General features: G+C 35.8%; 119 protein-coding genes and 8 tRNA genes (1 of these 127 running past the window's edge). 60 read left to right on the top strand and 67 right to left on the bottom strand.

The features are described from left to right. Together N2Z58_04130 and N2Z58_04125 are read right to left on the bottom strand one after the other, a co-directional pair. Positions 1–1578 carry the 5' portion of a 5'-nucleotidase C-terminal domain-containing protein gene (locus tag N2Z58_04130; protein ID MCX7653848.1) on the bottom strand. The gene continues 165 nt to the left of window position 1, outside the view, so only the first 1578 of its 1743 coding nucleotides appear in the window; it begins with the start codon at positions 1576–1578; its stop codon lies off the left edge, out of view. Then, on the bottom strand, positions 1575–2150 hold the full coding sequence (locus tag N2Z58_04125) for a thymidine kinase (protein MCX7653847.1): 576 nt from the start codon (positions 2148–2150) through the stop codon (positions 1575–1577). The genes N2Z58_04130 and N2Z58_04125 overlap by 4 nt, the downstream gene beginning before the upstream one ends. 88 nt (positions 2151–2238) lie before the next feature. Between N2Z58_04125 and N2Z58_04120 the strand changes: the two genes are divergently transcribed. The 10 genes from N2Z58_04120 to N2Z58_04075 all read left to right on the top strand — a co-directional run bounded on the left by N2Z58_04120 (position 2239) and on the right by N2Z58_04075 (position 10712). After that, complete coding sequence (locus N2Z58_04120; protein MCX7653846.1) at positions 2239–3057, top strand: TatD family hydrolase; 819 nt, start codon at positions 2239–2241, stop codon at positions 3055–3057. Beyond that, a complete protein-coding gene (gene ruvA, locus N2Z58_04115; GenBank protein MCX7653845.1) occupies positions 3050–3616 on the top strand; it encodes a Holliday junction branch migration protein RuvA in 567 nt (188 codons plus the stop codon). The genes N2Z58_04120 and ruvA overlap by 8 nt, the downstream gene beginning before the upstream one ends. A 150-nt stretch (positions 3617–3766) precedes the next feature. Beyond that, entirely contained in the window at positions 3767–4186 is a 420-nt protein-coding gene (locus N2Z58_04110; GenBank protein ID MCX7653844.1) for a hypothetical protein, read from the top strand. Between the two features lie 57 nt (positions 4187–4243). Continuing rightward, positions 4244–4573 carry an iron-sulfur binding hydrogenase gene (locus tag N2Z58_04105; protein MCX7653843.1) on the top strand — a complete coding sequence of 110 codons (330 nt, stop codon included), beginning with the start codon at positions 4244–4246 and terminating at the stop codon, positions 4571–4573. Next, on the top strand, positions 4560–5264 hold the full coding sequence (locus tag N2Z58_04100; protein MCX7653842.1) for a phosphotransferase: 705 nt from the start codon (positions 4560–4562) through the stop codon (positions 5262–5264). Before N2Z58_04105 ends, N2Z58_04100 begins: the two co-directional genes overlap by 14 nt. Continuing rightward, positions 5255–5797, top strand: a complete 543-nt coding sequence (locus N2Z58_04095; protein ID MCX7653841.1) for an ATP-binding protein — start codon at positions 5255–5257, stop codon at positions 5795–5797. The genes N2Z58_04100 and N2Z58_04095 overlap by 10 nt, the downstream gene beginning before the upstream one ends. Positions 5798–5827: 30 nt before the next feature. Then, complete coding sequence (locus N2Z58_04090; protein ID MCX7653840.1) at positions 5828–8026, top strand: BamA/TamA family outer membrane protein; 2199 nt, start codon at positions 5828–5830, stop codon at positions 8024–8026. Positions 8027–8050: 24 nt separating this feature from the next. Next, entirely contained in the window at positions 8051–8677 is a 627-nt protein-coding gene (locus tag N2Z58_04085; GenBank protein ID MCX7653839.1) for an N-glycosylase/DNA lyase, read from the top strand. A 23-nt stretch (positions 8678–8700) separates the two neighbouring features. Continuing rightward, on the top strand, positions 8701–9612 hold the full coding sequence (ftcD, locus tag N2Z58_04080) for a glutamate formimidoyltransferase (protein MCX7653838.1): 912 nt from the start codon (positions 8701–8703) through the stop codon (positions 9610–9612). Positions 9613–9758: 146 nt separating this feature from the next. Continuing rightward, positions 9759–10712 carry an aldo/keto reductase gene (locus N2Z58_04075; GenBank protein MCX7653837.1) on the top strand — a complete coding sequence of 318 codons (954 nt, stop codon included), beginning with the start codon at positions 9759–9761 and terminating at the stop codon, positions 10710–10712. Between the two features lie 70 nt (positions 10713–10782). On the opposite strand, the gene N2Z58_04070 is transcribed toward N2Z58_04075, so the two are convergent. The 3 genes from N2Z58_04070 to N2Z58_04060 are packed head-to-tail and all read right to left on the bottom strand — an operon-like array spanning position 10783 to position 13951. Continuing rightward, positions 10783–11619 carry an energy-coupling factor transporter transmembrane protein EcfT gene (locus tag N2Z58_04070; protein ID MCX7653836.1) on the bottom strand — a complete coding sequence of 279 codons (837 nt, stop codon included), beginning with the start codon at positions 11617–11619 and terminating at the stop codon, positions 10783–10785. After that, the gene (locus N2Z58_04065) at positions 11594–13363 is read right to left on the bottom strand and encodes an ABC transporter ATP-binding protein (GenBank protein MCX7653835.1); all 1770 of its coding nucleotides are present in this window, start codon (positions 13361–13363) and stop codon (positions 11594–11596) included. Before N2Z58_04065 ends, N2Z58_04070 begins: the two co-directional genes overlap by 26 nt. A gap of 27 nt (positions 13364–13390) precedes the next feature. After that, positions 13391–13951, bottom strand: a complete 561-nt coding sequence (locus N2Z58_04060; protein MCX7653834.1) for an ECF-type riboflavin transporter substrate-binding protein — start codon at positions 13949–13951, stop codon at positions 13391–13393. A 43-nt stretch (positions 13952–13994) separates the two neighbouring features. Here N2Z58_04060 and N2Z58_04055 point away from each other — a divergent pair, with 43 nt between their 5' ends. From N2Z58_04055 to nagA, 8 genes are all read left to right on the top strand, one after another. Further along, positions 13995–14195, top strand: coding sequence for a hypothetical protein (locus N2Z58_04055; protein ID MCX7653833.1), 201 nt, complete (start codon positions 13995–13997; stop codon positions 14193–14195). Positions 14196–14245: 50 nt separating this feature from the next. Further along, positions 14246–14398 carry a hypothetical protein gene (locus N2Z58_04050; GenBank protein ID MCX7653832.1) on the top strand — a complete coding sequence of 51 codons (153 nt, stop codon included), beginning with the start codon at positions 14246–14248 and terminating at the stop codon, positions 14396–14398. Between the two features lie 125 nt (positions 14399–14523). Beyond that, complete coding sequence (locus tag N2Z58_04045; GenBank protein ID MCX7653831.1) at positions 14524–14826, top strand: hypothetical protein; 303 nt, start codon at positions 14524–14526, stop codon at positions 14824–14826. Continuing rightward, positions 14823–15713 carry an ATP-binding cassette domain-containing protein gene (locus N2Z58_04040; GenBank protein ID MCX7653830.1) on the top strand — a complete coding sequence of 297 codons (891 nt, stop codon included), beginning with the start codon at positions 14823–14825 and terminating at the stop codon, positions 15711–15713. Before N2Z58_04045 ends, N2Z58_04040 begins: the two co-directional genes overlap by 4 nt. Before the next feature lie 30 nt (positions 15714–15743). Then, complete coding sequence (locus N2Z58_04035) at positions 15744–16766, top strand: beta-lactamase family protein (GenBank protein ID MCX7653829.1); 1023 nt, start codon at positions 15744–15746, stop codon at positions 16764–16766. A 12-nt stretch (positions 16767–16778) separates the two neighbouring features. After that, positions 16779–17906, top strand: a complete 1128-nt coding sequence (locus N2Z58_04030; protein MCX7653828.1) for an anhydro-N-acetylmuramic acid kinase — start codon at positions 16779–16781, stop codon at positions 17904–17906. A gap of 31 nt (positions 17907–17937) precedes the next feature. Beyond that, entirely contained in the window at positions 17938–18873 is a 936-nt protein-coding gene (locus tag N2Z58_04025) for an SIS domain-containing protein (GenBank protein ID MCX7653827.1), read from the top strand. Between the two features lie 17 nt (positions 18874–18890). After that, positions 18891–19946, top strand: coding sequence for an N-acetylglucosamine-6-phosphate deacetylase (gene nagA / locus N2Z58_04020; protein ID MCX7653826.1), 1056 nt, complete (start codon positions 18891–18893; stop codon positions 19944–19946). Between the two features lie 43 nt (positions 19947–19989). Here the strand turns inward: nagA and N2Z58_04015 are convergent, their stop codons facing one another. The 10 genes from N2Z58_04015 to N2Z58_03970 all read right to left on the bottom strand — a co-directional run bounded on the left by N2Z58_04015 (position 19990) and on the right by N2Z58_03970 (position 29220). Continuing rightward, positions 19990–20706: an amino acid ABC transporter ATP-binding protein gene (locus N2Z58_04015; protein MCX7653825.1), complete on the bottom strand. Its 717-nt coding sequence runs from the start codon at positions 20704–20706 to the stop codon at positions 19990–19992. 23 nt (positions 20707–20729) lie between these two features. Continuing rightward, positions 20730–21380, bottom strand: a complete 651-nt coding sequence (locus tag N2Z58_04010; protein MCX7653824.1) for an amino acid ABC transporter permease — start codon at positions 21378–21380, stop codon at positions 20730–20732. A gap of 84 nt (positions 21381–21464) precedes the next feature. Continuing rightward, positions 21465–22223, bottom strand: coding sequence for a basic amino acid ABC transporter substrate-binding protein (locus tag N2Z58_04005; GenBank protein MCX7653823.1), 759 nt, complete (start codon positions 22221–22223; stop codon positions 21465–21467). Positions 22224–22253: 30 nt separating this feature from the next. Beyond that, positions 22254–23030, bottom strand: coding sequence for a hypothetical protein (locus N2Z58_04000; protein ID MCX7653822.1), 777 nt, complete (start codon positions 23028–23030; stop codon positions 22254–22256). Between the two features lie 17 nt (positions 23031–23047). Further along, positions 23048–25051, bottom strand: a complete 2004-nt coding sequence (gene glyS, locus N2Z58_03995; GenBank protein ID MCX7653821.1) for a glycine--tRNA ligase subunit beta — start codon at positions 25049–25051, stop codon at positions 23048–23050. Then, on the bottom strand, positions 25044–25907 hold the full coding sequence (locus tag N2Z58_03990; protein ID MCX7653820.1) for a glycine--tRNA ligase subunit alpha: 864 nt from the start codon (positions 25905–25907) through the stop codon (positions 25044–25046). Before N2Z58_03990 ends, glyS begins: the two co-directional genes overlap by 8 nt. Before the next feature lie 29 nt (positions 25908–25936). After that, the gene (locus N2Z58_03985) at positions 25937–26824 is read right to left on the bottom strand and encodes an AEC family transporter (GenBank protein ID MCX7653819.1); all 888 of its coding nucleotides are present in this window, start codon (positions 26822–26824) and stop codon (positions 25937–25939) included. Positions 26825–26836: 12 nt separating this feature from the next. After that, positions 26837–28234 carry a hypothetical protein gene (locus N2Z58_03980; protein ID MCX7653818.1) on the bottom strand — a complete coding sequence of 466 codons (1398 nt, stop codon included), beginning with the start codon at positions 28232–28234 and terminating at the stop codon, positions 26837–26839. Further along, positions 28216–28443 (bottom strand): hypothetical protein, encoded by a 228-nt coding sequence (locus tag N2Z58_03975; GenBank protein ID MCX7653817.1) that lies wholly within the window; start codon positions 28441–28443, stop codon positions 28216–28218. Before N2Z58_03975 ends, N2Z58_03980 begins: the two co-directional genes overlap by 19 nt. A 42-nt stretch (positions 28444–28485) precedes the next feature. Further along, on the bottom strand, positions 28486–29220 hold the full coding sequence (locus N2Z58_03970; protein ID MCX7653816.1) for a C40 family peptidase: 735 nt from the start codon (positions 29218–29220) through the stop codon (positions 28486–28488). A gap of 166 nt (positions 29221–29386) precedes the next feature. On the opposite strand from N2Z58_03970, the gene N2Z58_03965 reads away from it, so the two are divergent. Both N2Z58_03965 and N2Z58_03960 read left to right on the top strand, forming a co-directional pair. Beyond that, complete coding sequence (locus N2Z58_03965; GenBank protein MCX7653815.1) at positions 29387–30286, top strand: prolyl oligopeptidase family serine peptidase; 900 nt, start codon at positions 29387–29389, stop codon at positions 30284–30286. Beyond that, positions 30280–31287 carry an alpha/beta hydrolase gene (locus N2Z58_03960; GenBank protein ID MCX7653814.1) on the top strand — a complete coding sequence of 336 codons (1008 nt, stop codon included), beginning with the start codon at positions 30280–30282 and terminating at the stop codon, positions 31285–31287. The genes N2Z58_03965 and N2Z58_03960 overlap by 7 nt, the downstream gene beginning before the upstream one ends. A 20-nt stretch (positions 31288–31307) precedes the next feature. Here the strand turns inward: N2Z58_03960 and N2Z58_03955 are convergent, their stop codons facing one another. The 19 genes from N2Z58_03955 to N2Z58_03865 all read right to left on the bottom strand — a co-directional run bounded on the left by N2Z58_03955 (position 31308) and on the right by N2Z58_03865 (position 51765). Further along, positions 31308–31766: a hypothetical protein gene (locus N2Z58_03955; protein ID MCX7653813.1), complete on the bottom strand. Its 459-nt coding sequence runs from the start codon at positions 31764–31766 to the stop codon at positions 31308–31310. 20 nt (positions 31767–31786) lie between these two features. Beyond that, positions 31787–32887 (bottom strand): prepilin-type N-terminal cleavage/methylation domain-containing protein, encoded by a 1101-nt coding sequence (locus N2Z58_03950; protein MCX7653812.1) that lies wholly within the window; start codon positions 32885–32887, stop codon positions 31787–31789. A gap of 14 nt (positions 32888–32901) precedes the next feature. Beyond that, the gene (locus N2Z58_03945) at positions 32902–33408 is read right to left on the bottom strand and encodes a prepilin-type N-terminal cleavage/methylation domain-containing protein (protein MCX7653811.1); all 507 of its coding nucleotides are present in this window, start codon (positions 33406–33408) and stop codon (positions 32902–32904) included. Positions 33409–33438: 30 nt separating this feature from the next. After that, complete coding sequence (locus tag N2Z58_03940; protein MCX7653810.1) at positions 33439–33864, bottom strand: hypothetical protein; 426 nt, start codon at positions 33862–33864, stop codon at positions 33439–33441. Between the two features lie 25 nt (positions 33865–33889). Next, positions 33890–35686: a VCBS repeat-containing protein gene (locus tag N2Z58_03935; protein MCX7653809.1), complete on the bottom strand. Its 1797-nt coding sequence runs from the start codon at positions 35684–35686 to the stop codon at positions 33890–33892. A gap of 184 nt (positions 35687–35870) precedes the next feature. Then, positions 35871–37259, bottom strand: coding sequence for a dipeptidase PepV (gene pepV / locus N2Z58_03930; GenBank protein MCX7653808.1), 1389 nt, complete (start codon positions 37257–37259; stop codon positions 35871–35873). Positions 37260–37310: 51 nt separating this feature from the next. Continuing rightward, the gene (locus tag N2Z58_03925) at positions 37311–38366 is read right to left on the bottom strand and encodes a glycosyltransferase family 2 protein (GenBank protein MCX7653807.1); all 1056 of its coding nucleotides are present in this window, start codon (positions 38364–38366) and stop codon (positions 37311–37313) included. Positions 38367–38554: 188 nt separating this feature from the next. Next, the gene (locus N2Z58_03920; protein MCX7653806.1) at positions 38555–39571 is read right to left on the bottom strand and encodes a LacI family transcriptional regulator; all 1017 of its coding nucleotides are present in this window, start codon (positions 39569–39571) and stop codon (positions 38555–38557) included. Then, positions 39571–40050 carry an RpiB/LacA/LacB family sugar-phosphate isomerase gene (locus N2Z58_03915; GenBank protein ID MCX7653805.1) on the bottom strand — a complete coding sequence of 160 codons (480 nt, stop codon included), beginning with the start codon at positions 40048–40050 and terminating at the stop codon, positions 39571–39573. The genes N2Z58_03920 and N2Z58_03915 overlap by 1 nt, the downstream gene beginning before the upstream one ends. A gap of 3 nt (positions 40051–40053) precedes the next feature. Next, positions 40054–41487, bottom strand: a complete 1434-nt coding sequence (locus tag N2Z58_03910; protein ID MCX7653804.1) for a hypothetical protein — start codon at positions 41485–41487, stop codon at positions 40054–40056. Next, positions 41484–43499 carry an alpha-glucosidase gene (locus N2Z58_03905; GenBank protein ID MCX7653803.1) on the bottom strand — a complete coding sequence of 672 codons (2016 nt, stop codon included), beginning with the start codon at positions 43497–43499 and terminating at the stop codon, positions 41484–41486. The genes N2Z58_03910 and N2Z58_03905 overlap by 4 nt, the downstream gene beginning before the upstream one ends. A gap of 5 nt (positions 43500–43504) precedes the next feature. Further along, positions 43505–44458 carry a transketolase family protein gene (locus N2Z58_03900; protein MCX7653802.1) on the bottom strand — a complete coding sequence of 318 codons (954 nt, stop codon included), beginning with the start codon at positions 44456–44458 and terminating at the stop codon, positions 43505–43507. Then, positions 44455–45297 (bottom strand): transketolase, encoded by an 843-nt coding sequence (locus tag N2Z58_03895; GenBank protein MCX7653801.1) that lies wholly within the window; start codon positions 45295–45297, stop codon positions 44455–44457. The genes N2Z58_03900 and N2Z58_03895 overlap by 4 nt, the downstream gene beginning before the upstream one ends. A gap of 80 nt (positions 45298–45377) precedes the next feature. Further along, a complete protein-coding gene (locus N2Z58_03890) occupies positions 45378–46478 on the bottom strand; it encodes an iron-containing alcohol dehydrogenase (protein MCX7653800.1) in 1101 nt (366 codons plus the stop codon). Next, positions 46475–47359, bottom strand: coding sequence for a DMT family transporter (locus tag N2Z58_03885; GenBank protein MCX7653799.1), 885 nt, complete (start codon positions 47357–47359; stop codon positions 46475–46477). Before N2Z58_03885 ends, N2Z58_03890 begins: the two co-directional genes overlap by 4 nt. Before the next feature lie 3 nt (positions 47360–47362). Further along, positions 47363–48784: an MFS transporter gene (locus N2Z58_03880; protein ID MCX7653798.1), complete on the bottom strand. Its 1422-nt coding sequence runs from the start codon at positions 48782–48784 to the stop codon at positions 47363–47365. Further along, positions 48781–49602: a carbohydrate ABC transporter permease gene (locus N2Z58_03875; protein MCX7653797.1), complete on the bottom strand. Its 822-nt coding sequence runs from the start codon at positions 49600–49602 to the stop codon at positions 48781–48783. The genes N2Z58_03880 and N2Z58_03875 overlap by 4 nt, the downstream gene beginning before the upstream one ends. Further along, complete coding sequence (locus N2Z58_03870) at positions 49599–50513, bottom strand: sugar ABC transporter permease (protein ID MCX7653796.1); 915 nt, start codon at positions 50511–50513, stop codon at positions 49599–49601. Before N2Z58_03870 ends, N2Z58_03875 begins: the two co-directional genes overlap by 4 nt. After that, entirely contained in the window at positions 50485–51765 is a 1281-nt protein-coding gene (locus tag N2Z58_03865) for an extracellular solute-binding protein (protein ID MCX7653795.1), read from the bottom strand. The genes N2Z58_03870 and N2Z58_03865 overlap by 29 nt, the downstream gene beginning before the upstream one ends. A gap of 292 nt (positions 51766–52057) precedes the next feature. Here N2Z58_03865 and N2Z58_03860 point away from each other — a divergent pair, with 292 nt between their 5' ends. From N2Z58_03860 to N2Z58_03775, 18 genes are all read left to right on the top strand, one after another. Beyond that, complete coding sequence (locus N2Z58_03860; GenBank protein MCX7653794.1) at positions 52058–52879, top strand: VIT1/CCC1 transporter family protein; 822 nt, start codon at positions 52058–52060, stop codon at positions 52877–52879. A 107-nt stretch (positions 52880–52986) separates the two neighbouring features. Then, positions 52987–53757 carry a TSUP family transporter gene (locus N2Z58_03855; GenBank protein MCX7653793.1) on the top strand — a complete coding sequence of 257 codons (771 nt, stop codon included), beginning with the start codon at positions 52987–52989 and terminating at the stop codon, positions 53755–53757. A gap of 34 nt (positions 53758–53791) precedes the next feature. Next, positions 53792–54277, top strand: a complete 486-nt coding sequence (locus N2Z58_03850) for a GNAT family N-acetyltransferase (protein MCX7653792.1) — start codon at positions 53792–53794, stop codon at positions 54275–54277. A gap of 179 nt (positions 54278–54456) precedes the next feature. Further along, positions 54457–54532: transfer RNA gene (locus N2Z58_03845), tRNA-Glu, on the top strand. A gap of 33 nt (positions 54533–54565) precedes the next feature. Further along, a tRNA-Val gene (locus tag N2Z58_03840) sits at positions 54566–54640 on the top strand. 44 nt (positions 54641–54684) lie between these two features. After that, a tRNA-Phe gene (locus tag N2Z58_03835) sits at positions 54685–54760 on the top strand. A 110-nt stretch (positions 54761–54870) separates the two neighbouring features. Beyond that, complete coding sequence (gene rpmH, locus N2Z58_03830; protein MCX7653791.1) at positions 54871–55005, top strand: 50S ribosomal protein L34; 135 nt, start codon at positions 54871–54873, stop codon at positions 55003–55005. Next, the gene (rnpA, locus tag N2Z58_03825; protein MCX7653790.1) at positions 55002–55382 is read left to right on the top strand and encodes a ribonuclease P protein component; all 381 of its coding nucleotides are present in this window, start codon (positions 55002–55004) and stop codon (positions 55380–55382) included. The genes rpmH and rnpA overlap by 4 nt, the downstream gene beginning before the upstream one ends. Further along, positions 55354–55611, top strand: coding sequence for a membrane protein insertion efficiency factor YidD (gene yidD, locus N2Z58_03820; GenBank protein MCX7653789.1), 258 nt, complete (start codon positions 55354–55356; stop codon positions 55609–55611). The genes rnpA and yidD overlap by 29 nt, the downstream gene beginning before the upstream one ends. A 10-nt stretch (positions 55612–55621) precedes the next feature. Further along, positions 55622–56953, top strand: a complete 1332-nt coding sequence (gene yidC / locus N2Z58_03815; protein ID MCX7653788.1) for a membrane protein insertase YidC — start codon at positions 55622–55624, stop codon at positions 56951–56953. Between the two features lie 36 nt (positions 56954–56989). Then, a complete protein-coding gene (locus N2Z58_03810; GenBank protein ID MCX7653787.1) occupies positions 56990–57661 on the top strand; it encodes a protein jag in 672 nt (223 codons plus the stop codon). After that, positions 57618–57956 (top strand): cupin domain-containing protein, encoded by a 339-nt coding sequence (locus N2Z58_03805; GenBank protein ID MCX7653786.1) that lies wholly within the window; start codon positions 57618–57620, stop codon positions 57954–57956. The genes N2Z58_03810 and N2Z58_03805 overlap by 44 nt, the downstream gene beginning before the upstream one ends. A gap of 117 nt (positions 57957–58073) precedes the next feature. Then, positions 58074–58150 (top strand) — tRNA-Pro (locus tag N2Z58_03800). A 4-nt stretch (positions 58151–58154) separates the two neighbouring features. Next, positions 58155–58230 (top strand) — tRNA-Gly (locus N2Z58_03795). 12 nt (positions 58231–58242) lie between these two features. Beyond that, positions 58243–58319 (top strand) — tRNA-Arg (locus N2Z58_03790). A 32-nt stretch (positions 58320–58351) separates the two neighbouring features. Next, positions 58352–58427, top strand: a tRNA-His gene (locus tag N2Z58_03785). Between the two features lie 41 nt (positions 58428–58468). After that, positions 58469–58545, top strand: a tRNA-Arg gene (locus tag N2Z58_03780). A 99-nt stretch (positions 58546–58644) separates the two neighbouring features. Next, entirely contained in the window at positions 58645–58908 is a 264-nt protein-coding gene (locus N2Z58_03775; protein MCX7653785.1) for a stage V sporulation protein S, read from the top strand. Between the two features lie 40 nt (positions 58909–58948). Here N2Z58_03775 and N2Z58_03770 read toward each other — a convergent pair whose 3' ends face one another. The 27 genes from N2Z58_03770 to N2Z58_03640 form a co-directional block, all read right to left on the bottom strand. After that, positions 58949–60124, bottom strand: coding sequence for a TIGR04013 family B12-binding domain/radical SAM domain-containing protein (locus N2Z58_03770; GenBank protein ID MCX7653784.1), 1176 nt, complete (start codon positions 60122–60124; stop codon positions 58949–58951). Positions 60125–60139: 15 nt separating this feature from the next. Continuing rightward, a complete protein-coding gene (locus N2Z58_03765) occupies positions 60140–60388 on the bottom strand; it encodes a DUF370 domain-containing protein (protein MCX7653783.1) in 249 nt (82 codons plus the stop codon). Between the two features lie 27 nt (positions 60389–60415). Then, on the bottom strand, positions 60416–61480 hold the full coding sequence (locus tag N2Z58_03760; GenBank protein MCX7653782.1) for a YchF family ATPase: 1065 nt from the start codon (positions 61478–61480) through the stop codon (positions 60416–60418). A gap of 2 nt (positions 61481–61482) precedes the next feature. Continuing rightward, on the bottom strand, positions 61483–62412 hold the full coding sequence (gene truB, locus N2Z58_03755; GenBank protein ID MCX7653781.1) for a tRNA pseudouridine(55) synthase TruB: 930 nt from the start codon (positions 62410–62412) through the stop codon (positions 61483–61485). 33 nt (positions 62413–62445) lie between these two features. Next, positions 62446–63432, bottom strand: a complete 987-nt coding sequence (gene pheS / locus N2Z58_03750) for a phenylalanine--tRNA ligase subunit alpha (GenBank protein MCX7653780.1) — start codon at positions 63430–63432, stop codon at positions 62446–62448. A 32-nt stretch (positions 63433–63464) separates the two neighbouring features. Further along, positions 63465–64289 (bottom strand): DUF368 domain-containing protein, encoded by an 825-nt coding sequence (locus tag N2Z58_03745; protein MCX7653779.1) that lies wholly within the window; start codon positions 64287–64289, stop codon positions 63465–63467. Beyond that, positions 64282–64911: a serine/threonine protein phosphatase gene (locus tag N2Z58_03740; protein ID MCX7653778.1), complete on the bottom strand. Its 630-nt coding sequence runs from the start codon at positions 64909–64911 to the stop codon at positions 64282–64284. The genes N2Z58_03745 and N2Z58_03740 overlap by 8 nt, the downstream gene beginning before the upstream one ends. Positions 64912–64946: 35 nt before the next feature. After that, complete coding sequence (gene topA, locus N2Z58_03735) at positions 64947–67004, bottom strand: type I DNA topoisomerase (protein ID MCX7653777.1); 2058 nt, start codon at positions 67002–67004, stop codon at positions 64947–64949. Next, positions 67001–67984 carry an HD domain-containing protein gene (locus N2Z58_03730; GenBank protein MCX7653776.1) on the bottom strand — a complete coding sequence of 328 codons (984 nt, stop codon included), beginning with the start codon at positions 67982–67984 and terminating at the stop codon, positions 67001–67003. Before N2Z58_03730 ends, topA begins: the two co-directional genes overlap by 4 nt. Continuing rightward, on the bottom strand, positions 67981–69075 hold the full coding sequence (gene alr / locus N2Z58_03725) for an alanine racemase (GenBank protein ID MCX7653775.1): 1095 nt from the start codon (positions 69073–69075) through the stop codon (positions 67981–67983). Before alr ends, N2Z58_03730 begins: the two co-directional genes overlap by 4 nt. A 26-nt stretch (positions 69076–69101) precedes the next feature. Further along, complete coding sequence (locus N2Z58_03720) at positions 69102–69467, bottom strand: hypothetical protein (protein ID MCX7653774.1); 366 nt, start codon at positions 69465–69467, stop codon at positions 69102–69104. Positions 69468–69499: 32 nt separating this feature from the next. Beyond that, positions 69500–69721, bottom strand: coding sequence for a 50S ribosomal protein L28 (rpmB, locus tag N2Z58_03715; GenBank protein ID MCX7653773.1), 222 nt, complete (start codon positions 69719–69721; stop codon positions 69500–69502). Between the two features lie 122 nt (positions 69722–69843). Further along, a complete protein-coding gene (gene pyk, locus N2Z58_03710; protein ID MCX7653772.1) occupies positions 69844–71259 on the bottom strand; it encodes a pyruvate kinase in 1416 nt (471 codons plus the stop codon). A 194-nt stretch (positions 71260–71453) separates the two neighbouring features. Continuing rightward, entirely contained in the window at positions 71454–71891 is a 438-nt protein-coding gene (locus N2Z58_03705) for a hypothetical protein (GenBank protein ID MCX7653771.1), read from the bottom strand. A 6-nt stretch (positions 71892–71897) separates the two neighbouring features. Continuing rightward, positions 71898–72260: a glycine cleavage system protein GcvH gene (gene gcvH, locus N2Z58_03700; GenBank protein MCX7653770.1), complete on the bottom strand. Its 363-nt coding sequence runs from the start codon at positions 72258–72260 to the stop codon at positions 71898–71900. 138 nt (positions 72261–72398) lie between these two features. Then, a complete protein-coding gene (gene recG, locus N2Z58_03695) occupies positions 72399–74729 on the bottom strand; it encodes an ATP-dependent DNA helicase RecG (GenBank protein MCX7653769.1) in 2331 nt (776 codons plus the stop codon). Positions 74730–74772: 43 nt separating this feature from the next. Continuing rightward, positions 74773–75894, bottom strand: a complete 1122-nt coding sequence (locus tag N2Z58_03690) for an RNA methyltransferase (GenBank protein ID MCX7653768.1) — start codon at positions 75892–75894, stop codon at positions 74773–74775. Beyond that, positions 75875–76402, bottom strand: coding sequence for a hypothetical protein (locus tag N2Z58_03685; protein MCX7653767.1), 528 nt, complete (start codon positions 76400–76402; stop codon positions 75875–75877). The genes N2Z58_03690 and N2Z58_03685 overlap by 20 nt, the downstream gene beginning before the upstream one ends. Beyond that, positions 76399–77103 (bottom strand): 23S rRNA (guanosine(2251)-2'-O)-methyltransferase RlmB, encoded by a 705-nt coding sequence (gene rlmB, locus N2Z58_03680; GenBank protein ID MCX7653766.1) that lies wholly within the window; start codon positions 77101–77103, stop codon positions 76399–76401. The genes N2Z58_03685 and rlmB overlap by 4 nt, the downstream gene beginning before the upstream one ends. Before the next feature lie 4 nt (positions 77104–77107). Beyond that, positions 77108–77881 (bottom strand): nucleoside triphosphate pyrophosphohydrolase, encoded by a 774-nt coding sequence (gene mazG, locus N2Z58_03675; GenBank protein ID MCX7653765.1) that lies wholly within the window; start codon positions 77879–77881, stop codon positions 77108–77110. After that, entirely contained in the window at positions 77854–78846 is a 993-nt protein-coding gene (locus N2Z58_03670; GenBank protein ID MCX7653764.1) for an NAD(P)-dependent glycerol-3-phosphate dehydrogenase, read from the bottom strand. Before N2Z58_03670 ends, mazG begins: the two co-directional genes overlap by 28 nt. Positions 78847–78874: 28 nt before the next feature. After that, on the bottom strand, positions 78875–79801 hold the full coding sequence (gene trmB / locus N2Z58_03665; GenBank protein ID MCX7653763.1) for a tRNA (guanosine(46)-N7)-methyltransferase TrmB: 927 nt from the start codon (positions 79799–79801) through the stop codon (positions 78875–78877). A gap of 35 nt (positions 79802–79836) precedes the next feature. Then, positions 79837–82035 carry a hypothetical protein gene (locus N2Z58_03660; protein ID MCX7653762.1) on the bottom strand — a complete coding sequence of 733 codons (2199 nt, stop codon included), beginning with the start codon at positions 82033–82035 and terminating at the stop codon, positions 79837–79839. Positions 82036–82088: 53 nt separating this feature from the next. Beyond that, positions 82089–83606 (bottom strand): NAD(P)H-hydrate dehydratase, encoded by a 1518-nt coding sequence (locus tag N2Z58_03655; GenBank protein ID MCX7653761.1) that lies wholly within the window; start codon positions 83604–83606, stop codon positions 82089–82091. Between the two features lie 5 nt (positions 83607–83611). Continuing rightward, positions 83612–84073, bottom strand: a complete 462-nt coding sequence (locus N2Z58_03650; GenBank protein MCX7653760.1) for a lytic transglycosylase domain-containing protein — start codon at positions 84071–84073, stop codon at positions 83612–83614. Between the two features lie 75 nt (positions 84074–84148). Then, positions 84149–84877 carry a prepilin peptidase gene (locus N2Z58_03645; GenBank protein ID MCX7653759.1) on the bottom strand — a complete coding sequence of 243 codons (729 nt, stop codon included), beginning with the start codon at positions 84875–84877 and terminating at the stop codon, positions 84149–84151. Further along, positions 84862–85941 carry a tetratricopeptide repeat protein gene (locus N2Z58_03640; GenBank protein ID MCX7653758.1) on the bottom strand — a complete coding sequence of 360 codons (1080 nt, stop codon included), beginning with the start codon at positions 85939–85941 and terminating at the stop codon, positions 84862–84864. Before N2Z58_03640 ends, N2Z58_03645 begins: the two co-directional genes overlap by 16 nt. Before the next feature lie 299 nt (positions 85942–86240). Here N2Z58_03640 and N2Z58_03635 point away from each other — a divergent pair, with 299 nt between their 5' ends. The 4 genes from N2Z58_03635 to N2Z58_03620 all read left to right on the top strand — a co-directional run bounded on the left by N2Z58_03635 (position 86241) and on the right by N2Z58_03620 (position 90431). Beyond that, positions 86241–87602: a Do family serine endopeptidase gene (locus tag N2Z58_03635; protein MCX7653757.1), complete on the top strand. Its 1362-nt coding sequence runs from the start codon at positions 86241–86243 to the stop codon at positions 87600–87602. 110 nt (positions 87603–87712) lie between these two features. After that, positions 87713–88618 carry a TIGR00269 family protein gene (locus N2Z58_03630; protein MCX7653756.1) on the top strand — a complete coding sequence of 302 codons (906 nt, stop codon included), beginning with the start codon at positions 87713–87715 and terminating at the stop codon, positions 88616–88618. Between the two features lie 32 nt (positions 88619–88650). Continuing rightward, entirely contained in the window at positions 88651–89760 is a 1110-nt protein-coding gene (locus N2Z58_03625; protein MCX7653755.1) for a rod shape-determining protein RodA, read from the top strand. Between the two features lie 32 nt (positions 89761–89792). Continuing rightward, positions 89793–90431, top strand: coding sequence for a hypothetical protein (locus N2Z58_03620; protein MCX7653754.1), 639 nt, complete (start codon positions 89793–89795; stop codon positions 90429–90431). A 6-nt stretch (positions 90432–90437) separates the two neighbouring features. On the opposite strand, the gene N2Z58_03615 is transcribed toward N2Z58_03620, so the two are convergent. Next, on the bottom strand, positions 90438–91991 hold the full coding sequence (locus tag N2Z58_03615) for a sensor domain-containing diguanylate cyclase (GenBank protein ID MCX7653753.1): 1554 nt from the start codon (positions 91989–91991) through the stop codon (positions 90438–90440). Positions 91992–92143: 152 nt separating this feature from the next. Here N2Z58_03615 and N2Z58_03610 point away from each other — a divergent pair, with 152 nt between their 5' ends. The 4 genes from N2Z58_03610 to N2Z58_03595 are packed head-to-tail and all read left to right on the top strand — an operon-like array spanning position 92144 to position 96796. Beyond that, positions 92144–93463, top strand: coding sequence for a hemolysin family protein (locus N2Z58_03610; GenBank protein MCX7653752.1), 1320 nt, complete (start codon positions 92144–92146; stop codon positions 93461–93463). Beyond that, on the top strand, positions 93441–93848 hold the full coding sequence (locus tag N2Z58_03605; protein ID MCX7653751.1) for a cytidine deaminase: 408 nt from the start codon (positions 93441–93443) through the stop codon (positions 93846–93848). Before N2Z58_03610 ends, N2Z58_03605 begins: the two co-directional genes overlap by 23 nt. Before the next feature lie 21 nt (positions 93849–93869). Beyond that, a complete protein-coding gene (locus tag N2Z58_03600; GenBank protein MCX7653750.1) occupies positions 93870–95393 on the top strand; it encodes an AAA family ATPase in 1524 nt (507 codons plus the stop codon). Between the two features lie 41 nt (positions 95394–95434). Beyond that, positions 95435–96796: a SpoIIE family protein phosphatase gene (locus N2Z58_03595; protein MCX7653749.1), complete on the top strand. Its 1362-nt coding sequence runs from the start codon at positions 95435–95437 to the stop codon at positions 96794–96796. Here the strand turns inward: N2Z58_03595 and N2Z58_03590 are convergent. After that, on the bottom strand, positions 96782–97423 hold the full coding sequence (locus N2Z58_03590) for a pyroglutamyl-peptidase I (protein ID MCX7653748.1): 642 nt from the start codon (positions 97421–97423) through the stop codon (positions 96782–96784). The genes N2Z58_03595 and N2Z58_03590 overlap by 15 nt on opposite strands. 205 nt (positions 97424–97628) lie before the next feature. On the opposite strand from N2Z58_03590, the gene N2Z58_03585 reads away from it, so the two are divergent. From N2Z58_03585 to nuoF (N2Z58_03555), 7 genes are all read left to right on the top strand, one after another. After that, positions 97629–97895 (top strand): cupin domain-containing protein, encoded by a 267-nt coding sequence (locus N2Z58_03585; GenBank protein ID MCX7653747.1) that lies wholly within the window; start codon positions 97629–97631, stop codon positions 97893–97895. An 18-nt stretch (positions 97896–97913) separates the two neighbouring features. After that, positions 97914–98756, top strand: coding sequence for a DMT family transporter (locus tag N2Z58_03580; GenBank protein ID MCX7653746.1), 843 nt, complete (start codon positions 97914–97916; stop codon positions 98754–98756). A gap of 139 nt (positions 98757–98895) precedes the next feature. Then, the gene (locus N2Z58_03575) at positions 98896–99396 is read left to right on the top strand and encodes an NAD(P)H-dependent oxidoreductase subunit E (protein ID MCX7653745.1); all 501 of its coding nucleotides are present in this window, start codon (positions 98896–98898) and stop codon (positions 99394–99396) included. Beyond that, on the top strand, positions 99393–99773 hold the full coding sequence (locus N2Z58_03570; GenBank protein ID MCX7653744.1) for a (2Fe-2S) ferredoxin domain-containing protein: 381 nt from the start codon (positions 99393–99395) through the stop codon (positions 99771–99773). The genes N2Z58_03575 and N2Z58_03570 overlap by 4 nt, the downstream gene beginning before the upstream one ends. Before the next feature lie 37 nt (positions 99774–99810). Then, positions 99811–101643, top strand: coding sequence for an NADH-quinone oxidoreductase subunit NuoF (gene nuoF / locus N2Z58_03565; GenBank protein MCX7653743.1), 1833 nt, complete (start codon positions 99811–99813; stop codon positions 101641–101643). 86 nt (positions 101644–101729) lie between these two features. Continuing rightward, positions 101730–102215: an NADH-quinone oxidoreductase subunit NuoE gene (gene nuoE / locus N2Z58_03560; protein MCX7653742.1), complete on the top strand. Its 486-nt coding sequence runs from the start codon at positions 101730–101732 to the stop codon at positions 102213–102215. Continuing rightward, entirely contained in the window at positions 102212–103822 is a 1611-nt protein-coding gene (nuoF, locus tag N2Z58_03555; GenBank protein MCX7653741.1) for an NADH-quinone oxidoreductase subunit NuoF, read from the top strand. Before nuoE ends, nuoF (N2Z58_03555) begins: the two co-directional genes overlap by 4 nt. 42 nt (positions 103823–103864) lie before the next feature. Here nuoF (N2Z58_03555) and N2Z58_03550 read toward each other — a convergent pair whose 3' ends face one another. Then, positions 103865–104845 (bottom strand): polysaccharide pyruvyl transferase family protein, encoded by a 981-nt coding sequence (locus tag N2Z58_03550; GenBank protein ID MCX7653740.1) that lies wholly within the window; start codon positions 104843–104845, stop codon positions 103865–103867. A 62-nt stretch (positions 104846–104907) separates the two neighbouring features. Here N2Z58_03550 and N2Z58_03545 point away from each other — a divergent pair, with 62 nt between their 5' ends. Next, on the top strand, positions 104908–105645 hold the full coding sequence (locus tag N2Z58_03545; GenBank protein ID MCX7653739.1) for an MBL fold metallo-hydrolase: 738 nt from the start codon (positions 104908–104910) through the stop codon (positions 105643–105645). Here the strand turns inward: N2Z58_03545 and ybeY are convergent. Genes ybeY through N2Z58_03530 form a run of 3 tightly spaced genes read right to left on the bottom strand, consistent with a single transcriptional unit; the run spans position 105634 to position 108452 of the window. Further along, positions 105634–106101 (bottom strand): rRNA maturation RNase YbeY, encoded by a 468-nt coding sequence (ybeY, locus tag N2Z58_03540; protein ID MCX7653738.1) that lies wholly within the window; start codon positions 106099–106101, stop codon positions 105634–105636. The two genes, N2Z58_03545 and ybeY, sit on opposite strands and share 12 nt — an antisense overlap. Positions 106102–106110: 9 nt before the next feature. Continuing rightward, complete coding sequence (locus N2Z58_03535; GenBank protein MCX7653737.1) at positions 106111–107493, bottom strand: HDIG domain-containing protein; 1383 nt, start codon at positions 107491–107493, stop codon at positions 106111–106113. Positions 107494–107495: 2 nt separating this feature from the next. Continuing rightward, positions 107496–108452, bottom strand: a complete 957-nt coding sequence (locus N2Z58_03530; protein MCX7653736.1) for a PhoH family protein — start codon at positions 108450–108452, stop codon at positions 107496–107498. Between the two features lie 170 nt (positions 108453–108622). On the opposite strand from N2Z58_03530, the gene rpe reads away from it, so the two are divergent. From rpe to N2Z58_03500, 6 genes are all read left to right on the top strand, one after another. After that, on the top strand, positions 108623–109273 hold the full coding sequence (gene rpe, locus N2Z58_03525; protein MCX7653735.1) for a ribulose-phosphate 3-epimerase: 651 nt from the start codon (positions 108623–108625) through the stop codon (positions 109271–109273). Next, positions 109261–111759, top strand: a complete 2499-nt coding sequence (locus tag N2Z58_03520; GenBank protein ID MCX7653734.1) for a DNA polymerase III subunit alpha — start codon at positions 109261–109263, stop codon at positions 111757–111759. The genes rpe and N2Z58_03520 overlap by 13 nt, the downstream gene beginning before the upstream one ends. Positions 111760–111776: 17 nt before the next feature. Then, complete coding sequence (amrS, locus tag N2Z58_03515) at positions 111777–112799, top strand: AmmeMemoRadiSam system radical SAM enzyme (protein MCX7653733.1); 1023 nt, start codon at positions 111777–111779, stop codon at positions 112797–112799. Beyond that, a complete protein-coding gene (locus tag N2Z58_03510; GenBank protein ID MCX7653732.1) occupies positions 112763–113851 on the top strand; it encodes an FAD:protein FMN transferase in 1089 nt (362 codons plus the stop codon). The genes amrS and N2Z58_03510 overlap by 37 nt, the downstream gene beginning before the upstream one ends. Positions 113852–113936: 85 nt before the next feature. Then, a complete protein-coding gene (locus N2Z58_03505) occupies positions 113937–114290 on the top strand; it encodes a YbaB/EbfC family nucleoid-associated protein (protein MCX7653731.1) in 354 nt (117 codons plus the stop codon). Positions 114291–114510: 220 nt separating this feature from the next. Continuing rightward, positions 114511–115185 carry a rhomboid family intramembrane serine protease gene (locus N2Z58_03500; protein ID MCX7653730.1) on the top strand — a complete coding sequence of 225 codons (675 nt, stop codon included), beginning with the start codon at positions 114511–114513 and terminating at the stop codon, positions 115183–115185. Positions 115186–115343: the final 158 nt, after the last annotated feature.

Here is a 115343-nt window from a genome sequence, read left to right as displayed (position 1 = left end):
TGTATCTCCGGCGTTTACAACATACTCTAGTTTTACAGAAGTTATGCGATTCCCATCCTCGTAAGAATTCAGCACTTTTCCATTCAACACTTTTTCCATAACGCTTAAAACAATTTTTTGGACTGGTATTTCAAAATCTTTGACTATTTTTCCGAAAAGAATTGGCTCTTTTCCGTAAGTTCTGATAGATGGAACAGATAAGTAAACAACATCATTATCTTCCAGGTTTTTCCCAGCATAAGTTATTTTTCCAACCTGTCTTTCATTTACAATAACCTCATATGTAATATTCTCAAAAATGTCGAATAACCATGGATACATTACGAGTTTTTTATCAAACTTGACCTTTCCATCTTCATAGTGTATATTTTGTATTGTTTTTGTAATGATATCTTTTACATCTTTCCCTGTCATTCTGATTAGTTTAACGCCGGTTGTTTTTCCGATGAGTGCATATATATCTTTTCTTGTAATATCACCTTGAGCAATTCCTATGTAATTTGGATTGAATATATTCCAGATTCCTATTGAAGACTTTGTATATTCTATTATTGCCTTGTTTACAATTTCAAGAGTTAAGCTATCTTCCAAAAACGCCATGTACTTGTTGAAACCTACTGTTATTGAAGAACTAAACAATACTTCTTTAAGCCAATTTTGAAATGCCTGCTCATAACTTTCAAACTTCCTTAAAAAATCTTCTGACGGAGTGTAATTTGTTAAGGGTAAATTTTCTACTTTTACAGATCTTGTTTTCCAGTTATTACCAACTTTTTCTGCATTTATTGTTATTTTATTCACACTTTCTCCATCATTTCCGGCTAACGAATAAAACTTGTTTGACTTCTGAGAAACGTAAACAAAAGATTGATTTCCAAAAAGAAATCCATCAACGTCTTTTGAAAATTCTCTAACGAGTATGTCTCCTATGTTTAGATTACTCTCCAGTGCTATTCTTCTACCACTTAAAGGATCGGTTGTTATACCTCCGCTGGTAGCAATAAGCAAAAAATTTGCTCCTTGACTTTTGGCAGACGCTATAGCTTTCCTGACACTACTGACTAAATCGTCAAACTCATAGCTACCGTAAGGTACGGCAACACCTATAATTCCAACTTTTATTCCATTTTTGAGTTGTCTAACTAAGAAGCTCTTAACTCCTGGGACATTGCGCAAGTTTCCAGCCAATGTTGTGGCTTTCAAATTTTGAATTACTCTACTTAACTCCTTTTTTCCAGTACTCAATTCAAAACTGCCTGGAATAAATACGTCATAACCTACTAAATTAAAAGCCTCTACTACAGGATCGTTATTTAAAGTTTGAGAAAAATCACCAAATGGTGAGCCATAAAGCAGGTTCCCAGTGTCGATTAGCAATACGTCTTCGTTTAACCTTTTAAGTTCTTTAATGTAGTAATCTATGACTGCTAAACCTTTTGCTTCATACGTATCACTAAAATAATTATACGGAAAAACTGTTCCGTGAAGGTTTGACGTGTGAATTATTATAATTTCCGTGGAAAATGCGAGGGTAATCAAAAGATTAGTCACTACCAATAAAAAGACGCATTTTCTCATCTTTTTCCCTCCTCTCTGAGTTTTTCATAACATTCTTTGCAAACAGCTATGTACTTTTCTTTTCCGCCAACATCGTATATTCCACCGTTTGTTCTTGTTTTAAAAGATAAGGTACCGCTGTATTCTCCACAAACTTCACATACAGCCTTTTTCTTAATGACCTCGTCTGCTAATGACAACAACAAAGCAGTTGTTTCAAAAGGTTCCCAAAGATAATTCATATCCAAACCAGCGCAGTAAACATCTACCCCTTCTGATACGATTTTTTTGACTAGTTTCACAATAGAAGTATCGAAAAAATGAATCTCATCAATAAAGATAGCTTCTGGCTTATCGCTTAAGCTGTTGTAGAATTCATCCATTTCAGCAACATCTTTTACTGCTTTTGCAGGCATTTTAAATAGTTTGTGTGTGACAACATCGTCTTGGCTGTACCTATCATCAATTTGTGGCTTAATTATCTTTGTCCGCTTTTTGCCAAGCTCATAGATCTCGGCAAAATTAAGAAGTTCTGTAGTTTTACCTGAATACATAGGACCTGTAATAACTGTAAGTTTTCCAAAATTTCTCAAAACTCTACACCCCCAATATTGTTTGAATTTCTGACCAAACTTTGAAAAATCTGGTATAATTATACCAGAAAAAGGAGGTTATGTACAGATGAAATTAACAACCTTTCAAAAAGACAAATTAGTCGATACTCACGCTCACCTGCATATGGAAGACTTTGATAACGATAGAACGGATGTTTATGAACGTACTAGAAGGTTAAGATTTGTATTAAATGTTTCCACATGTATGGATGATCTTCACGATACATTAGTAGTTTGCAGAGAGCTTGAAAACGTATATGCAGCTGTTGGAATACATCCACATAATTCTGCAAAGGTTCCAAAAGATTACCTTGATAAAATTGAAGATTTTGTAAAGGGTGGAAATAAAGTTATTGCGGTAGGAGAGATAGGTCTTGACTATTTTAGAAATTTGTCACCCATTGACATACAAAAAAAGGTTTTTATTGAGCAGCTTGTAATTGCAAAGAGCCTGAAAAAACCGGTAATTTTGCATATCAGAAATGCTTACGAAGATACGTACAAGATCATCAAAGATATTAACATCGAATGCGGTGGTATTGTACATGCATTCAGTGGCGATGAAAATTGGGCAAAAGAATTTGTTAAGATTGGATTTAAAATAGGGATAGGTGGACCTGTTACGTATCCTAAGAACGATTTACTTAGGAATGTGGTCAAAATAATAGGTGTGGAAAATATTGTTACTGAGACAGACAGTCCTTATTTACCACCTCAACAATATCGCGGGAAGAGGAATGAACCGGTTTATGTACAGCATGTTTACGATCAATTGCAGTTGCTGTCTGGATTAGAAATCGATGAGTTGTGCGATGTGATTTGGAACAATGTAAAAGAAATTTTGAAATTTCAAGTTATCGACGGGGTTGGTTGTAGAAATGATTGAAATAATAGAGGGTATATACGTTGGTAGAAGTGAAGGTAAAATTTTAGTTTCGGTTGGTGGTATAGTTCTTGGAATATACACAGATGCCGAGAGTTTTTCGGAAGTTCAGGAAGGTGTTAAGATAGCTGTTTTTGCAAAGGTGATAATTAGCCAAGATGATATATTGCTCTACGGATTTGATTCGAAAGCTAAAAAGGAAGCTTTTGAAAAATTGATTAAAGTATCCAAGCTCGGACCTAAGACCGCTGTTAAAATACTTTCTGCAACAAATGTTCAGTATCTATCAAACGTTATATCATCTGGAGATGTTGAAAAACTTGCAAGTATACCAGGAATCGGCAAAAAAACTGCAGAAAGAATAATTGCAGAACTCAAAGATGAATTTGAACCAATCGGTGTTGATGAAAAATTCTCAGAAGCAATAGAGGCTCTTGTATCACTTGGTTATTCAAAAATTCAAGCAAGAATGGCGGTTAATAAAGTGATTAAAGAATTTGGAGATAATAGGAATGTATCCCAAGTTATAAAGGAGGCACTGAAGGTATTGGTAAAGATGTAAAGTTGTAGATAGTGGAAAAAGGGATGGGATTATGGGGTAAACAGTGTTGGAAATGCACCTACGCAGGTTATAGTAAATCCAACACTTGGATATAAACTTGACCCTGGGGAACCAGGTATTCCATCTGGTGCACCAGCAAGTAGAAGCATATTGCGCGTTCTTAATCAAGAACTTGCAAATTATATGGACTTTAAAAAACAAGCGATGGAAAAAGGTGGATTTATCATCGCTGGTGGAATATATTTGGACCTTGAAAAACGTGGCTCTTTCCTTGCAGCCGTAGCAGGTAAAACAAAAGTTTTGATGTATATTCCTGGCGATAAAGAAAATCAAGATGGAAGAATTGGAGACGAATTAGATCCAAGTAAGATGGATAAGGACATAAAGCAATCAAAAATACAACAAAAAATAGATGAGTTATATAGAAAACTATCCATTACAAATGATCCTCTTGAAAGAGAACAGTTACAACAACAGATCTTACTTTTGACCATGGCTATAAACGCTCTTACTTTCGGTATGAAGATTCCAGAGTTTCTTGTTGGAATGCTTTTGAATACCACTGTGTAACATTTTAATTTCCCGTTATGGTAATAATCTGCATTCAAAATTTAGGAGGGATAGGGAGTGACATTATCAAAGATAATCGAATCTCTTGGTTTGAAGGTTGTTTATTTTTGTTATGATTACGAAATTGAACACGGATATGTTGGTGACTTGTTGAGTATTGTGATGCGCTCAGCGCAGCAAAATTCCGTGTGGTTGACAGTTCAAAGTCATGTGAATATTATTGCTGTTGCGGCTCTTACAGGAACAAAAGCTATAATTCTTTGTGAGGGACTTGAATTTCCAGAAGAGACAATTCATAAAGCCAGGGAAGAGAATATAAATCTTCTAATATCGAATGAAAATTCATATATAACAGCAGGGAGAATATACGAACTTGGCATCAGATAAATTACTAGTTGCTGATTTGCATATACATTCTTGTTTATCTCCATGTGCGGACATAAGCATGTTACCTTCTGTTGTGTGTGGAAAGAGGATAGATATCTTCTCTATAACTGATCATAACACCGCTCAAAATGTAGCGGCTTTTATTAATTTTTGTAAAGATAAAATAGTTGTTCCTGGTATAGAAATACATACTGTGGAAGATGTTCATATACTTGGATATTTTCAAGATTTTGAGAGTTGCATAAAGGTTTCAAATCATGTAAGGGAAAATGTTACTCCTTTTGTATACGACCCTGAAAAATTTGGTTATCAAATAGTTATAAACGAAAATGAGGAATTCATAGAAACTGTTGACTTTTACTTGGGTTTTCCAACGAACCTTACAATTCAGCAAACTCTTGAAATCATATATAGGCACAATGGACTTGCAGTTTTTGCACACGTTGATAGAAGATTTGGTGCAATTTACCAGTTGGGTATAATTCCAAAGGGTACTGAAATAATAGAAGTCAGAAAAAAAGAGACATTTTTAGAATATAATAAAAAGGGATACATAGTCTTAACATCGTCGGATGCTCATCAGCCAGATGAGATAGGTTCTCGGAAAATATACTTTTATGATGAATTAGTAAATGTATCCGATGTCCTGACTTTTATTTGTGAGAGGAGGTTTAAAACTATTTGGGATTAATTACCATCGCAGATCATATCCACGATATTGCTGAGAATTCTATAAATGCTGGAGCGAAGAATGTCGTTGTTACAGTCAAGGAAACAGAAGATACGTTTTACTTTTCTGTTGAGGACGATGCTGGTGGAATAAAACCTGAAATCCTGGACCGTATTTTTGATCCATTCGTAACGACAAGGAAAAAGGAAATTCGAAGAGTAGGACTTGGGTTACCGTTCCTTAAGCAAGCGACTGAGCTTACAGGCGGCTATACCAGAATAACTACCAAATTAGGAATTGGAACGAAGACAGAGGCACTTTTTTACAAATCGAACATAGATTGTCAACCTGTTGGGAATTTGGTAGACACGTTTTTAGTGCTTATTTTGAACATACACATAAACTGGAAGATAAAAAGATGTTTGATGCAAGATTGTTATACAATTGATAGCGAATCAATTAAGAATTATTTTGGTGAACTAGACTCACCAATGAAAATAACTATTTTAAAAGAATTCCTGGATGAACTTGAAAAATCGTTGTATTCAAAATAAATAAACCATAGATACAAGGAGGGAAACCAAGTGATTAAAAAAGGTATATTCGTACTAACGCTGGTTTTATTACTAACCGTGTTTTCTTTTAGTTTTATCTTAGAAAGTGTTCAGTTTGAAGGATTGAAAATGCTTACAAGTTCTGAACTTGAAGAGTGTTACAAGATGTATGTTGGTAGGGACGTAAACGAAAATGCAGTTTACGAGATCTTAAGTAATTTAGATGACACAGGCTATTTTGATGAGATTGATTATCAAATTGTTGAAGGAAAAGAACCTGGGAAAAAGATATTAAAGATAAAGGTAATTGAAAATGAGCCAGTTAAAAAAGTAAACTTAGAAGTCGTTGGTCCTGGAGTCTTAGATAAGGAAAGTATCCAGAAAGAGTTAAAGCTAAAAGAAGGAAAGCCTTTTAGCTTTGCGAAATTTTGGGAAAGTATAGATAGTATAGCCAAGCTTTATTCTTCGAAAGGTTATCTTGTAGCAACTCCAAAGAGTCAAGATAAATCGTTTGCATTTGTGTATGTTGGTGGTAAGGTAGAAGAAAGCGAAATTTCTTTCTTAGTGACAGAGTACGTGCTTTACGACTTAGAGTTCGACGTTGTAAGTGAAGATGAGGATTTAAAAAAAGAATTTGCGAAAATCAAGTCGGAAATAGGTGTTAAAAAATACAGAGACTACGAGTCTAAGAATTGGTTTGAAAAGATATTTGATTCCGAAAAAGACTATGTCCCAACACTCCAAACAATTCAAGGAATTTTTCAGAGTATATCTAAATATGTTTATTTTAGGGTAGTTGATATGTCTGTGCAGCAAACTGGTTCCAAGATCCCTGCAAAAAGTATTTCAATAACACTAACTGACAATACCGTGGTAAGGCAACCACTAAAGCTCAAAGGTATAAAAACTGTTGGTAATACCGTTTTCATGCAGAAAGAACTCATTGGTGAAACAAAGGAAGACACCTATACAAACTATGCAATATTGTCAAAAATCCAGCAAATAAAGGATAAATACGACAGAGCTGGGTATTTCATAGATTTGAATCTTAGCTTAGATGATGAAGGGTATTTGAATATCAAAATCACAGAGATAAAGGTTAGAAATGTAAAGCTATCTGGAAACAATGTTACCAGGGACTATGTGTTTAATGATGTGATAAGTGTTAAACCGGGGGATTATCTCAAAAAGGGTGAACTACAAAATACTTATATAGAGTTATCAAAGCTGAACTTTTTCAAAAACGTAGACATTGGAATCGAACCTGTAGAAGGTGACAGCAGCAAAGTTGATGTTGTGATTAAAATATCTGAGAAAGACAAGAAATTTGACTTTCAAGGTGGGGTAACTTGGGGACCGGTAAAAGATAGACCATGGTGGGAGGGTATTGCTGGACTATTATCACTTTCTACTACAAATCCGTTTGGATATGGTGAGAATATATCAATATCTTTACAAAAAGCACTTTCAACTACTAATCTATCGTTGACAGCCGGTATAAGAAAACCTTTTGGTCTACCAGTCTTGTTTAATAACACATTTTCTTATCAAGATAATCCAAAAGACGGTGGCACAGAGAGTAAACTTTCGTATTCAGTAGAGCTAAACACATTGAAAACACCTTTGGGACAATTTGGAATAGGTGTTGGGTACAAAGACACAACATATGCTACAGATACAACTCTTAATACAAAAACAGTCAGTATATCTGGGAATTATGTCTATGAAACTCTTGATAACTTGTATGTACCAATGAAGGGTTTTTCGTTCACATTGACTGGGACAAAATATATACCACTTTCTGAAAAAGGATCTGATGCGTTGAGTTATCTCGGTGAGCTTACATTCCATATTCCTTTGGATCAATCAATTTCGCTGGCTTTTAGATTGCTTTCGGGTCAAGTTTTTCAAACTGCTGGCGAACCTGTTACATACGAATTGACTGGGTTAAACCAGGTAAGAGGTGTGAAGTCATCTGATAAGGGAACGGTCATAGGCCTAAGTAACAACGAAATAAGATTCAAAGCACCCGACCAGATGTTTTACATCTCTGTCTTTTACGATTTGGGATTTGTTGATAACATATTCTCATTTAATAAGCTCGTTAGCTCAGCTGGTATTGAGTTTGGATTAACAGTACCAATATTTGGTCTAATACGAGCTGGTTGGGGTATACCAATACCTTCTACTCAGCTCAATTTTTACTTCATGTTTGGTAAAACATTTTAATCCTTTAAGAAGAGGTAAAGTCTTATGGATAAATTAACTGAACTTATTGAAGAGCTGAACTCAATAAAAAAACAGGCAGAAAGTATGGTAGAAGCGCGATGGTCTGAATTTGAAATGTTGCGGGAAAGAGGGTCTGAAGAAGAACTTTTTTCTGAACTAAGCTTTTGCATCTTAACTGCAAACTGGAGTGCACAAGGTGGAATAAAAGCTCAAAAACTCATAGGAGATGGGTTTATATACTTAAGTGAAGAGGACTTAGCACAAAAATTAAGAGAGATAGGCCACAGATATCCAGAAGCAAGAGCTAAGTTCATAGCTTCAAATCGTTGGATACTGGGGCAATTGAGAAAACTTTTGTTGGAAAGTGATCCTCGAGAATTCTTCGTAAAGAATGTAAAAGGATTGGGTTGGAAAGAAAGTTCTCATTTTTTGAGAAACGTAGCGTTTACAAATTATGCAATATTAGATAAGCATGTGTTAAGAACTATGATGCGCTACGGGATAATTCAGCAGATACCGAAAGGATGGACGAAAAAAAGATACTTAGATTACGAAGAACGACTTAGAAAAGTTTCAGTTGCCTTTGGAGAGCATTTAGGTAAATTTGACCTTTATTTATGGTACATGATAAAACGTACAGTAGATAAGTAAAAACTTTCAAAGGGGGACATGACATGAAACTTATCGAAAGTGTTCCGAATTTTAGCGAAGGACGTAGGGAAGAAATAGTAAGACAGATCATTGATGAAGCAAACAAGTATCCGAAAGTAAAAATTCTTGATTGGTCAATGGACAAAGATCACAACAGATCAGTTGTAACACTTGTTGGTGACCCAGAACAAATACTTGATGCATTGTTTGATATGACAAAAAAGGCATCCATGTTAATTGATTTGAGATATCATAAAGGTGAGCATCCAAGGATGGGAGCAACTGATGTTATTCCGCTAGTTCCTTTAATTGGAACAACGATGCAAGAATGTGTTGAATGGTCTAAAAAGCTTGGAGAGAGAATTGGCAGAGAACTTAACATACCTGTGTATCTTTACGAAAGAAGTGCAACCTCACCGGAAAGAGAAAACTTATCAGAAATAAGAAAAGGTGAATTTGAAGGATTCTTTGAGAAGATAAAAGATCCAAAGTGGAAACCAGATTTTGGACCAGATAGGGTGCACGAGACGGCAGGAGTTACGGCGGTGGGTGCAAGAGAATTTTTAATAGCATTCAACGTTAACCTTGGAACAAACAACATTGAAATAGCGGATAAAATAGCAAAAGCGGTTAGACACATCAGTGGAGGCTACAGATATGTAAAAGCAATGGGAGTAGAATTAAAAGAAAAAGGAATTGTTCAAGTTTCTATGAATTTAACAAATTACAAAAAATCACCTATATTTAGAGTATTTGAAACTATAAAAAGAGAAGCCCAACGTTATGGTGTACCAGTGGTAGGTTCAGAGATAATCGGTATGGTTCCTCTGCAAGCCCTTGTTGAAACGTTTGCTTGGTATTTGCAAATTGATGATTTTGGAACTAACAGGATAATTGAGCAAAAATTGATCGAACAGTTAACAAAAGGTGAGTAAAAGACTAAATACACTGTAATAATTTACATAAGGAGGTGCTATTGCATCTCCTTTGTTTTTTTGGTATAATTAGTTCGTACCACGAACAATTGATCATCTAAGAAAATATTCACGTGTTGTAATAAATTTTTCAGGAGGTGAGGTTTATGGAGTACAGAAAAGTTGGTAAATGGGGTTTGAAGGTAAGTGAGTTATCTCTTGGTACATGGCTCACATTTGGTAACCAACTTGATTTGAATGCAACCAAACAGGTTGTAAGGTACGCAGTTGAAAATGGCATCAACTTTATTGACACAGCAGAGGCCTACGCTAATGGTATAGCTGAATCTATGCTTGGAATGATTTTAAAAGAATATCGTAGAGAAGATTTAGTTATATCAACTAAGATATTTTGGGGTGGCGATGGTCCAAACCAAAGAGGTCTTTCAAGAAAGCATTTGCTGGAAGGTACTTGGAATTCGTTGAAAAGATTGCAGCTTGATTATGTTGACATACTTTATTGTCACAGACCGGATCCAGAGGTACCTATGGAGGAAATTGTTTGGACGATGGATCAAATCTTAAGAAGTGGACTTGCGTTTTATTGGGGTACAAGTGAATGGAGTGCAGAAGAAATTGAACATGCTTGGCGTGTTGCGAAAGAACTTAACTGTATACCACCTATCGTTGAACAACCACAGTACAACTTGATATTCAAAACACGAGTAGAGAAAGAATATGCACCACTTTACGAAAAATACGGTATTGGTACAACCATATGGAGTCCACTTGCTTCTGGCGTTTTAAGCGGTAAGTATTTAGATGGAATACCACAGGGTTCTCGGCTTGACAGATGGCCTTGGCTTAGGAAAACTTTAGAAGAAAGAGGAATATTTGAACAGCAAACAACCGAAAAGCTTAGAAGACTAAGAGAAATCGCAGAAAATCTTGGTGTTACAATGTCTCAACTTTCAATAGCATGGTGCCTGAAAAATTCACACGTTAGTAGCGTCATTCTGGGGGTTAGTTCTGTAGAACAATTGAAAGAAAATATCAAGGCTATAGAAGTTAAAGAGAAAATTACGGAAGAAATTTATAATGAACTCAGTTCTCTCTTTTAAATAAAAAATAAATAAAAAAACCGGGAGCGTGAAGCTCCCGGTTTTTCAAATAACCAAAATCATTGGGATATTAATTTTTGAAAGGATTATAAAACCTACCATGATTTACAAAGATAGAGAATAATATTATCGAGATCAATATTAAAACACAGACCAACAATGCAATGTAATCTTTTAATTCAAACTTTTTGTTTGTATACCACGTACGTTTTTTGTGTTTACCAAACCCTCTCAAATCCATGGCGTTACTAATCTTCTCAACCCTGTCCATAGTGGAAAATATTAAAGGAATCAGTATCAAAAGAGCATTTTTAAATCTCTCTTTTAGTTTAGCCTTTCTTGAAAGTTCAACACCCCGTGCTTGTTGCGCAAGACTTATGTCAATGTAAGACTTTTGAACATCTGGAAAATATCTTAAAGTTAGTGCAACAGCATAGGCTATTTTGTAATTCACACCTATTTTGTTTAAAGATGATGCAAGCTCGCTTGGATTTGTGGTGAATAAAAACACCATACCTAGTGGTATAACAGAGATGTACTTGAAAAATTTTGTGGCTTGGTAAAAAATTTGTTCGAGTGTAAGAGTGTAAGTTTCCGTAAACCTCAATAGTTCGTGTTTAGTTCCATAAAGCCTTACACCTTCTTCTGGGGAAAAGATGAATGTTATAATTTCGTTTATCAATAAAAATATTAAGACATACACTAACATTAATTTTATTTTCGCAAATTTTATCTTGGCTAAGTAAATTAATGTGAAAGAAAAAACAAGCATTATAATGATTATTCTAATATCGTAGGTATACATAACTGCTGATGTTAAGATAATAAACCCAAGAAATTTAGTCAGCCCCGACAGACCATGAATAAATGATGTTTTTGAATCATAGGAAATTAACTTTTCTTGCATTACTCTTTCTCACCAACCTGTCGTAATTTATGAAATGTTGTACAAAACTTGTTTCATCACTTACACCAACCATCTGAGCAAGCGTGTAAAGTGTCGTTTCTTTTAGGTTTGCTCTATTTACTAAGTGCATGTTTGTTAGAATAGCAGATGGTTTTGTATCGGCGATTATCTCCCCATCAGCAAAAACAATTGTTCGGTCTGTGTACTCCATGATTAAATGCATATCGTGCGTGATCATTAAAATTGTGACGCCCAGAGAATTTAGTTCATCCAGAAAATCCATTATCTCAGAATAATGGCTAAAGTCTTGTCCTGCTGTTGGCTCATCAAGTATTAATATCTCTGGCTCGAGAGTGAGTATAGATGCTATTGTGACTCTCTTTTTTTGTCCATAACTCAAAGCGGAAATAGGCCACTTTAGCACACCGTACAGTCCACACACTTTTGATATTTCTCTTATCTTTCTCTCAACATTGGTTTCATCAATACCCCGTAACCTTAATCCAAGTGCCAATTCATCGTAAACTGTACTTTTTGTTATCATTTGGTTTGGGTTTTGCATCACAAAACCTATAATTTGCGCTCGCTCCTTGATACTCATACTTGATATTTCCTTTTGTTTAAAGTATATATTTCCGGAGTCTTCTTTAACGAAACCGCACAAAACCTTTGCAAAAGTCGATTTCCCAGCGCCATTTTTTCCTACAATGGAGATCATCTCTCCCTTAGACACTTCAAGGTTTATATTTTTTAAAACTTGCTTACCTTTCTCATAGGAAAAGCACAAGTTTTCGATTTTTAGCAAAGGCTTATCGAGGCTAAGGTTTGTTTCTACATTTTTCCTTATGTCAGCAATCAAATTTTGCTTATACCAATTCTTAACCTTATTCTTGTCTTCTGTGTCCATTTTAAGTGTATGTATGTAACCAGGTGTTTTTTGGTTGTGAATGTCTATTCCGGCATATTTGAGTGCAGCTACATATAATGGTTCTCTCAAGCCACATGTGACAAGCACATTAGAAGAAACAAGTTCGTGGGGGTTCATATCGGCAACTATTCTACCATCGTTTAGTACAACGATTCTGTCAACAGGTTTGTGAAGAACATCTTCGAGTCTGTGCTCTACAATTATAATGGTTTTTCGTAGATTTTTATGTAAATCGTCTATAATTTCAATAGTTTTTTTTGCTGTCGCTGGATCAAGGTTAGCAAGTGGCTCATCAAAGACAAGAATGTCCACATTATCCACAAGTACACCTGCAATTGTCGTTCTTTGTTTCTGTCCACCTGATAGTTCAAATGGAGAAGACTCAAGAAATTTTTCCATACCGACTAGTCTTGCTGCTTCTTCAACTCTTATTCTCATTTCCTCAATAGGAATGTTATCGTTTTCCAAAGCAAAAGCAATATCCTCAGCAACAGTTAAACCAACAAATTGTGCATCGCTGTCTTGTAATACAGTGCCAATAAATTTGGATAGTTTGAATATATCCAACTCTCTTGTTTCGAAACCTTTTATCTTCAAACTACCAGTAATTTCGCCTTTGTATGCAAACGGTATTAGGCCATTCAAACAATGAACAAGTGTGCTTTTCCCACTCCCGCTTGGTCCTAGTATAAGTACCTTCTCACCAGAATAAATCCGCAGATTGATATTGTAAAGACTTGGTTCCGCTTGCGTGTAATACTGAAACGTAAAATTACTAAATTCTATGATAGGTTTGCTTTCTGCTTGTGGCTTCACTTATGATTTATCTCCTTTCAAAACACTTTATTCTTGTTTTTTTAAACTACCTTTCTTAGGTTTTGTTGCTGCATACACGATAAGCAGTGCAGTACCTATAACTCCCGTACTAATCATATTCATAAATGACGCAGCAATACCTTGAACAAAGACCTTACCGGCAGGTTCTGCGTAAATTATAATGTCAAGTACCGGAGCAATGACTAACCATGCTATTGCATTGCCAATTATTTGAAATAAATTGAATATAAATATATCCTTTCCTTTGAATTCTCCCTCTTCAATCCGGATTTTTTTGTAAGAAAAGCCAAAAATAAAACCTGCTAATCCACTTGAGATGACCCAACTCCACCAAGGGGAACCATATTGAAGTGCGTCACTGATAGCATGACCAATAAACGAAGAAAGCGCACCAGCAATTGGTCCATACAAAGCTGCTATAAATCCCGCAAATCCATATGCGGTTTGGAAACTTGTCTGTGGAACTGGCGAGGGAATTTTTACAAACATAAACAAAAGTGTAAATATAGCTGCCCCAAGTCCAGAAGCAACAACTGTGGAAGTAGTTACTCTGAAATACTTTTTCATCCGACATACCCCCTTTTCTTTTCTTGCACCGCTGTTCATGTTTTTGGCATTAAACACTGATTATACAGCAATAGGTGGATCATTTTCGCCAGATTTTATTGGAGCACCATGGTCTATGGATAGATTTATAGACTTGCTCAAACACATCTGGATTCCATTGATAGTTATAGGTCTAAGTGGGGTAGGTGAACTTTTAAGAGTCATGAGAGCAAATTTATTGGACGTGCGGGGGCTCCTTTTATAACAGCTCTACGTGCAGGAGGTCTTGACGAGAATGTTGTCAGAAGGCACGCTGTGAAAAATGTTATGAATCCGATGGTGAGTATTGCTGGGATGGAGCTACCAAATGTCTTTAGTGGAATGATAATAGCATCCATAGTTCTCAATTTACCAACAATAGGTCCTTTCTTTTCCGATGTTTTATTGAACCATTATCAGACCTTATAATGCCTTTTTTGATGCTCATAGCTTTAATAACTCAAATTGGTAATTTGCTTGCAGATATAGCCTTGACGTTCTTAGATCCAAGAATTAAAATAAGTTAAAGACAAGATAAAGGTGGTGAATTACAAATGATTTCTAAGAGAATTATCAATCAATTCAAAAAGCACAGATTGGGAATATTTGGTTTTTGGTTCATAATCTTACTTTACGTAGTAACTATTTTTGGTGATTTTATAGCACCATACAGTTATAAATCAACGCACTCGAAGTTTGTTTACGCTCCACCGACAAAAATACGATTTATGCACGAAGGTAAATTTATAGGTCCGTTTGTATATGGATTAAAAAAAGAAAGACATCCTGTAACATTCCTGCTGAACTGCGTTGAGGACAAATCAAAAATTTACAAGCTTAAACTGTTTGTTAAGTGAGAAGAGTGCAATTTCTTTGGCTTAAAAACCAACATACATTTATTTGTTATCGAAGCGGAAAGACCACGCTCGCTAAGATAATAGCAAAAATACACGAACCTACTCAGGGTAAGATATTTTATTATAAGGAGGGCATCGAATACGATATTACGAAGAGACTTGGAAAAAATAGAATGCAGTTTAGAAAAGAAGTGCAAATGATTTATCAGAATCCATTTGATTCACTTGATCCAAGAATGAATATAGAACAGATCATTGAGGAACCTTTGGAGGCTCATAGTGTATTCAGCAACAAGAAGGAACAACGAGAGTACATTAAAAACTTACTTTTGAAAGTAGGCTTAAATCCAGGCATGATGGAAAGATATCCTCATGAATTCAGTGGTGGTCAGCGCCAGCGTATTGCAATTGCACGTGCTATTGCATTGAAACCCAAGTTGATAATATGTGATGAACCAACTTCTGCTCTCGATGTTTCCGTACAGAATCAAATTGTAAATCTGCTTGCGAAATTGAGAGAAGAGTATAAAATGAGTTACCTCTTTATATCACATAATTTAGATGTTGTAAAGTATGTAAGCGATAAAATATATGTAATGTACCTTGGAAATGTTGTTGAAGAGTCACAATCTGAAGAACTTTTTTCTAATCCAATGCATCCTTATACAATATCACTTATTGATTCTATTCCATCTTGGAACCCCGAAAATAGAAAACTTAAGCACGTAAGGCTTGAAGGTGAACCTCCAAGTCCTATAAATCCACCTCCAGGTTGTCCTTTTCATCCGAGATGTCGTTTTGCTCAAGATATATGTAGGGTTGAAAAGCCAGTACTATCAGACGGAGAACACAAGGTGGCATGTCACTTTCCTCAGGGTAGGATGTAGTTTATAAGACAGAAATTTGAAGGTGAGAGAATGCCGGGGCTATTGAGCGAAACTTCAATAAGCAATGTGAGCAGAATTATCGAAAGCGGAATTTGCCAGAAGATTTATCCTGGAGCTGTGTTACTGGTTGGTTTCAATGAAGATATTCTATATGAAAAGAATTATGGGACTTTGGATGAGGTGGAACCAGTAAAACAAGACACACTTTACGATTTAGCGAGCTTAACAAAAGTCATAGCAACAACCACAGCAATTATGAAACTTTTCGAGGAAGGCAATATTTCTTTGAACGACATGGTTGGTGACTTTTTGGAAGTTACCCAAGAAAAAGGTCAGATAACAATTTTCGAACTCTTAACACATACATCAGGTCTTCAACCATACAGCAATCTTTGGCGTATCTTTAGAGGTGATGAATTAAAAAAGGAACTTCTAAATATTCAGCCAACTTGCAGGGGTAAAATGCAATACTCTTGCCTTAATTTTATCACCCTCATGGCTATTGTTGAAAAAATAACAGGAAAATCTTTCGATGAATATATACACCAATTGATAGGTATTGATGATTTACGCTTTAACCCTCAAGTTGAAAGATGTGCTCCAACGAGTGAGAGAGACGGAAAACGTTTGAAAGGTTTACCGGACGACGAGCTTGCTTATTACCTTAGAGGTGTTAGTGGTAACGCAGGATTGTTTGGAACAGCTCGGGCGATTCATAAATTTGTAGCTCGATTGTACAATGAGTATTATGTTTCAAAGAATGTAATGAATTTGTTTACTCAAACAATAGTTTGCGATCCATCCGATCCGTCCAACAAAAGGCATATTGGATGGATGGCGCCTGTGAAAGGTGGAAGCAGTGGCGATTTTGGAAATGATAGCATGTTTGGCCATACAGGATTTACTGGTACAAGTCTCTGGTGTACAAGAGAAGGATTGCATGTAATATTTTTGACAAATAAGGGTTTTTACCAACGTTGGGAAGATAAAATCCAAAGAATTAGAAGATTGATTCACAACGTAATTTTTTCCCAATTGCTTGATCTAAAATAGGGTGTGAGAGAAATGAAAGTTTTAACAAAAATTTGGGATTGGGTAGATTTTTCAAAATATTGTGTTCAAGAAGAGCATACAGTTCTTGGTGTGATGTCTGGTACATCCGCTGATGGACTTGATGTTGCTAATGTGAAATTCAAAATGATAAACGGAGAAATTGAGTATGAGGTTTTAAATACTCTGAGTATAGATTACACCAGGGATTTTCAGCAAAATATTATCAAGGCCTATTCAAACAGCACATCGAACGTGGAATACCTAACAAGATTGAATGTAGAACTTGCCAAATATCATGCTCAAATGATAAGTAAACTCAACTGGAAATACGACATTGTTGCTTACCATGGTCAGACTGTTTACCATTTACCAACCTTTGGAGCTACGTTCCAGATTGGAGAACCTGACATCCTTTCAGTAGCACTTGGAAAGCCAGTAATATATGGATTCAGAACGAAAGACATGGCGTTAAACGGTCAAGGTGCACCTATTAGTGCTTATTTCGATGCATATTTTCTTTTGAAGAATAAAGAAACTGCGGTACTAAATATAGGAGGGATCTCTAACATTACGGCTATTGATCCAGATGGAGAATTAATAGCTTTCGATACTGGACCTGGGAACTGCCTTATTGATGAAATATGTCAAATTTATTTCGGTGAACGATACGATAAAGACGGTGGTTTGTCGTCGAAGGGAGTAATTGAAAATGAAGTATTGAAAATACTTTTTGATAAAAGTAAAGAATACATTAAGAAAAAACCTCCCAAGACAACAGGCAGAGAGTTTTTTAATTTATATTTCATTCAAGAACTTTTAAACTGCACTTCAAGAGAGAATTTGTTAAGAACTGTTGTTAAGTATACTGCTTTGTTGATACACATTAACATTAGTTACTATTTGCCAAATGTGAAAAAAATCATAGTAGTTGGTGGTGGTGCTTATAACAAAACATTACTAAGTGATTTAGTCGAATTTGGATACGCTGTAGACGTACCATCCAGTTTAATGATAGATTTCAGAGAAGCTATAGCAATGGCTTTTCTTGGCGAGTTGTTCTTAAGAGGTGAGGCATACAGCAAAGTAGTTACAGGTTCGAGAAGGCCTTCTTTACTCGGTAAATTGTCGTTACCGTCGTAAAATAATCACACCAGTTTTGGAGGTAGAAAACGTGGTTAAAGGTAATTTCGATAGTTTCTACACTTACAGAGAAATTCTCAGAGTAGATAAACTTTTAGACTACGTAGATAATATTGAACCTTTCATTTTCGAAAAAGATGAAACTTATGTGTTTATTGGATGCGGCAGTTCTTTTAATATTGGGCAAATAGTCTCTGAAGTTCTACGGAAAAGGGGAATATGTTCAAAAGCTATCACATCCGGAGAATTTCTTGCAAAAAGTTCGTTAGCAGAAATTGTTAATAATAAATACAATACGGCTATTCTTATATCAAGAACTGGTACAACAACAGAAACTGTTGAAGTAGCAAAATTACTGTCCGGAAGAATGAAAACTGTAGGCATTACATGCGAAACTCAAAGCCCTTTAACAGATATGTGTGATGTAAAATTCAATCTTGATTTTGCTCATGAAGAATCTATTGTAATGACAAGTAGTTTTTCAGCAATAGTACGATTATTGTTAAATGGGATTGAAAAACAAGAACTTAGAGCTAATGACTTCTTGGAGAAGTACATGGGTATTTTAAATTACGAAAAGTTAAGCATTAAAGATCATTTTGTTTTTTTGGGTTATTCAGAACGGTACTTTGTATCTAAAGAGAGCGCGTTGAAAGTTGAGGAGATGGCTTTATCTCACACAGAATTTTACGAACCTCTTGAGTACAGACACGGACCTATAGCCTTACTGGGTGAAAAAACACATGTTACAATATTTTCAACTGGAAGCGAAATTGAGAGAATGCTTGCCGAAGAACTGATTAGAAAAGGTGCGTCAGTTGATCTATTAGAACCGGTTTCAGACGTTCCTGAGTTTGAAGTCCAATTTCTTGTTTTGTACAGTCAGCTACTTGGTTTTATGAAGGCCGTAAGTAAGGGATTGAATCCAGATAAGCCAAAAGGCTTGGTAAAGTCTGTAATTTTATAACAAAAGGGTGGTGCGAAATGGTTCTTGAAAATGTGTTAATTGTTGACCCAATAGATGGTGAATACGTTGGTACAGTGGAGTTTGAGGAAAGAATATACAAAGTGTTAAGAACAGAGAGAAGTACTTATAAAAGTATACTTATGCCTGGCTTTATAGACCCACACATTCATGGCGTAATGGGCATCGATACGATGCATGCAAGCAAATTGGAATTTGAGAAATTCAAAGAATACGAAGCACTTGAAGGTGTATGGTATTTCCTTCCAACTACCGTTACTTGCCAGCTTGAAAAACTTTCAAAGATCGAAATTCCAGAAGATTTAAAATTTCATATAGAAGGTCCTTTCATTTCCAAAAAAAGAAAAGGCGCGCATGATGAAAGTTACATAGTGTCACCTCCTGCGGATGTAATTGAAATGGAAAGGTATGTATCTTTAGATAAGATAAAGATAATAACTGTGGCACCTGAAACTGAGACATTTTCCGAGTTTGCCAAAAGCTGCTCACACCAGGGAATTAGAGTTTCCCTTGGACATTCCAATGCAAATTTCGAAACAGCTAAGAAATCTTTTGATTATGGTTATCGAAGGATAACTCATTTTCCAAACGCATTGAGCCAAATTCATCACAGAGACCTCGGCATGGTTGGTGCAGGATTGTATTTGGACTTTACTGTGGAATTGATAGCAGATGGGATTCATACTTGCCCAGAATTTGTTGATTTTGTATACAGAATCAAAAGAGCTCAAAGAATAATACTGATTACTGACAGTATAAGTGCAACTGGCATGAAAGATGGATACTATATACTTGGTGAACTACCTGTAAAAGTTGTTGACGGCAAAGCGCAACTGGAGGATGGCACTATAGCCGGTAGTACACTTCGTTTTTCCGAAGCTGTTAAGAATTTTCAAAAATTCACTGGTTGTCGGCTTAGAGAACTTGCTATAGTATCTTCTTACAACTCAGCCCTTGATTTGGGAATAGAAGGTGGAAGAATAAAAGAAGGCTATCCGGCTAAACTTGTTGAATTAGATGGCGATTTGAATATAGTCAAAACGTGGAACTTTTAAAAAAGAAAAGAGTGCCTTTTTGGCACTCTTTCGAACTTTAAACTCAAAGTATTCTCCTTAAGAATTCTCTTGTTCTTGGTTTTTGAGGATTCTTTAGTATTTCTTCTGGTTTTCCTTCTTCTTCAATTACGCCATTGCTTATGAAAACGATTCTGTCTGCAACTTCTTTTGCAAAACCCATTTCATGGGTTACAACTAACATTGTCATACCACTATTTGCAAGATCTTTCATAACATCAAGAACTTCTCCTACGAGTTCTGGGTCGAGTGCGGAAGTTGGTTCGTCAAACAGCATTATCTCTGGATCCATCATTAACGCCCTTGCGATTGCAACACGTTGTTTTTGACCACCTGAAAGTTGTTCAGGGTAAGCATCTATTTTGTCTATAAGCCCTACTTTGTTGAGAAGATATTTTGCCTTTTCGACAGCCTCTTTTTCTTGGATTTTCTTCACTTTCATTGGTGCCAGTATAAGATTTTGTAACACATTCATGTGAGGAAATAAGTTAAATTGTTGGAATACCATACCTACCCTTGTTCTTAATTGGTTTATATCGTATTCGTCTATATCTTTACCATCCAAGTATATTTTCCCGCTTTGATAGTGTTCAAGCTTATTTATACATCTTAGTAAAGTGCTCTTACCACCACCGCTTGGACCAATTATAACTATAGTTTCTTGACGCTTCACTTGCATGTTGACACCTTTCAATACCTCAAGCTTTCCAAATTTTTTAACAAGGTCTTCTATTTTAATAATTATTTCATTTCCCTCTTTATCGTTCATGCTGTTGCCATCCTCCTCTCAACATATCTTACGAGTCTGGAGATAACAAATGTCATTACAAAATATATGAAAGCTATGCCAAAATATATCGAGAATGTTTGAAAAGTTCGTGAGATCACAAACTGTCCGGCTCTCATAAGTTCTGAGACGCCTATAACAGAGGCAAGTGAACTATCTTTTGTTAGAGTTATAAATTCGTTACCAAGTGCAGGTAATATATTCCTAAACGCTTGGGGCAATATAATATACCTCATTGACTGCCAGTGCGTTAATCCCAGGGATCTCGCAGCTTCATACTGTCCCTTAGGTATGGATTGTATACCAGCTCTCACTATTTCAGCTATGTAAGCACCGCTGTTCAAACCAAGCGCTGTAATCGCAGCTGGGTATGGTGCAAGTTGGATACCGAGCTGTGGTAACCCAAAATATATTATAGATATCTGAACAAGTAAAGGAGTACCTCTTAGAAACTCTACGTAAGCGGTGCAAGGGTAGTTTATAAGCTTTATTTTTGAAAGTCTTCCCATACCTATAAACGTACCGAGAATAAGACCAATACCTACAGAAAACGCTGTTAATTTCAATGTTTCCCACGCACCAATTAGGAGAAATTGAAAATTTTTGAGTAATTCAAATACTGCTTCCACAACCTTCCCTCCAATTTCAAACTCTAACAGACCATAAACCAATAGAAAATTAACGCCCCTTTTCAAAAAGGGGCGCAAAAGGTTTTACTCAAACCACTTTTGCAACAATTTATTGTAAATTCCTGCAGACTTTATTATATCAAGTGTTTGATTTACAAAATTTAGCAATTCCTTATTTCCTTTCTTTACTGCTATTCCATAGGTTTCACCTGTATCAACAACAGCACTTATTACAAACTTTGGGAATTTCTTTACGTATGCTTTTGCTGGCGCTTCATCAAGCACAACTGCGTCAACTCTACCATTTTGAAGTTCTAAGAAAGCGTCTGTAAACTTTTGGAATCTCACCACATTTATACCGTTTATATCACTTACAACTAAATCACCTGTTGTACCAAGCTGAACAGCAACCTTTTTACCAACAAGTTCTTCAAACTTTTTCGGTTCGAATTTCCCATCTTTCCTTACAACAATTGCTTGGTTGGCTTCGAAATAAGGTTTAGAAAAATCTACAACTTTTGCCCTTTCCTCCGTGATAGTCATTCCTGCTATTATTAAATCAATTTTACCTTGTAAAAGCGCTGGAATAAGACTATCAAACGGTAAACTCACTATTTCAAGCTTAACGCCAAGTCTTTTCGCAAGTTCGTTTGCAATATCAATATCAAAGCCAACAACCTGGTTTTTCTCATCAACAAATTCAAATGGTGGAAATGTCGGTTCCGTTCCGACAAGAAGTTTACCTCGCTGTTTGATCTGTGTTAAAGTTTGACAAAAAACCGTACTTACCAGCCCGGTTGTTAAAATTAAAGCAACTATCCATAGAAGTTTTTTCTTATTCATATGTCCCTACCCCCTTTGTAAGAATGAAATTTAAAATTGCGCACTTACTACCCAATTAAACTTTCCAGTTGAAAATTCATAAGTACCAATCGCATTCAAGAAAGATATTGCCAGTCCAAGTCCAACTTTCCATGAGCTGTCAAAATTCTGAGAGATGTATATGTAAGCAGGATCAGAAGGTAGTGCCAACTCAAAGGCATACTTGTAGTTTCCATCCATGAATTCTGAAATCTTATTTGTATAAAAAGCAAACAAGAAATAGCCAACGTCTTGTGACTCGATAATTAATCTCAAACTTGCATTAGTCCAATCAAAATTTTCGTTCAATTTGAAATTGCCATTTGTGTCTTTTAGTATCAGAGATTCAGGAAGATAAGAAAGCTCAAATCTTGACCAGGAAGCAAACAATATGCTTGTTTTTCTTGAAGCAGCTAATCCCAACGCTACCTTAGGATCTTTGAAAGAAGATAAGTCAAATATTTTTATGTAATTATCTACTGTAGCGTTTACAGCGGCATATAAACCGCCAAGGTTGAAACCAAATCCAACGTATACCTCACCATCGAAAGAGAGACCTGGATAACTTGTAAAAGTACCTACTGAAATATTCAGGGCAAAAAGTTCGAGATGACCTTCCAAGCCAACTGTGTAGGTACTATTCGAGAGTCCCGGCATTACAATTGTTCTGACAACAAAAGGTTGTTTGACAACACCCGCTGGGGATGATACCTTTAAATTACCAAGACTGAATGAAAACAAGTTTACTGAGAAAATCAAGAAAATCACTAATACCATCCTTTTGACCATAACTCGCACCTCTCTCCTCAAATTTTTTCAACCTGGCTGAGATCTCCTATCTGCATGAAAAGATTGTCGAGTGTCTTCAAAAATCCTAATCTGTTCATTCTTAAATCTTCATCTTCGCACATAACAAATACCTCATCAAAGTAATTATCTATGTAGGGGCGAAGTTCTATTAATTTCTCAAGGGCCATTTCGTAATTCAAATGGGACAAGGCATCCATAACAACTGGTTTCACTTCTATGTATTTTTCAAATAACCTCTTCTCTGCGTTTTCTATGAATTTTGCTGGATCAAAATAGTCTGATGGATGTTTTTTTGAGATGTTGTGAACCCTTTCAAATCCTATAAGCAAGCTTGAAAATTCACTCTTTCCAACAATTTTCGAAATCGCTTTAGCTGACAAAATACCTTTGAGTGGTGTGATCCACAGGTGCTTTGTTGCACGCGCTATATCATATCTGACTTGCGAGTTATATAACTCAAATCTGGTCTCAAAGAATTCTACGATGTTTTCATTAACTGATTTTCCCAGTAATCTACAAGCTTCTTCAATTAAAACTTTTAATTCTAAATTCCAATCAAACTTTTGTATTATCGTAAATATATCGTCCACCTTTCCTCGTAGACCGTACGGGTCCTTAGAACCGCTTGGGATGTTACCTACAATGAAATTTCCAACTATTGTATCTATTCTATCTGCTATACCTACGACTGCACCCTCTATCGTATTTGGCTCAGACAAGTAATGTTCTTGTATACCATATGCAACGTCTTGGTCTTCTCCATCTTTTAATGCATATATTCTTCCCATTACACCTTGCAATTCTGGAAACTCGTATACAACATATGAACCTATATCTGCTTTACATAATCTTGCTGTACGTAATATTTTATAACGGATTTTACTCAATTCCAAAACCTGAACTATTTTGTCCGAAAGCTGCTCAATGCGCAAGACCTTGTCGTATAATGTTCCGAGTTCTTTCTGAAAAACAATCTCTTTAAGTTTTTCATTAAACTGTTCAAGCTTAATGTGTGTGTCTTTTTCAAAATAATATCTTGCATCTTCAAGTCTTGCATTTATTACTCTTTCGTATCCCTTCTTAGCATTTCCGAATTCGTCATTTGGCATATCTATGAACGCAACAAATAGATTTGTTATTTTCCCATTTTTTTGTACAGTGAACGATCTTTGATGATGCTTAATTGTGGTTTTTATAAGCTCATTCGGAAGATTTAAAAATTTTTCACTGAAAGTTCCGGATATCAACTTAGGATACTCCGTCAAAATGGCAACTTCTCTTATCAAATCTTCATCTTTATCGATAGTGTACCCATTCTTTTCAAACTCTATTAACTGATTTTTTATATGGCTTATTCTATCTTCTAACTTTGGTATAACGTAGTATCTCCATAGTTTTTCAAGATAATCTTGAAACGAGCAAACTTCGAAATATTCATCCATTATAAATCTGTGTCCTAGTGTTTTGTTAGACGCTTTAATACCGAATATCTCCATGTCTACAATTTTGTCGTTCAATATCGCCAAAACATGATGTGGAATTCTGACAAATTCATACCGACCATTACCCCACCTCATTGGTTTTTTAAACCTCAGAGAATAGATTACTTGCGGAACTCTAATTTTAAGGAATTCTTCAATACTCAAACCTTTCTGGGTCTTATTTATGTATACGTAATTATCTATTATTTTGACTTCCTCAAGTGTTGAATTGTTCGACTTTAGAAAACCAAGTAATGCCTTTGTTGGTTGATTATTTTCGTCAAACGCCACACTTACTGCTGGACCTTTTTTTTCAACAATTTTATCAGGTGTTGAATCGGGCAGACCTTTTAAGCCAAAACCAAATCTCCTTGGTGCGACGAAAATGTCTATTTTTTCGTAACCTAAGCCTTCGCTATTTAGTAGCTCTTCTAACTTTTCTTTTAGTTGGTTCAATAATCCATCTATTTCTGTTGTTGGAAGTTCTTCCACACCAATTTCAAAAAGAAATTCATTCATTACTTTCAACCCCCGTTTCTTGTGTTTCAACGAACATCTTTGCACATTTGTTAGCCATACCACGGATATCACGTATGTATGTATTTCTTTGTGCCACACTAATTGCGTTTCTTGCATCGAGTAAATTAAATGTGTGAGAACATTTGAGTAATTGTTCATAAGCAGGGAATATCAATTCTTTTTGAATAAGTCTTTCAAATTCACTTTTGTGTATTTCGTACAATTTGAATAACATCTCCACGTTGGCTTGTTCGAAGTTGTATATTGAGAATTGTCGTTCGTTTTCTTTAAACAATTCTCCGTACTTCACATCTTTATTCCACATGACATCGTAAACATTGTCTACACCTTGGAGATACATCGCTATTCTCTCTATGCCGTAAGTTATCTCGAGAGGTATCTCCTTCAAAGATAAACCACCAACTTGCTGAAAATAAGTAAACTGTGTTATCTCCATTCCATCAAGCCACACTTCCCAGCCTATTCCCCAGGCACCAAGCGTTGGTGACTCCCAATTATCCTCAACAAATCTTATATCATGTTCCTTGGGTTCTATGCCAAGTGCTCGAAGCGAATCAAGATAAACTTGCTGAGAATTTTCCGGATGCGGTTTCAATATTACTTGGTACTGATAAAATCTTTGCATTCTGTTAGGATTTTCAGCGTATCTTCCATCAGTAGGTCTTCTGCTTGGTTGAACAAAAGCAACGTTCCAAGGTCTGTTTCTAAGTACACCAAAAAAGGTTGAGGTATGAAATGTGCCGGCACCCATTTCCATATCGTATGGTTGTTCAATAAAACATCCATGATTTGCCCAGAATTCATCAAGAACTTTTATAACATCTTGTAAGTACACTTTTCTTCCTCCTTTCGGAAATTAAACTTTCATTTGAAGATCTTTTCAAGTATCACTGCCCACAATGGAAGTGTAATTAACGAAAATAAAGTTGTTATAGCGACTGTTACTCCCGCTTTGGAAGTGTCTTCTTTTTTAAATGTGTTTATCACTACCACGCTGTTTACACCAATTGGCATGGCACACTCAAGTATAAAGACCTTTGCTTCAAATGGGTTCAAGAAAAATGTGAAGATCAACATTACAGCCGGTACGAGTACGAGCCTCTCAAAGCTAAGTAACAAATAATCTTTTATATCAGACCAGTCAAATTTGATCCTTGAAATTGAAATTCCCACCTGTAAAAGCAAAAATGGTATAGCCATGTCTCTAATCCAATTAAACCCAGCTAGTACACCGTATGGCATTTGCTTATAAGATATTCCGAGAACTCCCAATACCCAACCAATTAAAATTGCGTATAAAAATGGCAGTTTTAGAGCATTTTTTAACTCCAAACTTCCTCGTATCATACTTGGTAAAAACGTACTTCCAAAAAGTACGTTCACAAAAGAGTAAACTACTCCAAGAGCCAAGGCTTTTTCTCCCCACAATGCCATTAAAACAGGATAACCGAGATAACCAGAATTTACGTACACGTTCCCTGTAAAAAAGATTTCTCTGTGTGACTTATGAAAACCAGAAACAAAATAAGAAACAGCAAACATTAAAGCAAAACCTCCGGTGAATTTTAAAAGTATGTTAGCATTGGGTGTATAATCATTAATGAATGTGAAGGTTATAACAGGTGCCATGAGCCATGTGGCAATTTTGTTGACTATATCAGCATCGCTTTTGTTAAATATCTTACCGTACAAAAATCCAATGAACATCATAAGAAAAGATGGTAAAACAGCATTGAACCCATCTTTTAACATATTTGCTCTACCTCAAAAAGAAAACTTTAAAATCAAACTAAATGAGGTTGAGAAATAGAGTTGATTGTTTCCACTTTTTGGTCTCATTAATGGTTTTCTCACATTGTCACTGTCAACATCAACAAGCTCTGATCTGTTCCATATGTATCCAACTGTAGAGTTTAAACAAAGACTTAGTGTATCTAATAAATTATATTTAAAGTCAGTTCCCAAGAAAAGTCTGTACTCCAAGACTGGATCATCAAGTAAGTGAGTGCCTTCTATATATGTGACTCTATCTCCCCATGGATTTACTGGCGAGCGTTCCCCTAAAACAACGTATTCTAAGCTTAATTTGAGGTTTTTTATATCTTTTGGTTCATATTCAACTAAGAAAGCAACGTTGTTCTCACCGTATTTGTATCCAGCGTATAGAAACTCAAGGGGAAAAATCGTAGTTTCATTGCTGACTTGGTAGGTTATATATGGAAAGTATGTGTAACCATAATATCTTTGCTTCCCAAACTCTGCCGAAGGCTGGAAAGTGTATTTAGTAGCTCCAGCATGATACAAGCCAATCTTCCCTTTGTTTAAGCTAAAAATCCCGCCGATGGACCAAGCAATTTTATCTGGATTTTGGTAAGATGTGGGATAAAAGAACCTGTTCATGTTTATGTCATCTATCAAAATTTGAGCATAAAAATAATTACTATCATCCAAATAATCCAAAAAGAATCCCATAATATAATTCGCTTCACCAATACCTTCTGAAAAAGGTCTGCCCGCGTCGTTAACGTATTGGATAAAAAACCCAGGAATGGGATTAAAGAAATATTCAAAATCAAATTCCTTTCCAACGTAGACATTAATTTCTTCGTAACCAAATCTAATTTTGTCAAATTTGGCAGCATAAACTTTAAAATTTGCACTTCGATATTTTTCATTAGGATCTGCTACGTGTTGCAAATTATTAAGTTGCAACCATTTTGTTATGTATGTGAAGCTTCCATCTTCATATTTGTATTCGATAGTATTTCTTGGATAATCAACGGATGAAACAAACAAAGAGTATGGAGTGTAAACTACATCTTTCATATTTGTTTTACCAAAGGATATTTGAAAATTTTCCATTTTAAACTTTAACTTTGCATCATTCATAGCAAAGTAAAAACCACCATAATAGTTTTCGGAAAAAGGATCATTGTAAATTTTGTTGTTTAAAATGGCAATATCAAAAAGAAAAGTGAAATTGTTTGAAACATACCGAAGGGCTGCATCAATTTTGAAAAATGCGTTGTGCTCTGTCTTATTGTACAAACTGAAGAGTGTATCTCCGTAGTTGAAACCTACAGTTGCATTGAAGTCAATGGAAAAGAATATAGTAAAAAAAGCGGTAGCTATAATAATTGTACTTATTCTTCGCTTTTCCATATTATGTTCCCCTTGTGTGTAATAAGCTTTACTTCAGCAGGTATATTCACTCCTGCATTAAAAGCTTCAAGTAATATATCTATAGGTATTGAAGTCTCGAACCAAATCTCTTCAAGTTTTATTTCTTCCCAACCTCTATCTGAAAATCTTTGAATAATTTTTTCCAAAGTCTTTCTGTATTTTTCAATATCAAGATCATACTTTCCCACAGCTAACACCTCCTGCTTTCGTTCTTTATCCATGTAATTTTATCATATTTTACCCACTGTGCAAACTTTTCTAATTTTGTTTTTGAGATAGCGACCATAATCTTCCTTGTCTAAATCTGTAATACTGACGCACATATCGTGTCCGTTTGCGTGTATTACCTTATTATCACCTATATAAAGCATTACGTGCCCTTCCATGAATAGTAAATCACCAGGATTTGGTTGTCTAACGTATTCCAAGGTTCTTTCCTGTTGATGGGCATCCCTTGGGATATCTACATTAAATGCATCGTAAAGTCTATTAACAAATCCTGAGCAATCAAAACCGTACGAGGATGTTCCTCCCCAAAGATACGGAACTCCAATAAAATTAACACTCAAGTCAACTATATCATTTGATTCTGAAGATGGGTCATCCACCAATTGAAAAACCTTACCGTTTGGTAGATAGCATAACCTTGTATCAGTATATATTCTACTGCCTATCGGTAGCATGTAAGTTATCCATCCACCTGTCTTGCAAAAAGGTTTCGTAACTTTTGCGAGCTCAAGATGGGTAAATTCTTCAAATTCATTTTGGTTTAAGATCCACACACAATTTTTGTTCAAATATCCGCAGTAATTCAACCTAACGTCACAAGCATAAATATATTCATTTTCACTTTCACTTTCGATTTCAACAATTTCACCAAACACCATCTGATGTATCCTTTCGCTTCTAAATTTTGGTTCCGCACGCACATCTACCACGGGATATTTTATTATTCCGAACTGCATAATATCTTCCTCCTTTAATTTCATTGGTTAAGTTGTAAAATTGGATGTTATTTGGATTGTATCATATTTTAGTTGAAGTGGTATAATTAATAAAAGAATCTTGTAAAAAATACTTATAGGAGGCGGTAAAATCTTTGGTAATCTTAACAGCAAAATAGTAGTTATTTTGAAGCTTATTTTGTATCTATTTTCTTTATTGGCACTTTTTTCAAATTTTTTGGTCTTTGTGGTGGTTCTTTTCGTACTGAATTTACCTCTAATACGTAAGTCAGTATTTGGAAGAATCGCTCTGGACCCTAAGAAATCCACGTGGACAAAAATAGACTCTATAAAGTACCACGACAACTACCTTGACATTCTTTATCCGGATGTTCAAAAACTTGGTTTAACCGAACCAAAAGGGATAGTTTTATTTGCTCATGGTGGTGGCTGGATAAGTGGTTACAGAAGGCAACCTAATAACGTATCTTGGTATAGATATCTTGTTGGAAAAGGATTCTTGGTTGCTGCTATCGATTATAGTAGAGGATATAAGGCTGGTATAGAAAAGTTAATTGATGAGTTAATCAAAGCTGTCGAGTTTTTGAAGCAGAAATTTAAGTACGAGAATTACGAAATATCACTTATGGGATTATCCGCTGGTGGTCATTTAGCACTTTTAACAGCAAGCAGAATACCGGAGGATGTCAAAAGGGTAGTAGCTTACTATTCTCCTTGTGATTTGCTTGATATATGGAATTCAACTTCGCTTTTTGCAAGACTGGCAGTAGCAGCAACATTGAAAAGACTTCCCAGCAAATCAAAAAGTATTTACGAAAAATACTCTCCTGTCAACCATATTACAAGTAAATTCCCTTCAGTTTTACTCGTACATGGATTAAAAGATTCGGTGGTTCCTTATACATCCTCGGTTAAAATGTACAAAGTACTTCGAAAACACAACATAAAAAGTAAACTTTTGCTTCATCCTTATGGTGACCATGGTTTTGAATTTGTGCTGAGAGATAAAAAGACGGTAGATATAATTGAGAAAACTTCGCTTTTTCTGGAGGGAAAGGAATGGTAAGTTTTCAGTATAGTGGAAGAATAGAAGAATACACACAAGGTTACATAATGAAAGCAAAGAAATTTAGAGTTTCGTATGTCCGCTTTAAAACGCTTTATACAGATCCAATAAAAGGTACAGAAATAGTTGAATATTACCTTTTCGATCCAAAGGAAAACCCTGTGGGGATACTTTTTATACTACACGGACTTGGCACATCAAACATCCCGTTTTTACTTTGGATGGCAACACACCTTGCCAATGCAGGTGTTAGAGTAGTTTTTCCAATTTTGCCGGGTAATTTTACACGTGTTGCGCATGGTTCTGTGAGTGGAAAAGATTTTTTTGATACTGACGTTGAGAGATCAACAAAATTCTGGGAGCAATCAGTTATTGACGTTATTAGTATAGTTGAGCATATGAAAACCCAGGGGTTATGGATAGAAAACTCTCATTTATTTGGTTTTTGTCTTGGTGGGATGATTTCTGTTATGATAAACGCAATAAGAAGTGATTTCAAAAAAACGATACTGATGACTGTAGGAGGAGAAATGGCAACACTTATGTGGCATTCGCCCACCTTAGCATTTTTCAGAAGAAGTGTTGAAAGACTTAGATCGACAGGAAAAATAAAACACTTCATAGAAGATCAAAGACGCATGAAGGCTCTATTTGAAGAGCAGTTAGAAGTTTTAAAGCAATTCAGAAGTGTTGAAGAAATGCAAAAAAGTGATATACATCCGTATCTAAAACTTGATCCAATAGCCTATGCACAATTTGTTGATAAAAGGAAGATAATTTTTGTTGAAGCATTGTTCGATAGAGCATTACCGCTAAGGAGTAGAAAACTCTTATGGTATGCACTTGGTAAACCAAAAAGGTACATCATACCCAGCGGTCATGTTACATGGCTTCCATTCCAGTTTTTTGTAGCAAGGTTTATACTTTCAAACATGGGGGTAAAAGAATTCAAAAAACAAATAGAAATACTTAAGAAAGTAGAGTTTGAGGAGAAAAAATAAGTTTGAACATGCTTGTGAAATTAAAAACCAGGCCATCCAAAATCGAATTGGCCACCAAATGGTGTTTTTTCACCGTTGATAAGTACCACCATATTAACTCTAATGTATCTGTCTATCTTAGAAAACTGTGTCGTTGTCGCAACAACAGAATAGTTGGTTACTTTTTCTGAATTTCCAATATTTATCCTTACGTAATCGCTATTATTCCTAAAATCTATGCATGTAACAGTCCCCTCTGTATTTTGGAAATCATATTGGATCTCGTCCCAGAAACCGCCATTATCAGTCAAAAACTTTGTCCATATGTTTGCGTTTGATATCATCATTAGCCTTGCTTTTGAACTATTTAATGAAGATTGTACTCTTGATTCAACCTCAATCACTTCCTTGAGAATACCAGAAATTAAAAAAGTAGACAAACTTGCAAGAAGGAAAATTAGCAGAGCTACTGATATACTTATTACACCTCTTTTATACATGTCACTTCCTCCTAAGTATTTTACTGTATACTTTTTGGAATTATTATAAGGCGTGTTTTGGTGAGATACTCATCGTTTACGAGCTTCCATGAAGGTCGCCATGTGATTGTAAATTTCATTCCTACAATGGAGTCTTTTATATTTCGCAGTTCAGGACCATTCTTATAGGTATTCCAATCGTTTCTATTGTCAAATCTTAATTCACTAAGACCATTTGAAGAATAGTATACAAGACTTCCCTGTAAACTCTCTACATTATCTAACAGTTTTATATTATAAATAACGGGTGAGGGTTCAAATATTGGTATTAAGCGTCTCACTGTTATCTCCTTTGTTTGGGAGTTGTATTCAATTTGAACTTGTCTGAATGATCGAGTAGTATACCCTGTGTTCAAAGAAACATTACTGAATTTAGAAATTGGCGTTATAAACAATTCATTTGGTGCCGAACCGGGTTGAGTAGAAGTAGTGGGAAAAGTCGTTGGTGCAAGATTTCTTTCAACAGATGGATTTGATGGATCAACTTCTCTAATTAAGAATCTGAGATCTGGTGTAACTTTTAATCTTCCAGTAACTGGTCTGTAAACACCAGAATCATTGTAATAATACTTCAACTTAACCAAGGTCGGAACATAATGTTCAGAAGATGGAACAAGTGCACGTGTTACAATTGACCAATCAGGGGAATCTATGTAACCTTCAGAAATAGCTCTACATGTCCCTGTTGTACTATCGTAAAAAAATTTCACGGGTGAAGCTACAACATAAGTTATGTATATTATAAAACCAGTGCTTGTTTTTTCTATGTCTATACTATCTTGTAACCAGAGTTTATCGCTTATTTGTTGGTATACCTCTGTTTTATTTGGTTTTCTCAATTCAGAACCACTTCTTTCTCCTCGTAATAAATTCGAGCCACTTCCAACCCATTTCAGTTCACCTTCCAACATATCGAAGGTAAAATCTATGTGACTTTGAGCGTACAGTGTTTGGAGAGTCGAGCGTGTTAAATTGTAAGCTTTCATAGTTGAGTCAGTAATTATGATGAGTATTGAGAAAAATATGGAAATCAATATCAGCACAATCAGAAATTCAACAAACGTGTACCCTTTTCTTCTCATAACATCACCCAAGTTTACCTTTCAATTATTTTCGGTAGTGAATCTTCAATCACTACTCTTATAGACTGTCCTTGGAGTAAAAATTGAAATGTGGCGTTTGAATAGGTTAAATCCAAGGTATTTCCAACTTTCTTTGCAAAAACCCCGTCAACAGTATACAGGTCGCTTATTTGAGTGACTTGTTGACCATTAAATGTTAATGTGATGTTTTCATAATCTCTTACCGTTAAATCGATTTTTGATATAGGTTTATTGTTATCTGGTTGAGCGTTAAGATCATTGTCTACGAAAGTTTCAAAAATCCTATTAGAATATTTGATACATATAACATCGTTCCCCAAGAATCCAAGTTTTCTTGCATCCGATAGCAGAAACAATAGTTTTTGTGCAACTGAAACGAGTTGTGCTTCGCTTGGAAGAATAGTTGACATTCTATAATATACAGGTACTGATATCGCGAAAATTAAGGATATCAGTATAACTGAGATGATGACTTCAGTTAATGTGTACCCTTTTCTCATCATTTTACCCTCCGCAGATTCATATTCTCATCACCATTGTTGAGGAATTATTTCAGTTTCTACATACCTACCCGCCCGGTCGGTCACCCTCACCCTTAGCACAACTATGTTGTTTATAACAATTGGACCAGGTTTAGCAACTGGTGAGTAAGAATTGTTCCTGTAGTAGTAAAATTTGAAATTTTGGCTAATACGTCTGGTTTCTTTAGTAACTGAAACAGTGTAATTCTTTCCGTTATATGATACTGTTCTGGTTCCCTCATATATTTGAGATTGCTTTAAAGAAAGTAGTTGTTCACATTCGTTTAAAAGTATTTCTGACATTGTCAGGATCATACTATTTTCATAAGCCTTTCTGATTAAATTATATGATGAAACCAAACTGATGCCTATGGCCATAGAAACAATTATTATCGAAATAAGCGCTTCAACAAGCAATGCCCCCGCTCTATTCAAAGAATTCACCCCATTTTGATATTTTCTATTTGGTCCAATTAAAACCTCTTATAACAACCACGGCTGGTGTAGTCCATATTTTGTACGTTAAGGATTTTATATGGGGTGCTTCATTCTTATTCTTTGGTCTTAGAACAATAATCACTTGTGGGTCGGGGGATGGTGTGTTGAGGACTACTCTTGCTGCAAATCTTCTATTCCCGGGAACAGGCGTGTTTCCTCTCATCGGTTGCATTGTTGAACTGTCTAGCATCAGTCCAAATAATCGATGATCAATCAAAGCAGGATCTTTTATGCTCTTCGCAGAATACCGCAGTTCAAAAGTTCCCGTATCGCTTTCAAGAAATTCTATTTCAACTTCAATTGCCTTGACAAAATTGTTTTGGAGCACTGCTTTGGGAATGCCTACCACTATTTTACCATCGGGGTTCCTATAATCTACTACGTTAACCAAGTAATCACTCACCATTATACCGTCTTCTACCTTGTATTCCCTTACAGTTTGTGTAATTATCTTATAGTAATTTCCTGAATGATTACCATCAGCAGCAACGAAATCAGGTACACCATCGTTGTCTAAGTCACCTATGGTTCCCGCATCAAAATCAAATGGTGGTTTGTTATCGGTACTATAACTCCCACGTACAAGTTCAAGGCTAACAAAATTAGGTACCCCGTTTGCGTTCAAATTCCTCCCTCTAAAAAGATACACTGAACCGCCAAAATTCTTTCCTTGTCGCCAAGCATCTGTACCAACAAAAATATCAGGAAGTCCATCTCTGTCAACATCAGTAACCTTTATTACTGTAGGGCCAAAAGATGGTAGTGAAGATGGATCCTTAGAGTTTGGTATATTTGGATCTACAAAACTTACTTGACCGAGTGAGCCGTTATTGTTTACAATGGCTATCTTTTGTGTTGCGTTATATACAATTTGATTATTAACAGTTCTACCTAAGTATATATAAATGCCTCTCTTATCTGTATTTCCAGCAATTATGTCCGGTACTCCATCTTTATTTACATCTGCTACGTCTAAGACTGCTCCGCCATTGGAAGCTGTGGTTCCTATGTCAGGATCATCTATCAATTTAACAAACTGTGTACTAAAAAATCTACTATTACCCTGCGAATTTGTGTTTTTCCAGAACCAAACTCTACCTCTCATGTCTGCGTATATAATGTCTTTGTAACCATCACTATCAAAATCATAACTCGCCATTGCTGTAACAGTCCAGTTTGTCACAAATCCTGAATCGTTGTAAGGGACATCTTTTCTATACATTTGATTCCAGGGCACGTTACGAACACAATCTGGAATAAAAACTGCTTGTTGGCGTGCATTGTAAAGAAGAAGATCAAGTTTTCGATCATTATCGAAATCATCAATAACGAAAGTACCATCACCAACGATTGGTAGATTATAAGCATAGACATCGCTCATAACCAAATCGTTATTAACCAAACCTTTGTTTTCCTTTATAACAACTCTTCCTCCATATGTTACACTAATTATATCAGCAAATCCGTCTCTATTGTAATCAACAGCAAATGTTTGTGAAACATCACTGAACGGGCCAGCACCAGGCGATGCGGTTATAGTGTTAATTTTATAAGCATTTACAGCTACAAGCGTATTATTTACAACTCTCGTTGATATGTCCCTTGCATATACACATCCCCACGCAGACTCAGGTTTAGATTGATTGTAATTTGCAATAGGATATGTTTTTGTGTAACTTGGTCTTGCCCAATCTATTTCTTGCGATAAGGCTTGAATGGTTAACAAAAGAAAAATCAAAACATGAACAAATTTTCTCATAAAATCACTCCTTGGGTAAAAATATTTTCATTATACTTACCCTATTATATTTTACCACCAAAGCTTCTAAAAAATAAGCGGGGAAATAACGCTGTTCCCCGCCCTTTTTGGAAATTATTTGCAATAAAATAATGAGTGATAGATTAACTCACACATTTTCAAATCTTTTCCAGAAGTACCTTTGTTAATTGGTTAACCAATGATATATTAATTTTGTATAGATTTTTATGAATTTTCTGTACGACTCAAGCGACCAACTTTCGTTTGGTTGATGCATATGTGTTTCTTCTCCTGGAAAGACTGCACCATAGGCAACACCATAGGGAACACTCCTTGCATAAGTTCCTCCACCAATTGAAATGGGTTCTGATTCATCGTTTGTCTCACTTCTGTAGATTTCAAGTAATAATTTTACAAAGTCGCTGTCTTTTGAAACATATAGGGGTTTTGAATAACTTTGCTGTTCAACTTCAAAACTGTTCATGGCTTGTTTTATTTGCAAGGTTAACACATCAACGTTATAGAATATGGGATGTCTTATGTTGATTATGGCACTTATCTTACCATTCTCAATTCTTAATATACCAAGATTGCATGTTAATTTTTTGCTTACATCGTCTTGACCTGATATTCCAAGCCCTATGCCATAGTATTCTTTCCCAAGACGTTCGTAAAGTGTTCTTATCGTGATGTTATCCGGTCCAAAGTCAATTCTTGAAAGCAACTCCAACATTCCAGCAGCAGCATTAATACCTGCCTCTGGATGTGCACCGTGTGCCGATTTACCTAAGGACTTTACAACAATTCTATTTTTGTCTACAGTATATTTGTACTTACACATACCACTATAATTTTCTATCAGATAAGCAATTTCATTCACTTTGTTTGTTAGTATTTCTGCCGTACACTCTTCCGGAACAACATTTGCGGCTGTCCCTGCATTTAGGTTTAGGAGTGTAGTTGTATACTCTCTTTTTAGCTCTTTAGAAATACGATATGTCACTATTCCCTTTTCTGCAAAGACGAGAGGAAAATCACCATCAGGTGTTACTGCAGCATCCGGGTACGGTTGTTTTGTAAAATAATACTTTAAACATTGTGAACCGTTCTCTTCGTTTGTACCGAATATAATTCTAACCCTGTTTTTTGGTTCTTTTACCAATTCAGAAGCGATTTTCAATGCAAAAAGTGCACCTATACTTGGACCTTTGTCATCCGATACTCCCCTCGCATACATCTTTCCGTCTCTAATTGAAAGCTCGTATGGATTACTCTCCCATCTTTCGATATCTCCTTCCGGTACAACATCTAAATGTCCGAGAACGGCATACAACTTTCCACCATTTCCATATTCAACATGACCTGCGTAGTTATCTACATTAACTGGATCAAATCCAAGCTCTTTAGCTATTTTAAGAGTTTCCTCAAGAGCTTTTGCAGGTCCTTCACCAAACGGCATACCTTCTTTTGGTTCCTCCATAACAGACCTAATTTTTATAACTCTATCAAGCGCTTTTAAAATGCTATCAAAACACATATCGACGAACTCGTTGATTTTTGAATCGATATCCATAAAAATTGGGATAAGCCCTTTCCCTCCTTTCAAATAATTAATCAAAAAGATTTATCGCGCCCACACATCGTGATATTTGCGTGCCATTCTCATTATCACATACAAGAGTGTTGGGGACAAATGATATACGTTTTTTGCTATATGCATTTTTGAGTGAAATCTACTTCTTTCTCTATCTAATTTAATTTTACTCACGTATTTCTTGATTTCTTTGTTATTTGCTAACATTCTCCAAACACGATAGTCAAGTCTATTGTATGCAAGTATACCAATTACTTGACCGTATGCAAGTGCCAAAGCCTCATTTTGAATCTTTTTAGCAATATCACTTTCTCCCTTGGAAAAAAAGTACTTAATTAATCTTTTCATGACACCAACATGATGGAACATTGCAAGACTCTTTGTTTTCGTCGTTGAAGTTTTTCTGTAAAGCCATTGATAAACGTATTCGTCTAAAAACACTATACGGTTTGAATTGTACATAAGCTTGGCTATAAACTCAAAATCTTCTGAAATTTTGACACCTTGAGTAAATCTAACGTTATGCCTGACTAAAGTTTCCTTGCAAAAAAGGATGTTACCAAGGTGGATAAAAGGTTTATAGTTGAGAAAATCTATAATAATGTCTTTCTTGTTTTTTAGGCCTCTTGTTAGTTTTGAGAGGTCATCAGAAGTCATTATCGTCTTACCCTTGGCTGTCTTCATGACAAATTTACCAAACACAAAGTCGGCGTTGTAATGCTCCGCAAAACTTAGCAGTTTCTGAACGGAACCGGATACAAATTCATCGTCACCGTCAAGAAATCGTATGTACCGACCTCTTGCGTATTGTATTCCAATATTTCGTGCAGCACTTACGCCACTATTCGATTGACTTATTAATGTCCAATTAATTTTGTTACCCTTCAGCACCTCTAAAATTTTTTCCTCTGTTTTGTCTTTGGAACCATCATTCACAATTATTAATTCCAAATCACTACTACTGGTTAGTTCTTCAAAGACGCTGTTTATTGCTTTACCGATGTATCTTTCTAAATTGTATGCCGGTATAATTATCGACACAGTTGGTGATTTGCTTATTTTGTTGGATTTAACCTCGAATATCACGCTAACACTCCCTTCTGATTTATCCACGAATATTTTGAGACTTTTTGCGCCTTAATTTTATCTCTTTTTCGAATAAATTTCAATAGAATTAGGCTAAAAATAAAAATGCCCCTCGAAAATTTCGAGGGACGTATCTGGTATTCAAGTACTATCATTCGGTGATGGAGCTGGCCTTAACTTATGAGCATTTAAAATAATTTAATTCTCTTAACAGTTTCGCGCTCAACAAGCTGAACAGGTAAAGTTAATTCGGTGATAACATCTTCTTTTATACTTTTAATAAGCGCTTTGAATGCTTGCGAACCAAGCATTACCTTGTCTACTCTGATAGTTGTTAATGATGGATTTAAAACTGAGGAAAATTCTATGTCATCAAAGCCTATTAATGAAAAGTCTTCAGGTATTTTAAATCCACTTTCTTTTGCAACCTTTATTACAGCAAAAGCATATATGTCGTTATAACACAATACACCATCGAATGAAATACTTTTTGAGATTACTTCTTTAAACTTTTTGTAAGCATTCTCAAATCCTTCAAGCGAATTGATTACACTTAATTCAACAACTTTTGCTGACTCTGCTATTGCTTTTCTTGCGCCTTTTTCCCTCATCCTTGCTGCATATTTATAATCAAAGGCGTTCAGGAAGAGTAACTTCCTATGTCCAGTTTCAATAAGATGCTTTGCGGCAATGTATCCACCCATTTCATCGTCGCTGCAAACGTAATTTGTCTTAATTCCATTTAGTTTACTTCCCACAATGACATTTGGTATTTTCTTATCAACGAGTTCCTTTATATCTTCTACTTGTGACTGAACAGCACATATTATCAAGCCATCCACTCTACGTTTTAAAAGTGTTTGGATAGCCTTTACCTCGTTCTCATAATTCCTATCTGTATTTATTAATATTATATTGTAACCATTTATCCTTGCTTCACTCTCTATACCCTTAACTAACTCTGCATAAAACGGATTCGAATTATCGACCACTATAACACCAATGATGCCAGATTTTCTTGTCCTTAAGGCTGTTGCAGCACAGTTAGGAGTATAACCAAGCTCTTGGGCTATTTTTAGTATCTTTTCCTTTGTATCTTTTTTTACGTACCCTCTGTTTCCAAGTGCTCTCGATACTGTGTTAATAGAAACACCAGCAGCGCGTGCTATATCTTTTATGGTTATGAATTTTTTTAATTCGTGCATTATTTGAAATTTTCCTCCTCTATCCTTCTAATTTCGTTTTGTGCTCCTTTGAGTAATACTTGCCTCCATTCTTCCAAACCTTCTGTAAATTGAGCGTTCAGCCATCTTTCAACCATGTCACAGGCTTGTTGAGGTGCAACTACCCATCCGCCCATAGTAAGTACGTTAGCATTATTTATTACTTGTGCCATTCTGGCTGTGTAACTACCTTCCACTGCTACTGCATATATTCCTTTAAATTTATTAGCTACTATAGCCATCCCAGCACCAGTTCCACATATGAGAATGCCTTTCTCAAATTCACCAGATTGTATCTTCTTTGCCAATATTGGAGCAACGTCGTAAAATGGTAACCAATTGTCTAAGTCTTTGGTGCCGACGTCCTCAACATAATAACCCTTATCTTCAAGGAATTTTTTTATCTCCTCTTTTAGAAAGAAGCCTGATTTATCGGAGCCTATAACAACCTTCTTGGTCATGATTTAGCTATGCCTCCTTTGGTAATAATCTTTATACTGAATTTTTGGAATTTTTTCAAAGCCAAGCCAATTCATAAATTCGATAACTTCGCTCGTGTAATTGCCTTTTACAAGTGGAAAATGGTGTTCTATTTTGTTTACCATAATAGTATTAATCAGATCAAGGGTTGTTATATCTTCATCAAAGAATTTTAATTTTCCAAGCCAGCCTCTACTGCCGTCGTAGTCCGGTTTGTCCTGACTATCGAAAAATTCTCCAGTAAGAACAAAGTATTCGTTCAAGTTGTTGGTAATCCTTGATATAGTTACTGGTATTTCCAAGAATTTCATAGATGCAACGGGGGCCATTGTAAGCCAACCTTTTTCAGGATCTTTTGGACCTGGATTAAAGTGCTTTTCAAGTTCAATTTTACCTTTAGCATAAAACTTGCTACCTATTCCACAGTGCCACAAAAATATTGAATTATCGCTGAAGTCTACATCAGATAGATCCATCAATATTGCCGGATAATCGGCAATGTATTCTAAAATCTTCATACTTAGAAGACTTATCACATCACCTTCACAAACAGTTGTACTCGTTTCGTCAGATAAAAAAGCATACGATGCACAAGGTACCATTCCCAGCTCAAGTCTAAATTTTGGCCAGCAGGAGATCGCAAAGCCATTGTAATTACCTTCTTCCTTCAATTGTCTAACTGTTAGAATCAACCTTGCCATTTTTTCTAAGGAATTTTTGGCGTATTCGTCTCTTATAGTGTAATTAGATTCTATCTGAGCAATTAAATCTCTTAATTGTTCACTCGAATAGCTCAAAAACCTTGTTTTCAATTCACAAAATTCCATTTCGTCTACCGAAACACGAAGTTTAGCTTTTAACATTCGTGGATCGTAAAATAAATTATCAAACCCGGGTGCCCGACCGCCTATGAGTAGAAATTTTGAACCAAATATATTTTTGATTGCTCTAAGCGCTCTTAAAGTCGTCGTGAATCTTTTCTTGAATATTTCATCTTTGGGATATCCATAGAACCACTTGGCGTCTTTGTTTAAATACGGCAAAAATCTGTTGAGTTGGCTCATGTTCAAATTCATATTACAAAACGAATTCAACGGCAAAGGACCATATTTTGATGATTCAGGGATTGCCCACAGCCCAAGAAAAGTGTTTGTTTGCGCAAGCTGCTGAATCAAGTAACCAGAAGAAAACGAAGTTGACTGAATGAACAAGAAATCAACACTTTCATCTTCCATTTGCCTTTTAGCAACCTGTGCATCTTGCTGTGTAACGACAAAATCTTTTCTAAAAACAAACTCAAAATCCATCTCTTGTGCAAGTTCTTGCAACTCCTGAATTGATCTTTTATATACACTTTCTTTATCTCCTCTGAAGTTGTGTTGTATCAAACCCACAAGTCCGATCTTAACTTTTTTCAACTCACATCACCCGCTTTTTCGAACACATACTTAAATTTTGAACTTGCTTTATAAAATACAGGTGGATAACCATAAGGTGCACTTATATTGTAAGTACCACCGTTGTATTCTTTGCCACTCCAAAGGTGTACCCATCTGTCTGGTGGTAGATACACTTCCCATTCTTTCGTATCTGGTTGCAAGACAGGAGCGATCAATAAGTCTTCACCAAATAAATACTGATACTTAAATCTTTCGCTTTCATTTGTTGGATACAACACATTTAGCGGAATGAATATAGGTTTGTATTGATTAACATAGTTGTCCACAAGAGCCTTAATGTAAGGTTTTAGTGCAGCATGAATCTTAGACATTCTTGAAAAATGTAACAAAGTTTCGTCATCAGAATCAAATTGCCAATTTTCATCAGGCCAGTTTCCTTCGTGAGTTCTCATTACAGGAGTGAAAGTTGCTTGTTCTGCCCACCTCATGAAAAGTTCTTTTGTTCTTTTGGTCCATACTATTTCAGGTACATGCTTTGCAAGGGTTGTGTAGCCACCGATATCAGAATGCGTCAAACTCAATCCTGACATACTCATAGACTGAGCAGCGACAACAACAGACGGCAAACCATCATCCCTTGACCAATTCACCATTTGATCACCGTGCCAGAAAAGTGTGGAATACTTGCTACTTCCAAGATTACCAGCCCTCATAAAGAAAACTATTTCACCCAACTTACCAGATTCTTCGACAGCTTCCCTATTTACTCTTGCCCACTCAACTGGGTACCTGTTATGATAAAGCTCAGCTGGCGTGCCGTCGTATAGTACAGCATCTGTTGGAAGGTATTCTCCAAAATCCGCCATCCAACCTGAAAGCCCTATTCCTATCATGTTATTTTTTATCACATCTTTAATCCAGCTTTGTGTCTCAGGATTCGTAAGATCTAAGAGGGCAGCAGGAAATGTAGTGACAACAATATGGTATTCCGAACCATCAATCTTTTTAACAAGTAGTCCTTTATCTGAAGCTTCTTTGTAAAGTGAGCCTTCGAGGGCTAAAAATGGGTTTATATATCCGAGTGTTCTTATACCCTCATTTCTCAGTTCATCTATAATCCGTGGTAAATCCGGATACATATTCTTATCATAAACCCAGTTCCACATGAGTTGCTTACCAAACGTCGTAATTCTCTTACCTTCCCAATCTTGTATCCACATCCCCGTTATTTTTAATCCCTTATCAAGAGCTTTTCTCACCTTTGGAATAACTATCTGTGTACCACCTTGCAACCCAACAATAACCCCGTCGTATATCCAGTCAGGCAAAGCAGGTGGTGTACCTATTTCTCTTGTCAACATTTCAACAGCAGTTAATAAGTTGTCACCAATTCCAAATGATATTGCATTCGGTATGTTATGAACTTCAAGTTGGTGGAACATTTCATGCGTGAAGTCGAATTCCATGTAAGAATAGTCGTAAATTACACAGTAATAATTTTTTGAGGACACGAAAGTCTGCTGTGGAAAATACGTTGTGTACCAGTCTCCTCCAGCATCATCTTTATAATTTGCAAAATGAGTGATTAAATCTCTCTTATTTCTGCCAACTCCTTGTTCTGAAACCCATAGTGGGACTCTTTTACCACGCAAATTTAAAAAAGAATATTGTTCTCCACAACCAAATACCTCTTCTTTTGGATCTGCAGGGATATTTATCCAAAGCCTATTTAACCCATCAGAAAAACCAAGGATAGTTATCTTGACTTTACTATCAAAAATCTCAAATAAGCACTCCAAATATAATTCATCACTGTAAAATCTTATTTTTAAACTATTCCCGTTATTTTCGAGTATATTGAATTTTCTCAACGGTATTTTTGATTCGTAGAATTTTTCTATGTTGAAATTTCCGTGGGACATCTCGTATTTGTTTTTCCCAACACCTACGTAAAACATTGGAAATGCATTGCTATGATGTAATTGAAGTGTTTTAATCGATATTTTAAAACCATCTTTGGATAAATACATGACGCTCACCCTTTCAGAAGATCCAAGGCAGTTTTGTAAATATCCTCAGCCGTCATTTTGTATTTTCTTAACAAAAAGTCGGTGAATCCAACTTCCCCAAAATGGTCTCTCACACCTATCCGTTTCATAACAACCGGATAATTTTCAGCTAAAACTTCCGCAACAGCACTTCCCCATCCATTAATAATACTATGATTTTCAACAACAATTATACGACCAGTTTGTTTAGCCGCATCGATGATCGCTTCTTCATCTACAGGTTTTAATGTGTGCATGTTTAAAAGTTTTACACTTATACCCTCTTTTTCAAGCATTTGTGTTGCGATCATCGCTTGACCAACCATAAGACCAGAGCAGATTATCGTTATATCCTTACCATCTTTCAGTGTTGTAATCTTTCCAATTTTAAACTCCATCCCTTCTTCAAAAAATTTTTCTTTCCTTCTTCTATACATACGTACATATATGGGTTTTGGATAGTAAATTATTTGTTCAAACATAGCTTTGAATTGTACAGCATCAGCAGGCTCAACAATTGTCATATTTGGTAAACTTCTCATTATTCCAGCATCCTCAAAACTCATGTGTGTACCACCGTTCAACTCAGCTGTAACACCAGGATCGGTTCCCATCATCTTTACCGGTAAATCAGCGTAAGCAACAGATATGGTGATTTGATCAAATGCTCTACGTGTTGAAAATGGGGTAAATGTATGTGTTATCGGAATCAAACCAACGTTGGCAAGACCCGCAGCAATGCCGATCATGTTTGCCTCTGCAACACCTACATCAATAAATCTGTCAGGGAATGACTCTTTAAACTTCAGTGTACCATCCGATCTTGCAAGGTCTGCGTTCAAAACAACTATACGCGAATCCTCTGTTGCATATTTGAAAAGTAGTTCTCCGTAAACTTCTCTGAGTTCTTTTTCATAAACTGATGGTGTAAGATTGATCATATTTCATCACGTTCCTTTCTTAACATTTCAACAGCTGTTTTCCATTCCTCTTCTTTTATCGGCATATTATGACATGTGATCTTTCCTTCGGCAAAATATGCCCCTCGTCCCTTTATCGTGTGAAGTATTATCATCGTTGGTTTATCTTTTTGCTCTTTACCGTTCATTATTGCGTTGTAGATTTCCTCAACATTGTGTCCATCTATTTCCATGACATTCCAATTAAATGCACGCCATTTATCAACCAACGGTTCTAAGTTATTTATTTCGTGTATATAACCATCTATTTGCATCTTATTGTAATCTGTAAAAGCTATTAAATTATTTAATTTACTATGAGCTGCGAACATTGCAGCCTCCCATATCTGACCTTCCTGAGACTCTCCGTCACCAATAACTGCATAGACATAAAAATCTTTTTTCATTATCTTTCCTCCAAGTGCCATTCCGACAGCGGCAGAAAGCCCTTGACCAAGTGAACCGGCAGTCATATCGATACCCGGAGTCTTTAAACGATCGCAGTGGCTCGGTAAGTTAGTGTTTGGCTTGTTGAGAGTGTCTATCCATCCGTACGGAAAATAACCAAGGTCGGCAAGCACACTGTATAAAGCAGGACCAGCATGTCCTTTTGACAAAACAAACCTGTCTCTATCCTCCCACTTTGGATTTTTCGGATCGATTCTCATGACTTTATAATATAAGACTGCAAGTACTTCTGCTATAGACAGTGAGCCGCCAATATGACCAACTCCGAGTTTTCCGATCATTTCAATGGTTATCATTCTAATAAGAGTAGCTTTCTTTTTCAAAAATTTAATCTCTTCATGTGTAAGATTCAAGATGAATCCTCCTTTCCAACTCCCAAGTTTGTCAGATTTCAATTTCAGTTTCCAAATTTTGTTCACAACTTAACAACTAGTCAGTATATTTCTTCCAAAATCATAACTACGTCCTCGTAGGTAATATCACCCGGGGTCAATTTGATAATATTTGCTTCCATAGAAACCTTTGCTATTTTTTCGATATCTTCTTGTCTGACTCCATAGTCTCTAAGTCTTGTTGAAATTCCTGCAACTATCATCAGTTTTTCGATTGTTTCAGAAAAAGTTTCAATACTATTCAATTGTAAATATCTTAGCAAAGCATCCATTTTACTCTTGATATACGGATAAGTCCAATGAATCAGCTTTGGTAACGTGAGAGCAACGGCAACGCCATGTTCTATCCCGTAAAAGCTAGTAAGAGGAAAACTGATAGCGTGTGCGGCAGTTGTACGTGTCTGACTAAAGGCAATACCTGCGATTGTTGCAGCTAAAGCCATATTATTTCTGGCCGTCTTGTCACTGTTTATTGAGTTTTTTAGATTTTCCAAGATCATCTTAAGTGATGCAAGAGCCAGTCCTTCTGTGTAGGGTTGGGAACTTTTTGCCCAATAACTTTCAAGCGCGTGAGTAAGGGCATCAAGACCTGTAGAGACAGTAACCCTTACCGGCATTGAATACGTTAACTCGGGATCAACAATTGAGACATCCGCCCAAAACGTATCACTTGTCATGGGCTTTTTTAGACCTTGGTATGTGTACACTCCAACGTTAGTAACTTCGCTTCCAGTACCTGCTGTTGTCGGAATGAGCACTAAATTTGTACGTGAAGAAAACTTATCCGAACCCAAGAGATAGTCTGTTATGTCACCACCACTTTTCAAAAGTGAGCTCACAGCTTTTGCTGTGTCTAGTGAGCTACCACCACCTATACCAATCACACAGTCGATGCTTTCGTGTTTGTAAAGTCCGACTATTTTGTTAATAAGCTCGCATGACGGATTAGGTTCAACCTCGTTAAACACAAAAAATTTGCTGAACGCTTTCTCGATCTTTTCAATAACACCCAGCTTTTCTACAACTGGGTCACAGATGAAAAGTGGTTTCTTGTAAGCCATACTTTCCAAAACGTTTATCTTTCCAACTCCATAAATAACTTTCACAGGATTAAAAATTTGAAAAGCTGGATATTCTGTCATTTTTTCACCTCATCTTTATATAAAATGTTTGTAAGCACAAACGCACAACTAAGGATGATCACCATACCAATAATTTGAAGAAAGGTTAATTTCTCTTTCAAAAAGAGAAATGAAAACAGTGAAACATAAACAGGCATAAGCAATAAAATACTTCTAACAAGCCAAACAGGATATCTTCTCAGGCAATGATAGTAGAAAACATAAATTAAAAACTGGAATATACTTGCAAATAACAATCCAAGGAACGAAGGGTCAAGCTTAATTTCCAAGAATTCAGATAGTTGAAAGTTCTTACCTAAGAATAGTATAAAGAATAAAAATGTAAAGAAGTTGTTGTAAAATGCTATCACATTATCTGAAGTAGGATTTTTCTTATCAGTTTGTACACTGCGTATGACAAACGCATTAAGTGATATAAACAACGCACTAAGCAAAAAGAAAATATCACTATACACAAAACTCAATTGATTAATAGACTGCTCTGAAACAAGAAAGACACCAAAAAGCATCAATATAACTATTATCAATTCAAGTAAAGTAACTTTTTGACCAAACGCAATGCTTACGAGAGTTGAAAACAACACGTCAGATCTGAGTAAGATGGCACCCTTAGAGGCTGTAGAATATTTGAATCCCATAAAAGCTGTGTAGTCAAGTAAAAAACCAAGTAATCCAATTATGACAAGTCTTGGAAAAACATACTCAAGCTTAAAAAGACTTTTTAATTCCTTTCTAAGATACATATAAATTAACATTATTACAAATACAGCAAGGCGTATAAAGATTCCAGCAAAAGTAACAGAGAATGTTTTTAGTGCGATTTTGTTTGATATGTAGTAGCTTCCCCAAATGATTACAAGAATTAATAGGCTAAAATGCATCAGCTATATCAATTCCTTTCTTAGCTGTTCTAATCTTTCTTCATCTGTCTTCCCAATTTCTCTTTTTTGTTTCAACAGTTTTTTAAGTTCCTCATGTATTTTTGGCTTCAAAGGGTAGCGTATGGCAGCAATAACTCCAAATGTTAACAAAACAATAGGACCAAAAGCAAGGATTGATCTTATCGTATTAATAACAGAGTTTGGTTGTACAGGGATCTCGTTACCTTTTGGATTTATGTACCCCACCACACCTAAGATCAACAGTATCAATGCTTGGACAACAGCTGAGGCTACCTTTCTAAGAAAAGTAGCCATAGAACTTATTGTGCCTTCTCTTCGCTCGTTAAATTTCAATTCACCAACATCAGTTACATCACCAAGGATTGTGTGGGGCATAACGGCAACTGCTGAAACCCCAGCACCTATAATAGCAGCAAAAATGAGCAATATGTTGTTAGACCATTCTGGTCTCATAACAAGTGTTAGAATACCACCAATTGCCCAGATAAAGGCACCTACTATATATGCAAAATTCTTACTTATCTTTTGTGCAATGTATGCATAAACAGGTACAAATATTATTTCGGTAACCAGCAGAACCCCGAGTACTGCTGATACAAAAAACGGTTTACCTATGTAATATTTCATATAATAAGGAAATATTACAGAGACAGTGTCAATAGAAAGATAAGCAAAGAGAAACATTGCAAGATATAGTCTAAAGGTACGTATTTTTAAAGGCTCCAAGATCAACTCTTTAAAGCTCAACTTTGTGGTGGCTGGCTTAAAGTTTTGTTCCTTTGTAAATGCAAAAACTCCAAGATATGGTAAGGCAAAAAATAAACCAAATATGACAGACATCAACAAGTAACCTTTCTTAACATCTCCTACCGCTTTCACTATCATCATTGGTAGTACTGCGCAAAGTAAAGAAGAAATTAATGAGAAAACTAATCTTATAGAATTTATGGCTGTTCTTTCATTGTAATCCAACGTTATCTCGGCACTCATAGCCGTGTAAGGTATTAATACCATCGTAACGACGGTATTTAAGAAGATGTAAGCGAAAAATGCATATAAAAACCTTGCGAAAATGCTTTCAAAGCTCACAGGATACCATACCATCACAAACGAAAGAAATATAAAAGGTACACCTGCCAAAAAATACGGACGTCTTCTTCCGAAACGTGTCTTTGTTCTATCGCTAATATAGCCCATTATTGGGTCTGTTACAGCATCCCATATTTTCCCAACAAGAAAAATTATAGAAGCGTACTGAGGTGGTATTTTAACAACATCTGTCAAAAAGATTGCGTAAAAGAAGTTTATGATATTAAATACTCCTCCACCATACACATCACCAAAACCAAAGAAAAATTTCGTAATAAACGGTATCTTTTCTGATGTCTTTTCAAAATCTTTCATCCCTTAATCCCCCCTGCAGCTAACCCTTTGATTATGTACCTTTGTAATGTTAAAGTGATTATAAAGACAGGTATTAACATTATAGTACCAGCTGCTGACAATTGTCCCCATTTTGGAGCATACTGCCCAAGCAAGCCATTAACTGCGACCGGAGCTGTTCGAGCCTTTACAGATGACAATATTAGGGCGTACAAAAATTCATTCCACGACATCAAGAATGCAAATATAGAAGCAACTACAAGCCCAGGTGCCACTAATGGGAGAAAAATTTTCCAAAACACACCAGACTCTGTAGCACCGTCTATTCTTGCTGCCTCCTCGTAATCTTTTGGTATTGCTGCAAAGAAAGGTAACAAAAGCCATATTACGTAAGGCAAGTTGAAGCTGATATGAGCAATCGTCACACCAGTTATTGTGTCTTTCAAGCCTAAGGTTGTGAACATAACAAATAACGGTATAACAAGAGAAATTTGCGGAATCATTCTAAAAACAAGAAAACTATAAGCTATAAACTCTTTAAATTTTGAAGAGTATCTTGTTATACCGTAAGAAGCCATTGAACCAATGATAATTGAAAAAAAAGTCGAAAGACTTGCAACAAGTAAGCTATTTTTCAAACTTATGATAAAATCTTTATTTGAAAGCACTGTCTTATAACTAACAATCGTTGGTTTGAAATAGAAAGGACTACGCGCCCATATATCGATATCTCTCTTAAAACTACTTGTAACAACCACGATTATAGGCATTAGCTCTGCGGCAAGTATCAACAAAGTTGTTATCACTACAAGTACGGAGATTAATTTCCTTTTTTTCATCCTCTTTCACCCTCAAATTGTATATTTCCTTGCACCACAAAGAAAGCTATACCAAGTGCAATTATTAACAAAAATACCCCCATTGTAGCAGCGTATCCAATATTGAAAAATTCAAAAGCTTGTTTGTTTATGTATAGTGAAAGCAAAAGAGTCGCGTTTCCAGGACCACCACCTGTCATTACGTAGACTTCTGAAAATATCCTAAGAGCATCTATAAGTCTTAATAAGAAACCGGTGGCAATTGTTGATCTCAAATAAGGTATTATTATCTTGAATACCTTTGTCCAAAAGCCAGCTCCATCTATTTCAGCGGCTTCTAAGTATTCTTTTGGTAATCCAGAAAGTCCAGCGTATATGAACATGAACATAAAAGGCCACATTCGCCACACATCCTGGATGATTACCATTCCATAGGCAAATCTAGGTTCTGCAAGCCACGCTTTAACACCAAAGCCGAGCTTTTCTAAAATGAAACTTACCATTCCATATTCTGGTTGTAGCATCATACGCCACGTTAGTCCTGAGATAACTGGTAAGATAAAAACTGGTAGAAGTAATAAAGAACGAGCAATGGAATAAAACTTTCCTTCTCTGTTAAGCAATAATGCTACGAAAAAACCTATAACGGTCTCTATTGGTAATGCTATGACAATAAATCCTAATTGAAGCCAGAGAGAATGAAGAAATTCGTAATCGCTAAAAAGCTTTAAATAGTTGTTGAAAAAAACTATCTTTCGGTTTACTTTATCGAACAAATTCCACTCGTAACCAGACATGTAAACAGCATACATCATAGGATAAACAAGTACTGCCAAAACAACAATTAAAGCAGGAAACACAAAAAGCCAAAAGGGGCTGACGCCCCTTGTTCTTATTTTTCGATCAATACCCGCTGGCTTTGAGAAGTTCATTTAATTCCTCCTTCATTTTCTTTACGGCATCTTCTGGTTTCATCTTGTCAGATATAGCAGCAAGCCAATAATTCCTGATAATTTGAGAAGCTTCAGGATATTTGACAAACCTTGGTCTTGCAACTGCGCTTTTCATAGAATCGAAAATTGCTTTGAACCATGGTCTGTCTTTGTTAAGGTTTGGATTCAACAACAAATCACTTCTCGCTGGCATGAATCCTTTGGGTATAAGTTTTTGCCCTGTTTCAAGTGATGCCCACCAATATGCAAATTCAACGGCAGCTGCTTTGTTCGTAGAAGCATTCGGCATAGCTAAAACCCAACACCCTCTTATTGCAGCAGCCTTTGCTGGTCCAGCTGGTGGGGCCGAATATGCAATTTTGCCGGCAACCAGCGAAGAATTTGGGTCTTCATGTTGTGGAACGAGTGCGGGCCATTGGAACATTGTAAAGACTTTTCCTTGGTTAAACGCCGCAATTCTTTCTGAATGTCCCATGTCAAGTGCACCCGGAGGTGCGAACTTGAGTAATTCCTTATAAAAATTAATAGCTTCAATCGCCTTTTTATCATCGAGCGCAACAATTACTCTGTTGTTAACTATGTCAAGAGGTTTTGTACCAAAAGATTCAAACATAAAAATCGCTTCTGCTGTTGAACCTTCCGTTTGCTTTGTGAAAGGCGCAAAGCCGTAGACACCTCTTGATGCAAAAAATTCTGCCATATCTCTTAACTCTTTGAATGTTTTTGGTATACCTAATTCGTAACCATACTTTGCTTTGAAATCGTTTCTGTTTTTTGGATCATTTATCAAATCTTTTCTTGTAATCCATATATAAACATTTGCGTTAACAGGCATTCCAACAAAAACTCCCATCCATTGTGCAGCTTCAAAGGCATTTGGAGCAAAGATATTCAAATTCGGCCTTTTAAACACTTTACCACTACCCCATTCGTTGAATGGAGTCATAAGATGTGCGAGTGCAGGAATAAAAGGCTCATCGATTGTGACAAGATCATAATCGGTTTTGTTTGGAGATACACTTACACCTATTTTTTGTAGCAAAGTACCAGATGGAACAAGCTCCAATATAACCTTTATTCCGGTGGCTTTTTCAAATTCAGGCAGCCCCTCTTTCAAAGCTTGAGTCAATGCATCATCCCAAGCAAGGACTTTGATAGTAGCATTGTATGGCGCGCCTATCAGAATACTTCCCACTAAAAGCAGAGCCAGTAGAAAAAACCATTTCTTCATAATACTCCCTCCTTAAAATGATCTCGTCACCACAGTATGTGGTAACGTTATCATAATTTAAACACATCAGGCAACTTGTAATGAAATCTGCCAAAATCTGAAAACCTATCAAAACAATAAACAAATAACTTTTAGATTAATTTTTCTAAGGATATTGTTCTTTTACTTTAATTTTTGAATGGAATGTATACTCTGCAGTGTAAAAGCAACGTTTAAACCGTAAAAAAACTAATAACAATAATACGAAAGACGAATTAATTGTGTTATAATAAATTTGAAAGGGGGCATTATTATGCTTAGATTACTAAGAGACAAAACAAGAGTACAAAGGGCGAGGGAGGCATATTTGAACGGCGACTTAGAAACTCACAAAATGTTGCATTCTTCGGAAGAAATAGGAAAAGAACCTTGGCACAAGACCGAGCAAGGTAAATACATTGGGCAAGCAGTGTATGGAGCAAGTGATGGTATAGTTACGACTTTTGCAGCAATCTCTGGAGTAGCTGGGGCAAATCTGAGTCCGAAGGTTGCCCTTATTGTTGGACTCGCGAATCTTTTTGCTGATGGTATATCGATGGCCATAGGAGATTACCTCTCTGAAAAATCACAGAAGGACTACATAAAAGCAGAGAAAGAGAGAGAACAATGGGAAATTGAAAATATGCCTGAGGCAGAAAGGTACGAAATTAGAGAGATATACAAAAGAAAGGGATTAAGTGGCGAGAAATTAAACAACTTAGTTGATGCAATAACGAGCAACAAAGACTTATGGATTGAAACAATGCTTCATGAAGAACTCGGACTTTTCGAAGATGATACATCTCCTCTTAAGAGTGCTCTAGTTACGTTCTTTTCCTTTATAATTGCTGGCTTTATGCCTTTGATTGCATATGTATTTGCTTCACAATGGTACTTTTTGGCTCAGAATCAATTTCTCATCTCTTGTATCATTACTGGGATAACACTTTTTGTGGTTGGAGCTTTGAGACAAATCGTTACAGGTGTGAAGTGGTTCGTTGGTGGTTTTGAAATGCTAATGATAGGCGGTCTATCAGCATTCGTTGCGTACATCATCGGTTGGTTGCTCAAAACGGTTTTCAATATAGTTGTTTAATGGCTCTTATTAATGTTTCAAGTTTTTAAAACTTATTTTTTTGAAGTCTTGGCGCAAAGACTTTTTTTATAACATTTTTTTAAACAGAAAAAGTGGGAGTGAGTAAATTGTTTTTTTCAACAGTTGATAAATTAATACTTTTTCCCCTTGTTTTTCTTGCAGGATTAGTTGATTCAATAGCTGGTGGTGGGGGTTTAATCTCACTCCCGGCTTATTTGTTCATAGGTGTGTCCAGTCATTATGCCCTTGGAACAAACAAGCTTTCCTCAACTATTGGTACAATATTTAGCACACTCAGATATGCTAAAAATAAAGCGATTGTTTACAGTGTCGCAGTACCATCTGTTATAGGTGCAATACTTGGTTCGTACTTAGGAGCAAAAGTTGCGTTGTTATTTTCTTCCAACGTGCTTAAGATAATATTAACTGTACTTATTCCTGTTGCAGCACTCTTTGTTCTAATTGGTAAAAAAAATGAATCTTCCAAGACCAAAATAGACAAGATTAATAAAAATAAAACTTACGTTGTTTCTTTTTTCGTTGGTCTGATCATAGGAATGTACGATGGATTTTTTGGACCAGGCACTGGAACTTTTTTAATAATTCTTTATGTGTCTGTGCTGAATTTTGATCACGTTTCCGCATCCGGGACTGCTAAAATAGTTAATTTATCATCAAACATTGGTGCACTTGTGACCTTCATTCTTAACAAAAAAGTAATTTATTCTCTTGGGATACCTGCAGCAATGTTTGGAATATTAGGTAATTGGATTGGTGCAGGGCTTGCACTCAAAAAAGGTTCAGGAATAATAAAGCCGGTAATGCTTGGAGTGCTTTCGTTGCTGCTTCTGAAAATATTAGGTGATTTAATAAAATAGTTTTCCGAACAAATTTAGTGGGAGAGGTGAGAACATGTCAGACATGCTTGTTAAGTTGTATGAACTACCTGCACTGAAGCCATATGTTGATGAACTTTCGAAACAAGGTATAATAATAAAAAGGCCTATCGGACCTGAAAAGCATTTCGTAATAGAGTGGGTGGGAAAAATTTTCGGTAAACACTGGGCAAGTGAGGTAGACATGGCATTTTCAAATAAGCCTGTCTCTTTGTTCTTGGCAATTGACACATTAAACGGGAATCAAATAATTGGATTTGCCTGTTATGATGCCACTGTCCGTGGTTTTTTTGGTCCTACAGGTGTTGATGAAAGTTATAGAGGAAAGGGAATAGGAACAGCTCTCTTACTTGCGTGTCTACATGACATGTACAACGTTGGGTATGCGTATGCAATAATAGGAGATGCTGGACCAACAGAGTATTACAAAAAAACTGTTAATGCGATAGAAATTGAAAGTTCCAAGCCCGGGATTTATAAATTCATGATAAGAAAGGTATAGTTGACTTTTGAGCAAATTTATTTATTCAAATTCGTTTGAGGTCTTTTCAAAATTGTGTGTAACTCAAAATTAACGATATTTTTTCAAACAAAGACTTTATACACCACTTGACAAAAATAATTTATTTGGTATGATAGGTAACGGTTGCTAACTTCATGGAAAACATGAAGATTGTAAATGCCCCCATCGTCTAGCGGTCTAGGACACTGGCCTTTCAAGCCAGCGGCACGGGTTCGAATCCCGTTGGGGGCGCCAGTTTTTGAAAATGCGAGTTATTTTAGCGAGTGTGGGTGCGTAGCTCAGAGGGAGAGCGTCTGCCTTACGAGCAGAAGGTCGTAGGTTCAAGTCCTGCCGCACCCACCAACAGAAGAAAGAATAAATAGAAACGATCAAATAAAAACATAGGTGGCCAGGTAGCTCAGTTGGTAGAGCAGTGGACTGAAAATCCACGTGTCGACGGTTCGATTCCGTCCCTGGCCACCAGTTTTTTTTAAATTGACCAAATTTTTGCCCTGTTGAATTTGGAAGATTTTCTGGTATAATCTTAATGCGAGAGCTTGGATTCTTGAAAATACGAAAAAGGAGGAAGTGTCATGAAAAGAACGTATCAACCTTCTCAAAGAAAAAGAAAAAGAACACACGGATTTTTAGCAAGAAAGTCAACACCAGGTGGAAGAAGAGTGTTGAGAAACAGAAGAAGAACAGGTAGATGGAGATTGACTGTTTGAGAAAGTACTCTTTTAAAAAGAGAGAGCGTCTGAAACTCAGGAGAGACATAACCCTTCTTTTTAAATTTGGTAAGTCTGTACAAAATGAAGATTTTGTTGTTATCTACAGAATAAACGGACTTGATTACAGTAGGATTGCAATTTCTGTCAAAAAGAAGTTTGGTAAGGCGAATCGAAGAAACAAGTTGAGAAGATGGGTTAGGGAATGTTTTAGGATAAATAAAGAAAAAATACCAAAGGGATTCGATTATCTTATCATTGCAAGGAGAAGCTTGTCTGAAAAGTTTGGAAACAGTAACTTTTGGAATGTTTGTAGCTCACTATTAAGCATTTTTGAGAGGATTGTTAATGCGGAAAGTAATACTAGTAATTATTAGATTTTACCAACTTTATATTTCTCCACTAAAACCACCAACTTGTCGATTTGAACCTACGTGTTCCACTTATGCCTACCAGGCTGTGGAGCGATTTGGTGTTTTCAAAGGGTTACTCCTGAGTTTCTGGCGCATCCTTCGCTGTAATCCCCTTTCTAAAGGTGGAAAGGATCCTGTACCAAATGAATTTCGTATACTCCAGAAATTTGAAAAACATAATACCAATTCATAAGGAGGCGGTCGTGTTGAAGAAATTAACCGTCATTTTTTTGTTGTTGTCATTGCTAATTGTGGGGGTTGCTGGTGTTTTTGTTGAGGAAAGGGTGGATTCTATTGTTGTTACTGGGAAGTATTTGCAAGTTGAGATTGGTAAGGATGGTAATCTTTCCAAAGTCAGTCACATGCTTGGTAGGGTGTATTTGTTTTATGTAAACGATAATGATGGATTTGATATCTTTGACTTGAACAATCAAGAACTTTCCGATGGAACGCCTACATTCAATATTCTTGGAAAAAAGGACCAAAAAGGTGAATATGAGAATTTAAACATCATTTTTGAATATCCAAATGGAATAAAGAAAACTTATATATTTGATAATAACCTGAATATGTATTCTTACAAAGTATTAATTAATGCTCCTATGGAAGTAAAGGTTGCACTACCTTTGATTTGGTCAAATGATACAATCAGATCTGCAGTTAACTTTTTTGTGTCTTTTAGACCGGATAGAGACTACGTATCGATCGTGAAATTTGCTGGGAAACTTGAAAGTACAAAGGTAGTTGGTAGTAACTTTGACTTTAAGGTTTATATTGGTCCATACAAAAAAATGGTAATAAAACATTTGTTTGATAAAGATTCAGAAAGATTAATACAGCTAATAAAAACGGTACCTGGTGTTGGTACGTGGTATAGTTTTATATCTGATGGACTTACGGAATTTTTTAACTGGATTAACACTTTCACAAGAAACTTTGGACTAACGATTATAGTTTTTACCATAATTGTCAGGTTAATACTCTATCCATTCTATCATGCTCAAACAAAGCAAATGATCCAAATGAGGAAATTACAACCTGCAGTTGAGGCGATTAAGAAAAAGTACAAAGAACCTCAAAAACAACAAGAGGAATTGATGAAATTATACAAAGAAAACAACATTAATCCATCCAGTGGTTGTTTGATGCTTCTTATACAGCTTCCTATATTTATGTTACTTTACGGGGTTATCCAAAGCTATCAAGAACTTTTCTCAGTATCAGGAGGATTTCTTATTTGGAAAGATTTATCTGCTGGTGGTTGGGGTCCAAACTGGCTATTTTTACTTATTACAATTGTAACGTCGTATTATCTTGCTCTCATAACAAGTCAAGATTCAAGAAGTGCTTGGCAACAAATAATCATGGGTACTGTGTTTCCGTTTTTCTTTATCAGTTTACCAAGTGGTATATTTCTCTACTGGACAATGAATTCTGTGATTCAACTAATAATAACATTCTATATTTACAAAAAATACAAAATTCAGGGAATTACACAACACGAGCTTTGGGGAGTAAAGCCTAAGAAAAAGTAAAGTACTGAGCTACAGTAAGGTGAAGAGGTGATAGACTTGAAGACGTATAACTACGTTGGAAAAAGTGTGGAAAGTATTATTGAACAATTCAAAAGTGAGCATGATGTATTTGAAAATGAATTCGAGGTAACTGTGATTGACAAGGGAACACACGGGATATTTGGATTGTTTGCTCGTGATGCCGTTGTTGAGATTACTATTAATAACAAGTATTATGAAAGAAAACTCAAGGATTTTCTCGAAGGTGTGTTCAAGCATTTCAATATGGAATATTATGTTGAAGTAAGTAGTAGAGGAAAGACATTTTTAGCTTCTTGCCATAGTGAGGAGATTGGAAAAATTATCGGAAAGCACGGCAAAGGACTTGGTGCTTTACAGCACATTGCTAGTATATTTCTTAATCGAATAACGGATACAAAGGTAACGGTTATAATAGATGCTGGGAACTATAGGGAAAAGCGAAAAGAGCAACTTGAAAAGATTGTTCAAAATGCCATAGATCGCGTAAAGAAAGTAGGAAAAGTTAAACTCGATCCAATGTTTGCATTTGAAAGAAAAATGGTACACGAAATCGCAAAGAAGTATAGAGGAATACACACGTACTCAGAGGGGTTAGAACCTTACAGATACGTTGTAATTGAAGCGAAGAAGGGAGGACGCAGAGATGAAGATAGGAAATATTTCCGAAATGCAACCACAAGAGATTGATGGTGGAAAGATTCTGAAAAGAGTGTTAATTGGTCCGCGTGATGGTGCACCGAATTTTGTTATGAGGCTTTTTACACTCCAGCCGGGAGTCTCAACGCCATATCATACACATCCGTGGGAACACGAAGTATTTATAATAGAAGGAGAAATAGAAGTCGTTCAAAAAGATGGAAGAACAAAATTATCAAAAGGAAGTTTTGTATTCGTAGAACCAAATGAAGAACATCAATTTCACAATTGTGGTGATAAAGAGGCGTCTTTTATATGTGTCATTCCAAAAGCAGGTGGGGAATAACAAGAACTATAAATAGCAATAAATTTAAATAAATAGAACCTTAACAATCATTTTTCACACTACATTACTTGACATGATAATTATAGCATGCTATAATAACTCACGGTCTTTGAAAGTCGGGGCGTAGCGCAGATGGCGAGCGCGCCGGTCTTGGGAACCGGAGGTCGCTGGTTCAAGCCCAGTCGCCCCGACCAATGTGCGGGTGTAGCTCAATTGGTAGAGCATCGGCCTTCCAAGCCGAGGGTTGCGGGTTCGAGTCCCGTCGCCCGCTCCAACTTTCAAAAGTGCGGCCGTAGCTCAACAGGATAGAGCATCGGACTTCTAATCCGAGGGTTGTGGGTTCGAGTCCCGCCGGCCGCGCCAAATAAGAATAGATTAATATTCAATTATTTGTGGTGGCTATAGCTCAGCTGGCAGAGCGCCTGACTGTGGATCAGGTGGTCGAGGGTTCAAATCCCTCTAGCCACCCCAGTTTTTTATATATCTGCATTTGTAATCACGTAAGTAAACGCGCGCTCGTAGCTCAACTGGATAGAGCGTCGGACTTCGGATCCGATGGTTGCGGGTTCAAGTCCTGCCGGGCGCGCCAGAGTAAAAAGAATGATCTAATTTAATTCGATGCCAGATTATACTGATTAAACTACCAGGATTGTGATTTTCAAACGTCAAAGAAAAGGAGGTTTTAACTATGGAAGTACTAAAAGTTTCATCCAAATCAAACCCAAACAAAGTTGCAGGTGCGTTGGCGGGCGTGATAAGAGAAAAAGGTAAGGCAGAGATTCAAGCTATTGGCGCTGGTGCTGTGAATCAAGCTGTTAAAGCTGTTGCAATTGCGAGAGGATATCTTGCTCCAAGTGGATACGACCTTGTTTGTGTTCCAGCATTTACAGATGTGAGTGTGGAGAATGAAACAAGAACTGCTTTGAAATTTATTGTCTTTCCAAGAGAATAATTTTTGAGACAATCAGAAAGGCTGGTCATAGACCAGCCTTTTATTTTTGAACGCTTACAACCTTTTTTGCAAGTTGCTCTTGTTTTAACCAATATCCATCAAGGATCCCTTGAGAAGCTAATTTTCCAAGAAATTTATAATGATAGTCTTTTAAAATACCCGGTCCTTCAGACCAAAGTGGTGTTCCTGGTAAAGGCATAAAAGTATGAGCATGGATCTTGGCGTTGTATTTTTTGACGATTTTCTCTATGAAATTAAATGTTTCTTCGACATCATCTCGTGTTTCGAAAGGAAAGCCAAATATGAAATCCACCTTCGCGTAAAAACCGTTGTGTGAAAGTATTTCCAATGCTTCTTCCACTTTTTCAACAGTATGACCTCTTTGAATTTTTTCCAAAATCCTGTTACTCCCACTTTGCGCACCTATTACTATATAGTCGTGATCAACATATTTTTTTATGAGTTTTACGACATCAGCAGTAACACTTTCTGGTCTTACATCGGATGGAAATGTACCAAAGTATATTTCAGTTACACCAGATGATTTTACTTTGTATAAAAGTTCATCTATTGCTTCTAAATTGGGAGTGATTCCGTTCTTGCTACCATAGCCAAACGCGTTAGGAGTGATAAATCTTGCTACAGTTTTACCGTGCTTGACAGAAATTTTTTCATATTCAACTATCTGTTCAATACTTCTGTGTCTGACTATTTTACCTGCTAATCTTGGTGTTTGACAATAACCACAGTTAAAAGGACAACCTCTTGATATTTCAATCGGCATGAATAGTTTTTTTTGTTCACAAACAGGTGGATAGTCGTCAAGGTTTACTCTTTTTGATACTCCATCAATTATCTTTTCATTACACCTACCAGAAAGAAATTCAATTATGTTGCTTTCCCCATCACCAATAAAAACATGATCAAACCCAACTGACAGCATTTGTTCGGGATTAGCCGTCGCGTGTGGTCCGCCAGCAATAAGCGTATAACCATATTGCTTTAGTTTGGCTATTTCTTCGACAACAAGATCTAAATCGAAGCTCATAAATGAATAAGCAACTACAGTACCCTTTACCGGGTACTGTAGTATATCGTTAATACTTTTGCATTCAATAACTTCAATATTTATTTTTGACAATATAGCACTGACAAGTGCCGTTATACTGTACCTGTTGTACTTGGTTGTCCTGAAGATTATTCTATCAAAGTTCAGATGTTTCAACTAGTTTTAGTCACCCCATATCTTCTTCTTAACTTCTCGTGCGGATTCAGCTAAAAGCAAACTGTGGCCGCTGTTGATGAATACAACCGTCTGACATTCTTTTCCGTAGGAAAGGTTGACCATCTTTCCTCCAAGTTGGTTACTTGCCCTTATTCTTCTTGAAATTGTTGAACTGATGGGGACGACGGCAATCACCCTGTCTCTTACAACGTAAACATTGTCATTTATCTTCACCACAGGATCTGTTTTCGGCACAGTATACACCTCCATGGAGAAACTTATTTACACGTTGAACCTTATTGTAATTATATCACCATCTTCGACAATGTGTTCTTTTCCCACTAATTTCATTAACCCAGCGTCTCTTACAGCTTTTTCTGAACCAAGACGTATCAAATCATCGTATTTTATGATCTCTGCCTTTATGAATCCTCTTGCAAGGTCTGTATGTATAACCCCGGCTGCGTCTACTGCTGTGGCTCCTTTTTTCAAAGTCCACGCGCGAACTTCATCTTTACCAACTGTAAAAAAGGAAATAAGACCAAATTGTTTATAAAGTGCGTGTGATAACCTTTGAATACCAGTTTCCTCTGCACCTAAGTCTCTTAGCAGTTCCATTTTCTCTTCTTCGTTTAATGAATTCAATTCCATTTCAAGTTTTCCACATAATTCTACATATGCAAAACCATTCTTTTCGCATAATTGAATTATATCACTTCTTGTTTCGTATTTTTTCTCAGTAAACTGTTCTTCATCAAGATTTACAACAACGGCTATAGGTTTAAGTGTTGCCAGTGAGAAACCCCCAACCATCTTCTTTTCTTCGTCGGAAATCTCAACTTTGGAAAGTAATTGTTCATTTTCAAGGGCTTGTTGGATTCTCTTTAGTAACTTTAGTTCAACTTCTTCTTTAGGTTCAAGTTTTCTCTTTGCATTTTCCAATCTTTCTATTCGGCTCGTCACAACATCAAGATCTCTGAATAAAAATTCATCAAGCGTGGCTCTGAGTTGTTCTATAGGTTTTTCAACTTCTGGATGAGCTACGGCTTCGTTTCTAAAAGCTCTCACAACTATTAACATAGCTTCTACATTTTGAAGTAAATTAAATACTGCCGTACGTTCTTTTTTATCGTTTATTTTTAAAGCAGGTGTATCAAAAAATTCTAACGTAGCGTATGTGACCTTTTTTGGTTCATACATTTTTGCAAGAATATCAACCCTCTTGTCGTGAACTTTTGCTGTACCCCTATGATGTTCTTGTGAGAAAAGGTCAACGTCAATATTTGTTAACAATGAAAAAATTGTCGTCTTACCAACTTGTGAGAGTCCGACGATTCCGACTTTCATAATTAGTCCTCCTCATTTTTAAAAACTTTCTTTAAAGTAGCTACACGTTCGCTTCTTTGTTGTTTTCTTAATGTTTTGACAAAATCAGAACTACGTTCTGCCTTTGCTACAGCTATCAATAGTCCATTCCAGAATATCTGAACAAAGTCGTCTTTGTTAAAATCATCCATCGATATTATATCATCAACCTTTGGATGTATGCCATTGTATATCTTATTTTTGTCGTCAACAACTATCTTCGGGTAATCAAGGATTTTTTCCATAGGAATTGTATGCTTTTCTAACTTTGCTCGATCTACCTTATCAAATTCAATGCTTATCGAGTCCTCAACTCTGAACTTACCAACCTGTATCCTTCTTAACTCAACTGCAGTTGCACCACAGCCAAGAGTGTATCCTATATCCATACACAGACTCCTAATGTATGTTCCCGCTGATACCTTTGCTTCGAATTCTACGTATGGTATGTTTATTTTGACCTTATTTATTTCGTATATAGTAACTTCTCGAGGTGGCAGGTTAATCATCTTTCCTTCACGCGCAAGTTCATACAGTTTTTTTCCTTGATGCTTCTTTGCAGAATACGCTGGAGGAATTTGCTTGTAAGTACCAACAAATGAATTTATGACTGTATTTATGTCTTCTTCGCTAACTGTTATGGGATGTTCTTCCATAACCTTTCCAGTGATATCAAACGTATCAGTTATTATTCCGAGTTTCATTTTAACAATATACTTTTTTGTCTCGCCTTGTAAATATTCAAGTAGTCGTGTGGCTTTTCCCACACCAATAATTAATAGTCCTGTTGCAAATGGATCAAGTGTACCCGCATGTCCAACTTGCTTTATACCAAGTATTTTTCTAACTTTATCAACAATATCATGCGAGGTAGGTCCCTTTTCTTTATCAACTAAAATTAACCCTGAAATCATCACTGCCTCCGAGTTTTAAAGGAAATTGAGTCGTTACCAGTTTTCTAAAAACCTAACATCATTTCTAATCAAATCCCTTATATCTCTTATTCCGTACTTTACCATTGCAATTCTTTCTATACCGAATCCGAAAGCCAAACCCCTCCACTCCTGTGGATCGTACCCAACATTTTTAAACACGTTGGGGTGTACCATACCAGCACCTAAAACTTCAAACCATTTATTATTGAAGTATATATCCACCTCAAAGCTTGGTTCTGTGAATGGGAAAAAGCTTGGTCTTAACCTTATTTTTGTGCTTTCACCGAGTAATCGTTTGGCAAACTCTTCAAGAAAATATTTGAGATGCTTTACAGTAACATCATGGTCTACATACAAGCCTTCCATTTGTGTAAACATTGGAAGATGGGTAGCATCGTAATCTCTTCGGTAAACTCTGCCAGGTGAAATTATTGCAAGTGGTGGTTTTCTTGAAAGCATTGTTCTTATTTGTACAGGTGATGTATGTGTTCTTAAAAGATATTCCTCGTTTATGTAAAATGAATCATGTTCATCACGTGCAGGATGCCACTCGGGTGTATTCAGTGCATCAAAATTAAACCAAGGTGTTTCCACTTCCGGACCTTCAACAACGGAGAAACCCATTGATATAAATATGTCTTCAAGTTCTTTTCTCACTTTTGTTAAAATATGCAAATGACCGACAGATCTGCGTGCACCGGGCATTGTAGTATCTATCCAAAGCTTTTTGTAAATCTTTTCTTTCTCCAATTCGGATATTTTCTCTCTTTGCAATTCGAGCAGTTTTTCTATATTCTCTTTTAATTCATTAACGACTTTTCCGAAAGCAGGTTTTTCATCGGCTGGTAAATCTTTCAACCGTTTCATTAAGTTTGTAATGACACCAGATTTTCCAAGGTATTTTACGCGCAAGTCATTTAATTTTTTTGTGTCGGAAGCTTCTGAAATCTCACTTCTAGCTTGGGCAAGTATTCCAGTCAATTCTCCAGTATAACTCATCTTACTTCCCCCTTGTTTTATCTGTTTGAATTTTATTCTTTAATTGTGTTCATGAGATACACTATTCCACTACCAATGAAAATCCACAAAAACATTCCAAGGGTACTTCCGTTTCCATGAAAGGCAGGTGTTATTGGATACAAAGAACCAGCAATCAAGCCAAGTATAAAGTTAAGAATCGATTCTTTTGCCTTTTCAAACCAAATCTTAAGTACTTTGGAAACTATTCCAATACCTACCAATACTCCTGTGCCGAGGATAAGTAAGAATAAAAAGTCATTAATCTGGAAACTTCCGAATTTTGTAAGTTTTGCAACGATTTCAATCGCGTTTTCATAAAATCCTAATATCATGAGCATCAAAGAACCACTTAATCCAGGGAGTATCATAGATCCACCTGCTACAACACCTGCCAAGAAGAGAAAAACATAATTTATGTTTGTGGCATCCAAAGCTCTTTGCAAATTTCCAGGATAAACCGCATAAGGTATTATTACCAGTGCTGTCCCTATTAGAAATTCAACAGCTCTAAACTTGCTAATATCTTTTCTAATGTTTAGCAATGAGAACAAAATAAGCCCAAAAAAGAAACTGTAAGTGTAAAAAGAATAATTCTCGAAAGCCCAAGATAATACCTTACTACCTGTCAATAGACCGGTAATAATACCAATTCCCACTATGAGTAAAAACAGAAAATCATTCTTTTTAAACCTAAGATTGGTCAATTCATTTATTACATTTATCAACCTTTCGAATATACCCGTTATAACTGCTATAGTGCCCCCACTTACACCGGGGATTACATTTGCCCATCCCATCAATAGCCCAGCCACAATTGGTTTTGATATATTATGCATCTACACAATTCACCTGCACTTTCTTTGACAAGGTTAAATTGTATGCTGTAAGTTTTCCACCGTAAACACATCCAGTGTCAATTCCTATCTTATCTTCGGTTATGAACACATCTTGAAATGGTGTATGTCCAAATACAACGATGTAACCCATCTTATGATTTTTTGTTATAAACTCTTCTCTTATCCAGATCAGGTCTCTTGGATCTTGTTTTTCAAGTGGAATTTTAGGTCTTATTCCCGCATGAACAAACAGATATCTATCTTCCAAATGATAGTATTTGGTATTTCTATAAAATTGAATGTGCTCTTCATTTAGAGAAAGATTTTGCAAATTCCCATAACTTCGCCAGGTTGCTTGCGCTCCATTCATAAGCCAGAGAAAAGTTTCATCACCATTGTCAATAACATCCAAGAGCATTTGTTCGTGGTTGCCTCTTAGAAACACGCAGTTTGTTCTTTTCGAAAGTTCAAGCAGACAATCCACAACCCCTTTGGAATCTGAGCCTCTATCTATATAATCACCCAAGAATATTAATTTGTCGTTTTCTGTGGGCGATATTTCTAATAATAACTTTTCAAGAGGTTTTAAACAACCGTGTATATCACCGATAACCCATAGCATAAAATCACCTTAACTCTTTTGATTGAAATTAACCCTTATATAACTCGTTTCTTATTTTGTCTTTTCGCATACCACCTTTTTCTTTTGCTATCTTTGTACTTATTTTCTTGTTGTTCAGTTTCGGCTTCCTCAACATCTTTCTCGGAAACATGCTGAATTTCTATAAAGTTCATTTTTCCGTTAAGGAGTACTCCGAATGTGTCTGGTTTGATTGATTTGTTCACTTTACATCCTGGACAATTTAAGTACAATCCATATTTTCCTACTCTTAAGTGATATGGTTCAGTACAAGTTTCGCAAGGTTTGTTGGTTTCATAGTCTACAGTAAAAAATTCATTCTCCGCGTTTTGTAAGTCTTTACTGAATTCTTTTAGAAAATTCTTTATAACGTCTTTCCATGATTTCAATCCATTTTCTACTTCATCGAGTTGCTTTTCCATTTCTGCAGTAAATCCTTTATCAACTATGTCTGGGAAACGTTTTTCGAGATAATCGTTAACAACAAAGCCGAGTACTGTTGGGACAAGTGTGCGACGATTTTTTACAACGTATTTTCTATCAAGAAGTGTTTGAATGATAGTTGCATATGTACTGGGTCTGCCAATTCCTTCGCTTTCCAGAGTTTTCACAAGTGTTGCTTCACTGTACCTATCTGGTGGTGTAGTTTCTGACTCTGCTGCTTTTGGTTCTACACTGTATGATTCTCCGATTATCAACTCTTTGTGTTCTTCGCTTACCTCGTTGTCTGTGGTATAAACAATTTCAAAACCATCGAATACTCTTTCTCTAACGGAAGCTTCAAATACATAATCATCGCTCTTAAAATCATAACTGTACTGTTTGTAAACAGCATTGCTCATTTGAGATGCAATAAACCTTTTCCAAATCAGCTCGTACAATTTGGCATGATCCTTGTCAAGCAACTTTTTTGCTTCTTCCGGGGTAAGTTGGATATTAACCGGTCTAATACATTCATGCGCATCTTGTACCTTTGTTTTGCTTTTTTCTTTGGATGTTTTCTTGGTTTCCTCGCCTAAATATTCTTCACCGAATAGTTCAAGAATGAACTTTTCCGCAGCTTCTTTTGCTTCGTCTGATATTCTTGTGGAATCGGTGCGCATATATGTTATAAACGCAATGTGGCCTTTTGGTGTATCTATACCTTCATAAAGATCCTGAGCAAGTTTCATTGTTTTTGCGACAGGAAAACCAAGTTTGCTTGAAGCGTCTTGCTGGAGCGTGCTGGTTATAAACGGTAAAGGCGGATTTTTCTTTATTTCTTTTATATCTATATCTACCAACTGAACATTTTTCACGCTTTTTAAAACTTCATCAGCGATTTTTTTATCTATATCAGTTGGTTTTAACTTTGTTTTACCGATTTTTGTTAAGTTTGCTTTCAATCCCGCTATTTCAACCCAAACTTTATAGTATTTCTGAGGTACAAATTGAAACCTTTCCCTTTCACGTTCACAAACAAGTTTAAGTGCTGCTGACTGAACACGCCCTGCACTTTTTGCATCTTTGAGAATTTTCCACAGTAAAGGACTTATTTTATAACCAACAATTCTATCAAGAACCCTTCTTGCAAGTTGGGCATTAACTTTGTTCATGTCTATTTCTCTTGGTGATTTGATGGCTTCTTGAATAGCTCGCGGCGTGATTTCAGAGAAGGTAATTCTATTTTTACCTCTCAGATTCAACAATGTTGCAAGATGCCATGCTATTGCTTCACCCTCCCTATCCGGGTCTGAAGCGAGTAACACTTCTTTTCCTTCTACAACGTTTCTTATCTCTTTAACAACAGATTCTTTTCCTGGTATTATCTCGAATTCCATACTTAGAGATTCAAGATCAACTCCAAAAGTTTTTTGAGGAAGATCTCTTATATGGCCCTTTGATGATATGACCTGATAATCTTTACCAAGTATATTTTCTATCGTTTTTGCTTTTGCTGGAGATTCTACTATAACAACAGTCGAAGCGTTTAAATTATGTGTATTTTCATGTTCCGATTTATTTTTTTTGAGTTTTTCCTGACTCTTTTTTTGTCTGTTTTTCATCAAATCATCACCACGCAAAGCTATTTTCATTTAAGTAGAAATCTTCTACTAAGATTTGTGTCATATTCACTCCACTCTTTTCCATTATCTTCCTTTTCAATAATTTGAAAGACTCTATTTATCTTCGAATCCATATTCTCTATATAATGTAAAACAAGTGCTTCAGCCGTCTTCGGTACAACGGGTGCTCCCCATTCAAGCTCACCATGATGTGACGCTATCAAGTGTTTCAATTTGAGCATTTTTTCATAAGGAACGGTGTGAGCTTTTTTATCTATATATTCAATGCCAATAATTGTATGTCCAAGTAACTCACCTTCGGTTGTGACTTCAATACCTCGCTGAGTAATGGTATACTCTTTAACTTTTCCAATATCATGTAGTAAAGCACCCGTAATAAGCAAATCTCTATCAAGTTGAGAATATAGTGCACACACTTGCTCAACTATTTTTGCCACATTCAAAGAATGCTCAAGTAATCCACCCATGTAAGCATGATGTATACGCATCCCAGCGGGTGCATTCTTAAACGCTTCTACAAAGCTTCTGTCATCAACGAAAAAAGCATTAAGCAACTTTCTAAAATCTTTGTCTTTCACACTGTTCACCATATTCAGAAGTTCATTAAACATTTCTTCTGGATTTTTTGCTTTTGAAACAAATCTTTCTATATCATATTCTGACTCCGAAAGCTTTTTGATGGCTGTTTCAGAATTCGATATGTTGATCTGCAATCTTTCATCAAAATAAACCACTTTGCCTGTTACACTGACTACGGTACCAGTTTGAAGGATTTGGTCGTTCTTTTCAGCATTGTACCAATCTATTGCTCTAATACTTCCAGTCCTATCCTCGAGTGTTAAGAGTAGGAACTTTTTACCATCTTTTGTCTCCTGGAGTTTTTTACTTTTGATTTTGAATACACTATCGATTTCTTTTTCTATAAATTTTTCAAGTTCTTCCACGTAAGGTTGTCTTAGCTTTTCAAGTAATTCCTTAGGTATATTCACAATTCCATCCCCTCGTATTTTCTTGGTACTCTTTCAGATATACGACAAGTAACTTCGTAATTTATTGTTCCGACGAGTCTTGCTATTTCTTCTGCTGTTATTCTATTATTTCCTTGCTGTCCTATTAAAACAACTTCATCACCAATTTTCACATTATCAAGATGCGTTACATCAACCATAAACTGGTCCATACAAATTCGACCAACCACAGGACATTTTTCACCGTGTATGAGAACATATCCCTTGTTAGAAAGATGGCGCCAATATCCATCGGCATATCCAACTGGTATAGTGGCTATATCCATTTGTGTAAAGGCTTTAAAAGTTCTGCCGTAACTTACGCTATCTCCAGGTTGTATTTTCTTAACGTGAGAAACTATACTTTTCCAAGTCAATACAGGTTTTAACTCGTTACTATAAACACTTTCACTTGGCTGAAGTCCATAGCTTGCTATTCCGATTCTTACATAATCAAAACAGCTCACTATCTTAGATATGGATGCTCCACTGTTACAAACATGCTTTATTCGAACATCTAAACTCAGTTTTGAGAAGAGCTCTGCTTGTTCCACAGTGAATTTTACATCTTCATCATCTAAACTATCGGCAACTGCAAAATGTGTATATGCACCTTCCACGTCAAAACCCAACTGCCTTGCTGCTATGAGAAACTCTTTTGCATCTTGTACCGATACACCTAGTCTTCGCATACCAGTATCTATCTTTATGTGAGCTTTTGGTCTCCAAAATTGTTTTTTGTATTTAAGTAGTTGCTCCCAAGAATAAAGTGTTATTGTTATACCGTATTGTTGAGCAATGTGAAGCATATCTGGTTCAACGTAATTGAATACAAGAATATCTTTTGATATACCATGTTTTCTTAACTCTATAGCCTCTTCAAGAAAGGCAACAGCAAAGTAATCAATACCTGCTCTCTCAGCCGCACGTGCTAATTGTACAGCACCGTGACCATAAGCATTCGCTTTCACAACAGCCATGACCTTGGCTGGTGCACAGTGTGCTTGAAAAAAGGATAAATTACTTAAGTAATTTCTCACGTTTATAACAACAAACGTCCTTCTACTTTCCATTGGAATTTCCCCCTATTTTTCTATTTTCAGTACAAAACGTATCTCTTGTGGTTTTTTATCAGTTCTTTCAAAATCTCAATTCTCTCGATCGGGGGTAAATAGTAGATTTTCCAACGAGTCCTGATCTTGGTTCCAAATTCTGAATATTCAATATCTATTATATCATCTAATTTTAGCTTGAAATACGGGCTTTTTATAAATAGATTTTCCAGTTCCACGAAATAGAAAAAAGCTTCAATTGTTAACAACAATATGCCAGCGTACGTAATTGATATCAATGTTAAAACAGCTGTGGAAATTTGATGAAAAAAAACATAGAGTACAAACAAAGTACTCAAAATTGCAACAAAAGTGATGAAAAATTTGTAAGATTTCTTAGTTCTAAAAATCATAACTTCAAAAAAAGCGGGGATGTCCCCGCTTTTTATGCCTCCACTGTCACGGATTGTGTTTTGCCCACGTATCTCTTAACTTTACCTGCTTTTAAACAGCTTGTGCAGACGTTCGTCCTCTTAACAGTACCGTCGTTGAGAAGTATTCTAACTTTTTGAACGTTTGGTTTAAACCATCTGTTTGTATGCCTGTTTGAATGGCTAACGTTTTTCCCAGCTCTTGGTTCTTTACCGCATATCTCACATTTTGCCATGGTTAATTCCTCCTTTATTTTATATTTTCGATTTTGAACTTTTGGAATCACTGTTACGTGGTATATTATACCAATTATCTTGTTAAATTCAAGTAGGATTTTGCAAATTTGCCTATCTTCACTTATTTAACTTCTTGAACTTGAACAGTGTTCGTTGTCCCTGGTCTACCCCAAGGAATACCAGCAACGATTATAACTTTATCACCATTCTGAGCAAGGCCAAGTTGTTTAGCCTTGTTTATGACACTTTCTATCATTTCGTCTGTTGTAAGACGCTCTTCCAACATTACCGGCATGACACCCCAGCTCAAGCAAAGCCTATAATAAGTTTCTGGGTTATTCGTTGCTGCCATTACTGGTATAGATGGCTTATACTTCGAGACACTTACAGCTGTTGAACCCGTGCTTGTTGCTGTTATTATCAATTTAGCTTGTACGTGTTTTGCTAAAGTTGTTGCTGCGTAGGATATAGCACTTGATAAATCAAAGCTGGATGAATATTCTTTAAGCCAATCCAACCTAAACGATTCGTAATCTTCCATGTATTTCTCAGTATTTTTTGCAACATCATCCATGACTCTAACTGCTTCGCAGGGATATTTTCCTATCGAAGTTTCGGCCGAAAGCATTATAGCGTCTGTACCGTCAAGTATGGCATTCGATATGTCGGTAACTTCTGCTCTTGTTGGTGTTGAATTATTTATCATACTTTCGAGCATTTGTGTAGCTGTTATAACTGGTTTTTTGTACAGATTTGATATTTCGATAATTCTTTTTTGAGCGATAGGAACTTGAGCAATCGGTATTTCCACACCAAGATCTCCACGCGCCACCATTACAGCATCTGAAACTCTCACTATTTCCTCAAGATTATCAAGTGCCTGTAAAGTTTCAATCTTTGCCACTATAGGTATTCTTGTTAGTTCCTTAGCATCTATGATATCTTCTGCTTTTCTTACAAAAGAAAGGGCGAAAAAATCAATTTCTTCTTCGTTTCCGAGTTTTATAAATTCCTTGTCCTTTTCTGTGATAGATGGAATAGATATATCAACACCCGGCAAATTTACGCCGCGCTTATGAGTAATTGTTCCTCCTCTTTTAATGCTACAAAGTATAGTTTTTGTTTTAGCAAAGATTTCTTTTACAACGAGTTCCACCGCACCATCATTTATAAGTATCCTATCTAAGGGCTTTATTTCCTCATAGAGTTTGTCATAATTTATCCAAAACCTTTTCGAATTTCCGACGAATTCTTCACCACATAGTATTTCAACATCGGTTCCAGGCTCTAAGGTTATGTAATCACTTTCAAATCTTCCAGTTCTTATTTTTGGACCCGCCAAGTCAAGCAATATGGAAAAATTGTAACCTTTTTCTCTAACCTGTTTCAACCTTTTAATTCTTTCTTTATGCACATCTATAGTTTCATGAGATGAATTCAGTCTGAACACGTTAACACCGCATTCGGCAAGTTTGATAATTTTTTCTTCAGATTCACAAGCAGGTCCAATGGTAGCAACTATCTTGGTTTTTCTCATTATCACACCTCCTAAATATTTCAAATTGTGAATTTAATGGATATTCGATGCTGCTCGTGAAATAACCATTTTCCGAAATATTATACCACAAATTTGAAAAAATAAAGGCATTCCACATGTGGAATGCCTTAACAATAATTATTCTTTAATTATTCTTTGGCTTACGATAGTTTCTGAATGAAATAAAGTTAATTTTATTGAATATTCCACTTCATAACGCCAATTACAATCGATATAACAAACGCCCATGTAAGTGAAAGTAAAGGTATTAATGATGCGTTTCCGACACGGAAAAAGTCAAAGATATTTAATGCTACAATAATTAATCCAAGGAAAACGGATTTTCTCATACCATCTCTTACCTTTAACTCGCCGAAATCTCTTGCAATAAAAAATGTAAAGATTCCTATAATAATGTAAGCAACGGGTGAGATTGAAATTCCCAGTTTGGAGAAAAAGGCCTTGAAGTCATCTGAAAAAAAGCCTATGGAAATCATGAAATAAACTATTGAAACAACGTTTGCAATATTCATCGAAGCCTTAGATTGCTGCAAAACTGCCAAAATTATGGGAACGGCAAGAACAATATTGGCTATAAACATTAATACTGAGTAAGCATTTATGTTTGTCATGGATTATTATTCCCCCTCAATAACTTTTTTGTATTCATCTTCGGTTAATAGTTCATCAAACTCTGCAGGATCTGATGGTTCTATTTTTACAAGCCATCCTTCATCTTCTGGGGACTGATTTACAAGTTCAGGTGAAGAGTTAACTTTTTCGTTTATTTCAACAATTTTACCACTAACTGGAGCATAAACATCGCCGGCCGCTTTAACACTTTCAAGTGATACAATTACCTCACCTTTTTTTACTACTCTGCCAACTTTGGGTAAATCGACGTAAACAATATCACCAAGTTTTTCTTGTGCATAGTTTGAAACTCCAACATGTCCGGTTTCAGTATCAAACCATTCGTGCGTTTTTGCATACCTTTTCATAGTACTTTATACCTCCCCTTTTGTACTGTTTTAGGAATTCGAAATTGCAAAATGATAAGAATTGAAAAAAATTCAAAAGTCTTAAGCTATTCAGAAGTTTCGGTTTACTCTAGTTTTTATTATATCATAAATTCCATCTTATCCAACATCCAAAAGTTTTATCCTTTCACTGTATATCTCTAAAACTTTGTTTATTATAACACTTTCTGGGTAATTTTCAATTATACTCTTCGCATCTTCCCTTGCTAACATTATCAATTCAGCATCGGAAACTAAATCTGCAACTTTAAACTCTGGTAACCCGTGTTGGCGTGTTCCAAAAAATTCACCCGGTCCTCTTAACCGTAAATCGTATTCTGCTATTTTAAATCCATCGTTTGTGCTTGCAAAGAATTGTAATCTCTCCCAGGCTTCTTCACCCGCTTCACTGACTATAAGAAAACAATAACTCTGTTTTTCACCTCTGCCAACACGACCTCTCAATTGATGTAATTGCGCAAGACCAAATCTTTCAGCGTTTTCTACCACCATTATTGTAGCATTGGGAACATCAACACCAACTTCGATAACAGAGGTAGACACGAGTATTTTTATTTCACCTTTGACGAATTTTGTCATTATCTCATTTTTTTCGATATCCGACATTTTCCCATGCAACAAACCCATCGGAATATCAGGAAAAGCTTCTTTGCTTAGCGTTTTATACATTTCCTCAGCAGCTTTGGCATTTATCTGATCGGATTGTTCAATTAAAGGATACACTATGTACGCTTGGTCTGAGTTTTCAATAACTTGTTCTCTTATAAATTTATAGACGTCTTTTACCCTCGTATGTCTGAGCGTAAATGTTTTTATCTGTTTTCGACCGGGGGGCATTTCATCAATTACTGAAACATCTAAATCACCGTATAATGTCAATGACAAAGTTCTTGGAATTGGTGTAGCTGTCATGATGAGTGTATCAACCACTTTTCCTTTTGAAATCAGCTCTTCACGTTGTTTTACACCAAATCTATGCTGCTCATCTATTATCACAAGTCCAAGGTTTGAAAAATGAACATCCTCTTGTATAAGTGCATGTGTACCAATAATTACGTCTATTTCTCCGTTTTTGAGCAAAAATTTAATCTTATCTTTTTCCTTTTGACTAGTCGAACCTATCAATAAAGCGACATTTATTCCCAGGTTTGTCAAGTGGTTGAATATTTTTTGATAATGTTGAATTGCCAATATTGACGTTGGTACCATCAACGCACTTTGATATCCAGCTTCGTAATTGTCTATTATAGCCAGTTCTGCTACAAGTGTTTTACCACTTCCCACATCTCCTTGAAGTAGCCTATTCATAGGATTCGAGCTTCTTAAATCTTTTCTAATTTCCTCATGAGCTCTTAGTTGTGCATTTGTTAATTTAAATGGCAAAGTTTCGAGAAATTTCTCAGCAAGCTTTCCCGAGAAGTTTTTTTGGATTCCACCTATTTTTTCTATATTTCTTTTTGACAGAAAAAGTGCAAGCTGAAAAAGTAGGAGTTCTTCATAAGCCAACCTTTTCCTTGCACTTTTTTGATGAAAAGAACTTTTTGGAAAGTGTATGCCTACATAAGCACTCTTAATATCTATTAATCTTCTTAAATTAACAATTTCTTGGGGTATAATGTCTTCACAGTTGCAGACTACCAAAAGGTTATCTTGTATAATCTTTCTTAATGTTTTTTGAGTAAGATTCTCAGTTAGTGGATAAACAGGTAGGATTTCTCTTTCAGAAGATTCATTTACCGCAATTTCTGGGTTTTGTATTTCCATAGCACCAAAAAATCCGCGTTTAGGTGTACCTGTTACATAAACTTCTTTACCTACAAGCTGTTTGATTTCAGTCTCTTTGAATTCTTGATTAAACCATTTTAGTAAAATTTGGCTTATTCCATCTTGCAAAAGGGCAGTAATTATTAAAAGTTCCCCCTTTTTAGCCTTTTCAACACTTTTTATTACACCTTTTGTAGTTATCTTTTCATTTTCCTTAATGAATGCTAAAGGTATAATCTTTCTTCTATCTTCATAATCCCGTGGAAAATAATTAATTAAATCACCAATAGTGTTTATTCCAAGTTTCTTAAGTAACTTTTCCCTCGATGGCCCAACTCCCTTTGCATATTTTATTGGTGTATCAAGTGATTTGGGTTGTTCCAAACATTTGATGCTACTTATGAGGTAATTGTATTTAAACCGTTCAACCATACCGCGTACTTGCTGCAAACGTTTAAACGCTCTTTCGCTTGGAAGCTTTTTCGCAAATGTTATATATTCGAAAAATTCTTGAAGTTTCGTTCTTATTTCAGGATCTGCCATCAAAGGATCGTCTATGTTTTCAAAGTTATCCTCAACGTACTCTATTAATTCATTTATACTTGTCTCGTTTGATTGATTGGCTATTTGATAGCATGTGTCAAGAAATTCTTCAATCAATAGCATGGAAACACCCCACTGTTCACACTTGAAAACAAATTCCTAGGAATTAGTAATACATGTACATATAGGTCCATATTCCACTGTTTTGGAACTTGAATTTCTTTGTAGCTTTCCCAAAATAATTCTCAAATTTGTCAGACGGGTGCAAAAGGTAATATTTTGCATCTTTAAACTTTTGCCTCAGTAGACGTATTTCGCTAAGAATATCTATATCTAACCGATGACCGTAAGGCAAGTTCGAAATTACATAAGCTGAATCATGAACAGGCTTCAGTTTTTTAAAGTTAGTGCAGATAAATTCTATGTGATAGTTTACATTGAATATACTCTTTGCTCTTGCGTAATTTTGTTTTGCTATTTCTATGGCATTGCAATCGACGTCCGATCCGTAAATTTTCCCGCCCGAGAAATTTTTTTTGGATAATTTAGCTTTTAATTTTTTCCATTCTTCTTTTAAAATTTTCCACTGCTCTGAAACATACATTCTGTGTACGTTTGGAATATTCAATAATGCTGCTTCAATTAGTATCGTCCCACTACCGCAGAAAGGGTCGAACAGAGGAATGTTTTCGTTCCATCTTGAGAGAAGTACAACAGCTGCGGCAATGGTCTCTCTCAAGGGAGCTCTTGTTGACTTTAGTCTATAACCGCGTTTGTGAAGACCATCTTTTCCGGTTGTATCAAGTAATAAATAAGCCTTATCATTTTTAAGAATAACTATAAATGGGTATTCTGGACCTGTTTCGTTGCTACCGTGTATAGAATCTATAATGGCCTTTTTTGCTACTGATGCAATCGCTCCTGTTGCGCTTAGTTTTGAATTACTAACTTTGATTTTTTCTATTGTAATTTTTCCGTTCTTATCAATTATCTCCTTTAGATTTTGTTTATAAATATTCTCATACAAATCATCAAATGTATGAGCTTCAAATTCGCATAGTAGTAGCGCTAATCTATCAACGGTCTTCAACTTCATGTTCAAGATCGGTACATCACTGATAGAAGCATTAAAAAATATCCTCCCGGAGGAGGAAAATGATATCTTATAGCCCATTTTTTTAAGTTCTAAAGATGCTGCACCTTCCAAACCGGCAGTACAAAATGCAATGAATGTGAATTTATCAGTTGAGTTTGGATCTTCAACCAAGTCATTGTCTGTTGTTTTCATTTTTCTCTCCTCTCGAGTTCATTTTTGATGTTGAAAGTAGCTCGTCATCCAGTATTAAATATGTTGTCCCCTCAAATAACACTCCATTTTCCTTTCCTTCTGGTGAGAACAAAACCCTATTTGTCACTCCATTAAAAATTATGTGCCCCAACAATTTAGTTGAGGAGATTTGACTTCCAATCCACATTTGGGCTTTTCTGTAGAAGAACTTTGAAGGATAGTATGTTTTTTCAAAACATACAAACAAATCTGGGGGGAGTTTTATGTAGTTTTCTGGTATCCCTATTTCGCTTCCTATGAGAATTCTGAGAATTTTTTTTTCTATCTTTATGTCCGTCTTTCTTTCTATGGTATATTTGAGTTCATTGTACTGATATATAAAAACACGTAATCCATCGAAAAAAAATGTATACGGGACTTCGAAGTTGTATCCTTTTATACTGGTTGTTATTAATATATCAGGTTCGTACTCGTCAAGTAAGGTAGCACTCCCCGAAAGGATTATCATCTACTCATCTCTCTTCTCAAAACCTCGTACAGGATTATTCCTGCACTGACAGAGACGTTCAACGAATCTATAGGAGTTTTCATTGGTACTGAAATTAATTCGTCACAGGATTCTCTAACGAGTTGTCTTATTCCACTGCCTTCGTTTCCGAATACTATCGCAAGTGGACGTTCGAGTTCAACTTCCCAAAGAGATCTTCCACGTGCATCTGCTCCGTAAACCCATACATCTTTATTCTTAAGCCATTGTATGTAACGTGCGAGGTTCACAGTAATCAAAATAGGAATTCTAAATACTGTCCCCGCCGAGGCCTTAACCGCACCAGGTGTTACGTGCACACTGTTATCTTTTGTTAATACAACCATGTCTACACCGGCTGCTACTGCAGTTCTTATTATTGCTCCAAGATTTTGTGGATCTTGCACTTGGTCAAGTAGTACTAAAAACGGATTGTCTGGTAAATAGCTTTCATCAACGTATTGAAAATCTCCTATATCTATGACTACCCCTTGATGTTTCTCTTCTCCTGATAATTTTTTTAAGACATTCTTCGGTGCGATTGTGTAAGGTAATTTTTTTTCCTTAATTGTTTGTATCAGCGAATCGAGATCTTTGTCATGGCTGTCCGAAAAATAGATCATTTTAATTGGATGAGAACTTAAAAGGAGTTCTTTCAATACATTTCTTCCATACACAATCATACAATTAACCAACCTTCCCATCCTTTTCAATGGTCTTTACCTTACTCCAAAAATCATCAAGTTCGGTCAAGCTCAGGTCTTCTACTTTTTTTCCCTGGCTTTCGATCATCTTTTCCATTTTTTCAAACCTATCTATGAATTTTTCTGTAGCTTTTCTGAGTGCTGTTTCTGGATCAACATTTAGAAATCTCGATAAATTAACAATCGCAAAGAGTAAATCACCCATTTCTTCTTCCGTTTCTTCGTAGCTATTTGTGTTTTTTAGTTCGTCTATTTCCTCATGAACTTTTTGCCAAACATCTTCAATTTTTGTCCAATCAAAACCAACATCAGCTGCATTCTCTTGAACTCTCCTTGCCAACGATAGACCAGGAAGCGCATGGTTTATATCACCTATACTTGTCCTTTTCTTTTCACCCTTTTCCTTAGCTTTTATATCTTCCCACCTTGCATAAGAATATCCTTCAGCATTACCAAATACATGTGGGTGCCTTCTGATAAGCTTATCACTTAAAGTTCTTATTACATCGGCTATTGTAAAAACACCTCTTTCTGAAGCAATTTGGCTATGAAATATTACTTGCAATAGAACATCTCCGAGTTCTTCTTTCAGTTCTTCGTCATCTTTCAGATCTATAGCATTCAATAACTCGTATGCTTCTTCTATCAAATAAGGTTTCAAAGACTCATGTGTTTGCGCCTTATCCCATTCACAACCATTTTCGCTTCTTAATGTTGCCATTATTTCGATTAGTTTTTCAAATTCTTTTCCAACCATTTCTTCACTTCCTCCATCTCAACTTTCAACGAGCGACTCATTAATGACTTTATAGACTCTAATGGAGTCTTTCCCTTGTATATTACTTCATATATTTCCCTTATTATGGGCAAATCAAAGTCCTCTCCATAATTCTCTACAACAGCTTTACAAGTGTAAGCTCCTTCCACAATTTCTTTACTTGCTTCAAGCAACTGAATTGGATCAAAACCTTTTGCAATCATTTCGCCGTATCTCCTGTTTCTACTATGCTTGCTCCCACAAGTTACAACAAGGTCCCCTATTCCAGTCAAGCCCATGAACGTTATGGGATCAGCACCAAAATTTGTTGAAAAGCGCGTTATTTCATAAAGTCCTCGTGTAATTAACGCGGCTTTTGCGTTGTCCCATCCACCAAGTCCATCAACAATTCCAGCTGCGATTGCTATTACATTCTTTAAAGCTCCCGCAAGTTCTATACCAACTATGTCATTGTGCAAATAAACTCTGAAATATTCGTTTGAAAATTCTTTTTGGAAGATTTCAGCGTACTTACCAGCAACAACAACAGCAGTTGGTAATTTTAAAGCTACTTCTTCGGCATGCGAAGGTCCAGAAAGAATGGCATAATCGCAATTTAAAATTTCCGCTACTATTTGAGATATTCTCTTTCCTGTAGAAATTTCTATTCCTTTGGACAAATTCAATATTACATTCGGCTTATAGTCCATTTTTTGAAGTACATTTCTTACGAATTGAGTTGGAGTTGCTATAACTACAACATCAAAGTGTTTACCCTCTGATATATCATTTGTAACTGGTACATCAAACTTTACGTCCGGAATATGTGGCATTGCCTTAGATTCATTAAGTTTCTTAGCAAGCTCCTCAGTATGAGCCCAAATAACGACCTTGTGACCGTTATCCTTAATCAGTTGACCGATTGTGCATCCCCAGCTACCAGCACCAAGAATGAAATACTGCATCAACACGCCTCCTTGAGGCTGTATTTCCTTAAGCTTCCAAGAATTCGGAAATTGCTCTGACAGACCATTTAACAGCGGGTGTTCTATAGGGATTTGAACTACTATCAAGTTTTATTATCCAATCACTCTCTTCAGGATAAGCAACTAAATAATAATGCTGCTGAAAATCTTTATCTGAAGATATAACTTTAATCAGGTACGCTTCATTAGTTGTGGATTTGTAAACCCCTTTTACTACAACTACTGATTCTTTTTCTTTGAACACTTTTCCAGGAAGTTCATTTAATTTCTCCACTTTGATTTTACACTTTGCATGGGGCATTTCATGAATACCTCCAATCAGTCTACTTACTTCGACATGTTTTATCTTCTTCAATTTAAGTAAATAAATGTTTCTTCCATACTTGATCCATTTTTGTTCGTATCTTGTTTTAATTTCTCTGTTCGGATTTTCAATAAATTCTGCTACCTCAAACAATCCTTTTTCAGTTGCAATTTCAATTGTTTGCTTGGCATACCATTCCACATCTGTTGTAAGCTCAAAAAGTCCATCATCTACAAGTACATTTGCCAATGTGTCGAAAAACTCTGGAATAATAACCCTTCTTCTTTCATGTGCCCTTTTATCCCATGGTACAGGAAAATTCATCACAACCTTTTCGACACTCTTGGCATTGAAAAATTCTCTCAATCCAAACCTTGCATCAGTTATTACAAGTCTTACATTGTCAATATTCTTTAGTTTATTCTGCGCCTTTTTCATAGAAGTTATGGAAACTTCGAAACCAACAAAGTTCTTGTCAGGATACCTTTGGGCATAGCTCAACAAATATTCTCCGTTTCCAAATCCTATTTCTATTATGATAGGGTTAATATTACCAAATATCATCGACCAATCAATTGGAAGATAACCGCAATTCGATGGTTTTATCTCCTTGCTATAAACATTTTCCAAATCTCAGCACCTCGCTAAAAATAAGTTTAACAACATTAGAAAAGCACACTTAACTCTTTTATGTAATTACCAGCTGGGAACAATTTCTTGTACTCCTGAAATTTCTTTTGGGCATTTTGTTTATCACCAAGTTTAAGATAACTCATTACTTGATAGTAATATATATCCTCTTTGAAATATACGTCAACACCTTCTAACTGGTTTTCCAAATATTTTAATATATAAATGGCTTCTTGATAAAGTTTGCTGGAATAATAACTCAAACCAATACGATATAGTTCGTATAAATCTTTTGTTTCTTTTACAATTTGTTGCACATCTGTTGTTTCCGTGCCTTTTTGCACACTGGTTTCTACTTTTGATGATTTTTCGAGAATATTAGTCTTTAGTTCAGTTATTTGGCTATTGACGGTTGTTAACGACGTTTTTAAATCCTCTACCGTCTTTTCAAGACTTGAAATTGTTGCCTTCAAACTCACTAACTCATTATTATTTGACTGATTGTTTTGTTTTCCTTGAGTTTTGAAATCATTTACTAAGACTTTTAGTTCCTCAATTTTTTGTTCTAAAATGTTCAGCTTAACTTTTATATTGATAATTTCTTGATTTGTCTCGGCCATTAAACTTTCATTGTTTGCAATTTTTGTGCTATTAGTATCTTGCACATCCTTTTCTGACTGAATTCTTATAAATTTGGTACTTTCTTCAATCTTTTGTTCTAAGGATTCAATTTTACTTTTTATATCAGCAATTTGTTTATTCAATCCTTCCACTATTTTCGTGGGCATTTCTACAGCATTCGTTGTTGAGGTGGATTGTGTATAGTCAAATATTTTGCTCTTAATTATTTCTAAGGATTCCCGTATCACGTCTAATGAATTTTTGAGTGAGTTTAATTCATCGAGCTTGTCCAGCTTAGTTATATCAGCTTTTGAGAAAATCAAAAGATAGTATTTGATACTTTCCATTGTTTCCTGGAGTTTTCTTAACATATCCACATTTTGCACTGTAAAAGCATCAAGAGAAGTACTTCTTTGCATACTGGATACTTTCGATAGCTCTTTTATCTGCGAATATATCTCCTCCAATAACTTCGAAATCTGATTTGTATCGATTTGATAGCTTGAACTATATTTACCATCGGGCTGAGATATTTGAATAGAATCAATTTTTTTGGATAAAGTGTTCATTTTCTCTTTGACTACCGCAAAATCTGATAATACATTTCTAATTTGTTCATCGATACTCTGCTTGTATCTATTTAGAATTTCTTGCGTGTTATCAACATCTTTGATTAGCGTCCTAACAGTACTGTAACTATTAGGGTTAAGACTCGAGAACTTTTTGTCCAAATCTCTAAGATTTGTACCTAAGTTTTTTAGACTTTTCCTGACTTCTTCTATACTACTATTTATTTGCTGGATTATTTTATCATCATAGTTTTGTTGAGATTTCAAAGACTCGTAATTTAATAAGATGTTGTTTATTTTTTCTATACCTTCTTCCAAGTTTTTGATGTTCTGGGATAGTATACTGAGCTGATTATCACTTTGCTTATTTTGATTTGAAATCTCAGCTATATTTTTACCAATATCTGCTATTTGTTTACTTAAATTTGAAAATCTCATGGTATCTGAGGTACCCAAAGAAAAAATAGATATCATTAAATTAACGAGTACTACGACGAAGACTGCAACTAAAATCGCTGGTCCTAATATATTAACTACTTCTTTGTTTCTTCCTTTCGTGTAAGACAATGCGGGGTGTGACTTATCTAATTGTTCAAGTATCTCAGATAACGTTTTTACTTTCCTCTTATCGCCTCTTCTGATTGCAGCAATCAATTCCAAAGCCACAACCTCGACAATTTGCGGGTAATCTTTTCTCAATTTTTGTGCTTCGGCAACAAAAATTGCGAAATTTTCAGATTGTAGGTTTTTAATTAAATTTCCGAATGCTTCTGATACTTTATCGGCGTCTTTCTCTATTACATCAACTATATGAACGTATATTTGTTGCTTTTCCTTTGGTAAATTGTTAAATATCTCTAAGGCTTTTTTATAGTTCCCGGACTGAACCTCGAGTTCAAAAAGTAGGTGGTTATAATTATCCCCAAGTGCTCCTATTATATTTCTTGAAAGTGATAATTCATTTCGACTTATGAGCATTCTTACAAACTTTTCGACGTTGTCAGGTTCTTTTTTTTCACGCATATTCTCGCCGTCGAAATTCATACTATCTTCACCCCTTGTTTGATAGCATCGAGGAAATTGGTTAGCTATTTCAGTTAAATCCTACCAAATACAATAGGTATTTTACTTATTACATCAAAGCTACTATTGGCTCCCTCAGTTTCGATTGCCTCACCTGCCAAGCCAAATAGATAAACGGCTGTTTTCGATGCTTCAAGTACTTCCATTCCCTGGGAAATTAAAGAAGCTATTATACCTGACAATATATCACCACTCCCGGCTTTTGAAAGAGAGGTGTTGCCAGATATGTTAAAGTAAGTATGCTTTCCATCTGAGATTATGGTTGACGCGTCCTTGAGAATTGTTATTACATCGTAGTAATTTGAGAATTCTTCAACAAGAATATAGTTCTGTTTAACTTCCTCGATCCCAAAGCGCGTAAGTCTTGAAAATTCTCCAGGATGCGGTGTTAATATTATATGTTTACTTGGATGTTTTTCTTTTAACAATTCAAGCTCATATGACAATATATTTAAACCATCCGCATCGATTATGATAGTATTGTGAACATCCTTTACTAGATACCTCAGAATATCCAGTTTTTCAGGAATATCATTTTGGCTCCAACCTGGTCCAACAATTACAATCGCTCTAGGAGAACATGTCTGAAGTATTGAACGAACATATTCAACGTTTAATTCGTCCATCTTATAGCAGAGTAAAGATGGATCATGGGCTATTGCCAAGCTGCATATTTCAGAGAGTCCCAATATTTTTACAACACCTGCACCTGATTTTAAAGCCCCAAGCGCAGATAGAATTGGTGCCCCTTTATATTGTTTTGATCCACCGATTACGATTACTTCTCCAAAACTCTTTTTATGTGCCCATTTGGGTCTTACTGGCTTTTTCAGATTGCTTCCTGTGATCAGAAATCTTCTAAAATCGCTTGACGAAGAAAGGATCTGCCAAGGTATACCAATCTGCGCAACTTTCAATTTTCCAGTCAAATCTCTGCCGGGGAACAATAGATGACCAGGTTTTAGAAAACTAAAAGTTACAGTCATATAAGCTTGAACAGCGGCCCCCATGATCTTTCCGTTGTCCGCGTTGATGCCAGATGGAATGTCGACAGAAACCGTGCAGTTTGAATAAATGTTAATAGATTCTATTAGGCGTATTAAATTTTCTTCTGTTATTTCATTTTTGAGCCCCGTCCCAAGTAATGCATCCACAACTATGTCAGAAGAAGAAATAATTTCAGTAGCTTTTTCCAGTCCTATCTCGTCGTACTTGTAAACTATACCACCGTGTTTTGTGAATCTTTCACAATTTGTCTTTGCTAAGTCTGTTTTTGGTTCACCAAGTGCGATTACTCTCACAGCTTCAGTATAGTTTAAAAGATCACGAGCTATTACATATCCGTCTCCGCCATTATTCCCTGTACCGCAAACGACAACAAAATTTTTATCATCTAATTTACCAAACTCATTCCATATTGCCTGAACTACAGAAATTCCGGCACGTTCCATGAGTAATTCTTCGCTCATCAAAAAGTTTTCCACGCTTAGTCTTTCTAAATTTTTCATTTCTTCGCTCGTCAAAACTAACACTTAAATCATCTCCTGTAAAGGAATTTATAAATTTTATAAGCAGTTAAAACCTTTCTCAAATATCTACCACCAGCGTCTACTTTCGTAAATTCGTCAGCGTAAGGACCTGTATTGTAATGAACAAGCGCTGGCTTCAAGTTGCCATCTTTTTCCAAAAGATAATTTAAATACAAACACCCTAAGGCTATGTTTCCTTCTGGTGTTTTGTAGTCGTAGTTTACCTTAAACTTCTTTTTCAACCATTCGGCGGTTTCTGGCATTAATTGCATTAGTCCATATGCTCCGGCATTTGAAATAGCATTTTCTTTAAAACTGCTCTCTGTCCTTATAACACCGATTATAAGCAACGGATCGATTTTACCTGAATGTCGTACAACGACTTCGTAGTATTTCAGCGGGAAATAATAAACTAAAGTTGTTAAAAAGAATATCACTCCAAAGAGAACAAAAGCAACAACATACCTCACTTGAACTCTCTCCTTGTCACATTGAAGAACAAGATATGTAGTTCCATTTTGAAAATTAAGCAAGTTCAAGTGATATTATAACATGAAGATGTTAATATTCAAATACCTTAACATCATCAGCAAATATCCAAAGAAAATAATAAAAGGTCCAAAAGGTATGACCCGTTTTTTGTTAATCAACGAAAATACTATGCCACCAAACGAAGATAAGAAAAGCAACACGGGCATATAAAAAATACCACACCCAAACGTAAAAGCAGGTAGTAGAAGAATATCCCCCTCTCCTATTCCTTCCTTATATCTTACTCTCAAAAGCAAGAGTATAAGTATAGTTACTACTGCTCCAAGAATGTCAAGAATGAGAAATTCTCTATAATATCTCAGATTAATGTAAACTGCTGCGAAAGAAACCAAAACCCATGTGTAATCTGGTAGGAGCATCATCTTTAAATCGATCATAAAGGCTGGGACAGAAACAAGAAAGATCAAGTTCATTGCTATGGCTTTGTCCAGCGGAAGCAAAAAAGAATTTAATAAAAAAACTACAGCAAAAGATAATTCTACAATAGGGTATCTAAGGCTTATCTTTGAACCGCAATACCTGCACCTTCCTTTTAACATTATGTAACTAAAAACTGGTACGTTATCATACCAGTTTATCTTGTTACGACATATAGGACATATTGAAAAACGGGGCTCATTCAACTTGAGCCCCGCAATTGGTCGGTATATCAAAACATTTGCAAAACTGCCAAATATCAGTCCAAAAATGAAGAATATAAAGTGTCTCATTTTATTCCACACAGCTCCTTCTCACTACTTGTCAGAAGCTCATCAAAAAATTCCCTCTTACCATACAAATACCAGAAATTATCGTCCCTAAGCTCGTCGACTACTCTTCTTGCTTTATCTATTTGATTGGTCTTAACGTAAGCAACAGCTAAAACTAAATTGAGATGTTTGGCTTCTGGGTTAGAATTGATTACATTTTCTATAACTGATATAACCTTTTCATAATTTCCCTTCTTTAGATGGACCTTAGCCCATATTTCAATTCCATTTGGATCCTTTTGTGGATCCATTTCCATAATTAAAGTCTCGTATTCCTTAGCCTTATCTTCATTTCCTGATTTTCTATATAGTTCTGCGAGTTCAAATAGAGCAATTATACTGTTTTCTGAACTTTCTCTAAACTTTTCCAGTATATCTATTGCTTTTGATATCTTTCCTATCTTTGTGTACGCATCGGATATCATAAAATAAGTGAATGTGTTTGTTGGTGACAATTTAATTTCTCTTTCCCAATATTCTATGGCTTTCTCATAATTTCCAATATTATAATAAGCTTCTCCTATCATTGAATATGACTGAATCAACCATGGATCCAATTCAATAGATCTATTAAGATACTTAATAGCCCCATCGATATCACCGTCTTCCAATAGCAACGAACCATAGAATTCAAAGGCTGGGGCATAATTTTTGTCTAATTTCATGGCAAATTTCAAAATATCCTTTGCAACTTCAGTTTGGTTTTTGTCTGCATATTCAATCGCCAATTCGTATAAACCATCTGCAGTTGCATGAAGAAGGCTTTCGGGTGTTAAATTATATTTTTCAAGAAATTCAATTATCTCTGTCCAAACGATGGGTTCATAAATTATTTCGTTCAACGAAACAAACTTCTCTTCTAGTTTTTCAAGATCCTCTATTTTTTTAACCAATTCCGGCATTTCCTCAACATCTTTTTTCATATTCCTCCAATCTCCAGAATAAAACACATCTCTTAAAATAACAAACATAGGCGTTTCTTCATCGATATCAATGCAAAAATCTTTTTGTGAGCCCAAGATGAGTCGAATAATCATTAACAACACCTCCTATTTTGTAACGTACTATTTACATTTTATCATATTTCTTCATAAAAGTAAATACTTCCCAAAAGAATGCAAGAGATAAAAATAAACAGATTCAAAAGAAGTTTCACAAATTTAAAGGAAAATACCAACAAAAATCAAACAATAACTCCGAGCTTTAAGGTTTTTTTAAGACAACCTATGATATAATAATGGCAGAATACATAAATTTCTCAAAAGGATGTTCTTTGCGCAAAAATCAACGGAAAACTCAAATTTCAGAAAATCAGATTTGAACGGAGGTGTTGCGTATGAAACTTTTCAAATATCTTTCGTTAAGTGTGTTTCTTTTGGTCTCTGCGCTTTCTTTTGGTCTTGTGAATGCTGATTATCAAAGTCCTGTCGTCAACGTAGTAAAAGTGGCAGCACCAGCTGTTGTTAAAATTGATGTTGTGGCTCAGACGGAAGTATATATAGATCCATTCATAAGAGAGTTCTACAAGCAATTTTTTGGTGATATTCCAAGGCAGTTTGAAGAATCTGATAGCGTAGGTTCTGGTTTCATAATAAGTAAGGAAGGTTATATAGTAACAAATTATCACGTCGTAAAAGGTGCAAAGAAAATAACAGTTACCATGCTTAGTGGTGATGTGTACGAAGCACAATACATTGGTGGCGATGAAGAACTTGATATTGCAGTGGTTAAAATTAACGCAAAAAAGGATCTACCAGTAGTGGAGCTTGGTGATTCGGATAAGATTCAAATAGGTGAATGGGCGATAGCAATTGGTAATCCACTCGGATTTCAACACACTGTGACCGTTGGTGTAATTTCAGCTGTTGGTAGAAAGATACCAAAACCAGATGGAAGTGGGTATTATACAAACCTTCTTCAAACTGATGCTGCGATAAATCCAGGTAACAGCGGAGGACCCTTATTAAATATTTATGGTCAGGTTATAGGTATAAATACTGCAATTATAAACCCATCGCAGGCAATGAATATCGGTTTTGCAATTCCAATAAATACTGCAAAAAGATTCATAAATCAAATAATTGCAACTGGAAAGGTTGAAAAGGCTTATTTAGGAGTCTATGTACAAACTGTTACAGATTCGCTTGCAAAAAGCCTTGGTTTAAAGGTTAACAAAGGTGCTTACGTTGCTCAGGTTGAAAAGGGTTCGCCTGCAGATAAGGCAGGAATCAAAGAGGGAGATGTTATTGTTAGACTTAATGGGATTTACGTAGAAGCTGCTGAAGAACTGACTTCTTTGGTTCGAAACTATACGCCTAACACAAAAGTAAAAGTCACTATCAACAGAAGTGGTAAAGAAATAACGTTAGATGTGACACTTGGAACATTATCAACACAAACTTCTACATCGTCTTCAGCAAAAGAGTTCTTCAATCTAAGAGTTTCAAACATCACAGCCGATGATAGAACTACTTACAAAATTCCTGCAGGTGTAGATGGTGTAATAGTGAAGGAATCAAGAAATTCTTACATTAAAGTTGGAGCTGTAATATGGCGTATTTCTATAAATGGATACGCTTACGATATCAAGGATGTGAGCTCATGGAACAAAGTTGTTGAAAATGTCAATAAAGGAGATTATGTAGGAATATTCTACTATTACAACGGCGTTAGATCTGTCTTTTCATTCAGATATTAGTAATACAACTGTTATTGGTTGATCAATAACAAAATCCCCGCTGTTCAAAAGCGGGGATTTTTTGTATAATTAATTGCGAAAGTAAAACTTTCTTGGGAGGTAGTTGATCGGTGAAATGTAAAAAATGTCACAGCCAAGCTGTTATTCATCTACGAGCGCATAACATAGCACTTTGCAAAGAACACTTTATAGAATTTTTTGAAAAAAGGGTTCAGAAGGCTGTGAATGATTTTAAGATGTTTAAAAGGGATGATAAGATACTTGTGGCACTTTCCAGTGGGAAAGATAGTAGCTCTGTACTGTACGCTTTAAAACGCTTAGGATATAACGTTGAAGGTTTATTTTTGAAAATGGGACCCCACACAAATGCCGCTGAAAATATTGTGAGAAGAGTTTCAGAATTTGTTCAAGTACCTGTTCATATTTATGATACGACAAAACATTTTGTTGGGCTTGGTACTTCAGAGATTGCAAGGATTGTTAAAAGACCAGTTTGTAGTATTTGTGGGATAGTGCGAAGATATTGGATGAATAGGTACGCTGTGCAAAACGGTTATGATGCGCTTGTAACAGGACACAATATGGATGACGAAGCAACTTTCCTCTTCGGAAATATACTCAATTGGCAAGTAGAATATTTTTCAAGGCAATGGCCTGTTTTAGAAAAGACACATCAGAAGTTTGTGAAGAAGGCAAAACCATTAATCTATGTAACAGAACGAGAAACATATGCCTACGCATTTTTAAATGAAATTCCATTCATGGAACAAAAGTGCCCATTTTCTAAGGATGCTACAAGCTCCAACTACAAAAAGTATCTTAATTTAATTGAAAACGAACAGCCTGGGACAAAACATAGACTTCTTTTTGGCTATTTTGACAACCTTAAGGATTTAGTTTATAAAGAGCACGCTGTAGAACTAAAAGAATGCACGAAATGTGGTTTTCCAACAACAGGTGAAAAATGTCAATATTGCAGGCTTGAGGAAAGAGTAAGCAGTGCCGTAAAAGGTTAAGATGGTAAGCAAAATAAAAAGTAGGTGAGACATTGAAATATAACAACAAACTTGTTCGCATCAAGGAGAATAAATTTTCTTTCGCAGATTATCTACTGATAGTAGTTGTTCTCATTTTGATGTTCATCGGTTTGGCTACCTTGAGAACTGTAGTCTTGAACACTCGCCAAGAACATCGCTTTTTTAAGCAAATAATATGGGATTTAGTTTCAATAGGTATAATGTTTTACATTATATATGAGAAAGAGGCACGTATAAGATCGTATAGTAAATACATTTACTTCATATCGGTTATATTACTTATACTTGTTCTGATAACTGGGAAGACGATGTATGGAGCAAGGCGGTGGATCGATATTGGTCCATTCGATCTTCAACCTTCCGAGGTCTTTAAATTCTCAATTATACTGTCACTTGCTTCGGTTTTCTCAAAATATAAGGATAACAAAGCACTGCCAATTTCATTGATTTACGTTTCACCGTCTTTGTTGATATTTCTCGAACCAGACTTGGGAATGACACTATTGATGTTTTTTATTTGGTTTTCAATGCTCACAGCAAGTAACGTTGATAAGAGGTATATTTTTGTAATGATTTTGATAGCTATCATCTTGGCTCCGATATTGTTTTTCTTTGTGTTGGAAGATTATCAGCGGGCAAGAATTTTGGCTTTATTCAATCCAAGCGAGCACTTTCAGTACGGTGCATACAATACAATAATGTCAAAAAGTGTAATAGCAAACGGGGGGATTAGAGGAACTGGATATGGCTTAGGAATTGGAACAAATATGCACATAGTACCAATGCAATACACGGACTTCATATTTTCCGCGTATGCTGAGCAATTTGGGATGATAGGTTCTGTATTTTTGTTACTCTTATATGCTACAATAATACTATGTGGGTTTTTAAGGATTGGTAGATACAAAGATGAGTTCTGGGAATTTGTTGTGATAGGTGTTTCGGCCGTTTATGCATTCCACGTTTTTGAGAACGTTGGTATGAATTTAGGGATACTACCAGTTACAGGAATACCTTTACCGTTTATAAGCTACGGTGGAACATCTACATTCGTTTTTTCTGCACTCGTAGGGTTACTTATAAAAGCAAGAGTAATATCCGGGTCAGCAAGGCAAATTTAATTTAAATATATTTTCACGAAGAGGTGAAAAAAGTGCCGGTGATAAAGAAGAAGAAAAGTTACTTTATACCATCGTTTGTTGGCACACTGTTTATAGTTATTGTAATTACGTCAGTTGTGTTGTCAGTTGGTAATTTCATAAGATATCGTGAGATATTGCAAAAATACAATGAATTGAAGCACTATGTAGATTCGAAGGTTTCTCAGGTAGACACAAAATTAGAGCAAACAAAAAATTTGTTAGCACCAAATTCTGTTCTTGATAAGTACATTGCCGCAGCAAACCAACTAAGAGACTTTGGATACGATTTTGAAAAGATACTTTCTGGTATTTCAGATGACCCAACAACCGGTTATTTCATGGTGTTTGTTGCTGGAAATGAATCAAGTTGGTTTACTGTAAAAAACGGTGATAAAACACTCTTTTCAGGTGAAATGAAGCCAGGATTATCAAACTATAAGTTTTTTTACTTTAAAGAACCGAGAATAAAGACAAGCTATGATTTAATCATTCCACCGGAGTCAACTATAATTGTAGGTAAAGCGGGAAAGGTTTATTTATTGTTTTTTGGAGTTGGTGTGAGATTTCATCCAACGAAGATCGTACAATTAACAGAAACGACTTACGAAAAATTTGCGGAGAAATTTTCTCTTTACATACCTGGAAGATAAAAAAATTTACCCGATAATGTCTTTATTTTTTCCTGAACGTTTGGCTTGATAAAGTAATTGATCTGCTCTTTTCAAGACACTTATTCCTTCTTCATCATCGTTCATAACGATTAACGTTATACCTGCGCTAAAAGAGATTTCAAACTCAAGTTTTCTTTGTTCACTAATTTTTCGCACAGATTCTCTTATTCTATCAATTATTATTTTCGCACTATCAGAGGAGGTATGGGGTAACAACAATACAAATTCATCCCCTCCAAATCTTGCACATATATCAGTCGATCGGGTGTTTGAAATTAATGCCTGAGAAAGTGTTTTTATTGCCATATCTCCCTTATCATGTCCCAAAGTGTCGTTTATACCTTTTAACCCATCAAGATCGATCATAACGACTGATGATTCGGAGTTATATCTTTTGACACGTCTAATCTCGTTTTTAAGCATTATCATAAAGTATCTTCTATTGTAAAGGTTTGTCAGAGGGTCCTTAAAAGAAGCTTCTTCAAGACGTTGAATATAATAGATTCTATCCGCGAGTGAAAAAAGAATGTTAATGATGCTCTTCAGGCATTGTTGAGAAGCATACTTAGGCAATTTGTCGTATTTAATCGTTATTTGTACCGCTTTATCTTCGGATTTGTTGATTTCTTCAATTGTTTGAAGTGCTTCGTTTTCTTCACTCTCTAAAAAGTTTATTGTTATCGAATCTTCAGAGGATATTATTTTTGCATGGGCTGATTTGATACTACACTTGTTCTTAAGTGTACTGGAAATTTTTCTAATTGCCTCTTGATAGTTATTTTCGAGAAATGCTGAAAGCATACTTATTATCAGTTCTTCTTCGAAGTCTCTTATTTTCTCGTTGGTAACATCCACTCCAACACTGATGCTACCAGCAGGTTTACCATTCTTAGTAACTAATTTATTTTCCCACAGTATCACTATTTGTTTTCCATCTTTTGTGAGGATCTCATTTTCATATGTCTCAAGTATTTCAATATTCCCAGCTATTATCTGACTGAAAACGTTTTGTATTTCTTTTCTTCGTTCTTCTGGAATAAACATCTCAAACCAATTCTTTCCTATTACTTCTTGGAAACTGTATCCTGTTTTATTCAATGCATATGAATTGATATATTCAACATTTCCGTCTTTGTTAAGTACAACGAAAAACACTGGAGCAAATTCAAGATACATACTTAATGTTTCCAGGCGCTCAGCTATATATTCATCTACAAAAAATTTTTGTGTAACAATCTCTCCGAATAGAATAATCCCCTTAGGATGCTTTACGGGAACAACACGCACCTTTTGTGGTGTGTCCTCTGAAAAATCAAAAACCTGATCTACAAGCTTTCTTTTGTCGAATTTAGAAAAGACTTCTAAACCATTAAATGCTTTAAAAATATTATCACGTCTTGCTATATATTGGGGTGTGTTATTTGTACATTTTAAAATATTTCCATTGTGATCTGCCAGCAAGATGAAAATGGGTCCTGATAAGTTGGAGTCAAAAATATCCCAATTCAGGTACGTATCTAAACAATCATTTGAGTTCATTAAAAACCCCCTTTACTAACATATGTACGATGATATTATATCACACAATTTAATTTTCGGAGCGATGCGGCGAAAGTTTTGAAAAATTATGTTCTGTGTGTTATAATTGTGCTTGGAATTTTGGAACGATTCGATTCGGAGGTGTGAGATTAGTGGAAGATCCACTTAGTTATTTATGGAGTACTGTTGTCATAGTATTTTTGGTTATTCTTTCAGCCTTTTTTTCAGCCTCAGAAACTGCCTTGACCTCTGTTAGTAGACACAAATTAAGAGGTCTTGCAAAAAGACAAGAAGAGGAAAAAGAAAAAAACGAAATACATGTTTTTAATCAATTATTAACTGCATTGCTGATTTCGAATAACCTTGTGAACGTCCTTGCTTCATCTATAGCAGCGGTGATGTTCTCTCAGCTGATAGAAAAAGAATCTGTAGCGGCTGTTCTTTCAACGGTTATAATGACTTTTATTTTACTTGTGTTTGGAGAGATTACACCAAAAATTCTATCAAGGCAAAATAGTGAAAAATTTTTTGAGATAAGCATGAAAGTAATAGTTCCATTTTCAAAGCTTTTGATGCCATTAGTCGCATTTTTTGTTAAAGTTTCGAACTACTTCGTCAAGTTTTTAGGTGGACAAACAGTAACAGATACACCTTTTATTACAATGGAGGATATAGCTTCCTATCTTGAAATAGGTCGCGAAGAAGGTTCAATAGATCACGAAGAAGGGTTAATGATTGAACGAACCATAGCAATGGATGAGACTCTGGTGAAGGAGATAATGATACCAAGGATAGATGTAGTTGCCGTGGAAGAAGTTCAAACGTTGCGAGAGGTAGTTAAGTTAATAATGGAAGAAGAATATTCACGTATACCAGTTTACAGAGAAACCATAGATAATGTTGTTGGAGTTTGTTACGCAAAAGATCTATTGTCATTTATTGCACAGCGTGGTACCGAGGTTATTGACAAGGTAAAGGTGAAGGAATTAATGAGACCACCGCTTTTTGTACCAGAAGTTATGCCGGTTTCGGAGTTATTGAAGGAATTCAAAACCAAGAAAGTTCACATGGCAATTGTAGTGGATGAATACGGTGGAACAGCAGGCATAGTAACGATGGAAGATATACTTGAAGAAATCTTTGGTGAGATAATGGATGAGTACGACGAGCACGAAAGCATAGGGATAAAGAAACTTGACGAGTCTACTTACTTAGTGGATGCAACAATTTCTTTGAATGATATAGAAAGAGAATTGAGAATCACTTTTCCAGAAGGTGAGTTTGAAACATTAGCTGGTTACCTTCTTAACAAATTTCACCATATACCGAAGGTTGGAGAGAAGCATGAAGATAACGGAATTGTATATAAAGTTGTAGCAGCCTCAAGAAACAGAATAGAAAAAGTTTTGATAAGAGTGTCAAAACCGACTCACAAGGAGGATAACACAAATGGTAAAGAACAAGAATATTGAAGATTTAATATCGATTGCAAAAGAAGTCAGAATGAAAGCTTATGCACCTTATTCGGGATTTAAGGTTGGAGCTGTAATTGTAACAAAACAGGGAAAGATTTACACAGGCGTCAATGTTGAAAATGCGTCATATGGACTTACAAATTGCGCGGAACGAACGGCAATTTTTAAGGCAGTTAGCGAGGGAGAGCGGGAATTTGAAATGATAGTCATTGTAGCTGATACTCATAAACCAGTTTCACCATGCGGGGCATGTAGACAAGTGATGTCAGAATTTGGGAATTTTAAAGTTGTGCTTGCAAACATTAAAGGAGACTATTTGGAAACCGATGTTAACAGTTTATTGCCTTATTCCTTTGATAAAAAAGACTTTAACGAAAAATAGAATTTGAAGAGGAGTGGTTTGTTGATAGAATTACTCCATATAAACGAATATGTGTATCTTAAGAATGTTGATATATACTTCTCTGATGGGTTGAACGTTATAACAGGTGAGACTGGAACGGGAAAGAGTTTGTTACTTGATATTATTGGTGCCTTTTTAGATTATGGATCTATAAGAAGTGATGTTTTTTCAGCGGATGTGGTCGTTTACGTTCCAAGGAATTTTGAAGAAGGAAACATTTCTGTTGGTCAGCACATATTCAGTGTAGAAAAAAGAGGCAAGAGGTCTTTCTATAAAGTAGATGGGCGTTTGATTGCGAAAGATATCGTTCAAAAAGTCTTTTCGGATATAGTAACTATCCATAAACAAAACTCACACATCAAGTTGTTGGAAAGAGAATTTATAATTAATTTTCTCGATGATATAGCTAATAATGAAGAATTCATAAAAGAGTACAGGAGGTTGTACAGTCAATATCAAAATGTACTGAAACTTATCGCTACAGTCGATGAAACAAAATTAAGAGAAAAAATTGAGGAGTTGAAAGAAAAAGTCACCGAAATAGAATCTGCAAAATTGGATCTGTCAGAAGAGGAAAAACTAGAAAATGATTACAAAAAAGCCCTTAATGTTCGGACACTTATTCAAAATTACACGATAGCAATGCAACAACTTGAGGAAATTGAGCATTCGTTGAGAAAACTTTACGCATTAACGGAAGATAAACATCATGAGACTATAGATAAGGTTATAGAGTACATTGCGGAGTTAGAAAATAACGTCAGCAAAGAATTAATCAGATTCGATGAAGTAAATGTGGAAGATATAGAAAACAGGTTATGGATATACAGAAAGTTGAGAAGAAAATATGGTCCGTCTACAGAGGATGTGCTTACCAACCTAAAAAACTGGAGAGAAGAACTCACTGAAAATGAAAAACTGCTTTCCATGCTGAAAAGTGTAGGTGAGGAGAAAGTATTGATAGAAAATCAATTGAGACAACTGGCAGCAAAGATCAGTGAAAGGCGAAGGAAAGCTGCAGAGTTTATTGTGGAATCTGTTATTCAACATTTGAGAGATTTGAATATGAATACAAGAATAGACTTTTCTTTCTCAACGAAGGAAATCTCTTTGGACGGAATTGATGATGTCGAACTTGTGGGAAACACACTAAGTTCCGGACCGCTGTATCCATTACGCAAAATAGCATCTGGGGGAGAGTTATCAAGAATAATGCTATCAATTGAGCTTTCAACTGCCAGTACTCCCACGCTTATTTACGATGAGATAGATGCGGGAGTTGGAGGAATAACAGCGGTAAAACTTGCGGAAAAACTGGAAAAATTGTCGAAAAATCATCAAATAATTGTTGTAACCCACCTTCCGCAGATAGCGTTAAGAGCGCATAAACACTTTGCACTAAGAAGAGAAAAGGACACTGGTTATGTAGTCGAATTAGATGAAAAAGGTAGAGCAGAAGAAATAGAACGTATGTTTGGAGGAAAGGAGATAATAGAAATTGTAAGTGAAAAGAATAATCAGTAAAATAATTGTAGATAATTCACATTAACAGGTAGGTGTAAACTTTGCCTGATAAAATTTGTGTACTATCTGATACGCTTTTTGTGACTACCGAAATATCAGAACTTCTTAAGTTTGTTGGTTACAATATCATAGAGTGCGAAGAACTGGAAGAATTTATAAAACAACAAGATAATGTGCAGCTTGTTATAATGTATTCAAAAAAAGTCCAGAAGGTTTTTGATTGGGTTAAAGTTTTAAAGACCGATTTCAAACTAAGAAGTATTCCTATAATATTTGTCGTTGATGAAAAGAACTATAATCTCCTATCCGATGCATACCAGATTGGTATTTCAGACTACTTAGAATTACCTGTTGTTGACATTGAACTCATTTCGAAGGTAGCATTACACGTAGAGTTAAAGAAAAACAGGGAACACATAGAAAACCTTTATATTGAACTAAAGGAAAACCTCAATTTGGCCACCGAAGTTCAGAAATTAATGATGCCCTCTGCATTATTTGCTAAGAACAATTTATGGTTTACCTCTCATTACTTACCTGCCCAAGTTGTTGGTGGGGACATTTATGATTATTTTGATTTAGACGGAGAGATCGTTGGTTACATAGCGGATATATCAGGTCATGGAATTCAGTCAGCACTTTTGTGTTCTGCTGTTAAATCCATAGTTCGTTCTTCTACAAATAGGACGAAAGCACTTTCAGAAATCATAAACGAGCTTTCGGCAAGTATAAAAACGTCCTTAGCTCATAACTACATAACAGGAATATTTTTCAAAATAAGTTTCGATGGAACTGTAGAATATATCAATTGCGGTCATCCTCCGATAATAACATACGATGGAAAGGTTTTTCGAGAAATAAAAATGAAAAATGCATTACCCATTGGGTTGTTCGATTATGAATACAACCAAGATGATATTGGATCGTTTAACATCGAAGAAGGTTTATCGTATATTCTTTATTCGGATGGGCTTTATTCTGTGTTTGAAAAGAATAACCCTGTGCAGAGCACCATAGACACACTATTCGATTTTTTAAACAAGGAAATCTCAGGAATACCTAAGGAAATATTACCTTTTTACATCCGGTATAAGTTGAACAGATTGTACTCAGAAATTCCTGATGATTTTTCAATAGTATGCTTTGGAAAATCAAGAAGATACGTGTACATAGACAAAGATGTCGAATTATATTACACAAAAGAATCAATAATTGACGAAATTATTAGAAAAATTTTAAATTACACGTTGTCAGAAGAATATATTATCTTTTACAACGAACACGAAGATCATAGAATTTTATTGTGTAAAGACGTTGAGATAGGTTACATTCTCAAGGAGCTTCCTACAAGTCTTTGCCTTAACTTTGGGAATATATCCGCGATAAAATTATTCACACGATAGTTCCTTTATATTTTTCAGTATCTCTTCTACGGCTTTTACTTGCAATTGCAAAGCCATTGATGGTATGTTTGAATTTTTTGGATATTTATCACACACCTGTTGTGGCAAAAACGGTAGATGAATGAATAACACGCTTTTAGGGTTTTTATCACAGTATGACTTGTGTAACGAAAAGTAATATATTGTATTACAAACATACTGCCCAGCATCGTATGAAACGTTAGCTGGTATTTTCTTTTTATTAAGAAATTCAACAATTTTCTTTGTATCTAACCTGGTCATATAAGCATCTAAACCAGAAGGTATTATTGTTTTGTCCTGGATTATTTTTTTATCGTTATCGGCATTTTTTGAATCTATAATATTCACAGCAACTCTTTCAATGTTTATAACTGCTCTACCTCCTGCCTGTCCTAAGTGAATCGCAACGTCAACAGTGTTTTTTGAATAGTAATCTTCTAAAATACTGATACTTTTTTCGTAGCTCACAGGTAAAATCAAAATATCAGTTACACATTTATCGAACTTCTTTTTTGAAATCCTTTTTACTACTAATTCACTTGGATTCAGTTTTTCACCACCAAAACTCTCAAAACCAGTTAAAAGAACTTTTAATCTCTCATCCATTGTTTTCTCCCCTTTCAATTTTGTCAACTTGTGGTTGATTATAATTTATCACGATGATTATTTGTCTTCAACCAAAACTTAAGTGTGAAGTTTTTCTCAAAGCTTAACATTTTTTTGATTAACAACTTTCTTTAAATATAGTAAAATAAAGTGGCGGGATTTTCCAAGAATACAAAACAAAGGTACACAAACGGAGGTGGAACATATGGAAAAGGTAAGAATATGGAAACCTTCTGAAGAGGAGATTGAAAAAGCCAAAAGGTGGCCAACTTGGAGCAAAGAAGAAAGTATATTTGATTGGTATTACGACGAGCCAGAACAATTTTATGTAGTTGAAGGTGAAGTGGAAGTTACACTTGATGATGGGACTAAAGTTAACTTTTCAGCAGGTGATATGGTTAGATTCTCCGGTAATGTAAAATGTACTTGGCATGTTAAAAGAAAAATTTTCAAACATTACTTTATTGGATGACTAATTAAGAGATGTGTTATGACTAAAGATCGTAAAAAAATGTTTGCTTATTTTTACCTTACATTTACTTTGTTATCTTTTTCGAGCATAGAAGTTGTCTCTAAGCCACTGATGGGTAAAGTGGATCCTTTTTTTATGACAGCGTTTAGGTTTCTTATTGGTGGTTTGACATTAATGCTTTTTGTTAAAGAAGATATTTTGACTAAAGATTTTATTCCAATAACGTTGATAGGTGCTTTAAACAGTATAGTCTCTATGACCACTCTACAGTTGTCAATTAAATATTCAAATGCGTCCACGGCAGCAACACTTGTAGCGAGTAATCCAATTTTTGTGTCGCTTTTTGCGTGGTTGATTTTGAGGGAGAGATACCCCATCAGAAAATATGTTGGTATATTTTTGGGGTTCATTGGACTTGTGGTTTTTAGTTTTGGAAAAATTCGCGGTGATTCGTGGTTGGGTATATTTTATGGAATAATTGCTGCTGTAACATTCGGACTGTACACTGTACTCATGAGAAAATACACAAAGAAATATGGTGCGCTTAAAGTTACAGCATATTCTTCTCTTTCTTCTGCTGTAATCTATGTTTTGTTAATCTTTTTATCACAAAAAATGAAAATTCCAACTCTTGATATTTCTCAGTGGATGATACTTGTGTATCTTGGTTTTATTGTTACTGGTGTTGCTTATTTAACCTTCTTCAAGGCAATTGAATACTTAGGAACGGCACAATCGAGTAGGATCTTTTTTCTGAAACCTATTGTTGCAACAATTTTAGCTCTAATTTTTCTCAACGAAGGTCTTAGCCTTTTAAAGGTAATCGGCATGATAATAGTATTACTTTCCCTCATCTTGTGAAAAATTGAATCTACATTGATTTACTTCCATACTTGAAAATAATCCTGGAATTTGAACTTAATCTTCGAAAATGCATAGTATTTTGACATATGAATTTTTTTTGTACCATGTTATAATAATCACGAAGTGTGAAGGAGGGATGTGTGTGGCCGTATGTGAACACCACAAAGAACTTTACGAGGAGTTGGATGCATATATTCAACAAGTTAAAGACAAACCTGGAATACTCATAGGTGTACTTCACAAAGCACAGGAATTATTTGGTTGGTTGCCTCAAGAAGTGCAGGAGTATATAGCAGAAAAATTAGAAGTACCAGTATCTGAAGTATACGGGGTTGTGACTTTTTACAATTTTTTTGCAACCAAACCCAAGGGAAAACACCAAATAAAGGTTTGTCTTGGGACAGCATGTTATGTTAAAGGTGCTGACAGAGTTATGGAAAGATTTCTTGAAGAGCTTGGTGTCAAAGCTGAAGAAGTTACAGAAGATGGACTTTTCTCTGTACACGCCGTGAGGTGTCTTGGTGCCTGTAGTATGGCACCAGTTGTTCTTGTTGGCGAGAAAGATTTTTACGGTAAAGTAACTCCCGATATGGTTAGCAAGATAATAACAGCTTACAGGAGGGGTGGGGCACAATGAGTAAAGTTAAGAGTTTGGAGGAATTGATGAAAATAAAAGAACAGGCACTTCAAAATATAAAGATGAGAGAAAGCGGAAAAAGAGGAAAAATCATAGTCGCAATGGGGACTTGCGGTATAGCAGCAGGTGCAAAAGATACACTTAAAACCATTGTTGAGTATATGAATGAGCTTAAGATAGATGACATTGCTGTGGTACAATCAGGCTGTATGGGATTGTGTGAAGTTGAACCTACGATCGAAGTTTCACTTGAAGGGCAAGAACCTGTAATTTATGGACATGTTACACCCGAAAATGCAAAAAGAATAGTGCAAACGCACATAGTAGAAGGTAAAGTCGTTTCAGATTTGATTGTTAAAAGAGGAGAGGTTGGATAAGTAAAAGTAGAGCAAACATCTTAAGGAGGCGAAGAGTGTGGCATTAACTACTAATACAATTCTCATTTGTGCTGGTGGTGGCTGTATATCTGCTGGTGAAGAGAGTGTAAAACAAGCATTTGAAAGAAAGTTAAGAGAATACGGGCTCGACGCTGTTGTTTCTGTTGTTGAAACTGGTTGTATGGGTGCGTGCAGCCTTGGACCACTTGCCATTATTTACCCAGACGCAGTTTATTACCAAAAATTAACACCCAAGGCTGCTGAAAAAATAGTGGAAGAACATATCCTTAAAGGACGTATTGTTCCTGAGTTTTTGTTCGAAGGCGCTAAGGAAAAATTGACTATAAAGGAAAAACCAGCTCAAGAAGAGATACCGTTCTTCGCTCGACAAGTGAAAATAGCACTGAGAAACGTTGGAGTTATTGATCCGTTAAGCATAGAGGAATACATAGCAAGAGATGGTTACTTTGCACTCCACAAGGCTTTAACAAAGATGACACCTGAAGAGGTCATAAAGGAAATAAAAGATAGTGGCCTAAGGGGGCGCGGTGGCGCAGGATTTCCAACAGGATTAAAATGGGAACTTGCAAGACAGCAAAAGTCAGAAATTAAATACATGATATGTAATGCAGATGAAGGTGATCCGGGTGCCTTTATGGATAGATCTGTCCTCGAGGGTGATCCACACTCAATCGTAGAAGCGATGACAATTGCTGGATATGCAATAGGCGCGCAAAAAGGATTTGTTTATGTGAGAGCTGAATACCCGTTAGCTATTGAAAGATTACAGAGAGCAATAGAGACTGCACATGAATATGGTTTCCTTGGTGAAAATATACTTGGTACTGCATTTTCGTTTGATATAGAGATAAGAATAGGTGCAGGTGCATTTGTATGTGGTGAAGAAACTGCATTAATGCACTCAATAGAAGGAAAGAGAGGTCAGCCAAGAGTCAAACCACCATTCCCTGTACAAAAAGGTCTTTGGAGTAAACCTTCGGTAATCAATAATGTTGAAACCTTGGCGTTGGTGCCACCGATAATACTAAGAGGTGCATCTTGGTTTAGGCAGTATGGTACAGAAAAATCTCCTGGTACAAAAGTATTTGCACTTGCCGGTAAGATAAGGAATACAGGACTTGTGGAAGTACCAATGGGAATAACATTACGTGAACTTCTTTACGAAATTGGTGGCGGGCATCCGCAAGGTAAACAGATAAAGGCCGTACAAACGGGTGGTCCAAGTGGTGGTGTTATCCCTGCAGAATATTTTGATACGCCCGTCGACTATGAATCTCTTGGAAAACTTGGCGCTATTATGGGTTCAGGTGGTATGATTGTACTTGATGAAGATGATTGTATGGTTGATGTGGCAAAATTCTTCCTCGAATTCACGGTAGATGAATCGTGCGGTAAGTGTACACCATGTCGTGACGGAACAAAAGTTATGTACGATTTGCTTGATAAAATAACAAAAGGTGAAGGTACGCTAGAAGATATCCAAAAACTTGAAGATCTTGCGCAGATTATAAAAGATTCGTCGTTATGTGGTCTTGGTCAAACTGCTCCAAATCCAGTATTATCCACACTGAAATATTATAGACACGAATACGAAGCACACGTAAAAGATAACATCTGCCCAGCTAAGAAATGCAAATCCTTTATCAGTTATGTGATAATACCCGAAAAGTGTGTAGGATGTACCGCCTGTGCAAGAGTGTGTCCAACAAATGCAATATATGGAGAAGTGCGAAAAGTACACGAAATAGATCAAGAAGCATGTGTGAGATGTGGCAGTTGTATCGAAGTGTGTAGGTTTGGTGCTATAAATAAAGTAACCCCCGCTATAGAAACAACTGTATCAAAATGAGAGTTAAGGTGAGCATCTTCTATCAAAGATTGCTCACCTTGTTTTTTATTCGAAAATTTTTTATTTTAGTTGGGGAGGGAAGGTGTGTGGATCGCACGGAGTTAAGAAGTATTATTGAGGAGATAAAAAGAGAACAACTGGAAGAACGAGATATCTTAATTTATTTATTACACCGCGTACAAGATCATTACCAAAGTCATTACATTCCACCTGAAGTAGGGGAAATGATTGCTGAAGAACTGAACATTCCGTCATCGAAAGTATATGAAGTGCTCACATTTTACACAATGTTTTCTACAAAACCAAGAGGTAAATACGTGATAAGAGTCTGCACAAGTTTGCCTTGTCACGTTCCTGGTGGAAGAGAAATTGTTCAATTTTTGAAAAATAGGTTAGGAGTTCAATTCGGTGAAACAACAAAAGATGGACTTTTCACACTTGAGGAAACTGGATGTCTTGGTTTATGTGGTGTTTCGCCTGTCATTATGATAAATGATGAATACTACGGTGACCTCACCATTGAAAAAGTGGAACGCATAATTGAAACTTTGAAAGGCGGTGAGGTAAGATGACTCCAATCACGGTGCTCATCTCAGTAGACAGTAACAGTATATTACTTGGTGCAAGAGAATTTTCAACTTACATGAAAGATCTGATAGAAAAATACAATCTTTCATCGGTTGTCACCGTTCTGGAAACAGTGTCACTTGGTTCATACAACGGTGTCGTACTCCAAGTATTGCCTGATGATGTATACTATTCAGTAAAAAATAAGGAAGAAGTTCGAAAAATAGTTGAAGAACACCTACTCAAAGGAAGACAAGTATGGGATTTGACGATAGAAAAAACTGCGCTCAAAACACCAGAGAAATTTGTGCTCAGGGAAGTAAGGATAGTTACAAGAAATATAGGAATTATAGATCCAAGAAACATAGACGAATACATAGCAAGAGATGGATATTTCGCGCTTAACAAAGCACTTAAAATGTCACCTGAGGATGTCATTAAAGAAATAAAGGACAGTGGTTTGAGAGGGCGTGGTGGTGCTGGATTTCCGACTGGTTTAAAATGGGAATTTACCGCCAAAGCCAAGGCAGACCAAAAGTACATAGTATGTAATGCTGATGAGGGAGAACCGGGCACATTTAAAGATAGGTTAATCATGGAAGGAGATCCACACTCGGTGATTGAGGCAATGGTTATAGCCGGATATGCCGTAGGTGCAACAAAAGGATATATTTATATAAGGGGAGAATATTATAACTCTGTTGAGAATTTGAAAAAGGCAATAAGTGATGCATATGAATATGGATTTCTTGGTAAAGATATACTTGGTAGTGGATTCAATTTTGATCTTACGGTAAGACTTGGAGCAGGCGCTTATGTGTGCGGTGAAGAAACAGCTTTACTCGAATCAATCGAAGGTAAGTCCGGAAAGCCAAGGTTAAAACCACCTTATCCGCCTCAATCTGGACTCTTTGGCAAACCGACAGTTATAAATAATGTTGAAACGCTTGCAAACGTACCACAGATAATACTCAACGGTGCACAATGGTTTAAGCAGTTTGGAACACCAAATTCACCGGGCACAAAAGTTTTTTGTCTTGTCGGTGATGTCAATAGACGTGGAATGGTTGAGTTACCTATGGGCGTTACTGTAAGAGAGGTACTTTACGGTTTTGGTGGCGGAATTAAGGGTGGAAGAGAACTAAAGATGGTACAAACTGGCGGACTTGCGGGAACATTTATAGGAATTGATAAACTCGACACACCGATTGACTATGATTCAATGAAAAACTACGGTGTTAGCCTTGGTTCAGGTGTTATTCTTGCCATAGATAATTCACATTGCGTTGTGGATATTGCTCTCAACACAATGCAGTTTTTCAAACACGAATCTTGTGGAAAATGTACGCCATGTAGAGAAGGAACGAGATTAGCATGCGATATTCTTGAGAAGATGACAAAGTTTGAAGCTGATATTGAAGATTTGAAATACTTAGAAGAAATAGCACTTGTTAGTGCAGATGCATCCTTCTGTGGATTAGGTCAGAGTATAAACGTCCCTCTCTTATCTTTAATAAACAATTTTCGAGAAGAGTTCATTGAACATATAGATCAAAGAATATGTAAAGCAAATTTGTGCAAAGAAATCAAAAAGAAAGCAAATGTAAAATGAAGTCTAAAAAAACAAGAGCACTCGCACGAGTGCTCTTGCTTTTTAAATTACCTTTGAAGAAAGTCTTATCATTAACCTGTAAAGATCCTTAAAATTTCTTTCTACTTCTTCATCCATTATGTTTTTTAAATCAAGAGGTTGATTTTTTATAGCCTGAATTCTTCCTAAAATACCTATTGTATCTCTTGCAAAAAATTCTTTTCGTTTAGTGTATTTCATAAAAAATCTACTGGTTTTAAGTCCTTCAAGAGAGATGAAAGGTATACCAAAATAAGAAGCAACAAGTGATGGGTGAAACCTTTCAGATATAACAAAATTTGACGATAATATTAACGAAAGTAGTTCATCAATATTGCCACTATTCTCAAAAAATTCGCAATCCAATCTATTTGAAATAACTTTTGAAACTTCAATATCAGTTTTTTGCGTTGGGCACACTACTATTTTTGAAAAATACTTTCTTAATACGTCGTATTTATAAACATTTGAGCTTCTTCTTGGGATAATAATTAATTCGTATTCGTTTGATTTTTCCGGCTGAATTTTTTTTAGATACCTAACAGATGGATCACAACATATCACTGTATTTTCATTTAAATATTTTCCGTATCTATAGGAAACTATATCACGAGCAAACAGAAAGACATTCTTATTTTTCAATAGGTTTCGTAGAATAAATCTATTAATTTTCTTTTTAATAGGTCCCAGGCTGTTTCCAAACAGAATAACAGGTTTTTGTAACAAAAGGCTGAGTTGAATTATACTAGAGTAGTACAAAAAACTTCTTGTGCTTGTAATATCTTGTAACAAACCACCTCCACCGTATACTACAATGTCACTATCGTAAACAGCTTCTATCATTTCAAAAATATTAAAACGCGAAACCGTATCTTTGTTGATTCGTTTGGGTAAGGTTACTTTGTATTGCACATGGAATTTACGAAAAAAGTCTTCAATACTTTCTCGCATTAGTTCATCGCCAAAATTTCCATAACCATAGTATCCAACCAACAATACTTTCAAGGAATATCAATCCCCTTTGAAGAATATTTTAAATGGAAAAGCAGATAGGAGCGTGAAGTTTAATGGTTCGTAAAATAACGGAAAACATATACGTAATAGAGCACGAAGAAGCTGCTAACAACGTTATCGTAATAGGTAGAAAGGGTGTTGTACTCATAGATACCTCTCTTTTTCCCGAAAAAGCAAAAAGTATAGTCAAATTTGTCAAAGAATTGACATCAAAACCTATTTCTCTTGTTTTAAACACTCATTATCATCCTGATCATACGTTTGGTAATGTCGTTTTTGACTGCCCAATTGTTGCACATGTTTTAACACGTCAAAAAATGGAAAATTTTGATAAATCTTATTTTGATACACTTGGTTTAGAATATTTCACACCCAAGTTACCCGATGTGTTATTTGATGATACATTTGAATACGAAGATGGTTTAAAAATAAAATTTATACATGGTCCTGGCCATACACCAGATTCTTCTTTTGTGTACATACAAGACGAAGATGTTGTGATTGCTGGTGATACCGTAATAAACACAATTCATCCAGAGATAGTAGAGGATAGTAACCTTAATGCGTGGTTAAGAACACTTGAAAAAATGCCACAGGTTAAATATATCGTGCCGGGTCATGGTGAATTCGGTGACTATAAATGCATTGTAAAGATGAAAGAATACATTGAAAAGATTCGGAAATTGATATTTGGAGAATTAAGCCCAACGGACTTGGAACATGACGAAAATTTCTCGAAACGTCTTCACCCTGAGATGCTTGAATGGAGTATTAGAAATTTAATTGCTTAAACTCAACCTACTCCAAACTTGTTCAACATATTTTGACTGTTTATCGAACATTTCCTGCGCATTTTCTGTGTTGTATTCATGATCGTATCCTGCCATATGGAGTATGGAATGGATTATTACTGTCAACAATTCTTTTTCAAACGGATTTTCAAATTTCTCTCCGTTTTCTTTTATAACATCAATACACAAGTATCCCTCAGCGTAAGGTTGAATAAAATTCTCATCCCCTACGTCTTGCTTTATTAGATTATCCTCTCCGTAAACAAAGGTAAGCACATCAGTTGCTCCTTGTTTTCCTCTGAATTCAGTATTTAACTTTGCCATTGTATTTGAATCAACAAATATAAATTCGATGTAGACATCTCCAATTTCGTTTTGAACGATTTGTTCAAAACTATCACCTGCTGAATCTAAAAATTTCTTAAGTTCCTCGGGGTAATTTTCAAATTTTATCATTTCATCACCTCAGCCTGTGGTTTCGATTTCTTGGTTTAAGGTTGGATATTCAATTCTTTGGTTAGATAATCCTTCAAAAACAAGAACAAAACTATCTATTATAGTCTTTAGCTCATTTATTGTCAAACCTGCTTCAATTAACTGACCTTCCTCAAATAATTCTATCACAGTGTTTTCAACCACCGATTTTATCTTGTCAAGTGTTGGATTTTTAAGAGATTTCGCTGTTGCCTCGACTACATCAGCAAGCATTAAAATTGCAAGCTCCTTACTTTTTGGTCTGGGACCAGGATATCTGTAATCTTGTATATTTACATTCGGTTCTAATTCGAGTGCTTTTTTATAAAAGTATTTTTGGACTCTTGTACCATGATGCTGTGGAATTGCCATTTCAATTTGTATTGGGAGTCTGTATTTTCTAACTATATCTATCCCATCACTAACGTGCTTCTTAATGATTTTTGAACTAACATCCGGAGGTAGACTATTGTGCGGGTTGTCTTCTATACTCTTTAGATTTTCGATAAAATACTCAGGATTTCTTAATTTTCCTACGTCGTGATAATACGCACACGCTCTTCCAAGTATTGCATTAGCACCTATACTCTCGGCTGCCCTTTCAACTAACTCGGCTACACGCATACTGTGATAGTAAGTTCCTGGTGCGTGAATCGAAAGAAGTTTTAGAAGTGGATGATTAATGGTTGAGATTTCAGATAGCCCTATATTTGAATATATTCTTGTCGATACTTCAATGTATGGTAAAATACCAAGAATTACTATGGAGGAGATAACAGGATTCAGAAAAACTATAATATAATCTTTTACAGAAAAATAGAAATGGCGAACTGGTTCCTGAAGTAGGATCATCGATATGCTCGTAATACCGGATGCAACACCCGCCTTTGCAACCTGCACTCTATTTTTGGTATTCTTAAGAATATATGTTGCTATGAAAACCTGAGGAAAGAAATGGAGGAACATGAAGAAATCTCGATAATGGAATGCCGTTGAAAGTGAAAGTATCAAACCTGCGCTGGCTCCAAACTCGTAGTCTATCAACAAAGTAATAAGCATAGGCACAGCAGTTATGGGTATGAATGTAATTCCATAAATCTTGTATATAACAGTATTTAAAACGCTTCCAATTAGAAAAATACCGTAAAACAATATTCTATACCTTGGATCTACATTCATTATATTTGAGTTCCTTATAAAGTGCTCAACAATTCCATACCAAATAACCAATATTAGTATAAATTCATTTAAAAGTCCAAGTAAGCTTATTTCATATATATTATTAGCAACGCTAATTATGAGCGCCAATATTATTCCATCGTATATAAATGCTTCATTCTTTAGCATATCCGATTCTAAATGCTTTGTTTGCATGTCTATCTCCTCTTCTCTGATTTTTCTTCTCTTTGAACACGCTCGAAGTTATCGTATGCCCGTATGATTTTCTTTACGAGAGGATGTCTTACAACATCAGCATCTGTTAAATAGACGAAGGTTATACCTTCGATATTTTTAAGTATTTCTTGAGCAACGACTAGCCCAGATTTTTCTTGTATGTCTATCTGCGTTATATCACCAGTCACTATAACTTTTGACCCGAATCCCATACGTGTTAAAAACATTTTCATTTGTTCATATGTAGTGTTTTGGGCTTCATCAAGAATTATAAAAGAATTATTTAAAGTTCTTCCTCTCATATATGCAAGAGGAGCAATCTCTATAATATTCTTTTCCCTAAAGGATATGAATTTTTCTATGCCAACCATATCTATTAGCGCATCATAAAGTGGGCGTAGGTAAGGATCGACCTTTTCGGTCAAGTCACCTGGTAAGAATCCAAGCTTTTCACCTGCTTCAACAGCAGGTCTCGTCAAGACAATTCTCTGTACCTTACCAGATTTTAGGTAATCTACAGCAATTGCACAAGCTAAATAAGTTTTCCCAGTCCCAGCAGGACCTATTGCAAAAACTATGTCGTTTTTTTCTATTGCCTCAAGGTATTTCCTCTGTCCTTCAGTTTTTGCTTTAACCTTTCCAACAGATTTCTTATAAACTTCTTGAGGGTTTTCGATTTTTTCATTTTCCTCAACTATATATTCAAATTCCGTCCAATCAAGAAGGTGACCATCCCTGGTTATGTTAACTACTTCTCTTAGTATTTTCTCAACTACTTCAACTGCTCTCTCATCTTCTCCTTTGATTCTTATTTCATCGTCAATAACAGCTATTTCGACGTTGAATCTTCTTCTCAGATATCTGGCTTTGTTGTCATATTGACCAAGTATCTCAACTATGGCTACATCCTTAGGTACCACGATCCTTCTTAAATTCACACACTCACCTCGGTAATTGAATTTAGCATTTTTACAAGTATAATTATACCAGAAAATTAGAAAAATCTGTTAAAATATAAATGAACAACTTTTCTCTACTGTATCACATAGGTTCAAAATTCATTTAGATATTAAAGAACTAATTTAACATTCGTAAAAGGAGGAATAACATGGCTATCATATCCGCATCTATTTTGGCTGCTGATATAGGAAGTTTGAAGGAAGAAATAAAAAGGGTTGAGAACTACATCGACGAGATACATCTTGATGTTATGGATGGTCATTTTGTACCAAATCTTACCTTTGGATATCCTATGATAGAAACATTAAGAAATTTCACAAATTTTCCAATAGATGCGCATTTGATGGTGACAAATCCGGACAATCACATTCAAATGTTCATTGAAAAAGGTGCAACAAGAGTAACTATTCACCAGGAAACTTGTTTTCACTTACACAGAAATTTACAATTTATAAAATCACTTGGTGCAGAAGCATTCGTTGCTTTAAATCCTGCTACTCCCATCAGTACGCTTGAAGAGATCCTACCGTATGTTGATGGTATACTTGTTATGACAGTTAATCCAGGTTTTTCAGGTCAACAATTTATTCCAACAATGTTTGAGAAGATTAGAAGAATTGCTTCAATAAGAGAGGAGAGAAATTACGCATTTAAAATCGCCGTCGATGGAGGCGTTGGAAACGAAAATGCAATGGAACTTATTAAACTCGGAGTTGATATTCTTGTTATGGGTTATGGTGTTTTTAGAAATAATAAGCTTCCTCAATTGTGGGAGGAGATAAAGAATTGCAAAAAATAAGAAAGATTTTGTCTTTCGTTTCGCCTTACTCTTTTGAAGGTTCAATTATAAACTTCGATGATTTGTTCTCATTTATTTTGGAAAACAAAGTAGATGGTGTTGTAATCTCGGATTCAACATTCCATGGTGTTATTAAGTTTCTTAGTGTAGCCCAGAAGTATAAAGATGTTGTAGATTCGTACATAGGATATCGGATTGATAACGTTGTTTTCGTTTTCACTAACACAGAGGAGTTTTACAAATTTTTGACATTTTACAATTCCAAACCTATTGATAAAAGCACAACTGATACATTGAAAAAACAATTCACATATTTTGAAGTGATGCCGTTATATTATCTACCCCAACAGAGGCACGTATATGAACTTTTTTGTGATTATATACAACAAAATTTGAGAACACACAGTGGTTTATCTGATTGTCTGATAGAAGCTTCATTGCCTTCGCCTAATTATATACTGCGTTCATATCAGAATTTGCCAAAGCCACCGAGTGATTTTTTGGGTGAGTTGTTGAATAAGGAAAATGAACACAAAGATAGACTAGAAAAGGAAATAAAATTGATAAAATCTTTCCAGTTCGAAGATTACTTCTACACTATAAAGCGTATAATTGAAATTGCGAAAAGCAATGATATAGAGATTGGACCGGGGAGGGGGAGCGCAGTTGGAAGCTTAGTTGCATACAGACTCGGAATAACAAGGATAGATCCGGTAAAGTATGGTTTGCTCTTTGAAAGATTTCTTAACGAAGGGCGAAGTGATTATCCGGATATAGATTTGGATACGGAAGATGTCAAGAGACAAAAATTAATAAATCTACTTAGAGAAGAATTTGGATACGTTTACAACATTAGTACCTTTTCATCCATACCAAAAAAATTTTTGGATACTCTACCGGATGATGTTAAGAAAACTCTTTCGAAAATTCCATTACAGCGCTCGACGCATGCCTCAGGTGTTGTAATATCCACAAATCCTGTCTTCGTGCCGATAGTCCCCTTAACAGAAACACTTGAGTGGGATATGGATGACTTACAGTCAATTGGTTGTGTAAAGTTTGATGTACTCGGTTTGAAAACACTCAGTATTTACAAAGAACTAAAAAACAGCATAAATACAAAAAGTAACAACGAATCTGTAAAGAAGACTTACAAATACATATGTGCTGGTTTCACAGACAACATTTTTCAACTTGAAAGCTCCATCGGTAAATCCGTCGTAAGGGACGTAAGGCCATCAAACATTCGTGAACTTGCGATTGCCCTTTCTCTGAACAGACCAGGTCCATTGCGTTCTGGAATAACAAACGAGATAAGAACTCTCAAACTTAAGAAAAAAAGAAAATACGAGCTTGACATTTTGCAAGAAACGTACGGACTACCCATTTATCAAGAACAAATCATGTTAATAGCGATGAATTTGGCGGGACTTACGAGCAGGCAAGCAGATGCGCTTAGAAAAGCTATAGCTAAAAAAGACTCTTCCGATTTTGCTGAATTAATTACAATCGTCAAAAATGCATTAACTGAAAAATTAGGCAAAGATGGTGAAGAACTCTCAAAAAGTTTAATTTCATTTGGGGAATATGCGTTTAACAAATCGCATGCTATAGCGTATGCACACTTAACATACTACATGGCATTTTTTAAAGTTAATTATCCAAAGTTATTCTACGATGTATACTTGAAGCATGATGCCTCTATTTTATGTGAGGCGATCTATAATCTTCAGGCTCTTGGCTATAAGGTTTTACCACCAAAAATTAACTCGCTCTCAAGTAAAGAAGGTAAAGATGATAAAGTATATAGATTACCACTTTATGTACTTCCGGGCATTTCCTATGAAAAATCCTTACAACTGCAGAATACGAACTTTGAGGATTTTGAAGATTTTGTTGAAAAAGCAGATTTACCACTTTCCGCGATAGAAGCGCTTGTAAAGATAGGAACATTTGATGAGTTGTTTGATAGTAGAAGAAAGGCAATACAAAAGCTTAGGACTTTTAGAAGTGGATTCAATCCGGAGGTGGCAAGAATTGGAGGAAAAATATTTGGTAAAATAATAAAATTGGACGAAACAAAAGTTGAAGATGATTGGGAGAGAACCAACATGGAATACGAAGTTCTTAAAGTGCCGATATCTTTACCAACAAAAACTCAGAATCACCTTGCACCCTATTGTGTTGCCTACGCTCTGGACTTACCATATGGTATTCATGTTTCTGTAAAAGCTGGATTTGGTACTGATGGAAAAAGTGTTTTCAAAACACAAATGCCAGATGGTGACTACACGCTTATTTATCCGGATAAGTTTGAAGTAGGTCATTTGAGTGTCTCGTATCAACTAAAACACATGCCAACAAGATCAGAGATTTCTAGAACATCATCCAGCCTTGGAGTAGAAGAGATAGTGCTTCCAAACGGAAGATTAATAAAGAATGCAAGACCTATTCAAAACGATTTCAAAACATTTGTAAAAAAATGATTTTAGAGGGTGATCCCATGAAATCTAACTATGTAGCATTATTTTGGAAGACAAAGGATACAGACCAAAAATTGATCGAATGTAACTTATGTCCACACAATTGTTCTATACAAAATAATAGAACAGGAGTTTGCAAAGCAAGGAAAAACATCGATGGTGTACTTTATTCGCTGAATTACGGTGAAATAACATCTATAGCACTTGATCCAATAGAAAAAAAGCCTCTGTATCATTTTTATCCTGGTAGCTCAATCATATCAGTTGGGAGTTGGGGTTGTAATTTCGTATGTGCGTTTTGCCAAAACTGGGAGATTTCTCAACAAAGACCGTACTATATAAAATACATCGAACCTGAGGAATTGGTAGAAATCGCAGTTCGATACAAAGAAAAGGGTAACATTGGTATAGCTTATACCTATAACGAACCGATAGTATGGTACGAATTTGTTTACGAATGCGCAAAGCTTGCACATTTAAGCGGGTTGAAAAATGTACTCGTTACAAATGGTTACATAAACCAAGACCCCCTTGAAAGACTTGGGAGTTACATAGATGCGATGAATATAGATCTTAAAGCATACAACAACGAGTTCTATCGCAAAGTTTGTGGTGGAGATTACCAAAGTATTTTGCAAACCATAGAATATTGCACAAGAAATGGCATCCACGTTGAAGTAACAACTCTTATAGTTCCTGGAGGAAATGATAACGTGGTTGAACTTGAGGAAGAGTTCAAGCATTTATCTAAGATATCGAAAGAAATACCATTACATCTGTCTAGGTATCACCCAGCTTACAAGTACTCTTTGCCATCAACAAGTGTTGAGACATTGGTGGAGTTGTATAACATAGCAAAAAGGCATCTGAGTTATGTCTATCTTGGTAATGTTTGGGACGAAAAGTATGAAAGCACGTATTGTCCAAATTGTGGAAGTGTGGTTATAATTAGAAAGGGATACACAATTGATATAAGAAATCTTGATAATGAAGGGCGGTGTACAGTGTGCAGCAACCAGATTATAGAGAAATTATGGTTTTGAATCGAGTTGTAGTTTTTTCTGTGATAGTTATTTTTCTTGTGATGATTGCAATCTACCTTCTTTACATATCCGGTAAGACCGGTCAATACAAGGATTTTGAAGACTACATCTTTGGTACTTACGTTAAAATAAGAATTGCATCCAAAGTTAACTCGTCCACTATTTCAAAAGCTATATTTTCAGAAATGAAAAGGTTAGAAAGTAAATACGATGCATATTCACCTAAGAGTATTTTATATCAGATAAACCATTCAGAGGATTGGATTGATGTTGATGATGAAACTCTATCACTGATTGATTTATCTTTAAAATTTGCGCGCCAAACTGAAGGTGCATTTGATCCTGGACTTGGAAGACTTATCGATTTGTGGGGATTTAGTAAATTTACAGAAAGAAGTGCCACACAACAGTTTAAAATACCAACTGCAACTCAGATAGCGCAAGCTGCTGCTGATTCTGGTTATCAGAAGATCTCAATAGACTATATAAACAAGAAAGTAAAAACTAATGGAGCATGGATCGATCTTGGTGGGATGTTGAAAGGATACGCTTTGAAAAGGGCGTACCAGATAGCAAAAGAATACGACAAGAATTGCCATGGCTTCATCGAAACAGGTGGTCAAATAATGATACTCGGTCCAAAATACGGTAAGACCAACTGGATCATAGGAGTAAGGGATCCACGTGGGAAACCTGGGGAAAATATAAAATTTGTTTACATGAAATCTGGTTCAATAGCAACTAGCGGTGACTACGAAAGATTTTTCATCGTTGATAATGTGCGTTATCATCACATTATAAACCCCAAGACAGGCTATCCATCTAAAGGAGCAATAAGTGCAACGATAATATCTGAAGATCCGGTAATCGCTGATGCCTTTTCAACTGCTGCTTTTGTGCTTGGAAAAGAGAATTGGTTGTTTACAAGGACTCTTTTTCCAAAATATGGGGCTGAAGTACTTCTTGTGTACGAAGAAAAAATAAATGACAGTGTAAAGATTAAATCACTCCAAACAGATAACTTCGTAATATACGAAAATCCAGATAAATAAAAATACAGTGAAGTAGTATTGTGCTTTTTCTTAAGAAGTGTCGAAATAAAAATCATGTGAATAAACTATCAAGGAGGAGAGAAAGATGAAAAAACTAAAAAGCTTTGGAGGAAAGAACCTTGGTGGTACAGGAACAAGCTTACCAAAAAACTTCTCAGAGCTTCAAAAACTACAAGCCAAGATGGAAGAGGAATTAAAAAATCTCGAAACATTGCTTGCAAATGAAGAAGTTCAAGTTGAAGTTGGTGGAGCATTGAAAATTATTGCTACATGCGATAGACAGATAAAAGACATAATTTACGAAACCGACATACTCGAAGATCAAGATATGTTCAAAGATCTTCTAAAAACTGCTATAAATGAAATCTGGATAAAAGTCGATCAAATAAGAGAGGAAAAGACAAACGAAATAATTGCAAAATACAATCCTCTTGCTTGAAATTGACTATTTTACGGTTTTGAAATTGAAAACTGAAAAAATATTCAAACAATTGCTGCTAAGATCGTGATGAAAAATCGTGTAAGAAACAGCAACAGTTTTTTTCATCGCTATTTACTGATGAAATAGTGTTACAAAAAAGCAGCGCACTATTTTTAAGGGTGCTGCTTTGTTTTTTTCGTTATGGTATAATAAAAAAAACAATGATGAGGTGATAAATTTGAATAATAAAAGCCAACCCGCATACCTTTATTTAATAATGATTAATTCCTTAATTTTACTCGTTTTCTATATTACAAAAACGTTCTTTTTCAAAAATGAGATCATTTACTTAGCCTTTGGTGCACAATATGGGCCACTTATATCTTCTGGTCAATGGTACAGAATTATTACGGCAATGTTTATGCATGGCGGTTTTCTACATCTTGGATTCAATATGTATGCGCTTTACATACTTGGAAATTACGTAGAAGGAATATACGGCACTTACAGATTCCTTGTATATTACTTCTTATCGGGTATAATTGGTAACATTGCAACTCAGATATTCTATTATGATTCTCTATCTGTAGGTGCCAGTGGTGCAATATTTGGCTTAGTCGGTACGCTTTTTGGTGCAGGTTTTAGAAAAGATACACCATTTTTTCTAAAACCCATAACAGGTAGTGCTTTACTTCCAATGATTGTGTTAAACATAATTCTTGGATTTGTGCCAGGTTCCGGGATAAACAATGCAGCGCATATTGGTGGTTTGATAACAGGAATATTATTAGGTTATGGATTGCCGGTTTATCATACCTACAAGGCAGAGAGAGTTTGGAAAATTGTAGCGTACATTATTATAGCTATAGTAACCACTGCTTATGGACTATTGGTAAAAGATATTTTATTTTGATTAAAGAAGAGCGAAAGGGAGGTGACTCGAATGAAAAAGAGTGTTGTACTTTTTTTGGTTTTAATAACGTTTTCGTCACTATGTTTTCAACAGGATGTGTCCCAAAAAGTAGAAGATATACTTATTTTGTTCAACTCTCACGGGTTTCTGTATACAGT

The organism is Fervidobacterium sp., assembly GCA_026419195.1.
Lineage (GTDB): Bacteria > Thermotogota > Thermotogae > Thermotogales > Fervidobacteriaceae > Fervidobacterium.
This window is presented reverse-complemented; position numbering and strand designations above follow the sequence as displayed.

What these genes read in the sequence shown, in the direction of transcription:
- N2Z58_03615 (MCX7653753.1), bottom strand. Translation starts at nt 91,991, where the DNA reads ATGAACTCAAATGATTGTTTAGATACGTACCTGAATTGGGATATTTTT.
- N2Z58_03775 (MCX7653785.1), top strand. Translation starts at nt 58,645, where the DNA reads ATGGAAGTACTAAAAGTTTCATCCAAATCAAACCCAAACAAAGTTGCA.
- N2Z58_03875 (MCX7653797.1), bottom strand. Translation starts at nt 49,602, where the DNA reads ATGAAAAAAAGGAAATTAATCTCCGTACTTGTAGTGATAACAACTTTG.
- N2Z58_03605 (MCX7653751.1), top strand. Translation starts at nt 93,441, where the DNA reads ATGGTAAAGAACAAGAATATTGAAGATTTAATATCGATTGCAAAAGAA.
- N2Z58_03915 (MCX7653805.1), bottom strand. Translation starts at nt 40,050, where the DNA reads ATGACCAAGAAGGTTGTTATAGGCTCCGATAAATCAGGCTTCTTTCTA.
- N2Z58_03685 (MCX7653767.1), bottom strand. Translation starts at nt 76,402, where the DNA reads ATGATAATCCTTTCGGGGAGTGCTACCTTACTTGACGAGTACGAACCT.
- N2Z58_03870 (MCX7653796.1), bottom strand. Translation starts at nt 50,513, where the DNA reads ATGAACTTCTCAAAGCCAGCGGGTATTGATCGAAAAATAAGAACAAGG.
- N2Z58_03690 (MCX7653768.1), bottom strand. Translation starts at nt 75,894, where the DNA reads ATGAAAACAACAGACAATGACTTGGTTGAAGATCCAAACTCAACTGAT.
- N2Z58_04060 (MCX7653834.1), bottom strand. Translation starts at nt 13,951, where the DNA reads ATGAAAAAGTATTTCAGAGTAACTACTTCCACAGTTGTTGCTTCTGGA.
- N2Z58_03705 (MCX7653771.1), bottom strand. Translation starts at nt 71,891, where the DNA reads ATGACAAACATAAATGCTTACTCAGTATTAATGTTTATAGCCAATATT.
- pyk (MCX7653772.1), bottom strand. Translation starts at nt 71,259, where the DNA reads ATGAGAAAAACCAAGATAGTTGCTACCATTGGACCTGCTTGTGAATCT.
- N2Z58_03660 (MCX7653762.1), bottom strand. Translation starts at nt 82,035, where the DNA reads ATGAATTTCGACGGCGAGAATATGCGTGAAAAAAAAGAACCTGACAAC.
- N2Z58_03805 (MCX7653786.1), top strand. Translation starts at nt 57,618, where the DNA reads ATGAAGATAGGAAATATTTCCGAAATGCAACCACAAGAGATTGATGGT.
- nagA (MCX7653826.1), top strand. Translation starts at nt 18,891, where the DNA reads ATGGTTCTTGAAAATGTGTTAATTGTTGACCCAATAGATGGTGAATAC.
- glyS (MCX7653821.1), bottom strand. Translation starts at nt 25,051, where the DNA reads ATGAATGAATTTCTTTTTGAAATTGGTGTGGAAGAACTTCCAACAACA.
- N2Z58_03545 (MCX7653739.1), top strand. Translation starts at nt 104,908, where the DNA reads ATGGTTCGTAAAATAACGGAAAACATATACGTAATAGAGCACGAAGAA.
- N2Z58_03535 (MCX7653737.1), bottom strand. Translation starts at nt 107,493, where the DNA reads ATGCAAACAAAGCATTTAGAATCGGATATGCTAAAGAATGAAGCATTT.
- N2Z58_04035 (MCX7653829.1), top strand. Translation starts at nt 15,744, where the DNA reads ATGCCGGGGCTATTGAGCGAAACTTCAATAAGCAATGTGAGCAGAATT.
- ruvA (MCX7653845.1), top strand. Translation starts at nt 3,050, where the DNA reads ATGATTGAAATAATAGAGGGTATATACGTTGGTAGAAGTGAAGGTAAA.
- N2Z58_04030 (MCX7653828.1), top strand. Translation starts at nt 16,779, where the DNA reads ATGAAAGTTTTAACAAAAATTTGGGATTGGGTAGATTTTTCAAAATAT.
- N2Z58_03985 (MCX7653819.1), bottom strand. Translation starts at nt 26,824, where the DNA reads ATGTTAAAAGATGGGTTCAATGCTGTTTTACCATCTTTTCTTATGATG.
- N2Z58_03970 (MCX7653816.1), bottom strand. Translation starts at nt 29,220, where the DNA reads ATGCAGTTCGGAATAATAAAATATCCCGTGGTAGATGTGCGTGCGGAA.
- N2Z58_04045 (MCX7653831.1), top strand. Translation starts at nt 14,524, where the DNA reads ATGATTTCTAAGAGAATTATCAATCAATTCAAAAAGCACAGATTGGGA.
- N2Z58_03960 (MCX7653814.1), top strand. Translation starts at nt 30,280, where the DNA reads ATGGTAAGTTTTCAGTATAGTGGAAGAATAGAAGAATACACACAAGGT.
- N2Z58_04120 (MCX7653846.1), top strand. Translation starts at nt 2,239, where the DNA reads ATGAAATTAACAACCTTTCAAAAAGACAAATTAGTCGATACTCACGCT.
- N2Z58_03670 (MCX7653764.1), bottom strand. Translation starts at nt 78,846, where the DNA reads ATGCAGTATTTCATTCTTGGTGCTGGTAGCTGGGGATGCACAATCGGT.
- rpmB (MCX7653773.1), bottom strand. Translation starts at nt 69,721, where the DNA reads ATGGCAAAATGTGAGATATGCGGTAAAGAACCAAGAGCTGGGAAAAAC.
- N2Z58_03905 (MCX7653803.1), bottom strand. Translation starts at nt 43,499, where the DNA reads ATGTATTTATCCAAAGATGGTTTTAAAATATCGATTAAAACACTTCAA.
- N2Z58_03745 (MCX7653779.1), bottom strand. Translation starts at nt 64,289, where the DNA reads ATGCATAATATATCAAAACCAATTGTGGCTGGGCTATTGATGGGATGG.
- N2Z58_03950 (MCX7653812.1), bottom strand. Translation starts at nt 32,887, where the DNA reads ATGAGAAGAAAAGGGTACACGTTTGTTGAATTTCTGATTGTGCTGATA.
- mazG (MCX7653765.1), bottom strand. Translation starts at nt 77,881, where the DNA reads ATGGTTGGAAAAGAATTTGAAAAACTAATCGAAATAATGGCAACATTA.
- rpmH (MCX7653791.1), top strand. Translation starts at nt 54,871, where the DNA reads ATGAAAAGAACGTATCAACCTTCTCAAAGAAAAAGAAAAAGAACACAC.
- ybeY (MCX7653738.1), bottom strand. Translation starts at nt 106,101, where the DNA reads ATGATAAAATTTGAAAATTACCCCGAGGAACTTAAGAAATTTTTAGAT.
- rlmB (MCX7653766.1), bottom strand. Translation starts at nt 77,103, where the DNA reads ATGATTGTGTATGGAAGAAATGTATTGAAAGAACTCCTTTTAAGTTCT.
- alr (MCX7653775.1), bottom strand. Translation starts at nt 69,075, where the DNA reads ATGGAAAGTAGAAGGACGTTTGTTGTTATAAACGTGAGAAATTACTTA.
- N2Z58_04085 (MCX7653839.1), top strand. Translation starts at nt 8,051, where the DNA reads ATGGATAAATTAACTGAACTTATTGAAGAGCTGAACTCAATAAAAAAA.
- N2Z58_03580 (MCX7653746.1), top strand. Translation starts at nt 97,914, where the DNA reads ATGACTAAAGATCGTAAAAAAATGTTTGCTTATTTTTACCTTACATTT.
- recG (MCX7653769.1), bottom strand. Translation starts at nt 74,729, where the DNA reads ATGCTATTGATTGAAGAATTTCTTGACACATGCTATCAAATAGCCAAT.
- N2Z58_03570 (MCX7653744.1), top strand. Translation starts at nt 99,393, where the DNA reads ATGAGTAAAGTTAAGAGTTTGGAGGAATTGATGAAAATAAAAGAACAG.
- N2Z58_03850 (MCX7653792.1), top strand. Translation starts at nt 53,792, where the DNA reads ATGTCAGACATGCTTGTTAAGTTGTATGAACTACCTGCACTGAAGCCA.
- N2Z58_03980 (MCX7653818.1), bottom strand. Translation starts at nt 28,234, where the DNA reads ATGGAAAAGCGAAGAATAAGTACAATTATTATAGCTACCGCTTTTTTT.
- N2Z58_03640 (MCX7653758.1), bottom strand. Translation starts at nt 85,941, where the DNA reads ATGATTATTCGACTCATCTTGGGCTCACAAAAAGATTTTTGCATTGAT.
- N2Z58_03865 (MCX7653795.1), bottom strand. Translation starts at nt 51,765, where the DNA reads ATGAAGAAATGGTTTTTTCTACTGGCTCTGCTTTTAGTGGGAAGTATT.
- N2Z58_03585 (MCX7653747.1), top strand. Translation starts at nt 97,629, where the DNA reads ATGGAAAAGGTAAGAATATGGAAACCTTCTGAAGAGGAGATTGAAAAA.
- rpe (MCX7653735.1), top strand. Translation starts at nt 108,623, where the DNA reads ATGGCTATCATATCCGCATCTATTTTGGCTGCTGATATAGGAAGTTTG.
- N2Z58_03945 (MCX7653811.1), bottom strand. Translation starts at nt 33,408, where the DNA reads ATGAGAAAAGGGTACACATTAACTGAAGTCATCATCTCAGTTATACTG.
- N2Z58_04005 (MCX7653823.1), bottom strand. Translation starts at nt 22,223, where the DNA reads ATGAATAAGAAAAAACTTCTATGGATAGTTGCTTTAATTTTAACAACC.
- N2Z58_03760 (MCX7653782.1), bottom strand. Translation starts at nt 61,480, where the DNA reads ATGAAAGTCGGAATCGTCGGACTCTCACAAGTTGGTAAGACGACAATT.
- amrS (MCX7653733.1), top strand. Translation starts at nt 111,777, where the DNA reads ATGAAATCTAACTATGTAGCATTATTTTGGAAGACAAAGGATACAGAC.
- N2Z58_03890 (MCX7653800.1), bottom strand. Translation starts at nt 46,478, where the DNA reads ATGACAGAATATCCAGCTTTTCAAATTTTTAATCCTGTGAAAGTTATT.
- N2Z58_04070 (MCX7653836.1), bottom strand. Translation starts at nt 11,619, where the DNA reads ATGCAAGAAAAGTTAATTTCCTATGATTCAAAAACATCATTTATTCAT.
- ftcD (MCX7653838.1), top strand. Translation starts at nt 8,701, where the DNA reads ATGAAACTTATCGAAAGTGTTCCGAATTTTAGCGAAGGACGTAGGGAA.
- N2Z58_04000 (MCX7653822.1), bottom strand. Translation starts at nt 23,030, where the DNA reads ATGGTCAAAAGGATGGTATTAGTGATTTTCTTGATTTTCTCAGTAAAC.
- N2Z58_03900 (MCX7653802.1), bottom strand. Translation starts at nt 44,458, where the DNA reads ATGATCAATCTTACACCATCAGTTTATGAAAAAGAACTCAGAGAAGTT.
- truB (MCX7653781.1), bottom strand. Translation starts at nt 62,412, where the DNA reads ATGATTTCAGGGTTAATTTTAGTTGATAAAGAAAAGGGACCTACCTCG.
- N2Z58_03935 (MCX7653809.1), bottom strand. Translation starts at nt 35,686, where the DNA reads ATGAGAAAATTTGTTCATGTTTTGATTTTTCTTTTGTTAACCATTCAA.
- N2Z58_03860 (MCX7653794.1), top strand. Translation starts at nt 52,058, where the DNA reads ATGCTTAGATTACTAAGAGACAAAACAAGAGTACAAAGGGCGAGGGAG.
- N2Z58_03920 (MCX7653806.1), bottom strand. Translation starts at nt 39,571, where the DNA reads ATGCACGAATTAAAAAAATTCATAACCATAAAAGATATAGCACGCGCT.
- N2Z58_03590 (MCX7653748.1), bottom strand. Translation starts at nt 97,423, where the DNA reads ATGGATGAGAGATTAAAAGTTCTTTTAACTGGTTTTGAGAGTTTTGGT.
- gcvH (MCX7653770.1), bottom strand. Translation starts at nt 72,260, where the DNA reads ATGAAAAGGTATGCAAAAACGCACGAATGGTTTGATACTGAAACCGGA.
- pheS (MCX7653780.1), bottom strand. Translation starts at nt 63,432, where the DNA reads ATGAGTTATACTGGAGAATTGACTGGAATACTTGCCCAAGCTAGAAGT.
- N2Z58_03635 (MCX7653757.1), top strand. Translation starts at nt 86,241, where the DNA reads ATGAAACTTTTCAAATATCTTTCGTTAAGTGTGTTTCTTTTGGTCTCT.
- N2Z58_03505 (MCX7653731.1), top strand. Translation starts at nt 113,937, where the DNA reads ATGAAAAAACTAAAAAGCTTTGGAGGAAAGAACCTTGGTGGTACAGGA.
- N2Z58_04075 (MCX7653837.1), top strand. Translation starts at nt 9,759, where the DNA reads ATGGAGTACAGAAAAGTTGGTAAATGGGGTTTGAAGGTAAGTGAGTTA.
- N2Z58_03880 (MCX7653798.1), bottom strand. Translation starts at nt 48,784, where the DNA reads ATGAAAGATTTTGAAAAGACATCAGAAAAGATACCGTTTATTACGAAA.
- N2Z58_03955 (MCX7653813.1), bottom strand. Translation starts at nt 31,766, where the DNA reads ATGTATAAAAGAGGTGTAATAAGTATATCAGTAGCTCTGCTAATTTTC.
- topA (MCX7653777.1), bottom strand. Translation starts at nt 67,004, where the DNA reads ATGAAAATAGCTTTGCGTGGTGATGATTTGATGAAAAACAGACAAAAA.
- pepV (MCX7653808.1), bottom strand. Translation starts at nt 37,259, where the DNA reads ATGGATATCGATTCAAAAATCAACGAGTTCGTCGATATGTGTTTTGAT.
- N2Z58_03720 (MCX7653774.1), bottom strand. Translation starts at nt 69,467, where the DNA reads ATGATTTTTAGAACTAAGAAATCTTACAAATTTTTCATCACTTTTGTT.
- N2Z58_03885 (MCX7653799.1), bottom strand. Translation starts at nt 47,359, where the DNA reads ATGCATTTTAGCCTATTAATTCTTGTAATCATTTGGGGAAGCTACTAC.
- N2Z58_03575 (MCX7653745.1), top strand. Translation starts at nt 98,896, where the DNA reads ATGTGTGTGGCCGTATGTGAACACCACAAAGAACTTTACGAGGAGTTG.
- N2Z58_03740 (MCX7653778.1), bottom strand. Translation starts at nt 64,911, where the DNA reads ATGCTATGGGTTATCGGTGATATACACGGTTGTTTAAAACCTCTTGAA.
- nuoF (MCX7653741.1), top strand. Translation starts at nt 102,212, where the DNA reads ATGACTCCAATCACGGTGCTCATCTCAGTAGACAGTAACAGTATATTA.
- yidD (MCX7653789.1), top strand. Translation starts at nt 55,354, where the DNA reads ATGCGGAAAGTAATACTAGTAATTATTAGATTTTACCAACTTTATATT.